The following is a 90,712-nucleotide window of genomic DNA, read 5'->3' as shown; positions in this document are numbered from 1 at the left end:
TACAAGGGAGTGCCACGCGAAAAAGGAGTGCCACACGAAGAGAAAGTGACGCGGGCCGCGGCAGCGGCTCGGAAGCCCGCCGCCCCACGGGGACTCCCTGCGGTCGCAGGCGAGCCAGGTCGCGGAAGACAGCAACTAAGACATCACGAACTACATGCCTGAAGAACGAGTGCTGCAGACCGGCGCGAAAGGCTGTCGCGCACTGGGTGCGCTCCTACCAAGGTCGAACACCCCGCTGGGCTCCGAACGCCGATGCTATCCTCGGCCACCGACCACAGAAGGACGCATCCATGCGCGCGCCGAGCTATGTCCAAGGCGTCAGCCGGCAACCGCTGCTGGGCGATACCGTGGGCTCCCTGCTCGACCGCATCGCGGCCACCCATCCCGAACGTCCCGCCCTGGTGGTGCGCTCGCAGCAGGTACGCCTGAGTTATCGCCAGTTCCATGCGGAAGTCGAGCGCGTGGCGGCCGGCCTGCTGGCGCTGGGGCTGCGGCGAGGCGATCGCATCGGCATCTGGGCGCCCAATCGGGCCGAGTGGGTGATCCTGCAGTTCGCCGCGCCCAAGGCCGGCCTGATCCTGGTGAACATCAATCCGGCCTATCGCCTGCATGAGCTGGAGTTCGCGCTCAACAAGGTGGACTGCAAGGCGCTGGTGTTGCCGCGCCGGTTCAAGACCTCGCATTACCTCGACATGCTGAACGAGCTGGCGCCGGAGCTTGCCGGGTGCCTGCCGGGGCAGCTGGCGTCGGCGCGGCTGCCCGCATTGCGCGACGTCATTGTGCTCGATGAAGAGGCCGCACCGGGCACTCGCGCATGGCGCGACGTGGCAGCGCGTGGCGATGCGCAAGCCCTCGAGCAGTTGCATCGCGTGGAGCTCGAACTCGGCTTCGACGATCCGGCCAACATCCAGTTCACCTCGGGCACCACCGGTGCACCGAAAGGGGCGACGCTCACGCACCACAACATCGTCAACAACGGCTACTTCATCGGCGAGGCGATGCGCCTCACCGAGCAGGACCGCCTGTGCATTCCCGTGCCGTTCTATCACTGCTTCGGCATGGTGCTGGGCAATCTCGCCTGCGTGACGCACGGCGCCTGCATGGTGATTCCGGGCGAAGGCTTCGACGTGCTCGCCACGCTCGAGGCGGTGCAGGAGGAACGCTGCACCGGGCTGCATGGCGTGCCGACCATGTTCATCGCGGAACTGGAGCATCCGGAATTCCGTCGCTTCGATCTCGGCTCGCTGCGCACCGGCATCATGGCCGGCTCGCCGTGCCCCATCGAAGTGATGCGGCGCGTGGTGAGCGAGATGCACATGAGCGAGGTCACCATCGCCTACGGCATGACCGAGACCAGCCCGGTGAGCTTCCAGACCACGCTGGATGATCCCCTGGAGCGCCGCGTGGACAGCGTGGGCCGCATCCATCCGCATATCGAGGTGAAGCTGGTGGACGAACAGGGGCGCGTGGTGCCGCGCGGCTCGACGGGCGAGCTGTGCACGCGCGGCTACTCCGTGATGCTCGGCTACTGGCAGGACGACGCGCGCACGCGCGAAGTGATCGACGAGGCGCGCTGGATGCATACCGGCGACCTCGCGGTCATCGACGACGACGGCTACTGCACCATCGTCGGGCGGCTCAAGGACATGATCATCCGCGGTGGCGAGAACGTGTATCCGCGCGAGATCGAGGAGTTCCTCTACACGCATCCGAAGGTGCAGGACGTGCAGGTGTTCGGCGTGCCCGACGCAAAGTTCGGCGAGCAGGTATGCGCATGGATCCGCCTGCGCGAAGGCTGCGACTCCAGCGAGGCGGAGATCCAGAGCTACTGCCGCCATCACCTGGCGTACTTCAAGGTGCCGCACTACGTGCGTTTCGTCGACGCGTTTCCGATGACGGTGACCGGCAAGGTGCAGAAATACCTGATGCGCGAGGCGATGGCCGAAGAACTTCTTTCGTAGGAGCGCACCCCGTTCGCGACCGCGGAGAATGGCCTAACCGCTCCGTAGGCTTTTCGCGCACCGGGTGCGCGCCTGCAGAAGACAGCTGACGCCTTAGACCACGCGGCGCGATGGCATGCCTTGGTGCGTGGTCAGCCAGGGCAGCACGTCGGCCGGCGGCAGCGGCCTTGCGATGTGGAAGCCCTGTGCCTCGTCGCAGGCCATCGCCAGCACGCTGTCGTAGAGGTGATCCGTTTCCACGCCTTCCACCACCACGCGAAAGCCCATGCTGCGCGCGAGGTCGGCCACCGAGCGCACGATCGCCTCGTCATGGCGGCTGGTGCCCATGCCGCGCACGAACGACTGGTCGATCTTCAGGCTGGTGGCGGGCATCTGCCGCAAGGCGGAAAGATTGCTGTAGCCCGTGCCGAAGTCGTCGATGGCGATGCCGGCGCCGAGCTGGCGTATCGCGGTGAGATGGCGGCGCGTGGTGGCGCTGTGCTCCATCAGCGTGTTCTCGGTGAACTCCAGCTCCAGCGAGTCCAGCCCCACCTTGTGGCGTTCCGCCACCTGCTGCACGCGATTGACCAGGTCGGCGCCGAGGTCGGTACTCGACACGTTGAAAGAGAGCTTGATGTCGTGGCCCTTCCTGCGCCACGCCGCCAGCTGCGCCACGCCGTGTTCGAGTACCCATTGGGTCAGCGAACGCATCAGGCCGGCACGCTCGGCCAAGGCGATGAAACGGCTGGGTGGTATCAGGCCGAGCGTGGGATGGTGCCACCGCGCCAGTGCTTCCAGCGCCACGCAGCGGCCACTGTCCAGGTCGACGCGCGGCTGGTAGTGCAGGTCCAGTTCCGTGCGATCGGTCAGCGCCGCCGCCAGTTCGGTGACCAGGAAGAATTCCTGGCGCTGGAGCTCGTCCTGCTGGCGGTCGTAGACGGCCCAGCCGCGCACGCTGTGCTGGGCGGCGTAGGACGCATTCATCACCAGCCGCAGGGGATCGCCGCCGCGCAGCTCGTTCTCGCCGATCTTCAGCAGCCCCACGCCGGGCTGGATGGTGAGCGGGATGCCCAGGCAATCGAAGGGCTCGCGAAGACGCGCCACCAGGTCATCCAATCGGGTCGTGTCCGCTTCGACATGCCGATCAGGCAGCACGGCGGCGAAGCGCGACGCACCGACCTGGTACAGGCGGGTATCGGGCGGAAGCCAGGCCAGCGTGCGCTGGGCCACCGCGCGCATCAGTTCATCCGCATAGGCATGGCCCATGGCGCGGATGAAAGCATTGAAGCGTTGCACCGGCGCCACATCGATGGCGATCACCCAGGCCAGTGGCGCGGCATCCTGGAAGTGCCGGCGCAGGTCGTCAAAAAAGGCGTAGCGATGCGGCAGCTGGGTGATCGGGTCGGTGCGCCCGAGATAGCTGCGCAGCACGACGCCGGCCCCGATGAGGGAAGCGGCGTCGCGCAGCGAGGTCAGTTCGTGTTCGCTCAGTTCGACGCGCGGCGCCAGGTCCATCACGCAGAGCGCGCCGATCTGCTGGCCGGTCAGCGAGCACACCGGTTCGCTGGCGAAGAAGCGGACCGGGCCGGAGCTGGCGCCCGGCGCCGGGGTGACGTCCTTGAAGCGGTCATCGGCCTGGGTATCGAGCACGACCAGCGGTTCGAGGCTGCGTGCGGCATCCATGTAGAGCGGGTGCAGGACGCGCGATCCATGCGGGGGCAGCGCGCTGCCGTTGGCAAACCAGTAGGCCGTGCCGCCATGGAGCACCAGCGCCACCAGCGGCACGTTGAGCGAGCGCGACACCAGTCGCACGACGGCATCAAAGCCCGGTACGGCGAAACCCTCGGACGACGCGCCATCGGCGGACGTCTGGACGGCTGATTCCCGCGCGTCCGGTTGCCCGCCGCCGTGCTGCCCCGGGTCGACTCCCGTGGTCGTGCGCATCGCGATCCCACCCCTGTGAGGAACGGCTCAACGTCTCCGTCGCGCGAGGCTACTGCAGCCGCGTAACGGCACGCAATGAGACATATGGAAGGCCGATGCGCCCATCTTGCCCATGCTTCCTACGCACCGGCCATCGGCCGGTTGGTCTAGTTCTTGATGCTGAAATCGATCTCGACCGGGTAGGGCGCCGGCGTCGCCGGCGGTGCCGGCAGCACCCAGTTGGCGAACTGGCCGGCCATGCAGCCGGCGACGGGGGTTGCCGGCTGCACGGCAATGTCGGCCAGATGGCCGTCCGGGCGCACGTTGGCCACGAGCGTGAAAGGCGACTTGTCGGCGGGCGTATTGCTGGCCAGGCAGGCCTTGTAGGCATCGGTGGTGGCGTTGCCGATGCGATCCCACATCTGCTTCTGGTAGTCCGGCCCGGTGGCCGCGCCTTCGGCCAGCTTGGCCTGTCTCACGCGTGCGGGAAAGTCGGCGCCGGCGGCCGGGCTCGACTGCAGGGCGAGGGCGAGCAGGATGGACATGAGGGCTCCAGCAATGCGCATTTACCGCACTGTAGGCGCGCACCCAGTGCGCGACAAGCCAACGGAACGCGGCCGTGATCGCGCCATGGGTGCGCGCCTGCCATGGCGGCGGGCCGATCAGGCCAGATGTTCGCTCGCCAGATACTCTTCGCTCTGCATCTCGATCAATCGCGATTCCGTGCGACCGAACTCCGCGCGCAGGCGTTCACCGTCGTACAGCTCGGTGATCGGCGCGGCGGCCGAAAGGATCAGCTTCACGTGGCGGTCGTAGAACTCGTCCACCAGCAACACGAAGCGCCGCGCCGCGTCATCGGTGTAGACGGTGAACTGCGGCACATTGGAAATGATCACCGCCGGGCCGGCCTTGGCCAGCTCGATGTAGTCGGACACGGCGCGCGGTCCCTCGCACAGCGCGGCGAATTCAAACCAAAGGATATTCGCCGCGCGCTTGCGCACCGGGACCGGGCGGTCGTTGAGGATGATCTCGCCGCCTTCTTCCACCGGGCCCTCGGCCTGGCTGGAGAAGATGCGCGACAGCGCGCGCTCGGCTTCCGCGCCCGGCGGCGTCTGGTACACCGCGGCCTGGGTCAGCGCGCGCAGGCGCCAGTCGTGCGAGGAGATCATCTGCACCACGCGGCAGTGCTTCTCGATCAGCGCGATGGCCGGCAGGAAGCGCGCGCGCTGCAGGCCATCCTTGTAAAGGTTGGCGGGGGCGGTGTTCGAGGTGGTCACCAGTGACACGCCGCGCTCGAACAAGGCCTGCAGCAGCGTGGCCAGGATCATCGCGTCGCCGATGTCGTTGACCAGGAATTCGTCCAGGCACAGCACGCGGCAGCGCGAGGCGATGTTGGCGGCCACGTCGAGCAGCGGGTCCTGGCGCTCGCCGAGCGCGCGCAGCTGGTCGTGCACCTCGCCCATGAAGCGATGGTAATGGCGGCGCAGCGCCATGCCGGACGGCAGGCTGGCGACGAACAGGTCCATCAGGAAAGTCTTGCCCCGGCCCACGCTGCCCCACAGGTACAGGCCCTGCACGCACTCGCGGGTCTCGTTGCCGAGCAGGGCTTTCAGACGTCCGAACAGTCCGCCGCCATTGGTGTTGGCGGTGCCGGCGATGAGCTCGGCGTGCATGCGGTCGAACTCGGGCAGCAGCGCCTGCTGGGCCGGGTCGGCCTCCCAGCGGTGCGCGGCGACGCCTTCGTGGTAACGCGCGCTGGGCGCGAGCAGGGGGGTATCACTCATGGGTACGGCGGATTCGGGGGATGGTGCGCCCGTGGGGAGCGGGCATGCGGAACAGGTGCGGCATCAGTCCTGCCGCGGCGGCGGCAGCCAGGGCTGCACGGCGTGCTTGATCACGCCGCGCAGGTCCATCAGGCGGCGGTGGAAGAAATGGCTGGTCTCGGGCATGCGCACCAGTTCGGGTTTTTTCGTCATGCCGTCGATCCAGTCGAACACGGCCTGCGGGTCGACCACCTCGTCCTCCTCGCCCTGCACCACCAGCCAGGGGCAGCTGGGCAGCTCGAAGCCCTCGAACGGCCAGCGCCCGGCGGGCGGCGCGATGCTGACCAGGGCGTCGGCGTGCAGGCGCACGGCGTTGCGGATGGAGACGTAGCTGCCGAACGAGAAGCCGGCCAGCCACAGGGCATCGTCCGGACGCAGCCGGCGCACCCACGACGCCACCGCCGCGAGGTCGTCGCCTTCGCCGTTGCCGTGATCGTAAATACCTTCGGATTCGCCCGTGCCGCGGAAATTGAACCGCACCGTGTCCAGCCCCGATTCGCGCAGCGCCCGTTCCACCATCGTCACCACCTTGTTGTGCATGGTGCCGCCCTGCAGCGGATGCGGATGGCAGATGATGGCGGTACCGCGGCGTGCCTCTTCGGGCAGGGCCACGTCGCTGATCGTTTCGAGCTTGCCGGCCGGGCCTTCCAGCGCGAAGCTGGCGGCCTGCTCGGGAAAATGGTCGGGCTGCGTGGGGAGCATGACGGGGTTCATGGACAAGATGATAACCGGCACATGTGCCTGTCGCAGGCGCCGAGCGGAGTCCACTGCATGAACCATCTGGCCCATACACTGCTGGCGGGCGATGACGAACTGCTGCAACTGGGCGGTTTGATGGGAGATTTCGTCCATGGCCAGCCCGATCCGGGCCTGCCGCAAGGCTTGATTGCCGGCATCCGCCTGCACCGTGCCATCGACGTCTACACCGACAGCCATCCGGAAGTCGCCGCCGCGCGCAGCCTGCTGCCGGCTCCCTTCCGCCGCTACGGCGGCATCCTGCTCGACATGTGGTTCGACCATCTGCTGGCGCGCGACTTTCCGCGCTGGAGCGAGCAGCGACTGGAAACCTACTCGCTCGGCGTGCGCGACCTGCTCGACCGCCATACCCCACTGCTGCCCGCAGGCCTGCAGCGCTTTCGCCATTACATGGAAGCCCACGCCCTGCCTGGCGGCTACGCCCGCCCCGAAGAGATCGCCGCCGCCCTCGACGGCATCTCCCACCGCCTCCGCCGCGCGAACCCGGTCGGCGAAGCCCTGCCCATCCTCACCGGCCTGGATCGCCCGCTGCAGGCGCATTTCGAAGCGTTTTACCCGCAGTTGCAGGCATTTGCGCGGGAGTGGGTGGAGGGTGAGGTGATGGGATAGGGGCGCCCTGTAGATAGGTGGTGTTACCGCAAGCACCCACCCCTCACCCCAGCCCTCTCCCCGGAGAGGGAGAAAGGGTGCCGCGCCCCATGGGCTTCATCACGGCTTAGCGAAGTGGCTTTAAGTCCTCTTCGCATCGGCGCGTTGCGGTGTGGCGGCTCCGTTCGAGGTAGTAACGAGCGCATCACGGCTGGCCTCGCTCATCCGACGCTTCTATCCCGCATATCGCTAAGAGCCTTGGCTCTGAAGGCCATTTTCTTTGGGTTACTTTTCTTTGGGCCAGCAAAAGAAAGTGACTCGGCGGCCGGCAGGACGTCGAAACGCCCGCTGCGTAGGCGGCACTCTTGCGGTAGCGTAGCTACCAAAGGCAACACCTGCACTCAAACAAAAGCCACAACCATGCAGCCCACCGCGAAAGGCTGTCGCGCACTGGGTGCGCTCCTACAGAGGGGGGAGAGGCCGGATACGAAAACGCCGCCCTATGAGGCGGCGTCTCGGACATCCAATGCGGGCGGGCCTATTACTTGGCCTGATCCACGATCCAATGCACCGCGTTCTTCACCTGCTCGTCGGTGAGCGCCGGATTGCCGCCCTTGGCCGGCATCATGTTGCCATCCGGACCCTTGTAGCCCTCGATCGCATGCTTGACCAGGGTATCGATGCCCTGGGCGATGCGCGGACCCCAGTTGCCCTTGTCGCCCAGCTTCGGCGCGCCGGCCACGCCAGCGGTGTGGCAGCTGTGGCAGAGGTTGTCGTAGATGGTCTTGCCGTCGGTGGTGCCACCGTAGGCGACCTGCGAGGCGGCGGCCTTGGCGGCGGCTTCCTGCGCGGCGGCCATGGCGGCGCGGCCCGTGTCGCCCGCGTAGACGGCACCCGCCGGCGCGATGCGCTCGGCCACCTGCTTGGCGGTCTCGGGATTGGTTTCCTTCGGCTCGTGGTCGTAGATCAACCAGGCGCCACCGATCAGCAGCAGGGTCAGCACGCCCAGGCCAGCGATCAGCAACGAGAAGCTGCGCATGAAGCTCTGGTCGGATTTGGTCATGGAACCGCTCACGCAATCACTCCATCTCTAGGACGGCCTTGCAGCCGGGTTAGGCACAGGTTCAGACAACAAGGACGGGAGTATAGACGAACCCCGAGCCAAGTTTCAGGGCGGCAATCGCCCGGTCAAACGGTTGCATGGCGTGGCCATTTCACGCACTTTTCTTTGTTTTGACGCGATCACGCGGTAAAAACCCTGCCATCGGTCATGGGGCACCCATGTCAACTGGCATTGTCTATTCCCGTTGATCTGACCCTATCCTTTCATCCGACGTACAAGTCAGGCGCACGGAAGATGTTCCTGCGGCGCCGGTGAGGTCGGGTGGGCCTGCCGTCTATTTCTGGGAGTTTTTTTCATGTCGCGTTTTTGGAAGATCGCGCTGGTCGTTGTGGCCGTGATCGTGGTGGGAGCGGTGGGCTTCCGTCTGCTGCACAAGCCGGCCGAGGGTGGCCAGGCGGGCGAGCAGAGCGGTCAACGCAAGGGCCAGGGGCAGGACAAGGACAAGGACACGCCCGTGCCGGTCACGGTCGAGCCTGTCGTCAAGCAGGACGTGCCGGTGTACCTCACCGCGCTCGGCACCGTGCAGGCGCTCAACACCGTCACCATCAACCCGCAGGTCAGCGGGCAGATGCTGAGCATCAACTTCAAGGAAGGCCAGGAAGTGAAGAAGGGCGACCTGCTGGCGCAGATCGACCCGCGCACGTTCCAGGCCGCCTATGACCAGGCCGTGGCCAAGCAGGAGCAGGACGAAGCCCAGCTCGCCACCGCGCAGAGCACGCTCAAGCGCAACGATGCCCTGGTCGCCAAGGGCTACGTGGCCCAGCTGGACATGGACACCTTCCGCAACAACGTGGCCAACCTGACCGCCACCGTGGCCGCCGACCGCGCCGCCGTGCGCTCGGCCAAGGTCAACCTCGACTACACCCGCATCGTCTCGCCGATCGACGGCGTGGCGGGCATCCGCAACGTGGACCCGGGCAATGTGGTGACCACCACCACGGCCGTGGTGACGCTGACCCAGATCCATCCGATCTACGTCACCTTCAACCTGCCCGAGCAGAACCTGGAGATGGTGCGCGGCGCCGCCGGCAAGGGCGATCCGCTGGCCGTGCTGGCGCTGGACCGCGCCGATGCGCACACCATCGCGGACGACGGCGTGCTCAACGTGGTCGACAACCAGATCGACACCACCACCGGCACCTTCAAGCTGCGCTCGATCTTCCAGAACGCCAAGGGCGACCTGTGGCCGGGCCAGTTCGTCAACGTGCGCCTGAAGGTGCGCACGGTGTCCGGCGGCCTGGTGATCCCGTCGCAGGCGGTGCAGCGTGGCCCGGACGGCGACTACGTGTACCTCGTGCAGCAGGACGACACGGTCAAGATGAATCCGGTGAAGGTCGCCGGCGAAGTGGGCGAGAGCCACGTGATGATCGGTTCGGGCCTGGCGCTCAACGACCGGGTGGTCACCGAGGGCCAGTTCCGCCTCAAGCCGGGCAGCAAGGTGAAGGCGCTCAAGCCGGGCGAAGTGCCGGCCGCGCCGACCCCGGCCGAGATGGACAAGGCCAAGAAGAACGCGCAGAAGCAGGGCGGTCGCCGCGGCGGCTGACGACGCGAGGCGCGGGACGAGGGATGGCTGGCGAGGGCGCGATACGCGGGCCGATCGCCATCCATCCCGGTGGCAGGGTGGCGCAAGCGTGCGCCCCCGCCACGCGTCCCTGAGCCCTGCAGCAAAAACACGAGGCGCCGCGGGACTGGCGCTCGCCACACACATCGACGGCTAACCCCATGGGCTTCTCCACACTCTTCATTCGCCGACCGATCGCCACCTCGCTGCTGATGGTGGCGGTGCTGCTGCTCGGCATCCTCGGCTATCGCGAGCTGCCGGTGTCGGCGCTGCCCGAGATCGACGCGCCCAGCCTGGTGGTCACCACGCAGTACCCGGGCGCGAGCGCGTCCACCATGGCGTCGCTGGTCACCACGCCGCTGGAGCGCAACTTCGGCCAGATCTCCGGCCTCACCATGATGACCTCCGACTCGTCGGCGGGCCTGTCCACCATCGTGCTGCAGTTCGCGATGGACCGCGACATCGACATCGCGGCGCAGGACGTGCAGGCGGCCATCAACCAGGCGCGCGGCACGCTGCCGGCCACGCTGCCGTATCCGCCGGTGTACAACCGCGTGAACCCGGCCGACGCGCCGATCATCACGCTCAAGCTCACCTCCGACAGCCTGCCGCTGCGCGACGTGAACAACTACGCCGACTCGATCCTGGCGCAGAAGCTCTCGCAGGTGCAGGGCGTGGGCCTGGTGTCGATCGCCGGCAACGTGCGCCCGGCCGTGCGCGTGCAGGTGAACCCGTCGCAGCTGGCCAACCTCGGCCTCACCATGGAGGACGTGCGCAGCGCGCTCACCGAGGCCAACGTGAACGCGCCCAAGGGCACGCTCAACGGCGCCACGCAGTCCTACAGCATCGGCACCAACGACCAGCTGGTCGATGCGGCCGAGTACAAGAGCACCATCATCGCCTACAAGAACAACGCGCCGGTGCGCCTGTCCGACGTGGCGAGCGTGGTCGATGGCGTGGAGAACGACCAGCTCGCCGCCTGGGCGAATGGCAAGCCCGCCGTGCTGCTCGACATCCGCCGCCAGCCGGGCGCGAACATCGTGCAGACGGTGCAGCAGATCCGCAGCATCCTGCCGCAGCTGCAGGCGGTGCTGCCGGCGGACGTCCATCTGGACGTGTTCGCCGACCGCACCATCACCATCCGCGCCTCGGTCGAGGACGTGCAGTTCACGCTGATCCTCACCATCTGCCTGGTGGTGGCGGTGATCTTCGTGTTCCTGCGCCGCCTGTGGGCCACGGTGATCCCGTCGGTCGCGGTGCCGCTTTCGCTCATGGGCACCTTCGGCGTGATGGCCTTCACCGGCATGTCGTTGGACAACCTCTCGCTGATGGCGCTGACCGTGGCCACCGGCTTCGTGGTGGACGATGCGATCGTGATGATCGAGAACATCGTGCGCTACATCGAGCAGGGCAAGGACGGCAAGGAAGCGGCCGAGATCGGCGCGAAGGAAATCGGCTTCACGGTGCTGTCGCTGACCGTCTCGCTGATCGCCGTGTTCCTGCCGCTGCTGCTGATGCCGGGCGTCACCGGCCGCCTGTTCCACGAGTTCGCCTGGGTGCTGACCATCGCGGTCGCCATCTCGATGCTGGTGTCGTTGACGCTCACGCCGATGATGTGCGCCTACCTGCTTCGTCCCGACGCGCTGCCCGAGGGCGACGATGCGCACGAGCGCCATGCCGCGGCGGGCAAGAAGACCTGGTGGTCGCGCCTGGTCAACGTGTACGAGAGCTCGCTCGATTGGGTGCTCGGCCACCAGCGCTTCACCATGCTGGTCGCCGGCGCCACCGTCGTGGTCACCGTGTTCCTCTACATCATCATCCCGAAGGGCCTGCTGCCCGAGCAGGACACCGGCCTCATCACCGGCGTCGTCGCGGCGGACCAGAACGTGGCGTTTCCGCAGATGGAGCAGCGCACCAAGGCCGTGGCCGAGGCCTTGCAGCGTGACAAGGCGGTGACCGGCGTGGCGGCCTTCATCGGTGCCGGTTCCATCAACCCGACGCTCAACCAGGGCCAGCTCAGCATCGTGCTGAAGGATCGCGGCGATCGCGATGGCCTCGACGAGGTGGTCAAGCGCCTGCAGCAGGAAGCGGCCGATATCCCGGGCGTGGCGCTGTACCTCAAGCCCGTGCAGGACGTGACGCTGGACAGCCGCGTGGCGGCCACCGAGTACCAGTACTCGATGTCCGACGTGAACTCCGAGGAGCTTTCCAAGTACGCCACGCAGATGACCCAGGCGTTGCGCGAGCGTGCGGAACTGGCCGACGTGGACAACAACCTCGCCGACCAGGGCACCTCGCTCAAACTCACCATCGACCGCGAAAAGGCCAGCCGCCTCGGCGTGCCGGTGCAGACCATCGACGACACGCTGTACGACTCGTTCGGCCAGCGCCAGATCTCGACCATCTTCACCCAGCTCAACCAGTACCGCGTGGTGCTGGAAGTGGCGCCGCAGTTCCGTTCCAGCACCGCGCTGCTCAACCAGCTGACGGTGAAGAGCAACGGCAGCGGCGCGCTGACCGGCAGCAATGCCACCAGCTTCGGCCAGGTGGCATCGAGCAACTCCTCGACCTCGACCGGCCTTGGCGTGGCCAACACGGGCGTGGTGATCGGCGCGGGCGGCACCATTCCGCTGGCCTCGCTGGCCACCGCCGAGGTGACCAACGCCCCGCTGGTGGTGAGCCACCAGCAGCAGCTGCCGGCGGTGACGATCTCCTTCAACCTCGCGCCGGGCTATTCGCTGTCCGAAGCGGTGAAGGCGATCCACGAGGTGGAGCAGCAGCTGAATTTCCCGCCGCAGGTGCGCGGCCAGTTCATCGGCAAGGCGGCGGAGTTCTCCACCTCGCTGACCAACGAAGTGCTGCTGCTGATCGCCTCGATCGTGGTGATCTACATCGTGCTGGGCGTGCTGTACGAGAGCTACATCCACCCGTTGACCATCATCTCCACGCTGCCGCCCGCCGGCGTCGGCGCGCTGCTCGCGCTCATCCTCTGCGGCATGAGCCTGTCGGTGGATGGCATCGTGGGCATCGTGCTCCTGATCGGTATCGTGAAGAAGAACGCGATCATGATGATCGACTTCGCGATCGAGGCGCAGCGTGAAGGCATGAAGCCGCATGAAGCGATCCGCCGCGCGTGCCTGCTGCGTTTCCGCCCGATCATGATGACGACGGCAGCGGCCATGCTCGGCGCACTGCCGCTGGCATTGGGCAATGGCATCGGCGCGGAATTGCGCCGCCCGCTGGGCGTGTCCATCGTGGGCGGCCTGTTGCTCTCGCAGCTGGTCACGCTTTACACCACGCCGGTGATCTACCTCTACATGGAACGTTTCTCCGACTGGCTGCGCGAGCGCCGCGAACAGCGCGCCCTCGCCAAGGCCCAGACGCGGGGAGCGATGTGAGACGAACGGCCGGGCCCGGGGCAACCCGGGCCCCCATGCATGTCCCCGAAGGGGCGCGGCCGGAACGGCGCGCCCCTTTCGGCGTTTGCGGCTTCCGCCATTTTCCCCTGTGGGAGCGCACCCTGTGCGCGACCGCGGAGCCATGGGATTACCTCGCTCACCGGCTTTCGCGCGTATTTGTCCTGCGGCATCTCCGCTTCATCGGCTTGTCGCGCACAGGGTGCGCTCCCACAAGGTGCGGCGCGCCTTCGCATTCAACCAATCCGCCCGTCATGCGTTGTGTAGACGTTGTGCGGTATATACGTCCATCCCGCGCGCCCTCGCGGCGCTATTCGAACAGCTCCCTGACCGGAGCGACTTCCCTGGCTTGTTGATGGCATGAACATTTCCGGTCCCTTCATCCGCCGCCCCATCGGCACGTCACTGCTGGCGATGGGTGTGTTCGCGGTTGGCTTGATCTGCTACGTGCTGCTGGGCGTGGCGGCGCTGCCGAACATGACCTTCCCGGTGATCTTCGTGCAGGCCAGCCAGGCGGGCGCCAGCGCGGGCACCATGGCCTCCACCGTGGCCGCGCCACTGGAACGCCACCTGGGCCAGGTGGCGGGCATCGACACCATGCGCTCGTCCAGCTCGCTGGGCAGCACCTTCGTGTTCCTGATGTTCAATGCGGGCCGCGACCTCGACGCCGCCGCGCGCGACGTGCAGGCCGCCATCAACGCGGCACAGTCCGACCTGCCCACCGGCCTCAACGCGCCGCCCAGCTACCAGAAGGCCAACCCCAACGACGACCCGATCATCGCGTTCGCGCTGACCTCGGACACGCAGTCCGCGCGCGACCTCTACGACGTCGCCGACTCGCTGCTCGCGCAGCGCCTGCGCCAGATCGAAGGCGTGTCCGAAGTGGACATCCTCGGCGCGGCCACGCCCGCCATCCGCGTCGACGTGAACCTGCGCCAGCTCAACGCGCTGGGCCTCTCGCCCGACCAGCTGCGCAACGCGCTCACCGCCGCCAACGTCACCTCGCCGCAGGGTTTCCTGTCGGACGGCAAGACCGTGATGTCGGTGACGGCCAACGATTCGCTGCACACGGCGGATGATTTCGCCAGCCTGGTGATCGCCTCGAACAGCGGCGTGCCGGTCCGCCTTTCCGACGTGGCCAAGGTGTACGACGGCACGCAGGACGCCTACCAGGCCGCCTGGTTCCAGGGCAAGCCCGCCGTGCTGATGTATGTGTACCGGCAGTCGAACGCCAACATCATCGGCACCGTGGATCGCGTGAAGGCCGCCGTGCCGCTGTTGCGCGATTACCTGCAGCCGGGCACCACCCTCACGCCGTACTTCGACGGCACGCCGACCATCCGCGCCTCGCTGCACGAGGTGCAGGCGACGCTGCTGATCAGCCTGGCGATGGTGATGCTGACGATGGCGCTGTTCCTGCGCCGCCTCGCGCCCACCTTGATCGCCACCGCCGCGGTACCGCTGTCGCTCGCTGGCGCCGCGATCGTGATGTACATCCTCGGTTTCACCCTCAACAACCTCACCCTGCTCGCGCTGGTGATCGCGATCGGCTTCGTGGTGGACGACGCCATCGTGGTGATCGAGAACATCGTGCGCCATATCGACCAGGGCATGACGCGCATGGATGCGGCGCTCGCCGGCGCGAAGGAAATCGGCTTCACCATCGTGTCGATCACCGCCTCGCTGGTGGCCGTGTTCATCCCGCTGTTGTTCATGGGCGGTATCACGGGCCTGTTCTTCAAGGAGTTCACCATCACGCTGGTGGCGGCCATCATCGTGTCGGCGCTGGTCTCGCTGACGCTCACCACCTCGCTGTGCGGCCAGTTCCTGCTCGGCCACGATTCCGAGAAGCCGACCACGCGCATCGGCGTGGCGCTGGACAAGTTCCAGTCCGGCCTGATCGGTCTCTACTCGGGCGCGCTGAAGTTCTCGTTGAAGCATGCGCTGGCGTTCTCGTTGACGCCGCTGGCGCTGATCGTGGCGACGGTGTTCCTGTTCGGCATGGTGAAGACCGGCCTGTTCCCGGCGCAGGACACGGGCTTGATCCGCGGCCGCGCCACCTCCGGCGCCACGGTGTCGTTCCAGGATGCGCGCGAACGCCAGCAGCGGCTGATCGACATGCTGCTGAAGGATCACGACGTCGCCCGCGTGGGCGCCCGCCTGGGCAGCAGCCGCCAGGGTGCGGCCGGCACCTTCGACATCGAGTTGAAGACGCATGCGCAGGGCCGCAAGGACGATACCTTCACCGTGCTCGGCCGTCTCAGCGCGAAGGCGGCGCGCTACCCCGACCTCAACGTGCGACTGCGTCCGATCCAGGACCTGCCCAGTTTCGGCGGGGGCGGTTCCAGCCAGGGCGCGCAGTACCAGGTGTCGCTGCAGGGCGACAATTCCGACGAACTGCAGGCGTGGCTGCCGAAGCTGGTGGCCGAGCTGAAGAAGAATCCCAAGCTCAAGGACGTCGGCAGCGACATCGACGACGCCGGCCTGCAGCAGAACATCGTGATCGACCGCGACAAGGCCGCGCGCCTGGGCGTGGGCATCGGCACCATCGACGGCGCGCTGTACAACGCGTTCGGCCAGCGCCAGATCAGCACCATCTATTCGGACCTCAACCAGTACAAGGTGGTGGTCAACGCCTTGCCGAACCAGACGGCCACGCCCGCCGCGATCAACGCGGTCTACGTGAAGAGCAACAGCGGCGCGATGGTGCCGCTCACCGCGTTCGCCCGCCAGGAAGCGGGACTCGCGCCCACGCAGATCACGCACGAAAACCAGTACACGGTGATGAGCATGAGCTTCAACCTCGCACCGGGCGTGAGCATGGGCGAGGCGCTGGAGATCATCCAGGCCACCGGCAAGCAGATGCGCTTGCCGGGCGACATCCGCATCAACATCGGCGGCGACTTCCGCCGCTTCCAGCAGTCGCAGAGCGGCATGCTGTGGTTGCTGCTCGGTGCCGTCGTGGTGGTCTACATCGTGCTCGGCATGCTGTACGAAAGCCTGATCCATCCGGTGACGATCCTCTCCACGCTGCCCGCCGCCGGCGTGGGCGCGTTGCTCGCGCTGTGGATCACCGACACCGAGCTCTCGGTGATCGCGCAGATCGCCCTGGTGCTGCTGATCGGCATCGTGAAGAAGAACGCGATCATGATGATCGACTTCGCGCTGGTTGCCCGGCGCGAGCGCGGCCTCAACGCGTTCGATGCGGCCTACGAGGCATGCATGGTGCGTTTCCGCCCGATCATGATGACCACCATGGTGGCCATCCTCGCCGCGGTGCCGATCGCGGTGGGCCTGGGCGAAGGCTCCGACCTGCGCCGCCCGCTGGGTATCGCGCTGATCGGCGGCCTGATCATCTCGCAGAGCCTGACCTTGCTCAGCACGCCGGCGCTGTACGTGATCTTCTCGTGCCTGGCCGACCGCTTCAGCGCCTGGCGCGCGCGCCGCCGCCAGCCCAAGCGGTTGCCGGCAGGCGAGGCGGTTTAGGGATCATGTAGGAGCGCACCCCGTGCGCGAAAAGCCGACGGAGCGGTGATGCCGCCACGCTGCGATCGCGCACTGGGTGCGCTCCTACGGAAAAGCGTAAGGCCCTGAATATCCATACGTTCGCGCATCGTTGTCCGGTGCGCTTTCCCCGTTTGGCCGAAATCGTGACAATGAGGGGCTTTCGTCCGCGGGTTCCGACCCCATGTCGACCGGTCAGGACGAACTTAGCGTCCGCGCGGGGCGCTCCGGCGCCCGCCATCCAGGTCATGCCAGCGAGGTCATTGCAACAATGTCGAACACGCCGAAGATCATCTACACGCTCACGGACGAAGCGCCGTACCTCGCCACGCAGTCGCTGCTGCCGATCGTCAAGGCCTTCACCGCCACGGCTGGCGTCGCCGTCGAAACGCGCGACATCTCGCTGTCCGGCCGCATCATCGCCCAGTTCCCGGACATCCTCCCCGACGACAGGAAGATCGCCGACGACCTCGCCGAGCTGGGCCAGCTGGCCACCACGCCGGACGCCAACATCATCAAGCTGCCCAACATCAGCGCCTCGATGCCGCAGCTGAAGGCCGCGATCAAGGAGCTGCAGGGCCAGGGCTATCCGTTGCCGGATTACCCGGAAGATCCGAAGGACGTCAGCGAGTGGAACGTCAAGGCGCGCTACGACAAGGTGAAGGGCAGCGCGGTGAACCCGGTGCTGCGCGAAGGCAATTCCGATCGCCGCGCGCCGCTTTCGGTGAAGAACTACGCGCGCAAGCATCCGCACAAGATGGGCGCGTGGAGCCGCGACTCGAAGTCGCACGTCGCGCACATGGACGGCGGTGACTTCTACGGCAGCGAAAAGTCCACCGTCGTCGCCAAGGCCACCAACGTGAAGATCGAGTGGTTCGGCAAGGACGGCAGCAGCAAGGTGCTCAAGGAAAAGACGGCGCTGAAGGATGGCGAGATCATCGACGCCGCCGTGATGAGCCGCAAGGCGCTGGCCGCCTTCATCGATGCGCAGATCGCGGACGCCAAGAACCAGGGCGTGCTGTTCTCGCTGCACCTGAAGGCCACCATGATGAAGGTCTCCGACCCCATCATGTTCGGCGTGGTGGTGAACGAGTTCTACAAGGACGTGCTGGCCAAGCACGCCGACGCGCTGAAGGGCGTGGGCTTCGAGCCGAACAACGGCATCGGTGACCTGTACGCGCGCCTCGGCTCGCTGCCGCAGGCCAAGCAGGATGAGATCCTCGCCGACATCAAGGCCGAATACGCCGAGCGCCCGGCCGTGGCGATGGTGAATTCGGACAAGGGCATCACCAACCTGCACGTGCCCAGCGACGTGATCGTCGACGCGTCGATGCCGGCGATGATCCGCGACTCCGGCAAGATGTGGAACGCCGAAGGCAAGCTGCAGGACACCAAGGCGGTGATCCCCGACCGCAGCTACGCCGGCGTCTACCAGGTGGTGATCGAAGACTGCAAGGCGAACGGCGCGTTCGATCCGTCCACCATGGGCAGCGTGCCGAACGTGGGCCTGATGGCGCAGGCCGCCGAGGAATACGGCTCGCACGACAAGACCTTCCAGATCGCCGCCGACGGCGTGGTGAAGGTGATCGACGAGGCCGGCAACGTGCTGCTGGAGCAGCCGGTGGAGGCGGGCGACATCTGGCGCATGTGCCAGGCCAAGGACGCACCGATCCAGGACTGGGTGAAGCTCGCCGTGACGCGCGCGCGCCTCAGCAATACGCCCGCGGTGTTCTGGCTGGACAGCAACCGTGCGCATGACAAGCAGGTGATCGCCAAGGTCGAGCGCTACCTCAAGGATCACGACCTCACCGGCCTGGACATCCGCATCCTGTCGCCGGTGGAGGCCACGCGCCATTCGCTGGAGCGCATCCGCAAGGGCCAGGACACCATCTCGGTGACCGGCAACGTGCTGCGCGACTACCTCACCGACCTGTTCCCGATCATGGAGCTGGGCACCAGCGCCAAGATGCTCTCCATCGTGCCGCTGATGGCCGGTGGCGGCCTGTTCGAGACCGGTGCCGGTGGTTCGGCACCCAAGCACGTGCAGCAGTTCCTGGAAGAGGACTACCTGCGCTGGGATTCGCTGGGCGAGTTCCTTGCCATCGCCGCCTCGCTGGAGCACCTGGCCAACCGCTACGACAACGCCGATGCGCGCGTGCTGGCCAAGACGCTGGACCAGGCCAACGGCAAGATCCTCGACAACAACAAGTCGCCGGCGCGCAAGGTCGGCGAGCTGGACAACCGCGGCAGCCACTTCTACCTCGCCATGTACTGGGCGCAGGCGCTGGCCGAGCAGAACGACGATGCCAAGCTCAAGGCGAAGTTCGCGCCGCTGGCCAAGGCGCTGACCGAGAACGAGGAGAAGATCGTCGCCGAGTTGAACGGCGCGCAGGGCAAGGCCGTGGAGATCCAGGGCTACTACCGCCCGAACCTCGACCTCATCGGCAAGGCGATGCGCCCGAGCAAGACGTTCAACGACGCGCTGGCTTCGCTGGGCTGATGGCCTGAGGCAGCTGCGTGACGGAGAAGGCCGCGAAAGCGGCCTTCTTTCTTTGCGGCGGGTCGTTGTGGGAGCGCACCTTGTGCGCGACCGCAGCGTATTGGGAGTGCCGCTCCGTTGGCTTGTCGCGCACAGGGTGCGCTCCCACAGGAAAGGCGCGGCCATCCATCCGCCTGTCGCATCACTGCGCTAGGCTGCGCCCCATGAGTGCCTCGTCGAACGACATCGAAAGACCGCCGCATCGCGCCGGCGAGGTCTTCCTCGCCTTCCTCGCGCTAGGCCTGCGTTCGTTCGGCGGCCCCATCGCGCACCTGGGCTATTTCCGTCGCGCCTTCGTCGAGCAGCGACGCTGGCTCGATGACGCGCATTTCTCGCAGCTGCTCGCGCTCTGCCAGTTTCTGCCGGGGCCGGCGAGCAGCCAGCTGGGTTTTGCCATTGGCATGCAGCGGGCGGGTTGGCGCGGTGCGCTGGCGGCGTTCGCGGGCTTCACCTTGCCCTCGGCCTTGCTGATGTTCGCCTTCGCGTGGTGGGCGCCCTACCTCAGCGGTCCATGGGGACAGTCGCTGCTGCACGGCCTGAAACTGGTGGCCGTGGTGGTGGTGGCGCAGGGCGTGCTCGGCATGTGGCGATCGCTGGCGCCCGACATGCCGCGACGCTTGCTGGCGCTTGGTGCGGCCGTGGTGTTGCTGTGGCAACCGTCGGCCTGGCTGCAGTTGCTGGTGATCGTCCTCGCCGCGCTGTTGTCGCCATGGGTATGCCGCGGGGTATTGCCCCGTCACGACACGGCGCCTTCGACCGGCTACGGGCGTCGCACGGCGTCTGTCCTGCTCGCCTGCTATGGCGCGCTGCTGGTGCTTGCCTTCGCCGCGACGGGCGGCCATCCGCTGGTACAGATAGCCACCGCGTTCTACCGGGCCGGCGCGCTGGTGTTCGGCGGTGGGCACGTGGTGTTGCCGTGGCTGCGGCAGGCCCTGGTCACGCCCGGCTGGATCGATGAAAACAGCTTCCTGGCGGGGTACGGCGCGGCACAGGCCATGCCCGGCCCGATGTTTTCGTTGGCGGCCTATCTGGGCAGCCGCATGTTTCACGGGCAGGGCGGCGCGGCGGGTGCGGCGGTCGCGCTGCTGGCGATCTTCCTGCCGGGCTTCCTGTTGTTGAGCGGCGTGCTGCCGTTCTGGCAGCGGCTTTCCGCGCGGCCGGATGCGGTGCGCGTGGTCGCAGCGATCAATGCCGCGGTGGTCGGCCTGCTGGCGTCGGCGTTCTACAATCCGGTCTGGATCGGCACCGTGCGTGGATGGGCGGACGTGATCATCGCCGCATGTGGCTTCCTGATGCTCGTGGTGGCGCGGCAGCCGGCCTGGATGGCGGTGCTGTGGTGCGTGGCAGCCGCCATGGCGAGTCACGCGTGGGTTCACTGAACATGGCGGCGGGCGCGCGGAACCGCGCCTGATCCGAGGCGGTCACAAGGCGGCCCCAAGCAAGGAATTCATCCGATGAACCCGTTCGTTCCTGGTCCGTTGCGTTGCCGCCCGTTGCCCATGGCCACCATGGTGCTGGCCTTCGCGCTGCCGGCATACGCGCAGAACGTGCCGGCGCCGGCGACTGCATCCACCTCGCAGGTGACCAATCTCGAAGCGGTGACGGTCAGCGGCGAACAGCCGGGGCCGGGGCTGTGGCGCGTGAGCAAGGGCGATCACGTGATGTGGGTGCTCGGCACGCTGTCGCCGCTGCCCGACCGCATGCAGTGGAAAACCGACGATGTGGAACAGACCATCGCCGGCTCGCAGGAGGTGCTGGGGCCGCCGTCCATCGCGCTCAAGCCCAAGACCAATTTCTTCGGCAAGCTGTTCCTGTTGCCCTCGCTGATCGGCGCACGCAAGAACCCCGACGGGCAGAAGCTCCAGCAGGTGGTGCCGGCCCCCGATTACGCGCGCTGGCTGACGCTCAAGCAGCAGTACCTGGGCAACGACCGCGGCATCGAGGACTGGCGGCCGATCTTCGCCGCGGTGGAGTTGTACGACAAGGCGATCAAGCGCCACGGCATGACCGCCTCCGGCGGCGTGAAGGACACCGTGCGCGATCTGGCCAAGAAGCACAACGTGAAGTTCGTGACCGCGCGTTACACCATGCTGGTGGAACAGCCGCGCGACGCGGTGAAGACCTTCAAGTCATCGCCCATGGATGACCGCGAATGCTTCGGCCGCACGCTGGACACGGTGGAGCGCGACCTCGGCCGCATCACCGAACGCGCCAATGCCTGGGCCACCGGCGACATCGACCTGCTGCGCAGCCTGCCGATGAACGACCAGCGTGAAGCCTGCATCGCTGCCGTGACGGAGGCGGGTTTCGCCAGGCAGCTGGGCTTCAGCGATGTAAAGCAGAAGGCCGAAGGCATCTGGATGGAAGCCGCCGAACAGGCATTGAATGCCAATGCGCAGACCTTCGCGATGCTGCCGATGGAGGAGCTGCTGTCGCCACGCGGACTGGTCGCGCGGCTGAAGGCGAAGGGTTACCAGGTGGAGGCGCCGGACGGCAGCGATGCGGAAGGTGTGGCGCCGGCGCAGCCTTGAGGGAGCGGGCATCGCGCACTGGGTGCGCTCCTTCAGGGAAGCGCTTTTGCAGGAGCGCACCCAGTGCGCGATCCAACCGGCCTCAGTACATCAATCAGCCACTCGCCTTATCCAGTAGCGCGATCTCTTCCTTGCCAAGCTGCAGATCCACCGCGCCGAACAACTCCTTGAGCTGCGGGATGCTCGTCGCGCTCGCGATCGGCGCCGTCACGCTCGGGCGCGCGATCAGCCACGCCAGCGCCACCTGTGCGGGCGTTGCGCCGTGCGCCTGGGCTACCGTGTCGAGCGCGGCCAGCACGCCGAGGCCCTGCGCGTTGAGGTACTTGCGCACCGACCCGCCGCGGGCCGCGCTCTTGGCCAGATCGTCCTCGCTGCGGTACTTGCCGCTGAGGAAGCCGCTGGCCAGCGCGTAATAGTTGATGACGCCGATGTTCTCCGCGATGACCAGCGGCTCCAGGTCCTTCTCGTAGCCCTTGCGGCTCACCAGGTTGTATTCGGGCTGCAGCGTTTCGTAGCGGGGCAGGCCCTGTTCCGCGGACACTTTCAAGGCCTCGCCGAAGCGGTCGGCGCCGTAGTTGGATGCGCCGATCACGCGAACCTTGCCTTGCTCGATCAGCTTGCCGAACGCGCCCAGCGTTTCGTGCAGCGGCACCGTGGCGTCATCCTCGTGCGCCTGGTACAGGTCGATGTGGTCGGTCTGCAGGCGCTTGAGCGAGCCCTCCACCGCCTGGTTGATGTTGAGCGGCGACAGGCCGGGATGCTCACCCCATTTGGCCACCTTGGTCGCGATCACCACCTTGTCGCGCTTGCCGCTGCGCTTGAGCCACTTGCCGATGATGGTTTCCGATTCGCCGCCGCGATTGCCCGGCACCCACGCGGAATAGACGTCCGCGGTATCGATGAGGTTGAAGCCGGCATCGACGAAGGCATCGAGCAGCTCGAACGAGCGCTGTTCATCGACACTCCAGCCGAACACGTTGCCGCCGAAGGCAAGCGGTGCGACCGAAAGCGATGAGCGGCCAAGGGGGCGAAGATTCATGAATGTGCTCCGTACGCGGTGATTGGGCTGCTGGCTTCGTGCATACTCGATGGATCGAGAGGCCGAAGTATACGCGCCACCTCCGTGATGCCGAGGCGAGCGCGTAGCCATGCCAACAGCGGAGGAACGCGAATGAAGGTCAAGGCGACGGGTGCATTGCGGTGCGCGATCGTGATGGGTTTGTGCATGTGGATGGGCGTGGCGGCGGCCCAGCAGGGCCATGCGCGGCCATGGAGCGACGCAACGCTGTCGCCTGATGCCCGCGCCAGGCTGCTCGTCGCGCAGATGACGCAGGACGAGAAGTTCCAGCTTATCCGCAGCTACTACGCCGGCCCGGATCGTCCTTCCGACAAGCCGTTCCCCAAGGGCGCCATCGCGTCGGCAGGTTATGTCCCGCCCATCGAGCGCCTGGGCATTCCCGCGCTGGAGGAAAGCGACGCGGGCCTCGGCGTGGCCAGTTCCGACCGCATGCGCCCCGGCGACAGCGCGACGCCACTGCCCGCCGGTCCCGTCACGGCAGCGAGCTGGGATCCGAAGGTCGCCTATCGCGGTGGCGCGATGATCGGCGGCGAAGCACACAGCAAGGGCTTCAACGTGCTGCTGGCCGGCGGCATCAACCTGATGCGCGATCCGCGCAACGGCCGCAATTTCGAGTATGCGGGCGAGGATCCGCTGCTGGCCGGCACCATCGTGGCCGAGGCGATCCGTGGCATCGAAAGCCAGCACGTGATCTCCACCATCAAGCACTTCGCCTTGAACGACCAGGAAACCGCCCGCAACACCATCAACGTGCAGATCGGCGAGAAGGCCATGCGCGAATCGGACCTGCTCGCGTTCGAGATCGCCATCGAGCGCGGCAAGCCCGGTTCGGTGATGTGCTCGTACAACAAGGTCAACGGCGACTGGGCCTGCGAGAACGACTACCTGATGAACCAGTTGCTCAAGCGCGACTGGAAGTATCCGGGCTTCGTGATGTCCGATTGGGGCGGCGCGCACAGCGCGGCCAAGGCGGTGAACGCCGGCCTCGACCAGGAATCGGCCGGTGAGGTGTTCGACAAGGAAGTGTATTTCGACGCACCGTTGCGACAGGCGCTCGCCAAGGGCGAAGTGAAGCAGGCGCGCGTCGACGACATGGCCCAGCGCATCCTGCGCAGCATGTTCGCCGCGGGCGTGTTCGAGCATCCGGCGAAGAAGGCGCCGATCGACAGCAAGGCCAACCTCGCCGTCGCGCGCGAAACGCTGGAGGCGGGCGCGGTGCTGTTGCGCAACGAGAACAACCTGCTGCCGCTCGATCTCGCCAGGCTGGAATCGGTGGCGGTGATCGGCGCGCACGCGGACAAGGGCGTGCTGGCCGGTGGCGGTTCCTCGCTGGTGACGGCCATGGGCGGCAACGCCGTGCCGGGCCTGGCGCCGACCACGTGGCCGGGCCCGGTGATGTATCACCCGTATCCGCCGCTCAAGGCGATCCGCACCGTAGCGCCGAAGGCGAACGTGCAGTATGCGGACGGCAACGATGTCGCCGCCGCCGCCGCGCTCGCGGCAAAGTCGCAGGTAGCCGTGGTGCTGGTGCAGAAGTGGGCGGCCGAATCGTTCGATGCGACCGACCTCGCGCTGCCCGATGGCCAGGATGCACTGGTCGATGCGGTCGCCAAGGCCAACCCGCGCACCATCGTGGTGCTGGAGAACAACGCGCCGGTGCAGTTGCCCTGGCTCGACAAGGTGGGTGCGGTACTGGAGGTCTGGTACCCCGGTGGCGATGCGGGCAATGGCATCGCGAACCTGCTGTCGGGCAAGGTGAATCCGTCCGGGCGCCTGCCGATGAGCTGGGTGCGTGATGCCTCGCAGTTGCCGCGCGCGGAGATTCCCGGTGCCGCGGGCGGCACGCCGCCGGAGTCGGTCGACTACAACATCGAAGGCGCGGACGTTGGCTATCGCTGGCTGCAGTCGCGTGGCCTCAAGCCGTTGTTCCCGTTCGGCTACGGCCTGTCCTACACGACGTTCGAGCATGGGGCGCTCAAGGTCGCCCCACGCGATGGACAGCTGCACGCGACGGTGACGGTGCGCAATACCGGTTCGCGCGCCGGTGCCGACGTCGCGCAGGTGTATGTGCAGGTGCCCGGCGCCAGGGCGAAGCGTCTGGCCGGCTATGCCAAGGTGTCGCTCAAGCCGGGGGAGCAGCGCGAACTCGATATTCCGTTGGAGAAGCGCCTGTTTGCCGATTTTGATCCGGCCAGGCACGCCTGGATGATCCGCGGCGGCGACTACAGCGTCGTCGAGGGGCGCTCTTCCGAAGACCTCGGCGCACCGGTGAGCGTGCAGCTTCCGGCCGGGAGCCCCTGACCGTTACCGGCGCCGCCGCGATGCGGTCGGCGCCGGTCGGTACCGCGGGGACATTCGTCAGGCGCAACCGCCCTGCGCCAGGGCGGCGGGCGAAGCGGCCTTGGACGGAGCACGATTTACCGTCGCCTGGCTTCGTTGGCGCTTGCCGGAAGGGCGCGTGGGCGACTTGGGCGTCTCGGCCAGGCGGCGTGCCAGCGCCGGGTCGGTGATATGGCCGTGCATGAACAGCAGATTGGTCCACAACGAGCTCATGACATCCTCCCTCGCATCGTGAGGCGTTCAAGATAGGCGCCTCCCGGTGGGCGAAAAAGCGATATATTCGCAAGCCAGACTTGAGGAAAATTCAAATGGGCCGCGTCTCGCTGGATCTCCTCCAACAGTTCGTGCAGGTGGCCCGTCTGGGCAACCTTTCGCGCGCCGCCGAGCAGGCCAACCTCACGGTGAGCGCGCTCAGCCATCAGGTGCGTCAGCTCGAGCAGCGGCTGGAGCGCCGCCTGTTCGAGCGCGGCCCGCGCGGCGTACAGCTCACCGCCGAAGGACGCCGCCTGTTGGAGGCGGTGGGGCATCACTTCGAAGGCATCGACCGCGCCATGGCCGGTTTCCGCTGCCGGCGCGAGAACGCGCTGACGCTGAGCGCGATACCCGGCGTGATGTCGAGCTGGCTGGTGCCGCGCCTTGCGCGGCTGGTCGCCGCGCATCCCGAGCTGGAGCTCAACCTGCAGTCCAGCGTGGAGCTGGTGAACTTCGAGCGCGAACCGGTGGATGCGGCCATGCGCTACGGACGCGGCCCCTGGCCGGGCCTGGTCACCGAGAGGCTGTTCGGCGAATGGATCGCGCCGGTGGCTTCGCCGGCCCTGCTGGCGCGCATGGGCGATGCCGATCCCAACGACCTGGGGCAATGGCCGTTGCTGGGCGATCCGGGCGATCGCTGGCCCGACTGGTTCGCCGCCACCGGCGGGCAACCGCCGGGCCGCTACGTCGCGCATTTCGACAACACCGACGCCTTGCAGCGCGGTGCCCTCGAAGGCATGGGCGTGGCGTTGGGGCGCATGGTGATGGCCCGCCCGCTGGTCGAGGCCGGTCTGCTCAAGGTGCTGGGCGATCGCTATCAGCAGATCCCGGAGGCCTACTTCCTGGTGTACCCCGAGCATGCGAAGGATCACGCGGGCCTGCGTATCTTCCGCGAGTGGCTGCTGTGCGAGGCGGGCAAGTATTCGGAGGCGATGTCGCAGGCGGCCCGCGCCACGGCCTAGGGCGTTGGCCCCAGACCGCCGCTTTTGCAGGAGCGCACCCCGTGCGCGATAAGGCTGCGAAAAGCTGACGCCACGTGCCGGAACAGGGGAGCAACGCCGCTACGCCGCGGTCGCGCACAGGGTGCGCTCCTACATGCAAGAGGGCGCCGTGCGAGAAAGCCCGCCTCCAGCTTCCCGTGGTTTGCTCGCGCTGATGGACGCGCGCGGTTGTCCATCCACCATTTGTATACGTAGTGGCCGGCAAGCTGGAGCCACTATGCTCTACACGCCGTTTTGACGTTTCTTCTAGGGGTAATCGATGAAAAGCCGTGTGATCCTGGGGCTGGCAGCGGTGCTGCTGGCGTCGTGCAGTGGCAGTTCCGCGCCGGCCAACGCGCAGGTGCAGGACCAGCCGGCCGGTGGACTGGTGCCGCCGACCACGGCGAGCGACTTCACCGCCACGCGGCTCGACCAGGTGCTGGCGGGCGACTGGCGTTCGCCGGAGCACAAGGCGCGCGACGTCTATCGCCATCCCAAGGCGACGCTGCAGTTCTTCGGCGTGCGCCCCGACCAGACGGTCATCGAGATCACGCCGGGCGGCGGCTGGTATTCCGAGGTGCTCGCGCCGCTGCTGCATGACAACGGCCACTACATCGCCGCCATCGCCAAGCCTTCCGGCGAAGGCGAGGCCAGCCGCGACCGGTCGGGCCTGCAGGCCAAGTTCGCCGCCGACGCCGCGCACTACGGCAAGGCGCAGATCCTGGAGTTCGACCCCAAGGCGCCGGTGTTCGGCGCACCGGGTTCGGCTGACGTGGTGCTGACCTTCCGCAACGTGCACAACTGGGTGGAGGCCGATACGGCGCCGCTGATGTTCAAGGCGTTCTTCGCCGCCCTGCGTCCCGGCGGCGTGCTCGGCGTGGTCGACCATCGCGCGGCGGACAACGCCAGCATGGAGTCGGTCAAGGAAAGCGGCTACCTGCCCACCAGCTACGTGGTGAAGCTGGCGACCGATGCGGGCTTCACGCTCGAGGAAAAGAGCGAGATCAACGCCAACCCGAAGGACACCAAGGACTATCCCAAGGGCGTGTGGACGCTGCCGCCGACCTTGACGCTGGGCGACCAGGATCGCGCGAAGTACCTCGCCATCGGTGAATCGGACCGCATGACGCTGCGCTTCGTGAAGCCCGCCGCCGCGGCTTCGCCGTAACGTCCACGCAAGACCGCGCGCCGCGAGGCGCGCGGGTCGTTTCCGCATGCTCATCGCCCTCAACAAACCCTATGGCGTGCTCTGCCAGTTCCGCGATCCGGACGGGCGACCCACGCTGGCCGAGTACGTCCACCAGAAGGACGTGTACGCCGCCGGACGCCTTGACCACGACAGCGAAGGCCTGCTGCTGCTCACCGACGACGGCGTGCTGGCCCACAAGCTCACCGATCCACGGCACAAGCAGCCCAAGACCTACCTGGTGCAGGTCGACGGGCAGGTCACCGACGAAGCCATCGCCGCCCTGCGTCGCGGCGTGACGCTCAACGACGGGCCGACCCTGCCCGCCGGCGCCGAGCACGCCATCGAACCGGAGTGGCTGTGGCCACGCGATCCGCCGGTGCGCTTCCGCAAGCTGATTCCGACCAGTTGGCTGCGCATCACCCTCCGTGAAGGGCGGAACCGCCAGGTACGCCGCATGACGGCAGCGGCGGGATTTCCCACGCTGCGGCTGATCCGCGAGCGCATCGGGCCGTATGCGCTGGATGGGCTGGCGCCGGGCGAGACGCGCGTGGTCGGGTGAGGTTCCCTGTAGGAGCGCACCCAGTGCGCGAAAAGCCTGCGAAGCGAGGCGGGCGCGATAGCCTCGAACAGAGGAACATCACGGCGCCGCGGTCGCGCACTGGGTGCGCTCCTACAAAGGGCTGGGGGTCAACCGAGGCGGAAGAACGCCGCGTGGCCTCCGTGAAGGGCGAAACCGCCAGGTACGCCGCATGACGGCGGCGGCAGGATTTCCCACGCTGCGGCTGATCCGCGAGCGCATCGGGCCGTATGCGCTGGATGGGCTGGCGCCCGGCGAGACGCGCGTGGTCGGCTGAAACTCCTGTGGGAGCACACCCTGTGCGCGACCGCCTTTCGCCTCGGTCCTTCCTATTCGTCACTCCTGCAAAGGCAGGAGTCCAGTGACGTTCGCTTCTGACCGGGCGTTCCCGCCAGGTTGCCGCTTACGCAGCGGGCGTTTCGACGTCCTGCCGGCGACGCGAAGCTAGTCCCGTGGGACCGCCGAGTCACTTTTCTTTTGCTGGCCCAAAAGAAAAGTAACCCAAAGAAAATGGCCTTGAGAGCCAAGGCTCATGGCGGTACGGGGGATAGAAGCGCCGGTCTACTGAGGCCAGCCGGATAGGCTCGTTGTTACCTCGAACGAAGCGGCTACACCGCCACGCGCCGTAGCGGAGAGGACTCAAGGCAACGTCGTTGAGCCGCGAAGGGATCTATTCATACCGCACCGCCGTCTTTTCTCCTCTCCCCTCCGGGGCGCGCGGGGAGCGGCCATGGATACCCGCGGCTTTGAGGAGCGAGGGGAGGGCTGGGGTGAGGGATGGGTGCTCGCGAGAGCCTCGCGTACCTCTGTAGGAGCGCACCCTGTGCGCGAAAAGCCTACGGAGCACCGAAGCCGACCGCACCATTCTTCAACAGAGGAGCACCATACGCGCCGCAGTCGCGCATAGGGGGCGCTCCTACAGAAGGGCGGGGGCTTGGGCGAGGTTGAAGAACGCCGCGGCGGTCGCCGTGCTGTTGGCCGCCGTCACCTCTACCGGCTCGCCGCGGTCGCGCGCGATCTCTTCGCAGATGTGCTTGAGGTACATCGGCTCGTTGCGCCGGTGCGAAGGCTGCGGGCGCACCGTGCGTGGCAGCAGGTAGGGGGCATCCGTTTCGATCATCAGGCGATTGGCCGGGATGTCCTTCACCAGCTCGCGCAGGTGGGTGCCGCGCCGCTCGTCGCAGATCCAGCCGGTGATGCCGATGTGGCAGTCCAGCGCGAGGTAGTCGCGCATGGCCTCGCCGGTGTCGGTGAAGCAATGCACTACCGCGCCGGGAATCCTGTCGCGATAGCGGCGCAGCAGCGCGACGAAGTCGTGGTGCGCGTCGCGCTGGTGCAGGAACACCGGCTTCTGCACGTCCACCGCGATCTGCAGCTGCCGCTCGAACACCGCCAGCTGCACGTCGCGTGGCGAATAGTTGCGGTTGTAGTCCAGGCCCGTCTCGCCCACGGCGCGCACTTCCCCGTGCGTGGCCAATCCGCGCAGCAGCGCATCGGTGGCCTCGTCGTAGTCGATCGCGTGGTGCGGGTGCACGCCGGCGGTGGCATAGAGCACGCCGGGGTGCTTCTGCGCGAGTGCCAGCGCATGCGTGCTGCCGTCGCGCGAGGCGCCGGTGACCATCAGGCGCGCTACGCCATGGGCGTGTGCCCGCGCCAGCACGTCGTCGAAGTCGTGGTGGAACGACTCATGGGTAAGGTTGGCGCCGATGTCGATCAGTTGCATGGGGGCGGAAAGGGGCAGGGCAAAGCATGCATTGTCCCAGCCGGCGGCCTGGCGGCAAACCCCGTGGCCGGCCGTTCCGCAAGATATCGCGGGCCGGCGCCGGCCCGAGCCGCCGCTGAATGGCCGGCCCGTCCGCAAGGCTACCGTCATGCGGCTTGTCTAGCCTCCGGCGGATTGAACGTGACGCCCTGCACGCGGTCGAAATCCAGGGTGTTCGGTGAGAAACCGTGCTCGCGCGGCAGACAACGGGTGTGCTACCAATGGTGTTCTCATGGGTGGCGTTCGGCGGCGACACCTGTGCCGGTGCACTGGATTGAAGCGGGGTGACGCATGTCGGCAGTCGCAAAGCCGGCGGCCAACGAGGAGGCGGCAATGGACGGCCGCGAAGCAGCGGTCTGTGCGCTGCTGGTCTCCCGTGGGCGGCTGAAGGAGTCGGATCTCGCGCGTGCGCGCCGGCTCCACGAGGAGTCGCCCGACGGCACGCTCACCGCGCTGATGGCCCGGCTGGGCCTGGTGTCCGAGCGCGACCTGGCCGAGGCCTGGTCCGAGCTGCTGCAGACGCCGCTGCTGGTCGCCCGCGAGGCGCCGGAACTGCCACCCACCGAGCTCGACATCTCCGTGCGCTTCCTCAAGCAGCAGCACGTGGTGCCGGTGCGCGTGGGCGAGGACGACCTGGCGCTGGCGGTTTCCGATCCCGCCGACCCCTATCCCTTGCAGGCCATCCAGCTGGCGGCCGGGCGGCCGGTGTCGCTGCGCATCGGCCTGCGCTCGGAAATCGACGACCTGATCGAGCGCTATTACGGCTCCGGGCGCTCGGCCATGGGCACCATCGTGGAAAACCTCGACGGCAGTGCCGCCGTGGAAGACGACGTGGAGCACCTGCGTGACCTCGCGTCCGAGGCGCCGGTGATCCGCCTGGTGAACCTGATCCTGCAGCGCGCGGTGGAGCAGCGCGCCTCCGACGTGCATATCGAGCCGTTCGAGAACCGCCTGAAGGTGCGCTACCGCGTCGACGGCGTGCTGCACGAAGTGGAGGCGCCGCCGGCCAGTTCCACCGCCGCGGTGATCTCGCGCGTCAAGATCATGGCCAAGCTCAACATCGCCGAGCGCCGCCTGCCGCAGGACGGTCGCATCCAGCTGCGCGTGCAGGGCAAGGAGCTGGATCTTCGCGTGTCCACCGTGCCCACCAGCTTCGGCGAGTCGGTGGTGATGCGTATCCTCGATCGCGAATCGGTGGTGTTCGACTTCGCTTCGCTGGGCTTCACCGGCAGCTTCCAGCAACGCTTCGTCGACGTGCTGGAACGCCCGAACGGCATCCTGTTGGTCACCGGCCCGACCGGCTCGGGCAAGACCACCACGCTGTATACCGCGCTGTCGAAGATCAACACGCCGGACGTGAAGATCATCACCGTCGAGGATCCGGTCGAATACCAGATCGAGGGCATCAACCAGATCCAGGTGAAGCCGCAGATCGGGCTGGATTTCACCGGCGCGCTGCGTTCCATCGTGCGCCAGGATCCGGACGTGATCATGATCGGCGAAATGCGCGACCTGGAAACCTGCCGCATCGCCATCCAGTCCGCGCTCACCGGCCACCTGGTGTTGTCCACCCTGCACACCAACAGCGCCGCCGGCGGCATCACGCGCCTGCTCGACATGGGCGTGGAGGATTACCTGCTGGGTTCCACCGTCAACGGCATCCTGGCGCAGCGCCTGGTGCGTCGCCTCGACCCGGAAACGGCGATTCCGTATGAGGCGCTGCCCGAGGTGATCGAGGAGTTCGAGCTGCACAAGTACACCGACGAGCGCCCGATCCGCTTGTGGAAGCCGGGCAGCAGCGCCGCCAACCCCAGCGGCTACCGCGGGCGCCAGGCGATCATGGAATTCCTGGTGATGAGCGACCCGCTGCGCCGCATGGTGATGCAGCGCGCCGATGCCGGCGAGATCGAGCGCCTCGCGCGCGCCGAAGGCATGCGCACGATGTACGAGGATGGCATTGCCAAGGCCGTGGCCGGCATCACCACCATCGAGGAGGTGCTGCGTGTCACGCAGGAAAGCTGAGAATAGGGAATGGGGAATAGGGAGTAGGAAGAGCGGGTTCCCGCAAGTTTGCGGGGCGTGCCTTGCCTATTCCCCATTCCCTATTTCCGATTCCCTGGCGGCAGCGGAGCCGCCGCCATGACCCAGTTCCGCTATCGCGCCGTCACCGCGTCGGGCGAAGTGCTGCAGGGCCAGATGGAAGCCGCCAGCCTCGACGAAGTGGTCAGCCGCCTGCAGGACCAGGGCCATACGCCGCTCGATGCACGCGCTGCCGATGCGGAAGCCGGCGGCAGCGGTCTTGCGGCGCTGTTCCGCCGTGGCCCGTTCACCGGCGACCAGCTCGCGCAGTTCACCCACCAGCTGGCCACGCTGCTGGGCGCCGGGCAGCCGCTCGATCGCGCGCTCGGCATCCTCATGGACCTGCCCGAAGGCGAGCGCGCGAAGCAACTGATCGAACGCGTGCGCGACCGCGTGCGCGGCGGCACGCCACTGTCGCAGGCCATGGACGACGAGCACGGCGTATTCCCCAAGCTCTACATCAGCCTCGTGCGTGCGGGCGAAGCGGGCGGCTCGCTGGAAGACACGCTGCGCCGCCTGGCCGATTACCTGGAACGCTCGCAGCAGCTGCGCGGCAGCATCATCAACGCGCTGATCTATCCGGCCTTCCTGATGGTCGGCGTGCTCGGCTCGCTGCTGTTGCTGCTGGCGTATGTGGTGCCGCAGTTCGTGCCGATCTTCGAGGACATGCAGGTGCCGATCCCGTGGATCACGCAGGCCGTGCTCGCCATCGGCAGCGTGCTGCAGCACTGGTGGTGGGCATTGCTGATCCTGCTGGTGCTCGGCGTGCTGATCGTGCGCGCCCGCCTGCGCGATCCGGCGATGCTGCTGGCCTGGCATGCCCGCCTGCTCACCATGCGCGTGGTCGGCCCACTGCTGTTGAAGATCCAGACGGCGCGCATCGCACGCACGCTGGGTACCCTGCTCAAGAACGGCGTGCCCTTGCTCTCCGCGCTGGGCATCGCTCGCCAGGTCACCGCCAACCGCGCGCTCGACGAGGCATTGGAACAGGCGGCCGAGCAGGTGAAGGGCGGCACCGGCCTCAGCCTGGCGTTGGCGCAGTCGCAGCGCTTCCCGCGCCTCGCCTTGCAGATGGTGCAGGTGGGCGAGGAAGCCGGCCAGCTCGACACCATGCTGCTCAAGGTCGCCGATACCTTCGAACTGGAGAGCCGGCGCGCGATCGATCGCCTGCTCGCCGCGCTGGTGCCTGCGCTGACCATCGTGATGACCGTGCTGGTGGCGATCATCATGGCCGCGATCCTGCTGCCGCTGCTCAGCCTCACCAGCAACATCCAATGACTCTTTTCCATCGAACGACCACGAGGTACGCCATGCGACAACGGACACTCCGCCCTCACCACGCCAACCGCGGCTTCACCCTGCTGGAAATGCTGGCGGTGATCGTGTTGATCGGCATCATCGGCGCGGTGGTGGTGACCCAGGTCGGCAAGAACGTGGACAAGGGCAAGTACGGCGCCGGCAAGGCCCAGCTCACCACGCTGAGCCAGAAGATCGAGAACTACGCGCTGGACAACGGCTCGCCGCCGCAGCAATTGCAGGACCTGATGACCAAGCCGGCCAACGCGCGCAACTGGCAGGGCCCGTACGCGAAGGAATCGGAGCTGCACGATCCGTGGGGCCATGAGTTCGGCTACAAGTACCCGGGCGACCACGGCAACTTCGACCTGATCTTCTACGGCCAGGACGGCAAGCCCGGCGGCGACGGCTACAGCGCCGACGTGGGCAACTGGCAATGAAAGGCAGGGAATCGGGAACAGGGGGTGGGGAATCGGCGGAGCGTAGAGGCTCCGGCTTTTCCTATTCACCATTCCCTATTCACCATTCCCGTAAAACCGCAGGTTTTACACTGCTGGAAATGCTGGCCGTGATCCTCTTGATCGGCATCGCCGCGGCGGCCGTCGCGGTGTCGGTCACGCAGGGCCTGGCCAGTGCGCGCGTGGCCGCGGCCAGCGGCGAGCTCGCCGCCGCGCTGCGCGCCACCCGTACGCAGGCCATCGTGCACGGCAACGAACACACCTTCGATGTCGACACGCGCGCCAACACGTATCGCGCCGACGACGGCAAGACGGTGCGGTTGCCTTCGGGCATGCGCATCGGCATCACCAGCGCGAAGGAAGACCAGGCCGGCGCCACCACCGGGCGCATCCGCTTCTTTCCCGACGGCAGTTCCACCGGCGGGCACATCACGTTGCAGCGCAACCAGCGCCAGTGGCGGGTGAACGTGTCGTGGCTCACCGGCGCGGTGAGCGTGGCCGACGTGAGCAGTCGTCGATGACGCAACGCGTGCGGGGCTTCAGCCTGCTGGAGGTGATCGCGGCCACGCTGCTGCTGGCGATCGCGTTCAGTGCGTTGCTCAAGGTGGCCGGCGGATCGATCGCGCTGACCCGCAACGCGGACGATCACAGCCAGGCGGCGCTATGGGCGCGCAGCCTGCTCGACACCGTGGATATCACCACGCCGCTGCGCGCGGGCGCCAGCGAAGGCCGTTTCGACGACCACTACCGCTGGCGCCTGGTGGTGACGCCGTGGACGGCGCCGCGGGCGCAGGCCGCCGCCCCGATGGCAACGCCGGAGCTGGCTGGCAACCCGATGCGGATGGTGAAGCTCGATCTCGATGTCTACTGGGGTGCACGCTCGCGGGAACGCTCCGCGCACTTCAGCACGCTACGGCTGCTTGGCCCCCCCGCCACGGGAACGCCATGACGAGCCCTCGCGCAGCTTCCATGCATGCAGGCACCGCGCCGGCGCAGCGGGGCTTTACCCTGCTCGAAGTGCTGGGCGCGCTGGCCTTGTTCACCCTGCTGCTGCTGGGCATCTATTCGGGCGTGCGCACGGCGACGCATGCCGTGCGTTCGGGCGAGACGTCGATCCAGCGGCTCGACGAGGTGCGATCGGCGCAGCAGTTCCTGCGGCGCGAACTGGCGCAGGCGCGGGCCGTGGCGATCGCGCACACCGATAAGGGCGACCCGTTGTTCTTCACCGGCGATGCGCACGAGCTGCGCTTCGTGGCGCCCTTGCCGGGCTACCTGGGCCGGCTCGGCCCGCAGTTGCAGCAGTTGAAGCTGGTGCCCAACGGCAAGGGCGGCTCGCGGCTGGAGGCGAGCTTCGCCTTGATGCCGCCCGACGGCAGCGCGGCGCGTCCGCTGGGCGAGCCCGAAGTACTGGTGGACAACATCCGCAGCGGCAGCTTCAGCTACCGCGCCCCGGACACGCAGCAGGCGCCGGGCGACTGGCACGATCGCTGGGACGGCAGCCGCAGCATGCCGCGCGTCGTGCGCATCGCGCTGGAGCTCGACGGGACGACGGCCTGGCCGCGGCTCGATGCGCCGCTGCGCGTGGATGCGTCGGCGCTGCAGGGCCAGACCGATTTGCTGCAGGGCCTGCAGCGCAGGACCGTCCAATGAGCCGCCCCTCGCACCGTGCGCAACATGGCGTGGCCCTGCTGGTGGTGCTCTGGGCCTGCACGCTGCTGGCGATCCTGGTGGGCGGCTACGCCATGCTGGCGCGCACCGAGGGGTTGCAGGCCCGCTACCAGTTCGCCCAGACCCAGGCCCACTACGCGGCCGAGGCCGGCCTGATGCGCGCCATCTACGCCTTGCAGGATCCGCAGCTGCAGCAACGCTGGATGCCGGACGGGCGCAGCTATCCGTTCGATTTCGACGGCGCCAAGGTCAAGGTGAGCATCGTCAGCGAAAACGGCAAGGTGGACCTCAACGCGGCCTCGCCGGACGTGCTGCAGAACCTGTTCAAGGCGGCTGGCCTGGCGGACAACGACGCCCAGTCGCTGGCCCGCAACGTGGTCGACTGGCGCACCTTCAGCGCCGCGCCGCCAAGCAATGTGCCCAATGCGGCGTACGCGCAGGCCGGGCGCGACTACGGCCCGCGGCACGGCCCCTTCGCCACCGTGGAGGAGCTGCAGATGGTGGTGGGCATGCAGCCGGCGCTGTATCGCACGCTGGCGCCCCAGGTCACGCTGTGGTCGGGTCGGCAGAGCCCCGACCCCACCACGGCGCAGGCGCTCGCGCTGGCCGCGGTACCCGGCATGACGCCGCAGCAGGCGCAGGCGGTGGTGGCGGCCCGTTCCGCGGGCGAGCCGCAACCCGCGCTGGCTGCCTTGCAGGGAGTGACGCATAGTATTCGCTCAGAGGCCACGCTAAACGACGGCACGCGCGCGATACTGCGGGCGACGGTGCGATTGCAGGGCGCACGCCCGGGCGCATTGCCTTACGCGGTGCTGCGTTGGCAGGAGGGAGACGGGGAATGAACTCGGCTACGCAGCCGTTGCAATTGCAGCTGGACCGGGTGCGCCGCGCATGGCAGGCCTCGCCGTTGCCGCGGTTTCTTTCGTGGTGGCGCGGCGAGCTGTTCGCCTTGCTGCCGGCGCGCTGGCGCGCGCGCTTCGGCGGCGGCCTCGCCTGGCATCTGCTCCAGAGCGATGGCGATGAGTGGACGCTGCGGCGCATAGGCGACATCTATCCGCTGGCCCGATGGAGCAGCCAGCTCGATGCAGGCAGCCAGCAAGTGGCGTTCGGCGATGCCCTGCGGGGCGTCGATCGCGAAGACCTGCGCATCGCGCTGTGCCTGGATGCCGCCCATGCGTTGCGGCCGCGCCTGAACCTGCCGCTCGCGGCGCGCGACAACCTGCAGCAGATCGGCGCCTTCGAGATGGATCGCCAGACGCCGTTCCGCGTCGACCAGGTGCGCTACGGCGTGCGCGAGCTGCGTGCGAATGCGCCGGCCGGCCGCTTCGCGGCGGAACTGGTGGTGGTGCCGCGCACCACGCTCGACCCCCTGCTGGCGCGGCTGGCATCGTCAGGCCTGCAGGTCGACGCGGTGGACGTGGCCAACGGCAACGATCGCCTGGGCGTCAACCTGCTGCCCGCCGACCAGGTGCCGCGCCGCCAGCATCCGCGGCAGCGGCTCAACATGGCACTGGGCGTCGCGGCGATCGTGCTGCTGGTGCTGTCGCTGCTGCAGTTCCTGCACAACCGCGAAGCCGCGCTGGAGCAGATGCGCAGCGAGGTGGAGGGCATGCGCACCGACGCGCAGCAAGTCGCCTCGTTGCGGCAGCAGCTGCAGGACAATGCGGGTGCGGCCGGCTTCCTGGCCCAGCGCAAGGCGCGCACGGTCTCCGCCCTGGCCGTCCTGCAGGACATCAGCCAGCGCCTGCCCGCCACGGCGTGGCTCGAGCGCCTGAGCATCGACAACAGCGGGCAGGTGGGTTTCCAGGGCCAGAGCCCGCAGGCGGCGCGCCTGGTGGATGCGCTGAAGGGCTCGCCTGTCATCACCGACGCGAATTTCCAGGGCACCATCCAGGTGGATCCTTCGACCGGCAAGGAACGCTTCTACATGGTGGCGCAACTGCGCAAGCCCGCTGACGCCAAGCCCAAGGCGGCACCGGCGGGAGGCATGCCATGAAGATGACGGCGCTCAAGCCGCGCGAAAGCCGCATCGCCGCCGTGCTGCTCCTGCTGGCCGTGCTGGTGGTCGCGTACTTCGCCCTGCTGCATTGGTGGTTCGTGGCGCCGCTGCGCACCATCCACGCGGAGATGGACGACCTGCGCGACACGCATTCGCGCTACGCCGCCGCCATCGCCGAGAAGCCGCAACTGCAGCAGCGCCTTGCCGCGATGGGCGCAGGGCAGGCGGCGAGCCATGCCTTCCTTCCCGAAGACGATCCGAACGCCGCCGCCGCCGGGCTGATGCAGCGCGTGGTCGATGCGGTGGCTGCGCATCCGGGCGGTGCCTGTGACGTGACGCAGAAGATGCCGGTGCCCAATCCGCCGGCCGCCGCCGACGAGCCGTACCGCAAGGTGGCCGTGAGCATCAGCCTGCGCTGCGACGTGCAGCCGCTGGCCGAGACGCTGCACGACCTGGAGCAGGGCACGCCCTACCTGTTCGTCGACGACCTCAGCATCTACCGCAATCCGGTGGCGGCCATGCAGCAGAACAGCGCGCCGCTGGAGGTGCAGTTCACCTTGTCGGGCTACGTGCGCCAGCCGCGCGCGGCCGGTGGCGAAGCGTCGCAGGAGGCGCCATGAACGCCGCCGCGCAACGCCGACTGACCCCCATCCTCGGCGTCTTCGCCGCCGTGTTCGGCGTCGTGCTGCTGTTATTCCTGGTGGGCGTGGGCCGGGGCGTGAACTGGGGCGCGCCGCGCCCGGCGACGCCGCTGCCCGAAACCCATGACCAGGGTTTGCCGCCGCCCATACCGCTCGCGCAGTTTTCCGCGGTGTGGCAGCAGCCGTTGTTCAGTCCCGACCGCAAGCCTAGCCTGCGTACCGCCAGCGGCGGCGCCAGCCTGGGCGACATGCAGCTGACCGGCATCATCGTCACGCCGGCCCTGCACATGGCCTTGCTGCACGACAAGGGGGGCGATCGGGAAGTGCGCGTGCGCGAAGGCGACACGCTTCCCGATGGCAGCTGGCGCCTGGTCGAGCTCAAGCCGCGCGCCGCGGTGTTCGAATCGGCCAGTGGACGCACCGAGCTGGAACTGCCGGCCGGCGCACCGATCGACATGCCCAAGAACACGCCGGCGCCGCCCGCACCCGCGCAGGCAGCCACCAATACGCCGCCCGCGCCTGCACCCGCCGGCGGCATGCAGATGATGATCGGGCCGGTCAAGCCGCAAGGCCCACCCGCGCCCGGCGCCAACATGGCGCCCGACCAACCCAACAGCACGCAGGCCGATCGCCTTCGCGCGCTGCGAGAAGCCATCCAAAAGCGTCGCGCCCAACAGCAGGCAGCGAACCCCGAGGGAGCACACTGAGCCATGACCACCCACCGCACACGGCGGTTTCACCGCATCGGCACGCTTGCCATGGCGATGTGGCTTGCCGGCTGCCAGACCTTGCCGCCCCAGCCCGATGACGGGGCGCTGCAGCGCGAGGCGATGGCCGGAACGGAAAAACCGGTGCCGCAGCCCTTGCCACTCAATGCCGGCAACAGTGCGGAAACCGCCGTGGTCCCACGTCCCGACGTGAACAGCGGCAGCGGCCAGTTCATTCGCGCGACCGGGCTGGCACAGCCACGCAAGGCGGCCAGCGGCGACGGCGCGGTCACCTTCAATTTCGAAAACCAGCCCGTGCAGGCGGTGGTCAAGGCGATCCTGGGCGACCTGCTCAAGCAGAACTACACCATCGTGCCGGGCGTGCAGGGCAACATCTCCTTCTCCACCGCCGAACCGGTGGACAGCAGCCAGGCCATTCCCATCCTGGAGACGCTGCTGTCCTGGACCAACAACGCGCTGGTCATGCAGAACGGCCATTACGTGGTGATGCCCGCCAAGGACGCGGTCGCCGGCAACCTCGTGCCCAGCCTCAACGCGGTGGCGCCGCAGGGCGGGCTGCAGGCGCGCCTGTTCTCGCTGCGTTACATCTCGGCCAACGAGATGCAGAAGCTGATCAAGCCGTTCGCGCGCGCCGATTCCATCCTGCTGGTGGATCCGTCGCGCAACCTGATCGTGCTTTCCGGCACGCCCTCGGAGCTGGACAACTACCAGCGCACCGTCCACACCTTCGACGTGGACTGGCTGCGCGGCATGTCGGTGGGCGTGTTCAGCCTGCAGCACGCCAATGTCGCCGAGCTGATGCCGCAGCTCGACCAGATCTTCGGGCCGAAGGGCGACACGCCGCTGGCCGGCATGCTGCGCTTCATCCCGATCGAACGCACCAATGCGCTGGTGGTGATCAGCACGCAGCCCAACTACCTGCAGGAAGTCGGCGACTGGGTCGCCAAGATCGATCGCGGCGGCGGCAACGAGCCCAACCTGTTCGTGTACGACGTGCGCAACATCAAGGCGTCGGACCTCGCGCAGTACCTGGCGCAGATCTACACCAACGGCGCCGGCGCGGGCGGCGCCAACAACGGCAAGGTCGCTTCCGGCCTTACCAGCAATACGCTGGGCACCAGCGAAAACGCCAACGGCTCGGCCAGCGGCATGGGCAGCACCGCCGGCAGCTTCGGCAGCAGCACCGGCGTCAACGGCGTGGGCGGCGGCTTCGGCAGCGCCGGTGGACTGGGAACCACCAGTGGTACCGGCACCAGCACCGGCAATGCGTTCGGCAACACCGGCAGCGGTTTCGGCAACAGCGGTGGCGCCGCCGGCACCTTCGGCAATGCCAGCAACGCCAACGGCAGCGGCGGCAACGGCGCGGGCGCGCAGTACACCTCCGAAGACGGCAGCATCCGCATCAGCTCGGTGGATTCCAACAACCAGCTGCTGGTGCGCGCGCGTCCCTCGCAGTGGGCAGAGATCGAACAGGCCATCAAGCGCCTGGACAACGTGCCGCTGCAGGTGCAGATCGAGATGCGCATCCTCGAAGTGGATCTCACCGGCCAGCTGGAATTTGGCGTGCAGTGGTACCTGCAAGGCCTGGCCAACAGTACGCCGACCTACGACAGCAGCGGCAACATCAATGGCGCCACCTCGGCGTATCCGGGCATGCTCCATCAGGGCGCGCTGGGTGGTGGCGGTAACAAGTATGGCGGCGAGCCGTTCTTCTATTCGTTCCTGAGCGGCAACAGCAAGCTGCAGGTCGCGGTGCGCGCGCTGGAAACCAATGGCACCACCAAGACACTGTCGGCGCCGTCGCTGGTGGTGTTGAACAATCAAGTCGCGCACATCCAGGTCGGTGACCAGGTGCCGATCAACCAGACCTCCATCGTGACCGGCCTGGGCGCCACCACGGCCGGTTCCACGGCGAGCAGCGTGAGCTATGTGCCCACCGGCGTGATCCTCGACGTGCAGCCGCGCGTGAATCCGGGCGGGCTGGTATATCTCAACGTGCAGCAGCAGGTGAGCAACACGACCGGCGCCGCCAACTCGCAGGGCAACTTCACCATCCAGCAGCGCGCGGTGGGCACGCAGATCGCCGTGCAGAGCGGACAGACCGTGCTGCTGGGCGGCCTGATCCAGCAGAACGAGGGCAACACCGATACCGGCGTTCCCGGCCTCAACCGCGTGCCGGTCATCGGCCGCCTGTTCGGCACCACCAACCACAACCGCAACCGCACCGAGCTCATCGTGCTGATCACGCCGCGTGTCATCACCAGCAGCGAGGAAGCCAAGCAGGTGACGGACGAGTACCAACGGAAGTTCGAATCGCTGGCTCCGTTGCGCGCGGCGAGCGAGACGCCATCCACCCACTGAACTTGTCGTTCCGACGGGCAGGGCATGACGCCCTTCCCACCGGCATTTCGGCGACTGCCGGAATGCCGGCAGCCTTCGTCATCGCCGGCGCGCCGTTATCATGTGCGCGATGAGTGCATCGCCTTCCTTCCCCATCACTCCGCTGCTGCCGGAGATCCGCGCTTCGCTCGCCGCGCATCCGCGCCTGGTGCTGGAGGCGCCGCCCGGCGCAGGCAAGACCACGCAGGTGCCGATCGCCTTGCTCGGCCAGCCGTGGCTGGGCGAGGGCAAGATCCTCATGCTCGAGCCCCGGCGTATCGCGGCGCGGGCGGCGGCGCAGTTCATGGCGCAGCAGCTGGGTGAAGAAGTCGGCCACACGGTCGGTTACCGCATCCGCTTCGAGGCGAAGGTGGGCAAGGCGACACGCGTCGAAGTGGTGACCGAAGGCATCCTCACGCGACTGATACAGGACGATCCCGAACTCACCGGCATCGGCGCGATCCTGTTCGACGAATTCCATGAGCGGCACCTCGCCGGTGATCTCGGCGCCGCGCTGGCGCTCGACGTGCAAGGCACGCTGCGGCCCGACCTGCGCATCCTGGTGATGTCCGCCACGCTGGACGGCGAGCGCATCGCGCAGTGGCTGGATGCGCCGCGCATCAGCAGTCCCGGCCGAAGCTTCCCGGTCGCCGTGGCGTATCCGCCTGCGCGCGTGCAGGAAAGCACCGAGCATCATCTGGCGCGCGTCGTGCGCCAGGCGTTGCAGGAAAATCCAGGCGACGTGCTCGCCTTCCTGCCGGGGCGACGCGAGATCTCACGCACGCAATCCGTGCTGGAATCCGCGCTCGACGAGAACGTTGACGTCGTCCCTTTGCATGGCGAGCTTTCGCTGGCCGAGCAGCAGACGGCGTTGAGTCCAGCCGAGCCGGGCACGCGGCGCGTGGTGCTCGCCACCAACGTCGCCGAGTCCAGCGTGACCTTGCCGGGCATCCGCGCCGTGGTGGACAGCGGGCTCGCGCGCGAGCCGCGCTTCGATCCCAACTCGGGTTTCACGCGGCTGGAAACCGTGAACATCTCGCAGGCCTCCGCCGACCAGCGCGCCGGCCGCGCCGGCCGCGTGGCCGAAGGCACGGCGTATCGCCTGTGGCCGCAGAGCAAGCGGCTCGATCCATCGCGCACCGCGGAAATCGTGCAGGCCGAGCTTTCCGGTCTTGCCCTCGAGCTTGCGGCCTGGGGCATCACGGCGGGCAGCGGCGTCGAGCTTCCCTGGCTGGAGTCGCCGCCAGCCGGCGCGCTGGCGCAGGGGCGGGATCTGCTCACGCAGCTCGGTGCGCTCGCGGCCGATGGGCGCATCACGGCACTCGGCCGCGAGATGCTGGAACTGGGCGCCACGCCACGTCTTGGCGCAGCGGCGCTGCGTGCGGCGCCGGAGTTGCGCGCGCTGGTCGCCGACCTGCTTGCCTTGATGGAGGCGCGTTCGCCGCTGCGCGGCGAGCAGGCGCGCACCGACGACTTCCGCGCGCGCGTCAGCGCGCTGCATGCCTGGCGCGACCGTCACACGGCCGGCGCGCGTACCGGCGCCGATGCGGGTGCGCTGGCAGCGATCGAGCAGGCCAGCAAGGGTTGGCGTCGCCGGCTCGACGTGCGTAGCGCGGCCAGCGGCGTGCCCGACAGCCACGCGGTGGGCGATCTGTTGCTGCATGCTTTTCCCGATCGCGTTGCGCGTCGCGACGACGCCAACCCGCTGCGCTACACCCTCGCCAATGGCCGCGGTGCGCGCCTGCATGAGGGCACCGCGCTGCACGGCGAGCCCTGGCTGGTGGCGCTGGACCTGCGCTTCGAGGCGCGTGACAGCTTGATCCTCGCCGCCGCGCCCATCGATGCGCGCGTGCTGGAACGCGAGTATCCCGCGCAGTTCAAGCGCGAGCGTGTGCTGCGTTGGAACGATGAGCGCCAGGCCGTCGAAGCCTTCGAGGAGCAACGCTACGCCGCCATCGTGCTCGATCGCCGCAGCGTCCCGGTGAAACCCGAGGATGCCTTGCCGGCGCTGCTTGCCGCGGTTCGCGCCAAGGGCATCGGCGTCCTGCCGTGGAGCGAGCACGCCCATCGCCTGCGCGCTCGCATGCAGGCCCTGCGCGCCTGGATACCGGAGCTCGGCTTGCCCGATGTCTCCGACGCCGCGCTGCTGGAGTCGCTCGACGACTGGCTCGCGCCTTATCTCAACGGCAAGCGCAGCCTTGGTGCGCTGGGCGCCGACGAACTCTCGCAGGCACTGGGCAGCCTGTTCGACTACGAGCAACGCCGCCAGCTCGACGCGCAGGTGCCCGAAAGCCTCACGGTGCCCAGCGGCATGAGCCGCCGGCTGGAATACGCCGAAGGCGAACCGCCGGTGCTGGCGGTGAAGCTGCAGGAGCTGTTCGGCCTCGCCGACACGCCCCGCGTTGCCAACGGCCGCATTCCGGTGACGCTGCACCTGTTGTCGCCGGCCGGCCGCCCCATCCAGGTCACGCAGGACCTCAAGGGCTTCTGGGAGCGCACCTATCCCGAAGTGAAGAAGGAACTGAAAGGCCGCTACCCGCGTCACCCGTGGCCGGACGATCCATGGACGGCGGCACCGACGCATCGGGCCAAGCCGCGCGGCACCTGAGCATCGCCTCGTGGCGTCAGCCCGCTGCCGGAATCAGAAAAGCCCGGCGGGTGCCGGGCTTCTCCTGAGTCTTCCCTTGCGCGGCACGAGGCGGGATCAATTGCCGTCGTCGTCACCATAGGGCGAGCCATAGACGACCGTGCCGGGTTGCACCGGCGCGTCTTCATAGACCACGGTCCTGGGCTGCTCATACACCACGGTGCGAGGCTGGCGATAGACCACCGGCGGATCCTGGTAGACCACCGTCGGCTGCTGCGCGTAGTAGGTCGGCGCCGGCGCCATCGCGCTTTGCACGAGCCCGATCACCGCGCCAGCCACCACCGCGCCGGCAATCCACCTGCCGCCGCTCCAGTGACCGTCGTGATGGCCGTAGTCGCGGCGCCAGCCGTCACGGTCGTGGTAGCCGCCGCGGTCCCAGCCGCGGTGGTAACCGTTGTCGCGCCCCCAGCCATCATGGGCCGACGCGACCATGGGCGCGGCTGCCATGGCGGCGACGGCAAGACCCATCAGTACCCGACTACCCATCACGCGCTTGCTCATGACACTTACCTCCGTTGGTTCGGCGCTGATGCTCGGCTTGCCGCGCTTAATGCGTACTGAAAAAAATTTCGATCGCCATGGCTCCAGTTACCCGGCAGCAAGCTGCGTCGCCGGGGGCTAAGGCAATGCTAAGGCAGCGCCGTTGCCGAGGCGGTTACAAGCCACGCCAGGGGGCGGGAGGCATGTCGGAGCGTGGAGTCGCCCGGTATTCCACTGTCCGCTCAACGCAGCGTGCGCGTGTTCGATCCTTCGGGTGCAGGCGACTGGGGATGGATCAACGACCTGCTGCGCCTCGCTTGCGCCATCGCCGCCGTGATCGTGGTTTGGCGCATCAGGGAGAGACGCGGCAAGGCGCTCGATGTGAAGCAAGTCGCGCCTGCCTGGGCGAGTTACGGCGAGGACATTGCAACGCTGCTGTCATCCGGCGCACCACGGCAGGCGCACTGGCAACGTGTTCCAACATGTGTAGACTCCGTTGATCACCAGCGTCACCGGCTTCGCCGCGAGCGTTTCTGGTTCGTGCGCGCAGTCGACAGTCGAGCGTTTCCTCTATCCGCGAGGTGCTCCATGTTGCCGCGATGTTTCCTGTTCCTTGGCCTGATCGCCTGGGCCATGCCGACGGCGGCAGCCACGCCTGCCCCCGGTGCCGCGGGCACCACGGTCAAGGCGGACACACCGAAGACCACCTCGGCCGGTACGCAATTCGTCGTGCCCTCCGACTGGGCGATGCATGCCGGCGGCAACAAGGTCACCCTCGATCCACCGGAGTCGGGCTCGCAGGTGGTGTTGGTGGATGTGCAGGCGGCCGATGCGGATGCCGCCGTCGCACAGGCCTGGAAGGCGTATGCGCCCGCAAGGACATGGCCGCTGCAAGTGGCCACCGACAGTGCGCCCCGCGACAACTGGGATCAGGTGCGCGTGTACAACTACGAGACATCGGCCAACGACAAGCGCTCGGTCTTTGCCATCGTCTACCGGCGCGCCAACCAGTTCACGGTGCTGATCTACGACGTGGCCATCGCCGTGGGCGAGAAACGAAGCTCGCAGTTGCGCGCCATTTCGGACCGGCTGTTGCCCAAGGGCTACAAGCGCGAGAGTTTCGCGGGGAAGAAGGCGCATCCGCTGGATGCCCGGCGCGTCGAAACGCTGAAGAACTTCGTGGACAGCGCGCGCAAGGCCTATGACGTGCCCGGCGTCGCGCTGGGGCTGATCGATCACGGCAAGGTGGTGTACGTCGGTGGATTGGGCGTGCGCGAGATCGGCAAGCCCGAGCCGATCGATGGCGACACGCTGTTCATGATCGCCTCCAACACCAAGGCGCTGACCACGCTGATGCTCGCGAGGCTGGTGGACCAGAAGCGGTTCGACTGGAACACGCCGGTGGTGGAGGTGATGCCCTCGTTCAAGCTGGGCGACGCGGACACCACGAAACAGGTGCTGGTACGCCACCTGATCTGCGCCTGCACCGGCATGCCGCGGCAGGACATGGAGTGGGTGCTCAACAGCCGCAACGCCACGCCGGAAACGGTGATGAAGTCGCTGGCCGGCATGCAGCCCACCAGCAGGTTCGGCCAGCTGTTCCAATACTCCAACCTGATGGCCGCGGCCGCCGGTTACATGGGCGGGCACGTGCTCTATCCCGACTTGGAGCTGGGCGCGGCCTATGACCTGGCCATGCAGAAGCAGGTGTTCGATCCACTTGGCATGCGGCAGACGACGTTCGACTACGACCGCGCACTGCTCGGCAACCACGCCACGCCACACGGTCTGGACGTGGACGGCCATACGGCGGTGGCGGGCATGGGCATCAATGATTCCATCCGCCCCGCCCGTCCCGCGGGTGCGGCGTGGAGCGCGGTCACGGACATGTTGCGCTACGTGCAGATGGAGCTGGCCGACGGACTGCTGCCGGATGGCTCGCGCTACGTATCGAAGGAGGCACTGCTCGAGCGCCGCAAGCCCAACGTGGCGCTGGGTACCACCGCGACCTACGGCATGGGCCTGATCGTCGACAACACCTGGGGCGTGCCGGTGGTGCACCACGGCGGCGACCTCACCGGCTTCCATTCCGACATGTACTGGCTGCCGCAACAGGGCGTGGGCGCGGTGATCCTCACCAACGCGGACGCGGGCGTGTTCATCCGGGGTCCGTTCCAGCGGCGCCTGCTCGAAGTGCTGTTCGACGGCAGGCCATTGGCGCAGGGCGACATCGATGCCGGCGTAAAGCGCCTGAAGGCGCAGGTGGCGGCGGAGCGCAAGCGCCTGACGGTGCCCGCTGATGCCGAAGCGTCGTCCAGGCTCGCCACCAACTATCGCAATCCGGCGGTGGGCAGCATCCAGGTCACCCGCAACGGCAAGTCCACCGTGTTCGATTTCGGCGCCTGGCATAGCGAGATGGCCTCGCGGAAGAACGACGATGGATCGCTGTCCTTCGTGACCATTTCGCCGGGCGCGGACGGCTTCGAGTTCGTGGTGTCGGGCTCGCCGGACAGCCGCAAGCTCACCCTGCGCGATGGCCAGCACGAATACGTCTACGACGAGGTGAGGTAACCATGCCCTTATCGACAGGCATCGGTCGTCACGTGGCTGCAGGCCTCATGGGGTCGTGCCTGCTGTGCGGATGCACCACGGCGGATACATTCCACGTGCCGGGCATCGAGGTCGCTTCCACCTCGACCCATGCCTACCAGTGCGAAGGCGGCAAGGCGCTCACCGTCACCTACTGGAACAGCCAGTCCGGGCAGGGCTTCGCGCTGCTCGCCGTGGACGGAAAGCCGATGCTGTTCGTCGATACGATCGCGGCCTCGGGCGTGAAATACATGGCCGGCCGTTACACGTGGTGGACCAAGGGCGAGCGTGGCGACCTTTACGATGCCCTGGCGGGTCCGAATGCCGCGCCTGTCATGTCGGCATGCATGGCGCGCACGGCGAAGTAGGGCGTCGCGAGGCTTTCAATACGTGACGCAGTTTGTCGACGCCTCTTCATCATCGTGAATGGCGTCCGCGAAAGATGCTGCGTCGCATGATGACGCAACAATTTCTCTCGATCATCCTCCGCCTGCACTCAGGAACCGACGACCTTGAGCTGGCCGTCCATCGGTCGGCGCAAATTCTTGCGTTTCGTGCCCAGCTGCGCGGGGGGCGCAGCTTCCAATACCAACAATACGGGGAAGGGAATGAGCTACCGTTGCTTACCGCCGATGCGGATCGTGCGTTCCGATCTTGGCCGCCGTCGTCCGCTGTCCGTTGCTTGCGCCGCGCTGTTCGCATTCACCACGATGGGCATCGCCCACGCGCAGGACGCACAGAACCCGGCCGCCAATAGCCAGCAGCAAGCCGCGCCGCCCGCCAACAACAAGCAGGCCACCAAGGACCAGCAGGCGACACCGGCATCCAGGCGCTCGGAAGACACCGCGAAGAACCTCGACGCCGTCGTGGTCACCGGCATCGCGGCGAGCATCCAGAATGCGCTCAAGACCAAGGAGAACGCGGACGACATCGTCGAAGCGATCTCTGCCGAAGACATCGGCAAGCTGCCGGACGCGAGCATTGCCGAAAGCCTCTCCCGCCTGCCGGGCCTGGCCACGCAGCGTGCCGACGGCAAGGCGAACCTCATCTCCATTCGCGGCCTCTCGCCCGATTTCGCCGGCACCACGCTCAACGGCCGCGAGCAGGCCACCGTCGGCGAGAACCGCGGCGTGGAATACGACCAGTATCCTGCCGAGCTGATGACCGGCGCGGTGGTCTACAAGACGCCCGACGCCAGCCTGATCGGCCAGGGTCTTTCCGGCACGGTCGACCTGCATACGATCAAGCCGCTGGACCTGCCCAACCGGGCGATCGCCGCGAACATCCGTGGCGAGTACAACACCAACGGCAAGCTCAACCCGGGCAGCGGCGTGGGCGATACCGGCCATCGCGTCAGCTTCTCGTACATCGATCAGTTCTTCGACCACACGCTGGGCCTGGCGGTGGGCTTTGCCCAGCTCGACTCGCCCATCCAGGAGAAGCAGTACCAGGCGTGGTGGTGGAGCATCGACAACGGCCCGGGCAGCATCGAGGACGCGTGGGGCGGCCCCCACACGCCGGGCATGCCCGATGGCGTGATCTCGCAGCAGGGCATGCAGCTTCGCGCGCAATCGCAGAGCCAGCTGCGCAACGGCTTGATGGCCGTGCTCGAGTGGGCGCCGAATGACGCCTACCACTCCACGCTGGACATGTACTACTCCACGTTCAACGAGAAGAAGTACACCAACGGTGCGCAGTGGGCGAGCGGTCCGTATGACAACGCGGGCCCCGCCGTCTACAGCAATGTCGGCGCCGTACCCTCGCAGCCCTATCCCATCGTCACGACCGGCACGATGGGCAACATCGCGCCGATCCTGCAGAACGACTACAACAAGGAACACGACAAGCTGTTCTCGGTGGGCTGGAACAACCAGTACGACTTCGGCAGCGGCTGGCAGGGCATGGCCGATCTCTCGTACTCCACCGCCAAGGTGAACCTGCGCGACGCGTACCTGTTCACCGGCCTCGCCAATGGCGCCACCACCAGCGTGAACTTCGCCACGCCGGTCAACTTCGGTTTTCCCAACTTCCGGACCGACGCGAGCCTGTCCGACCCGGCCTCGGTGGTGTTCACCGATCCGGACAACTACGGCTACAACGGCCGCGAGGAGTTCGACAAGCAGAAGGACACCATCAAGGCCATCCGCCTGCAGATCTCGCATCCGCTCGGCTGGATCTTCAGCACGTTCGACCTGGGCATGGATTACTCCGACCGCAAGAAGACCAAGTCCGCGGACGTCTATTTCGCGTGGCTCAACGGCAACGGCTCGGATTCGGGCTCGTACGACCACACGCTGGGCGTGCCGGTGAACCCGGCATACCTGCACGGCCCGACCGACCTGGGCTATGGCGGCCTCGGCGGCATCCTCAACTACAACGTGCTCGCCGCGTTGTCGAACCAGTTCTACCTCACCCAGCGCAACGGCCAGTCGGACTGGAGCCGCAACTACTCGATCGAGGAGAAGGTGCCGGTCGGCTACGTGAAGTTCAACATCGACACGGCGCTGGGCGATGTGCCGCTGCGCGGCAACGTCGGCGTGCAGTTCGTGCACACCGACCAGTCGTCCGACGCGTACCAGACCAATGGCGACGCGCTGGTGGGAACGCTCACGGGCGGCACCACGTACAACAACGTGCTGCCCAGCCTCAACCTGATCGCCGACCTGGGCAATCGCCAGTACCTGCGTTTTGGTTTCGCCAAGACCATGGCGCGCGGCCGCATCGACGACGAGAAGGTGGCCAGCTCCGCGGGTGTCTCGGAAGTGACCTCCGGTCCTGCGGCCGGGCAGGTACTGTGGTCCGGCAGCGGCGGCAACCCGCAGTTGAAGCCTTACGTCGCCGTCGGCGTGGACCTGTCGTGGGAAAAATATTTCGGCCAGTCCAGCTACGTGGCGGCCGCGGTGTTCGGCAAGAACCTGCTCAACTACATCTACAACAAGACCGTGCTCGACTTCAATTTCGAGCAGGCTGGTTATGTCAACGACAATCCGACGCTCACGCCCACCAGCCCCATCGGCGCGTTCACGCGTCCGGAGAACGGTACCGGCGGCAAGATGCAGGGCCTGGAATTGTCCGGCGCCATCGAAGGCGGCTTGATCAACCCCGCGTTGGACGGCTTTGGCGCGCAGGCCAATTTCTCGCTGACCAACAGCAGCATCCCGGTGAGCTCCATCTCCTCGGTGCCCGGCGGCCCGGCCACGCTGCCGGGTCTCTCGCGCAAGGTGGCGAACCTCGCGCTGTACTACGAGAAGTATGGCTGGTCGGTGCGCATCGCCGAACGTTATCGTTCCTCGTACACCGGCGAGGCGATCGCGCTGTTCGACCAGCTGGGCTACATCCAGGTCCTCCCGGAACTGGTCACCGACTTCCAGGCCGGCTATGCCTTTCCCGACGAGGGCAAGTGGAAGGGCCTGTCGGTGCTGTTCCAGGTCAGCAACCTCAACAACGAAGCTGCCAAGACGCGGCAGATCTCCGCGCTGCCCAACAACGTGGAAGTCGGACGTCCGCTCGACTACAACACCTGGGGTCGCACGGTGCTGCTTGGCCTGAACTACAAGCTCTGAATTCGGCACGGGCGGATGCCGCGGCGCATCCGCCCGTGCCGTCTTCCGGGAGCTTCGTTCGCGGGGTTATGCTCGCGGGACACGACGGAGCCTTCCCATGCGCGAGCTGTATCCCGAGATCGAGCCCTACGCCCAGCATCGACTGAAGGTCGATGATCTCCACGAGTTGCATATCGAGGAGTGCGGCAACCCCAACGGGTTGCCCGTCGTCTTTCTGCATGGCGGGCCGGGCGCGGGCGTGTCGCCGTACCATCGCCGCTTCTTCGATCCCGCGCGTTATCGCATCGTGCTGTTCGACCAGCGTGGCGCCGGGCGTTCCACGCCGCATGCGGAATTGCGCGACAACACCACCTGGCACCTGGTGTCCGACATCGAGGCCGTCCGCGAGCATTTCGGCATCGAGCGCTGGGTGGTGTTCGGTGGATCGTGGGGCTCGACGCTGGGGCTGGCCTACGCGCAGAAGCATCCGGAGCGCGTGCTCGGGCTCGTGCTGCGCGGCATCTTCCTTGGCCGCGATTACGAGTTGCGCTGGTTCAACGAACGCGATGGCGGGGCGCAATGGATCTTCCCGGAGCGGTGGGAGCGATATCTCGCCCATATCCCCGAGAACGAACGCGACGACATGGTCGAGGCGTACTGGCGCCGTCTCGACAGCGAGGATGAAGCCGTGCGCTTCGCCGCGGCGATGGCCTGGGGCAACTGGGAGGGCGGCAGCACGACGCTGGTGCACGACCCTGATGAACCGGGCAATTTCGAGGACCCGCAGGCCGCGATCAGCGTGGCGCGCGCCGAGGCGCACTATTTCCGCCATGGCATCTTCCTGGAGCCAGGCCAGCTGCTGCGCGATGTGGAGCGCATCCGCCATATCCCGGCTGCGATCGTGCATGGCCGCTATGACATCATCTGCCCGGTGAAATCGGCCTGCGATCTCGCCAAGGCCTGGCCGGAAGCGCATTTCGACATCGTGCTGGCCGGCCACAGCGCCGCCGATCCGGCGATCGTCGACAAGCTGGTGAGCGCGACCGACAGCCTGGCGGACCGTTACTGTTGAGCCCCACGCGCGCGCGTCTTCACGATGCGCGCGCAACCGATCCGCTAAGACAGGCAGGCGCCGTGCCCCAGCCGCACGGCGTTCATTGCGCGAGGAGACAGGCATGAGCAGTCAGGACGGAGAGATCGACGTTGACGCCGCGCCCAGCGGCACGGGCTGCGTCGAATGCATGCAGGCCGGCGGATGGTGGTTACATCTGCGGCGGTGTGCCCAGTGCGGCCACATCGGGTGTTGCGACAACTCTCCGCATCAACACGCCACCAAGCATTTCCACGCCACCGGGCATGCCGTGATCCGCAGCTTCGAGCCCGGCGAAACGTGGTTCTACGACTTCCGCTCGCAGCAGTTCTTCGACGGCCCCGCGTTGCATCCCCCGATGTCCCATCCGCTCGACCAGCCGGTGCCCGGTCCCAAGGGCAAGGTGCCCGAGGATTGGCAGGACCTGCTGATGTAGCAGGCGGCGCAGCCGGCTTTCCATCGGCGTAAGCTGTCAGGCATTGCCATATTCGTGGGATGCATCCCCACGGCCCGCGGGGACCGCATCTCCAGGTGAGGTCGAGCCATGCGTTCCGGTGGCATGTTCAGCCTGCTCTTGTGCCTCGCAACGCCGGTGTTCGGCGCGGGGCCTGTCCCGGGCCCGGCGGATCATCCGTCGATCAAGCTGGTGCTCGACGGCAAACCTTCCGATACGTTCGATCGCGAGGCGCTGGCGCTGATGCCGCGAACCAGCGTGCAGGCTGCGACGAACGGCGGGCCACCCAGCACCTGGCAGGGCGTGGCGCTGGAAGATATCGTTCGCCGCACCTGCGTCGCATCGGGAGATGCGCTAAGCGGCCGCGCCATCGCGAGGCTGGTGCGCGTCACCGCGGCGAACGGCTACCAGGTCGTCTTCAGTGCGACCGAGCTCGATCCCGATTTCGGCAACGTCGAAGTGCTGCTGGCCGATACCAGGGACGGCAAGCCGCTCGCGCAGGACGGGCCCTTCCGACTGATCGTGCCCAGGGACAAACGCACCGATCGCTGGGTCGACCACGTTACGACGATCGAAGTCGTGGACGCCTCGACGCCCTGAAGTCCGAAACGTTGCCGTCCCTGGATGCGGTGCCCGCTGGGCTGTTGCGCCTCGCGTGAAAACCTGCGACTAGCCGTCGTTGCCGGCCCTGTGCGCAGCCTCCTGCACGCCTCTTACCGCCGCGGCGATGACCAGCCCGGTCATCAAGAGGCCTACCAGGCCAAGCAGCAGCGCATCCAGGCGGCCGAAGGGCGTGGTGGGCACCACGTCGCCATAGCCGATGGTGAGCGCGGTGATGGCGCAGTAGTAAAACGTCTCGCCCGGCGGCGACGCGGATCGATCCGAGGTTTCGACCGGCCCGCCGAAGTAGTACATGGCGATGGTGAGCAGGATGAACAACAGGAGCTGGCCGAGCATGATCGCGCGCAGGTACCACAGGGTTTCCAGGAACTCGGCGAGCACGTCTTTCGCCTTCAGATGAGTTCGTGCATCTCTCACGTTGATTCCCATGATGGAAGCCTCCGGATGATGGGTGTCCTGCGAGGTCGGGGTGACTATCGCGACGGTGGCGGTGCGTGCCCCGCCTGCTCCAGCGGCGCGCCGCGTCGCAGGCGGGGGCGCGCATCGAGCAGTTGAAGCATCAGGCAGGCATAGAGGGTGACCGCGATGAAAAGGCCCATGCGCACGATGAAGGCGGTATAGACGTCCTTGCCCGCCACGCTGTCCTGCACCGACTGGCCGAGCAGGATGATCAGCGTAACCAGGCTGTTGAGCCAGAAGCCGGGCGTGTAGCGGGTCGGCTTGAGCCGGTACAGCCTGCGCGCGACGAACAGCCCGAACAGCAGCATCCACAGGAAGAACATCCACAGGTGCACGAACCACTTGAGCGCGAACCAGAACACGATCGCCATGGCGCCGCCAAGCAGGGTGGAGCCGAGCAGCTCGCGCGCGGCGCTTCGTGCGGTCGTCGTGCAGCTCTGCCTGCCGAGGCTCACTGACTTCATGATGATCGGCATGTAGCTGGCCGGATCGGCCAGCGCCAGCAGGAAGGCCGGCAACACCACCAGCGCCGCGCGCAAGGCGAGGCGCGTCGCTTCGGCGCGTGAAGGAGGAGGTCGGGCGGGCGGCCTCGGAGCGCTGGCCGGCTCCGGAAGCATCGCGTGTCCCATGCCCAGGACCAGCACGGCGAGCAACAGCCCCTTCACCAGCGCCCCGACCACGGTGAGAGCGAGCTGGAGATCGGCGGTGCCGGCGGCGGAGATCATGGTGAGGCCGGCGGCGAGAAACGTCGAGACGAGGTGGTTGCCTCCGCCCAGGCCATGGCGAAACGCCAGGAACAGGCACAAGCCGACCAGCAGCACGCCACTCATGACGTAATAGCGCAATACCGGTGCGAGCAGCAGCCCGCTGCCCGTGGTGAGAGCGACAACCAGCACCAGTCCGATACCTGCCTTGGGCGAAAGCGGTCGTGGCATCGAGGCGAACAGGAACACCGACAGCACGGGCGCGATGAAAGGAATGGGCAAGTCCATGCCGAAGCTGATGGCGAGGCAAAGCGCCGTGCCAAAGGCCAGGCGCAGTGCGCGACGGCCGAGCAGTTCGCGTTGGCTCATGGCGCCGGTCATCAGTAGAGATAGGAAAGCCAGCTCATCACGCGCAGGAAGACCCTTCCCAGCGGGTTGAGCGGATTGCCCCGGGTGGGAAACGCCATCACCTCCGCCTGCCCGCCGACGCGGATGTCGCGAACCGGCACGGTCTCGCCGGCGGCGAATTCGACGACCACCGGGAATCGCTGCGCGGGTCGCAGCCAGTCGCGGCTGTTCTGTATGGTGGGAAGCGTGCCGGGCGGCGAACTCTGGCCGGCGCTGACGCCGTAGCCGATGCTGCGGATGCGCCCGTGGAACAGTTCGCCCGGACGCGAATCCAATGCGATGACCACCGGCATGCCCGGCTCCAGGTGACCGAGATTGTTCTCGGTCATGTCGGCGCTCACCCATACGTCATGGTTGGCGATCAGCGTCATGACCGGATGGCCTACGGCGGCGAACTGGCCCACGTCCGTGCGCAGGTCGGTGATCAACCCCGCGGAGCGCGCATGCACCTTGGTGTTGGCCAGATCCAGTTCGGCCTTCTCCACGGCTGCTGCGGCGCTGCGCAACTGCGCGTTCTCGGCTTCACTGCCTCCTTGCTGCTCCTTGGCGCGTTCGACTTCCGCGCGCGCGGCGCTGACCTGGCTGATCGCCTGCTCATGCGTGGCGCGCGCCACTTCCAGGCGACGCAGCGATACGGTGCCCTGGTCTTCGCGATACAGGCGTTCCAGGCGGTCGCTGTCCTGTCGCGCCTTCACTTCGTTGGCGATGGCCGCACGCAACGATGCGGTCGCCGAATCGATGCCGGCGGTGCTGGCGCCGATCTGCCGACGCGTCGACTCCAGGTCGGCGCGCGCGCGAATCAGTGCGATGCGGTACGGCTCCGCATCGATCTCGAACAGCACCTGTCCCGCGGCGACCTGCTGGTTGTCGTGCACGAACACGCGCGTCACGCGACCGGCCGCTTCCGCGGCGACAGGAATAACGAAGGCCTGCACGCGTGCCTGCTGCGTATAGGGCGTGTAGCGATCGGCCAGCAGGTACCAAAGCAGGCTGGCGCCGATCAGCACGAGCACCCATTTGACGCCCTTGCCGGAAGGCTCGGCGGCTGCCGGCGTGGATGGGGCGGGCGCAGCCGTCTCGCTCATCGTGCGGGGCTCGCTGGTGCGCGGGCGGAGGCCGATGGCGACTCCACCTCGTCGAACAGGTCGCCCCAGTCGGTGCGTTGCTTCATCTGGTCGCGCGTGGCCGGATCGATCATGGGCTGGTCCGTATGCCAGCCACCGCCCACTGCCTTGTAGAGCGCGATCAGGCTGCCCACCGCGTTGCTGCGGTTGACGACGTACGCATCCTGCTCGGAAGACAGCGCCCGCTGGGCATCGAGCACGCGCTGGAAGTCGGAATAGCCTTCACGATAAACGGTGTTGGCCAGCGTGAGCGAGCGCCGCGCCGAGGTCTCTGCATCGCGCAGGATGCTGTCCCGCTGCAGCGCGGAGATCAGCGCGGTAGCCGCATCGTCGGCCTCGCGCGCCGCTTCGCGCACCGTGCCCTGGTAGGTGACGACCAGTTGCTGCAGCCGGGCGTCCTGGACGCGCACGTTGTTGATGATCCTGCCGTGGTCGAATACGTTCCAGGTGACGCTCGGGCCGACGGCGAGGGCCAGCGTGCTGGGTGATCCGGAAAGCGAACTCGCACTCCACGCCAGCGTGCCGAGCAAGCTCACCGAGGGATAGAGATCCGCCTTGGCCACGCCGATGAGCGCGGACTGCGCGGCCATCTGCCATTCGGCGGCGCGCACGTCGGGGCGACGAAGCAACAGGTTCGCCGGCACGTCCTGCAGCACGGCGCGATCGACCAGGGGGATGAAGCCCTGCTTGCCGGATGATTCGTCCAGTTCGGGCATGGGGCCGGGTGGCCGGCCGACCAGTACCGCCAATGCGTGGCGCGCGAGCGCGATCTGGCTCTCGAAGTCCGGGATGCTGCTGGCCGTGCTCAGGTACTGCGTCTTGGCCTGCTGGAAATCGAGCTCGTCGCTTTCGCCGCTCTTGAACAGCCGCTCGGTGATCTCGAAGCTGCGCTTCTGCAGGTCGGCATTCTCCCGCGCGATGCGCAGGCGCGCCTCGGCCGTGCGCATCGTGTAATAGGTGTCGGCCACCTGGGCGTGCATGAGCACCAGGATCGCCTCGCGATTGGCCTGCGAGGCGAAATAGGCCGCGTCGGCCGATTCGATCGCCCGCTTGAAGCGCCCCCAGAAATCCAGCTCCCAGCCGAGGTTGAAGCCTGCGCCGTACTGCCAGGAGCCCGGGATGTCCGGCGTGGGCTCGTGGTGGTTGCTGGTTTTCGTGTATGCCGCATCGGCGCCGATCTGCTGCACCTGCGGATAGCGGCCGCTCAGCGCGATGCCCAGTTGCGCGCGCGCTTCCAGCACGTGCAGGCCGGCGACCTTGATGTCGGTGTTGTGCGCATCGGCTTCGGCGATCAACCGTTGCAGGTTCGGATCGTCGAATACCTGCCACCACTGGCTCGCATCGGCCTGCGTCTGCGGCGTGGTGGCTTGTTCGATCGCGGCACTGGTCCAGCGGGCGGGCCAGTCCTCATGTCGCGGCTGGAAATCCGGCCCCACCGTCGCGCAGCCGCCGAGGCACGCCACGCTCGCCAGCAGCAGTCGGCGGGAACCGGTAAGGCACGACACGTTCGACCTCCGCCCGGGTCAAGGTTGTTTGGGCTCGATGGGCACCTCGACGGTGTGCGGCTGGTCTTCCACCCAGCGCCAGAACAGTTGATAGCCGACGGCAAGCACCACCGGGCCGATGAAAAGCCCGATCACGCCACCGGTCACCATGCCGCCGAGTGCGCCGATCAGCACCACCGGCATCGGCACGTCCACGCCGCGGCCCAGCAACAGTGGCTTGAGCACGTTGTCCGCGAGGCCGGCGACGAACACGTAGACCGCAAACACGATGGCGCCGACGGTGAAGCCCTCTTTGGCGAACACGAAGATGATCACGGGGATGGTGATCAGCGTGGCCGGCAATTGCATGATGCCCAACAGCAGCACCGCAAGCGCAAGCAGGCCTGCGCCCGGGACGCCCTTGACCACGAAGGCGATGCCCACCAGCAACATCTGGATGAACGCGATGCCGACCACGCCCTGGGCCACCGCGCGAATGGTGGCGGCGCAAAGTTCGGTGATCTTGGGGCCGGTCTCCTGCCCGAACAGGCGCGAGGCGATCTTCATCGCACTGGCCCGAGCTTCCTCGCCGTAGGCCATGAAGATGCCCGAGATGATCAGCGCGAAGATGAAGATCAGCAGCCCCGAGCCAACGCTGGTGGCGACGCCGAGCAGTGCCGAGCCAACGCCCTTGAGCTGCGGCGTGAACTTCTGGATCAAGCCGGTGAGGTCGGTGGAGGCCTGCGACCAGAACGCATAGATCTTGCCGCCCACGAGCGGCCAGCTCGCCACGGATTCCGAAGGCGGAGGAATGCGGATGCTGCCTTCCTTGGCCACTTCCATCGCATGCTCCACTGAATCGACCAAGGCGACACCCAGCAGATAGGCGGGCACCATGATGACGATGAGGGAGAGCACGACGATGAGTGTCGCCGTCAGGCCATTCTTGTTCGAAAGGCGTTTGCGTAGTCGAAGGTGCAGCGGATAGAGCGTGATCGCGAGAATCAGCGACCACACCAGCAGGCTTCCGAAGGGATAGAAGATGCGGAAGCAGAACACGGCAAGTACCGTGATCAGGCCGGCTCGAATGAGGACGTCGAGCATGCCGCGGGACAGGGTCTTTTCGGAAATGAGCGTGGACAGCATCGACGATCTCCTTGCGTGTTGCCGTAGAGATGCCCGAGCGGCGAACCAGGCTGTTCTGGCCGTACCACGTCGAACGCGGCGACGTGGCGGCGCGATGTTCCGTCAGTCGACGTATGCGTCGCGAGAAAGCCGGGCTGCCAGGCATGGTGCCATGCGCGATATGCCGGTGGAGGCACGCGGTCGAGCGAGAGGGGATGCCGGGGTTGGCCACCGCAACGGCGATCGTCTCGATGAAGGTGTGCTTCCGCCTTGGCCAATGATCGTCTTCTGGTCGCCCGCCGTCTTCCCTCTGTGAGTCGTAAGTAGATTTACCTAGGTTGCGTGAGCGGCCACGTGGCGGTGCCGCGCATGACATGCGCGTTCGATCGCGCGAAGGGTCGTGCGATCCGGACGGGCGCTGCTTTTCTCATCCTCCTGCCGTTGGCGCGTCGGCGTGGTCCGCGCGCCAGCGGCTTCGTCGATATGCCTGGCGGTTCCAGGTAGAACTACGTGCGGCACGCATCGTTTCCCACGCATGCGGATGATGGTGCGCGTCCACGCGGCTTCCCGCGAAGTCCGCCGACCTCGTGGTGAGGCTGTTTCGCCTGCATGCCGTCGTGGGATGTGCGTCGCCAGGGAGGGCTTGCGCCACCGTGGCCGACTGCGCGTCACGGGCTTGCCTCGCTGTCCGACGGGATGGTCCCTGCCACGCAGGGCGCAGGCCGGGTGCTTAGACCCTTGCGTCAACCTTGCGCATCCACTCGAGTCCACGCAGGACGGAGCGGGTGACGTCGTTCCTGGCGCAGGCGGTTTGCAGCGCAGTGGCGCCGTCGATGCTACGCGCACGGCCATTCAGCACGACGTTGGCGATCCAGATCGCCTCTTCGTCACCGCTGTGTTCGTACCTGACGCGCACCTGCGCACCAAGGAAATCGCAGCTGAAGGTCTTCACCATGAACGCCCCCTCCGACGCGGACCTCATGCTGTGCCCGCTCGCGGACCGGTGCAATCGTCCTTTTGGCAGAGCTTGCGCGATCACCGCGTCCCTTCGGTCGTCCTTGCGAGTGGGGCGCCGATGGATGAGGAATCCGCGTGGAGGAAGCGGATGCCCCTGGCGTCGCGATGCTTCAGTCGTCTGCCGTCACGCCATGCACGACGCCAGGCGCCTTGCCGATCTGCGACGCCAGCCCGAAGGCGATCGCGCCGTAGATGGTGATGCAGAGCAGCGACAGCAGGGTCAGCACGAGTGCCATGCCGGACGGCTTCTTGAGCTTGAACTTGTTCATAGGCGTGTTGCCCGGGCGCAGCCCGTGCGAAGACTGAAGTGGTGGGAGCTCAAAGTCTGACAGCTGTCTGGATCAGTGCTGCGCGGCAAGAAAGCACATGCGGCAAAACGTCCGGGTATCTCAGCCCAAGAGGAAACGGCAGCTCTGCGGCGCCTGGAGCACCGTCCTGATGACCACGGCCGGGATGCGCGACGTCCCATGCGCCACTGCGTTGTCGCCGCCCCAGGATTGACTCCATCGTGGCGTCAAAAGGGCCGATGTGGCCCGCATGCTCCGGTTCGTGTGGCGGCACCTGGTGCCGCTGCGGTCCCGCAGGGTTTCCAGGCATCAACCAGGAGGATGCGCCATGAAGTCATGGGCGATTGCGCTTTGCCTGCTCGCCGCGTGCGCCAACGCGCCGGCGGAAACGATGGTCTGGCAGCCCGCCGCCGGCCATGCGCAGATACCGCTGTGGCCCGGCACGCCACCGCATGCTCAGCCCATGCCCGGGCCCGAGACGGTTGAAACCAACCCCGAGGCGCTGATTGGCGGCAAGTCGGTGACTGCGGTGCGGAACGTGTCGCTGCCCACGATGACTGTTTACGCCCCGCAGGGGAAAAACACCGGCGCGGCGGTCGTGGTCTTTCCTGGCGGCGGCTTCGAGATGCTCGCCATCGATCTGGAAGGTACGGACGTGTGTGATTGGCTGACCGCCAAAGGCGTCACCTGCATCCTGCTGAAGTACCGCGTTCCGAGTGCGCCTTACGACTGGAAATGTGACTGCCGGCCGCACAATCTGGATCTGTCGATGCCGTCGTTGCAGGATGCGCAGCGTGCCCTGCGCCTGGTGCGTTCGCGCGCCGCCGAGTGGCAGATCGATCCGCACAAGGTCGGCGTGCTCGGCTTCTCCGCGGGCGGCTTTCTGGTGGCCGAGGTCAGCACGCAGTTCAAGCGCCGCACGTATGAGCCGATCGACGCGGCCGACAAGGAAAGCAGCCGCCCGGATTTCGCCCTGGCCATCTATCCGGGCCACCTGGCCACCGACAGCATCAAGTTCAACCCCCATATTCCGGTATCGCGCGAGACCCCGCCGACCTTCGTGCTGCAGGCCGAGGACGACCACGTGGATGGCGTGGAGCAGGCGCTGGCCTACTACAACGCGCTCAAGAACGCCGACGTGCCGGCCGAACTGCACATCTACCCCCACGGAGGGCACGCCTTCGGCCTGCGGCCCACGTCGCTGCCAATCACGCACTGGCCGGCGCTGGCCGAGACATGGATGCGCAGCCTCGGGATGATTCCCGCCAAGTGAGGCGGATGGGGAGGCCCGGGACGATTCCCGGGCGGCCATCGGCCATGGCGGTTTGCCTGCATCGCCGCGCGGGTGCCTACAATGCGCCATGCGCATACTTGTCGTCGAAGATGACGCCATGATCGCCAAGGCGGTCATCCAGGCCCTGCGTGATGCGGCCTACGCGGTCGATTGGGTATCCGACGGACAAACCGCCCAGCTCGCGTTGACGAAGGTCGAGCATGACGCCGTGCTGCTCGACCTGGGCTTGCCGCGTCGAAGTGGCGACGATGTACTGCGTTGGATCCGCCGGGAAGGCAAGACCGTGCCGGTGCTCGTGATGACGGCGAGGGACGCGATCGAGGACAGGATCGCCATGCTCGACCTCGGTGCGGATGACTACCTCGTCAAGCCCTTCGATCTGAGCGAGCTGTTGGCGCGCCTGCGCGCGATAGCGCGCCGACTTGCCGGGCAATCGTCCGGACGGCTGAACCACGGGGCGTTGTCCATCGACCCGGTGCGCCACGTGGCCTGGTTCGCCGGCGCGGAGCATGAATTGTCACCCCGCGAGTACGCCTTGCTCGAAGCCCTGGTGCTGCGCCGCCACGCGGTCGTCTCGCGCGCTACGCTGGAAACGGCGCTGTACGGATGGAATGAGGAGGTGGAAAGCAATGCGATCGAATTTCTCATCCATCGCGTGCGCAAGAAGCTGGGTGCATCCGTCATCCGGAATGTCAGGGGCATCGGATGGACGCTAGGCAGCGCGGGACGCCACGATCCCTGAGCCTGCGATTGTCGTTGTGGATCATCGTGGCCATCGCGGGCGTGGGCAGCATCGCGACGGTGGCTTCGTTCCGGTTCGCCGAAGGCGAGGCACATGCCCTGCAGGATGAAACCCTCAAGCAGGTAGGCGCCTTGATCCGCCGCATTCCGCCCGCGGTGATCGACCAGGCCGGCATCTTCCGGCCGTCGCCGCCCTCCTCGGAAGCCGTCGCGGTCGTTCGGTTGCGTGACGATGCAGGTGGCCTCTGCGGGGCAACGCAGGGCATCGCCTTGCCATGTGGGTTGGGTGATGGCCTGCACACCGTCATGTACGGTGGCGAGCGTTGGCGGGTCTGGGTCGTTTCCGGTGATGCGGGCCTGCGTTTTGCGGTGGCGCAACCTACAGCGCTGCGCGATGAGATCGCACGCGACGGCTCCCTGCGCACCCTGGTACCGCTGCTGTGCCTGATGGTGGCGCTGATGATGGTGGTGGCGTGGGTGGTGCGACGCTCGTTCAAGCCCATCACGCAATTGGCCGAAGCACTCGATCGGGCCGGGCGCAAGGAGATCGGTACGTTGCCCACCGCGGGCATGCCTTCGGAAATCGAGCCTTTCATCGTATCGATCAACCGCCTGCTTCATCGGTTGGGCGAGGCGCTGGAACAACAGCGTCGCTTCGTGGCCGACGCCGCCCACGAGCTGCGCTCGCCGCTTACCGCGCTTACCCTGCAGGCGCAGAACCTGGACACGGTGGCCATGGCGCCGGCGGCGCGCGAGCGCGTCGATGAGTTGCGCGTCGGCCTCAAGCGCAGTTCCCGCCTGGTGTCGCAGCTGCTTTCGCTGGCACGCCTGCAGCAGGGCGCGGCGGATAACCACGGCGTCCTGTGGCTTGCGGATATCGTGCGGCAGGTGGTCGGGGAGGCGCTGGACTTTGCCGAAAGCAAGCGCATCGATCTCGGTGCGGATCGCCTGGAGCGCCTGGGTTTGCCAGGCGATCGTCTGGCCGTCCAGACCGCGCTGCGCAATCTGGTCGACAACGCCATTCGCTATACCCCGGCGCAAGGACGCGTGGATATTCGTGTCTATGCGGATGGCACGTGGGCATGCATCGAGGTCGAGGACAATGGCCCGGGCATGACCCCGGATGATCTCGGCCAGGCTTGCCGGCCGTTCTTCCGCGCGACGCAGACGGCAGAGACCGGCAGCGGCCTGGGCCTGGCCATAGCCAATGATCTGGCGCGAAGCATGGGCGGCGAACTGCAGCTGCACGCGCCGGGCACGGGGTTGCTGGTGCGGTTACGATTGCCTGGTGTGCGCGCGGGGTGAAGCGGGGGCCGGCATGCACCGATGAGGCCGGTAAAGCGCGCGGCACGCGCCGAATGCCTGTCGAAGGCTTTCCGAATCGATCGGCTTTCTTCTTTGCCCGTTGAGCGCGACCGGAGGACGACCCATGAGCGACATCGAAGATCGGCTGGCCACGATGGGGCTGGTGCTGCCGCCGCCGTTTCCGGTGCCGGCCCATCTGTCGCTGCCCTTCGATGTCGTCCAGGTCGACGGCCTGCGGGTATGGGCCTCGGGCCATGGGCCGCAGGCCGCCGACGGTTCATTGGCGGGGCCGTTCGGCAAGGTGGGCGCCGATCTCACGGTGGAAGAGGGCTATCGCGCCGCGCGGCTGGTCGCGCTGTCGATGCTGGCGAGCATCAAGCGGAGCATCGGCGACCTGGACAGGGTGCGCCGCTGGCATCGCGTGTTCGGCATGGTCAACTCCGCGCCGGGCTTCGCGCAGCAGCCGAGCGTGATCAACGGTTTCTCCGACCTCATCCTCGAGTTGTACGGTCCCGGGCGCGGCGCGCACACGCGCAGCGCCGTGGGCATGGCGGAGCTGCCGTTCCATATGCCGGTGGAGATCGAAGCCGAGCTTTCGCTCGTTCCGTGACGTGCATGGCTGACCGCAGCCGCAGGGACGGCGCGGAGGGCATGGCGATGTCCGCCGCGGCGTGGTTTGGTATGGTCGGATGATCCAGCGCATCAAAGTCCCCCTGTTCCGCCTCCGGAGGAGACCCCCATGCATCGCCCGCTGTCACGTTTTGCCCTGTGGATGTCGTGCTTCTTCTGCTTCGCATCGGCCTGCGCGGCAACCGGCGGCGAAGCGCACTGGATAGGCGCATGGTCCGCGTCGCCGGATGCGGCGGGTCCGGCCGTGTCCGACCAGACGATCCGACAGGTGGTGCGCATCAGCGCGGGTGGCACCGCCGTGCGCGTGCGCTTGTCCAACCTCGATGGCGCTGCACCGCTGATGCTCGGCCCCGTGCGGGTGGCGTCCCATACGGAAGGAGGCGCCATCGCGCCGGGCACGGATCACGCGGTGTCGTTCAACGGCAAACCAACCATCACGCTCGCCAAGGGCGAAGCGGCATGGAGCGATGCGGTCGAGATGACGGTGAGGCCGTTGCAGGAGCTGGCCGTCAGCCTCTACGTGCCGGCCAACGCGGGCGTGGCATCCACCCTCCACAGCGCGGCCATGGCGACGGCTTATCTTACGGAGCAGGGCGACGCCACCACCTCGGTGCGGTTTCCCGGAACGGAGACGAACGGCAGCCGCTTCTTCCTCACCGATGTCGACGTGGCGTCGGTACCGGAAGGCGCCACGATCGTCGCGTTTGGCGACTCCATCACCGATGGCGTCGGGTCCAACGCCGACGCCCAACAGCGCTGGCCGGATGACCTCGCCACGCGCCTGCAGGGCGATGCGCGATTCCAGGCCGTCGGCGTGGCCAATGCGGGCATCGGCGGCAATCGCATCCTGCATGACGATTACGGCCCGAGCGCCCTGTCGCGCTTCGATCGCGATGCGCTGGACAAGGCGAACGTACGCTGGATCGTGCTGCTGGAAGGCATCAACGACATCGGCAACTCCGGCCCCCAGGCCAAGGCGGAAGACCGCGTCACGGCGGAACAGGTCACCGGCGGCATGAAGACGCTGATCCAGCGCGCGCATGCACGTGGCATCCGCATCGTCGGCGCCACGTTGACGCCGTTTGGCGGCGCCTCGTGGCCTTATCACTCCGCCGCCAATGAAGCGAAGCGCAAGGCGGTCAACGACTGGATCCGCCACGGCGGCGCCTTCGATGCGGTGGTCGACTTCGACAAGGCCATCCGCGATCCGGCACACCCCGACCGGATGCTTCCCGCGTACGACAGCGGCGACCACCTGCACCCCAACGGGGCGGGTTACAAGGCGATGGCCGCGAGCATCGACCTCGGGCTTTTCCAGGCGAAACACTGAGCCGCGAGCGCGGCTCAATCCTCCCGGACGACATACGTGTAGAACCGTACCTTGTCGCCCTCGGGCACCTGGTAGACGCCCTGCACTTCATAGGAAAAACCGGGGAAACGGTTGCAGCTTTCCTCGAATGCAAGGAAGTAATCGATCATCGGCTTGGCACGATCGTCGTAGCGCTCGCCCGGCACCACGATGCCGATGCCGGGCGGATAGATCAGCGCGAGGGTCGCTGCGACGCGGCCCTTTACCTGGTCCATGGGCACGAAGTCGACGCGGCCGCTGACCAGGGCTTCGTTGGCTTCGCGCGCCGACATGGCCTGCTCGGGGAACGATTCGTAGCGGAAGCTCAGGCGCTGCAGTTCCTTGACGTCCCTCGACGCGTAGAAGTCGTGCATTTCCTGCGCGATCTGGCGCACGGTGTATCCCCGGTACCGGGCTTCGTATTTGCGGGCGACGCCAGGCAAGACCTGATCGAGCGGGCTGTCCTCGTCGTAGTGGTCCCGAAAGCGTTCCAGCGCTGCCAGCAACATCGCCATCTTCCCTTCGCCCACGGCGGGAGTCATGAGGAAGAGGATGCTGTTGAGGTCATTCTTCTCCGGAATGACGTGGTTTTCCCGCAGGTAGTTGGCGATGATGGTGGCGGGTATGCCACTGCTGGCGTATGCGCCTGTTCTTGCGTCGATGCCTGGCGTGGTGAGCATCAGCTTGGTCGGATCGACCATCGCCGCGTCGGCACCGAGATGCCGATAGCCGTGCCACGTTTCATGCGGGTCGAGTTGCCAGTACTCCTGTTCGGTGGCGAGGGCATCGGTCGGCACGTCCTCCCATTTGATGCGCTCGCCCTGGTATTTCACGGTGTCAGGCACGAACGGGTTGAGGAAGCCGGCGAATCGCTTGCGGATCGCCTTGCGCGCCTCGATACCCAGCCGCACCATGTCGTCCCACAGCACGCGGCCGGCCTTGTCGGCGTGCATTTGCGCGTTGACGTCAAGGCTGGAGAACAACGGATAGAACGGCGACGTCGACGCCTGCAGCATGAACATCTCGTTGAACCGCTTGTGGTTCAGGCGAAACGGCTGCTCGCGGATGTGCGCATCACGTACGTGGATCTGCGACGCCTGTGAAAAGCCGGCCAGTTGCTTGTGCGTGGACTGGGTGGCGATGATGCCGGGGTCCTTGCCGGTCAGGGACAGGCTCATGCCGAAGTGATCCTTCATCAACGGATGGAACGCGCCGAAGCCGGCCCAGGCCTCGTCGAAGTGGATGTACTCGCACAGGTGGCCGATCTTCTCCAACACCTTCCTGGCGTTGTATACGGTGCCGTCATAGGTGCATTGCTCGATGATGGCCACCCGGATCGGGCGTTCGCGTTGCCATGCGTTGGTGCCCTTGAGGCGCGGGTGGTGCTTGATCTTGTCGCGGATCGACGCCTCGTCGAAGGCCGTCCAGTCGATCGGCCCCACCATGCCGAAGCCGTTGCGGTCGGCTTCCAGATAGATCGGTATCGCGCCGGCAAAGACCAGCGAGCCGTGGTGGTTGGACTTGTGGTTGTTGCGGTCGAACAGCACGATGTCGCGACTGGTGAGCAGCGCCGTGTTGACCACCTTGTTGGAGGCCGACGTGCCGTTGAGCACGAAGTAGGTGCGATCGGCCTGGAACACGCGCGCGGCGGCCTGTTGCGCGGCGAGCGCGGGGCCTTCGTGGATCAGCAGGTCACCCAGCGACACCATGGCGTTGCAGATGTCGTCGCGGAAAACGTTCTCGCCCATGTGCTCGTAGAACAGGCGGCCCGCCGGGTGGCGCATGAACATCTGGCCGCCCTGGTGGCCGGGGCATGCCCAGGTGCGGTTGGCGTCGAAGTCGTATTGCATGAGGGTGCCGAAGAACGGCGTGAGCAGGCTCGACACGTACTGTTCCACCGAGGCGACCAGGCGTTTCTCGTAGAAGTCGCGGCTTTCCAGATCGGCGATGACGATGCCGTCCAGCGATTTCAGGAAGGGATCGTGGAACGTCTCCTCATGACGGTCGGTCATCATGAAGATGGGCATGCGCAGGCCACGGTCGTCGCGCGCCGCAATCGCCGTCGGCGCCAGCGCGCGGGACACCACGATGGCGCCCAGGTCCGCACCCGAGCGGATGGCTTCTTCGACGCCCGATGGGGGCGCGACGTGGACCCTGAAATGCAGGTCCTGCTCGATGATGCTGGCGACCTCCTCGGCCCGGTCGCCGGCGACGAGGATGCGGAAATAATGGATGAAGGGGATGCTCATCGTTACCACTCCCGAGAGAGGGCGGCATGCGCCGATGCGGGCCGGTGTGTAGGATCCCCTGGTGATTCGAAGGGGCGTCCTACCCCGGGCGGTGCCGGCGATTGTGGGCGCGATGGCGTGAATCGGCTGCGAAAGTCGGCATGTCAATCGGGTGACATGCATGGTTGTCATTCGTCGATGGGCAAGGCGTCGTGTGGCGAGGCGAACTGGTGAAGGATACCGCCCAGGCTGCGCAGGTCCTGGCTGTTGTGGTGCGCGACGCGATGCAAGGGCGCGGCGTCACCACCGCGCAGGAAGCCGAGCCATGCGGCGGGCGCTTCGGCGCCGGGCAGGTCGTCTTCGCGCACCACCTGCAACAACTGGCGCTCCGCGGTGGCGAGGCGGCAGTTCTCCCACGCGCCGCGCCAACGGCGGCGCACGGGATGCAGCAGGTCGATGTGCATCAGGCCGTCGAGCGGGCTGGCGCGCCGCTGCAGACGAAAGCGTGTCTTGAGCAGCGGCGCGTCGTAGGACTTGCCGTTGTAGCTGACAAGCACGCTGTCGGGCTTCAGCCAGGAGGCGAAGCAGTCGAGCATCGCCGCTTCGCCGGCAAGCGTGGTGATCAGCAACTGGCGTTCGCGGAAGTGGCCCTCGTGCCAGTGGCCCACGCCGATCATGAAGGCGCGCGTGCCGGTGCCACCCGCGAGCCCGGTGGTTTCGGTGTCGAACAGCACGAGCCGTTCGGGCTCGATCCACGCCTCCAGCCTGGCGAACTGGGCATGGAACAGCGGCGGTGCGGGCGGCCACGCCACGTTCGCCTCGCACAGCTGCAGGCCTGGCGCGAGGGTGCGCCCGGGCAAGCTCGCTGGCGCTGCGGCCACCTTGCGTGGCGCCGTGCCCTTGTGCCGCCGCACGCCGAGCAGCGCGCGCAGGTTGTCGGGCAGGGGTTCGGGACGCCGCACCGGCGCAGGCCCGGGCGCGGCGGGCACCGGCACGCCGGCTTGTCGGCGCAGGCCGCGCAGCTTGTCGGCGAGTGCGCTCACAGGGCGACGATCAGGTCGAGCACGCGCGTGGCGAGCGACTTGAGCGAACGCTCCTGCTGCTCGTCCGTGGCAAGCACGGGGCCGACGCAGGCCGGGCAGCCCGCGTGGCAGTCGCAGCGATGCACGAGGTCGCACGCCAGGCGCACGAGGTCCTCGCGCCGCTCGTACAACGGCGCACTCAGGCCCACGCCGCCGGGAAACGCGTCATAGAGATACAGCGTGGGGACGAACGGGCCGTGCAGTACCGCTTCGTCCTCGCCGAAACCCGCGCGAATCTGCGCGCGGCCATTCGCGTCGGGCGTGGCGAACCACGCGCCGTCGCCGCTGCCCACGGCTTTCTGCAGGTCGCGCGCCTCGGCCATCACCGCGACGGTGGCGACGATGTGCAGCGCGTGCGCGGCGGCAAGGAAACCGTCCAGCGCCTCCTGTCGATGATCGAAGGCCTGTTCCAGCGCGCGCTGCGGCAGCTGCCACCACACGGCGGTGGTGTGCAGTTCCAGGTCGGGCAGGTTCACCGGGCCGTAGCCGATGTTCTCGTGCGTGTAGTAGCGGATCTTCTTGTAGCCGGCCACGCGCCGCGCCACGTGCACTTCGCCGTGGTGCGCGCTGCCGCGTCCGGCGGACGAGCCATCGAAGGCCTCGAGCACCTTGAGCTTGGTGTAATCGATGGCGTCGGTGTAGTAATCCACCTGCGTGCGCGTGACGTAGGCCTTGCGGCCGGTCCAGTCCAGCTTTTCCACCTGGTAGGGCACGGACTGGATCATGTGGATGGCGCCTTCGTACAGCGTGAGCGAGGCCGCGCTGAAATCCACCTCGGCCACGATGGTCTGCCGGCCTTCGGTGCGATCGACCACCACGAAGTTGCCGTCGGCCACCGAGCGCAGCGACACCGCATTGGCCGGATAGCTGTCGGCGATCCATTCGAAGCGTTCGCCCTCCTGGTGCAGCACGCCTTCCTCGCCCAGCACCTGCAGCCACGGCGTGGCGTCCTGCGGGCCGTACAGCTCGCCTTCGCGGAACGGCAGTTCGAAGGCCGCGCAACGGATGTGGTCGAGCAGGATCAGCGGCTGGTCGGGCGCGATGCGCGCATGCTCCGGCGGCGCGCCCTGGAAGAATTCGGGATGGCGCACGAGGTACTGGTCCAGCGGATCGCTGCTGGCCACCAGCACGCCGAGCGAGGCCTGCTGGCGGCGACCGGCGCGGCCAAAGCGCTGCCACGTCGCCGCGACACTGCCGGGATAGCCGTTGAGCACCACCACGTCCAGTGCGCCGATGTCCACGCCCAGTTCCAGCGCCGAGGTGCTGACGATGCCGTCCACCTGCCCCGCGCGCATCTCGCGTTCGGCGGCGCGGCGTTCGGTCGGCAGGTAGCCGCCGCGATAGGCGCGGATGCGCGGTGGCTTGCGCGGATCGCTGTCGAACACGTCCTTGAGGTACTTGGTGAGCACTTCCACCATCAGCCGCGATTGCGCGAACACCAGTGTCTTCAATCCCGCGCGGATCGCCGTGCGCGCGATGCGGTTGGACTGCGAGCGCGCCGAAGCACGCAGGCCGAGGTCGGGATTCACCACCGGCGGGTTCCACAGCAGCACGTGTTTTTCGCCCACCGGCGCGCCGCTCTCGCTGATGGCGGTGACCGGTTGCTCGATCAGCGCACTGGCATGTTCGGCCGGGTTGCCGATGGTGGCCGAGCACAGGATGAACTGCGGCGACACGCCGTAGAACGCGCACACGCGCTGCAGCCGGCGCAGCACGTTGGCCACGTGCGAGCCGAACACGCCGCGATAGGTGTGCACCTCGTCGATCACCACATAGCGCAGGTTCTCGAAGAACTGCGCCCACTTGGTGTGATGCGGCAGGATCGCCTGGTGCAGCATGTCCGGGTTGCTCACCACGATGTCGCCGTGCAGGCGGATCGCCTGGCGCGCATCGCCCGGCGTGTCGCCGTCGAAGGTGAAGGCTTTCACGCCCAGCCCGCCGGCCTGGTTGAGCTCCAGCAGCTCGGCCACCTGGTCCTGCGCGAGCGCCTTGGTGGGAAACAGGAACAACGCCTTGGCGCGTTGGCGGATCGCGGCGCTGATCACCGGCAGCGTGTAGCACAGCGACTTGCCCGAGGCGGTGGGGGTGGCGATCACCACGTGCTTGCCGGCCGCCGCGGCGCTCCAGGCCTGTGCCTGGTGGTCGTAGAGCTGCTCGATGCCGCGCGAGCGCAGCGCCTGCGCGAGGGCGGGCGGCATGTCGCCGGGCAGCGGTGCGAAACGCCCTTCGCGCGCCGGCTGCACGAACGAGCCGGTGATGCGGTCGCCATAGCGCTTGGCCAGCCGGCTCGCCAGCTCATCGCCCCCGGGCACCGGGGCCGCCAGCGCGCCGTCCTGGCGCACCGCGCGCCGGGCGAGGGGATTGGGCAAGGCATTCATGGCGCGCTCCGTCCGGCAGGGAGCGGCATTGCAGCCGGTGACCGTCTCATCGGATGAGACGCGAGGCGTGCGCTAGTCGTCCGCCGCGCGCATGCGTTCGGCCAGGAAGTCGATCAGCGTCCGCACCGCCGGCAGCATGCCGCGGCGCGAGGGGTACACCGCATGCACGATGCCGAGCTTCGGCGACCAGCCCGGCAGCAGTTCCTCCAGCTCCCCGTTCTTGAGCTGGTCGGTGACCACCATGCTGGGCAGCTGGGCGATCGCGACGCCATGGATGGCCGCCGCGCGCAGCGCGATCAGGTCGTCGGTGACCATGCGCGGCGTGTGGTGCAGCGTGGCGCGCGCGCCGTTGGGGCCGTCCAGCTCACAGGTGTGATGCCCGGCGGGCGGCACGGTGTCCACGGTGGGAAAGCGGTTGAGGTCCGCCGGCACGCTTGGCCGGCCCAGCTCGGCGATCAGCGCCGGACTCGCCACCAGCCGCCAGCTTCGTTCGGCAAAGACGCGCATCACCAGGTCGCTGTCTTCCAGCGGCGGCGGACGGGCGCGGATGGCGACATCGAAACCTTCGGCGATCACGTCCACGCGCCGGTTGGTGCTTTCCAGCAGCAAGGTCACCTTGGGATAGCGCCGCATGAACTCCGCCAGCATGTCGCCGACGCGGGCATGCAGCAGCGCGATGGGGCAGCTCAGCCGCACCACGCCCTGCGGTTCGGCGCTGCGCAGGGCGATCACTTCGTCCGCCGCATGGGCCTCCACCAGCATGGCGCGACAGTGGCTGTAGAACTCCTGGCCGATCTCGGTCACCGAGAAGCGGCGTGAGGAGCGCTGGATCAGCCGTACGCCCAGCTCCTCTTCCAGCAGCGCCACGCGCCGGCTGAGCTTGGACTTGGGGATGCGCAAGGCGCGGCCGGCCGGCGCGAAGCCCTGGTGCTCGACCACCTGGGCGAAGTAGTACAGGTCGTTGAGGTCGCGCATGCGGTCTCGTCTATCGTTCCAGATATGGAACGCAGGAGGCGAAAATTGCTGTCTACTGGGCTCATCGTTCCAAGCGTATCGTCCCCTGTCAATGGAGCAGCCCAACTGGCGCTGCCCGAACCGGAGACTTCCATGAAGAAGGTGCTTGGCCTTTACAGTGCGCCCCACGGCCATTGGGTGGGCGACGGTTTCCCCGTGCGCTCGTTGTTTTCGTATGACAGCCACGGCGAGCACCTGAGCCCGTTCCTGCTGCTGGACTACGCCGGGCCGCTGAACTTCAAGCCCGGCGAGCGCCCGCGTGGCGTGGGCGAGCATCCGCATCGCGGCTTCGAGACGGTCACCATCGTCTACGAGGGCGAGGTGGAACACCGCGACTCCACCGGTGCCGGCGGCCGCATCGGCCCGGGCGACGTGCAATGGATGACGGCGGCTTCGGGCATCCTGCACGAGGAATTCCACTCGGCCGAATTCACCCGCACCGGCGGCGTGCTGGAGATGGTGCAGCTGTGGGTGAACCTGCCCGCGAAGCACAAGATGGATGCGCCGCGTTACCAGACCCTGCTCGATGGCGAGATCCCCTCGGTGGACCTGCCGCAGGGCGTGGGCCGGGTGCGCGTGATCGCCGGTGATTACGACGGCCGTCGCGGCCCGGCGCAGACCTTCAGCCCGATCAACGTATGGGACGTGCGCCTCAATGCGGGTCGCCAGGCACGCTTGTCGTTGCCGGCCGGCCACACGGCGGCGCTGGTGGTGCTGCGCGGCACCGTGCAGGTGAACGGCAGCCAGGTGGCGCGTGATGCGCAGATGGTGATGCTCGATCGCGAAGGCACCGACGTGGTGATCGAGGCCGACACCGACGCCACCTTGTTGCTGCTGGGCGGCGAACCGCTGAACGAGCCGATCGTCGGACGCGGCCCGTTCGTGATGAACACCATGCAGGAAATCCACCAGGCCATCGCCGATTTCAGCAACGGCCGCTTCGGGCGCATCCCGCCGCAGGGCGCGTCCTAAGGTTGCATGCCGTCGCGCCGCAGGGCGGCGCGACGGCGCCTTCCACTGCTTGCCTTGCTGGCGATGTCGTCGCCGGGCACGGCCGGTCTTTGTCCTTCACTCCACGCCAGGAGGTGCAGCATGAGCGTTCCCGCGGACCTCACGGCAAGGTCCCCACCCTCGACCGCCATGTTGCTGATCAACCACCCGAGCGGCTTGTTCCAGGCCGTGGCCGGCATGCCGGTGATCCGCACGGCATCGGTGCCGCAACCGCCCGGCGGCCCGCTGGTTCCCGAGACCCTCGATTCCGACCGCCCCCTTATCCGGGCGCTCACCCATCCGGCGCCGCGCGCGCTCTTTCACCCCAGGAGACATGACCATGGCCAGTGAACCCATCCGCGATCCCGTCAACGACGAATTGCTCACGCCGCAGAACGCGGCCTTCGTGATCATCGACTACCAGCCCGTGCAGGTGAACTCCATCGCATCGATGGACCGCCAACTGCTGGTGAACAACATCGTGGGCACCGCGAAGGCCGCGGTGACGTACGGACTGCCGATCGTGCATTCCACCGTCAACGTGAAAACGGGCCTCAACAAGCCGCCGATCCCGCAGCTGCGCAAGGTGCTGGACACGTTTCCCACCTATGACCGAACCAGCATCAACTCGTGGGAAGACGTGGAGTTCCGCAAGGCCGTGGAAGCCACGGGGCGCAAGAAGCTGATCATGACCGCGTTGTGGACGGAGGCGTGCCTGACCTTTCCCGCCATCGATGCGCTGCGCGAAGGCTACGAGGTCTACGTGGTGGCCGATGCGGTGGGCGGCACTTCGGCCACGGCGCACGAGATGGCGCTGCGCCGCATCGAGCAGGCTGGCGGCAAGATGATCAGCGTGGCCCAGCTGTTCTGCGAGCTGCAGCGTGACTGGCAGCGCAAGGACACGGTGCCGGCCTTCATCAACCTGTTCATCGAGACCGGCGGCACGGCGGGTATCCAGTTCGCCTACGACAAGGATTGAGGCCACGGTGCCGTCGCTTCCCGTCCATTGCCTCCGGCGCGGGCGGGAGGCGGTGTTTTGGTCATTCATGAGTCGCCTCCCGCATAATGGGCGCTGTCCGCGCTGCCAACGGGAGCCAACGGCTCGTGCACATTCTCCTGGTCGAAGACGACGCGCAGCTTGGCGCCGCCATCCAGCGGACGCTGGAGCGCCTGAGTTACACGGTGTCGTGGCTGCGCGACGGCCGTTCGGCGATGAACGCGATACGCGATCGCTCGGCGGACCTGATCCTGCTGGACCTCGGCCTGCCGGGCCGCGACGGCATCGACGTGCTGGTGGAGGCGCGCCGCGCGCATGTCGACACGCCGGTGCTGGTGATGACGGCGCGTGACGGCGTGTCCGCCCGCGTGGATGGATTGGACGCGGGCGCCGACGACTACCTCACCAAGCCCTTCCATGTGGACGAACTGGCCGCGCGCATCCGTTCGCTCAGCCGGCGCATGCGCGGGATGGCGGTGAACCGCATCGACGCCGGTGCGCTGAGCCTGGACGTCGGCACGTCCGAGGTGGTGTTCCGCGGCAAGCCGGTGGACCTCACGCGCCGCGAGTTCGCGCTGCTGCAGGCGCTGATGGAAAACGCCGGCAAGCTCGTGCGCCGCGAGAGCCTGGAAAACTCCTTGTACGGGCTGGACCACGTGGTCGGCAACAATGCGCTGGAGGTGCTGGTGCACTCGCTGCGCCGCAAGCTCAGCTTCGAAGCCATCCGCAACGTGCGCGGCTTCGGCTACATGGTTCCGCGGGATCCGAAGTGAAGCCCGGCAGCCTGCGTTCCCGCCTGCGCTGGTTGATCCTGGGTGTGATCGCCCTGGTGTTGCTTCCCCTGGGTGTCTTCAGCATCAAGCGCACCACGCAGGAGGTGGGCGAACTGTCGGATGGACGACTCGCGCAATCGGCGCGCACGCTGCAGACGATGATCGGCAACGTCGGCCTCGAGACCATCCGGCGCAAGGCGGGCGAGGGCGGCGTGGTGGTGCCGATCGAAGCCAAGTCCACGCAGGAACGGGCGCTGCACGAACAGACCTACGAATCCGAAGTGGGCTTCCAGGTGTTCGACATGCAGGGCCGCCTGTTGATGGTCACGGGCAATATCGCGGACCTGCCGCCGCCCACCTTGAGCGATGTCGGCTATGAGGACGTGGAGCTGGGTCGCTACCGCTGGCGCCTGTTCACCCTGCCGGCGACACCCGAAGGCGTGACCATTCGCGCCGCCGAACGTTATGACAGCCGTCGCGACATCGCCAATGCGCTATGGATGGAATACGTGCTGCCGCCCATGATCGGCCTGCCCGTGCTCGCCTTGCTGGTGGGCTGGGCAGTACGGCGCGGCCTGCGGCCGCTGGATGCGCTGGCCTCGCTGCTGGCTACGCGCAAGCCCGGCAGCCACGAGACGCTGGCGCTGGCCGATGCGCCGCGCGAGCTCGAGCCGGTACTGGCGGCGCTCAACGCCCAGCTGGGCCTGCTCGAGGAGGCCCTCGAGCGCGAGCGCCGTTTCAGCGCGGATGTGGCGCATGAGCTGCGCACGCCGCTCGCCTCCACCATGATCAACCTGGAAAACGCCGAGGCCACGCGTGACACGCACGAGGCGGACGTGGCGCTCGCGAGCGCGCGTGAAAGCCTTGCGGCGCTGGCCCGGCGCGTGGAGCAACTGTTGTCGCTGGCCCGCCTGGAGGCCAGCTTCCGCGATGGCGAGCGCAGCGTCGTCGACCTTTCCGCGGTGGCGAGAATGGTGATCGAGGAACTGTCGCCCTTGATCGCCGACAGCGACGTGGAACTCGACGTGGAACTTCCGGACCGGCCGGTGCCCGTGCATGGCCACGAGGTCGCGCTCGCGGCGCTCATGCGCAACCTGCTGGAAAACGCCTTGCGTCACGTGCCGGGCGGCGGCCGCGTGCAGTTTGCGGTGGGCAGCGAGCGGGACAAGGCGGTGATCGACGTGATCGACAACGGCGAAGGCATTCCGCCGGAACGACGCGCCGCGGTGTTCGCGCGCTTTCATCGCGAGGCTGGCAGTCGCGGCGATGGCTACGGCCTGGGCCTTTCCATCGTGCAGCGTGCGGCGCAGTTGCATGACGCTTCCATCGAACTGCTCGATTCGCCGTTCGGTCGCGGCTTGCGGGTGAGCGTGCGGATGCCCCTGGCGGCCTGAAGGTTGCCAGGGGCTTCGTGCGCGAGGCGGTACCCCATCGCAGGTATTTGCCGCTCGCCGGGCCTGTCACGCGAGGCTGGCAGGCGATGGCGGGCGTTGGGCCGCCTATGTCTTGCGGCACACAGCAAAGAGAAAGCTAAGGCAATAACGTTAGGGTGTGTACTCCCCAACGGTGTACGGACACTCGGTGCGATTGCCTTTCCCCCCAGCGCTACTGAAGGTTCATGGCCGCGCCATGGCCCTGATGGCCGGTGCCTGCCTAGCCGGCTGCGCCACCTACCAGGCCAGGCCGCTGCCGGAACAGGCGACCTCGGCTTCATCCCTGGCGCAACTGCACGGCTATGACGCCGCGGCACAGCCTTTCAGCGCGGATGCGATCGAGCGCCTGGCGCTGCTCAACAATCCGGATCTCAGGAGCGCGCGTGCACGTCACCAGGCGGCACAGGCACAGCGGCAGCAGGACAGCGTGCTGCCCAATCCGGTGGTGGGCGGCAGCATCGGCTACCTGCTCTCGGGCCCCGGCGACGCCACGGCGTGGACGGCCTCGATCACCCAGGACATCACCTCGCTGATCACGCTCAAGCCGCGACGCGAGGCCGCCAAGGCGACCGCCGACGAAGTGGACGCAAGCCTGTTGTGGGAAGCATGGCAGACGATCGGCAAGGCGCGCCTGCTGGTGATCGATCTCGTCGAAGGGCAGCGCCAGCTCGAGCTGCAGCAACAGGCGCTGGACCTGCTGACGCAACGCGAGGCGCGCATCACGCATGCGATCGGCGCAGGCAACGTCGATCGGGTGACGGTGGCCTCGGATCTTTCCGCCGCCGCCGATGCGCGCACGGCCTTGCATGACCAGCAGCGCCGGCAGCTCGACCGGCAACAACAACTCGCCGCCCTGCTGGGACTGAAACCCGGGGTGGCCGTGCCTCTCGCCACGCCGCTGGCGCCGGCCGATCTCGATGCCGCGTCGATTCGCCAGGACGCCGACAGCATCAGTCGTCGCCGGCCCGACCTGGTTGCCCTGCAGTTGGGTTACCGGGCGCAGGAGGCCACGCTGCGCGCGGCGGTGCTCGCGCAATTCCCGCCGCTGTCCATCGGTTACGACGCCTCGCAGGACAACAGCCGCGTGCGCAATGGCGGACCGGCGGTGTCGTTCGCGCTGCCGATCTTCGACCGCAACCAGGGCAACGTGGCCATCGCCAAGGCCACGCGCGAACAGCTTCATCAGGAATACACGGTGCGCATGGCGACCTCGCGCGACGAGGTGGATGCGCTGCTCGACCAATACGCGCAGCTGCAACGGCAACGCCGGGCGCTGGTGCCCGCGCAGGACGATGCCGTGCGCGCCGCGGCCCAGGCCAGGCGGGCCTGGCAGGACGGGCTGGTGGATATGCGCAACTACGTGGACCTCGAAGTTGCCGCGCTCAATCGCCAGGCCGCGCTGGTAGCCACCGAGCAGACGATGCTCGAACAGCAGGCGGCGGTGGAACTGCTCGTCGGCCGCGGCATGCCCACTTCACTCGAACAGGATGTGATCGCTCCATGATGTTTCGTCAGCCATGGTTGATGCCCGCGCTTGCCGCACTGATGCTGGCGGCCTGTTCGCGTGGCGAGGCACCGGATGAAGCCGCGGTCAGCGCCGCCGTGACAACCGTGCCGGTGCGTCAGGGCAGCCTGCCGGAGCTGGTGGTGGCCTACGGCACGGCCGGGCCCTCGTCCGATGCCACGCATGTCATGAACGTGCAGGCCGCCGGCCATGTGGCGCAATGGAACGTGACGGCCGGCCTGCCGGTGAAGCGTGGGCAGCGGCTGCTTACCTTCGCCCTCTCGCCATCGTCCATCGCCGCCTATCAACAGGCGCTTTCGGCGCAGAAGGTCGCCGCCGCGGCACGTGCGCATACGGACGAACTGTTCGCGCAGCAACTCGCGACGCGCGACCAGAAGGAGCAGGCCGACAAGGCCTTGCAGGACGCGCAGGCCAATCTCGACGCCCTCGTGCAGCAGCAGGGGCGCCAGCCCACCGTGGAGGTCACCGCGCCCTTTGACGGCACCGTGGTGAGCGTGGATGCGTCGCAGGGCGATCAGTTGCAGCCCGGTGCGCCGCTGCTCACGCTGCAGCGCGGCGATGGTCTGGTGGTGACGGCAGGCATGGAGCGCTCCGCGATGGGGCGCGTGCAGTCGGGCGCCAGTGCCACGCTGACGCCGCTGGATGCCGCCGGGCCGATGCACGGCACCGTGCGCCGCGTGGCGCGCGCATTGAACCCGCACACGCACCAGCTGGACGTGGAGGTGGTGCCGGATGGCGCCCTGGTGAGCGGCGAGAGCTTTCGTGCGGACATCACGGTGGGCCAGTGGCAGGGCTGGCTGGTGCCGCGCGATGCCTTGCAGGGCGACGAAGCGGACCGTTACGTCTTCCAGGTGGCCGACGGCAAGGCCGTGCGCGTGCCGGTGAAAGTGCTGGGTGAATCCGACAGTGCCAGCGTCGTCAGTGGTGCCCTGGACGCCCATCGGCCGCTGGTGACCGTGGGCGCCACCCAGCTCGATGACGGCATGGCGGTGCGTGCGCCCGGGGCGGACGCCAAGCCATGAGCATGCCGTCGTTTCTCGCCAGGCACGCGCGTGCCATCGTCATCGTGGCTTTTGCGTTGGCGCTGGCCGGCCTGGCGAGTTCGTTCACCCTGCCGGTGGGCTTGTTCCCGCAGGTATCGTTTCCCCGCGTGGTGGTCGACCTCGATGCGGGCGATCGTCCCGCCGACCAGACGGCGCTGTTGCTGACGCGTCCCGTCGAAGAAGCCATCCGCACCGTGCCCGGCGTGGCGAACGTGCGCTCGGATACCACGCGCGGATCGGCGCAGATTTCGGTCGACTTCGGCTGGGGGCGCGACATGATCGCGTCCACCCTGCAGGTGGACGCGGCGATCGCGCGCGTGCTGCCGAGCTTGCCGGCCGGCGCCACCTACAACGTGCGGCGCATGGACCCCACGGTGTTCCCGATCATCTCCTATGCGCTGCAATCGGACACGCTGTCGCCGGTTGCGCTGCGCGACCTCGCGCAGTACCAGATCGTACCGCTGCTGGCCTCGGTGGAAGGTCTTTCGCGCGTGGACGTGCAGGGCGGCGAGACCGCCGAGCTGCAGGTGGATGCCGATGCCCGCAAGCTCGCCCAGTACGGCCTGGGGCTGGACGATCTGGTATCGGCACTGTCCGCCGCCAACCAGCTGGAAGCCGTGGGGCGCCTGCAGGATCGCAACCAGCTGTATCTGGTGGTGGCCGATCACTCGCTGCAGCACATCGAGGCCTTGCGCAAGGTGGTGCTGAAGAGCGACCCGCACGGCTGGGTGCACCTGGGCGACGTCGCCGACATCCATGCCGGCTACGTGCCGCAGTGGGTCAAGGTGAGCGAGGACGGCAAGCCCGCCGTGCTGCTCAACGTCTACGAGCAGCCCGATGGCAACGCCGTGCAGATCGCCCGCGCCGTGCGCCAGAAACTGGCGGCGTTTCGCCTGCCTGCCGGCGTCAAGCTGAAGAACTGGTACGACCAGAGCAACCTGGTGGTGGATTCCGCGCACAGCGTGCGCGATGCGGTGCTGATCGGGCTGCTGCTTGCAGCCGCGGTGCTGCTGCTGTTCCTGCGCAACCTGCGCGTGACGCTGATCGCCATGGTGGTGGTGCCGTTGACGCTGGCCGTCACGGTGCTGCTGCTGCAGGTGTTCGGCATGAGCTTCAACATCATGACGCTCGGCGGCATCGCGGCCGCCGTGGGCCTGGTGATCGACGACGTGATCGTGATGGTGGAGCACGTGGCGCGTCGTGCCGGCACGCAGGAGGGCGGCGGCAGGGAGGCCGTCTTGCCGGCCGCGCGGGAATTTCTCGCGCCGCTCACCGGCTCGAGCCTGGCCACGCTGATCGTGTTCATTCCGCTGGGCCTGCTGGGCGGCGTGACGGGTTCGTTCTCGAAGGCGTTGTCACTCACCATGGCCGCGGCGCTCACCGTGTCCTGGCTGGTCAGCGCATGGGTGGTGCCGCCCCTGCTGCGCTGGCTGGTGGATTTCAGGCGCTGGCACGATCCCGGCTTCACGCATGACCAGTGGCTGTCGCGCTGGCATGGGCGGCTTTATGACGGACTCGCGCGACGGCCTGCCTGGCTGTTGGCGATCGTCGTGCCGCTGCTGCTGGTCGGCGGCATCGCCTACACGCACGTGGCCACCGGCTTCATGCCCGACGCGGACGAGGGCGGCTTCGTGATGGACTACTACGCGAAGCCTGGCCGATCGCTGCCCGAAACCGAGCGGCAGATCGGCCAGATCGATGCCATCCTGCGCAAGACCCCGGAAGTGGCCACGTTCTCGCGCCGGCTCGGCACCGGCCTGGGCGGTGAACTGGGGCAGTCCTACCACGGTGACTACTTCGTGCGCCTCAAGCCCGATCACGCGCGCTCGACCGAAGACGTGATGAGCGATGTGCGCCAGCAGGTCGAGAGCGGCATACCGGGCGTGCAGGTGGAACTGGCGCAGCTGATGGAAGACCTCATCGGCGATCTCACCGCGGTGCCGCAGCCCATCGAGATCAAGCTGTACGCCGTCGACCCTGCGCAGCTGGTGCCGCAGGCGCAGAAGATCGCCAAGGCCCTGGCCGATATCCCGGGCGTGGTGGAGATCAAGGATGGCGTGCAACTTGCCGGCGACGCACTGAAGGTGCAGGTCGATGGCGACAAGGCGATGGTCGAGGGCATGACGGTGGGCGCCGTCACGCAGGCCGTGGACAGCGCACTCACCGGCGTCATCGCCACGCAGATTCCGCAGGCGACCAAGAGCGTGGGGGTGCGCGTGCGCATGCCCGATGCCATGCAATGGCGGGAGCCGCAGTTGCTCGCGCTGCCCATCCGCGCGCCGGACGGCCATGTGTTTCCGCTCAGCCGGGTGGCGACGATCGCGACGGAAAATGGCCAGCCGCAGATCTCGCGCGAGAACCTGCAGCAGATGGTTGCCGTCACCGCGCGCATCGAGGGGCGGGGCATGGGCGCCGCCGTGGCGGACGTGAAGCAGCTGCTGGCGAAGCCCGGCATGCTCGATGCCGACATGCGCTATGAACTCGGCGGCCTGTACCAGCAACAGCAGATCGCGTTCGTCGGGCTCACCAAGGTTTTCCTGATGGCGCTGGTGGCGGAGTTCGTGCTGCTGCTGTTCCTTTACGGCAGGCCCGGGCTCGCGGTCATCGTGATGGCGTGTTCGCTGTTCTCGGCCACGGCGGTGTTCATCGCGCTGTGGCTGTGCGGGGTCGACCTCAACATCACCGCGATGATGGGCATGACCATGATCATCGGCATGGGCACGGAAATGGCCATCTTCTATGTGTCCGAGTACGTGACGCTTGCGCGTACCCTGCCGCCGCACGAAGCCTTGCGCACGGCGAGCCGCGATCGCCTGCGCCCGATCACCATGACCACGCTGGCGGCCATCCTCACCCTGTTGCCGTTGGCGCTCGCGCTGGGCGCGGGGGCGGGCATCCAGCAGCCGCTGGCCATCGCCATCATCGCGGGCCTCACGTTGCAGTACCCGTTGGTGCTGCTGGTGCTGCCTACCTTGATCGGCCTTGCCGCGCGCCGTTCACATCGACCTGATGAGGGCCGTGTGACAAAGGCGCTTCCGTAAAGGGGCGAGGACATGACCGCCATCGCCTTGCCGCCCCGGGCCACGCCCGAGGCGGCAAGGAATGACACATGCCCCTAAGAATCCCGTAAGCGACGCTACGCAAGATTGATGGCATGGATTTCAATGTCAGTCGTGACGGTCAGTTGAAGATTCCACCGGCGCTGTGGCTGCTCGTGTTGTTGCCACTGCTGGTGGTGTTGCCGCCCGTGCCCATCGATGAAACGCGCTACCTGAGCATCGCCTGGGAGATGCGCCAGACCGGCAGCTGGGTCACCCTGCATCTCAATGGCGCCCCCTACTTCGACAAGCCGCCGTTGCTGTTCTGGTTGTTGAACCTCGGCTGGAGCGTGCTCGGCGTTTCCCTGTGGTCGTCGCGCGTGCTCGTGGCGCTTTGTGGGGTTGGCTGCATCGCCTTGTGCCAGCGGCTGGAAAAACGGCTGTCTCCCGACGCATCGGGGCAGGCGCCGTGGCTGTTGCTCGGCTTGATCTTCCTGGCGCTGTTTGCCGGCGTGGTGATGTTCGACGTGCTGCTGTGCCTGTGCGTGCTGCTGGGCTTCGTCGCCATCGTGGATTACGTGGGAGAAGGGCGCCCCGCGGCGTTGTGGCTGCTGTTCGCGGCCAGCGCACTGGGCATGCTCGCGAAAGGTCCGGTGATGCTGCTGCATCTGGCCGGCCCGATCATCCTGGCGCCATGGTGGTCCGCTGAAGGACCGCGTGCCTCGTGGCGCCGTTTGCTGGCGATGTTGCTCGTGGCCGTGTTGGGCGGCCTGCCGGTATTGGGTTGGGCATGGGCCGCGGTCCATCACCTCAGTGCCGCGGATGCCGACAACCTGCTGCTGCGCCAGACGGCGGGTCGGGTGGTGCAGAGCTTTGCGCACAACCGCCCGCTCTGGTGGTACCTGCCATGGGTCCCCGTGCTGTTGTTGCCCTGGCCGCTGCTGCTGCGCTGGCGCCGCGTGGCGAGCGCGATGCGCGGCTCACGTGGCTCGCGCGCCGCCCGCTTCGGCCTGTGCGCGTGCGTGCCGGCCTTGATCGCGTTTTGCGTGGTGAGCGGCAAGCAGCTGCATTACCTGCTGCCGCTGATGCCCGGCGCGGCGGTCCTGATGGGCGCCTGGCTGAGAAGCGAGCCCGCCCTGCTCGATATTCGGCGGATGTGGATACTGGTTGCGCTGGTCGCCGGGGTGCTGGCCTGGGCCATGCTTGGACCCGAGCCCATCGGTCGAGGCATCCAGCAGCGACACACCGTGGTGTGGCTCTACCTGCTGGCCGCGGCACTGTTGCTGGCGGCCGTCGTCTTTTTTCTCGCAAGCCGCGGCCTGCGCGTGGAGCAGCGTGCGTCGGTGGTCGCCCTGGCGTTGGCGATGGCCCTGCTGCCGCTGATCAGGCTGCAGGTGCTGGGCGCGCTGGATGCGCGCGAGGTCGCCCGTCGCGTGACCGAGCTGCAGGCGCAGGGCGTGCCGGTGGCGCGCATCCCCAACGACCCGGGTGTCATCACCTTCCTCGCGCAGTTGCCATCGCCCTTGCCCGAAGCAACCCGACCCTCCACCTGGGCGAAAGCGCATCCCGACGGCATGCTGCTGGCCTATGCGGGACGCGGTACGGCGCCGGAGGGCACCCAGAACGCCGTCAGGCTCGCCAATGGCTGGGTAGGCCTGATGCCATCGCCGACCGTCGAAGCCAATGCGGCCTTGCTCGACCGACTGGCGCCGCCGCCGGGCGATTGATGCCCTGATCCGTTGACGGGCGCCGCGAGCAGGCGCGGCAAGGCCGATCGATCAATGCGGCAGGTCGGCGAGCCGTTCGTCGTGGACGGCGCCATGGATCGAAGCCACCCCGGCCTCGGACACCGCGTCCATCTCATCGCCGTAGATCACCCGGTTGCGGCCATCGCGCTTGGCGCGATAGAGCGCGTTGTCGGCATCGATCATCAGCTGGCGCAGTTCATACCCGCTGCGGTCGGTGCACGCCACGCCGAAGCTGGCCGAGATCACCACATGCCGCGTCTCGCCCCACAACGGCGTCGCGGCTATCGCCTGGCGGATGCGCTCGGAACGTTCCTGCGCCTGCGCGGCCGTGCACTCGGGGAACAGTATTGCGAATTCCTCGCCGCCCAGCCGCCCGAACAACTCGTTGCGCCGCAGGTGCTGCTGGCAGGCAGCCACAGCGCGCTTCAGCACCAGGTCGCCAATGACATGCCCATGCGTGTCGTTGACCAGCTTGAAGTGATCCAGGTCCATCAGCACCAGGCACACGCTGCGCGTGGTGCGGGCCGCCTGGCGCAGCACCTGTTCCGCCTCGTCGACGAAATGCTGGCGGCTGCAGATGTGCGTGAGGCTGTCCTGCGTCGCCAGCCGCTTGAACCGCAATTGCGATCGCTTGGTGCGCAACAGCCAGAAACCGGCCGAAGCGAGCACGGTGAGCAGCAGGGCGATGTACAGCCGGCTGGTTTCCATGGCCTTGTGATCGAGCTCGCGCTGGAGCTGGAGTATCTGGTTCTGGCGGTTGAGGGTGTCGACTTCGTTCTTCTTGGTCTGTACCTGCTGTTTGACGGCCTGATAGGCCAACGCTCCCGCACTGACGTCCGTCAAATAGCCTTTGTCCGCCGCCATGAATTTTTCGTGGTAGGCGAGTGCTTCCGTCGCGTGGCCCTGCTGATTCTCGATGCGGTAGAGCAAATCGTAGGCCTGGCCCAGCGGCTCGCTGATCTCGTTTTCAACCGCGCTTGCGATCGTGGCGAGCGCATAGCGACGGGCCTTCACCAGATCGCCCAGGCGGTAATAGCCTTTCGCGAGCAACACATTGAAGTACTGCATGAGGGCCGGATATTCGTATCCCTGCACCTCGGCATAGTGTCCTTCGAGCAGGTGCACGGCTTCGACAGGGTGCCCTTGCTCGATGTCGAGTGTCGCCATGTCGGTGCGGACGGCATTGGCCAGCAGCGACTCGTTGGCGCCCATGCATAGATCCACTCCTTCCTGGAGCTGGTTTTGCGCGAGCCTGACCGTCTTGCCATGAAAGAGCGCATGGAGCTTGAAATAGAGGGCCCGGCATCCATTCATGCCGTCCGGCACGCTCTTCATCATCTGGTCGGCGTACTCCACCGCCTGGTCGTACTGGCGGGCGATGATGAGGAATTGCGCCGCATCCGCCATGGCCGCGTAGCGCGCTTCCTTGTCGGTGATCTGCGGCAATAGCTCGGCGAGCTGGTTCAGTTGGATGAAGGCTTCTTCATAGCGGTGACCGAAGCCAAGGATATTGATCAGCGTACCTATGGCGCGCAGCCGAAGCGCCTTGTCGGGCGCCTGCTCGATGATCGTACGGAGCGAGGTGGTGGCGCGTGGATAATTGCCGTCGAAGGCCCACTGCCACGCATTGAGATAACGCAACTTCCACTGCTCGTCGACGGGCAGGTCGGCAGCGTTCTGGTCGAGCTGCTGGAGGACTTTAAGGAACTCGACGTGATCGGCGGTCTTGATCGCGTCGGCGCGCTTGAGCAGTTGTTCGGGGACTTCCGTCGTGGGCGCGGCGTTCGCCACGCCCACGACCATGCCAAGCAGCAGCATTGCCGCGGCTGTCCAACGGCAGGTTTTGCCTTGCCGAGGCACGGAAGGGCTTATCCCAGCGCGACGGTGGTGCGTCGTGCGGAAGGCAGCTCCGCGAGCTTGCGCTGCGACGGTGCTTCCTCGTCGTCTTCGCCTTCCTCTTCTTCCTCTTCCTCTTCCCGGCCAGGATTGTTCTGCACGTGGAACATGGGCTGCTGTTGATCCAGCAGCGCATAAAGATCGGACGTGCTGCGGGCGATGATCGCCGCCCCGACTTCGGCATCGACCTGCGACGCTTCCACTGCTACGGCGATCTCTTCCTGCGATGCATGGCGCAGGAGTGCGTCCGCACCCATGCGCTCCAAGAACTCGATGACGCTCGACATGGCTTTGATTTCCCCTGATGGTCGTTTGATGCGACGCACCCCCCTCCGACTTGCCGTTCCCCTCTCCCCGGGGAGTACTGGGAGAAAGCGATCATAGCTCTGTTTTAAGGCAAAAATGTCTAGATGACACCTGGCTTGGCGGGCGGCCAAATCAGTTGGCTGCAAAAGCCGCATCCAGCGCCGTCAGTCGGTCGCGTATCGCGTGATCGACCTCCATCTCTCGACAGGGCGGCACTGCAAGGGTATCGGACATGGTGAGATCGATATCAGTCAACCCCGAAATTGGCAGGCGCTCCATACGCGGAGCTTGCAACGGTAATGTGGCGGCCCGGTAGACGGTCACTTCGTGGTCGGCCGGGTAGTCACGCAACAGGACGTCCACCAGCACCCGGCGGTAGGCCGGGCCCGTGGCAAACCGGCGGCCGGTCTGTTCGCCCGCCAGGCCGACCTGCCACAGGATCAGCCACGCGCTCGGGTCGACGTTGCGGCGGAAGAGCATGAACTGGGTGGTATCGAAATGCTGGCAGCCCACCCTGCCGGGGTCGATGCCCAGGTCGGCATACAGGCAGTCCTCCGAGGAAATGCCGGGCTCCATATGCGCGCGATAGCCTTCCTCGCGAGCCACCTTGATCGCCCGGTGCGGCGCCCACGCGAAGACGCCCGGATGACCGTAGAACACGCCGCAGACGCGCTTGCCGGCGCGCACCTCGGTCATCATGGCTTCCACCATCTCGCGATAGGTCTGCGGGCGTGGCTTGCCCTCGGCGTAGAGGGGCTGGAGGCTGCGCACGTCCGGGTTCATTTCCTTGAGCCAGAGCTCGACGATGCCATCGGACACGGCCGTGAACACCACGTTGGACGTCTCGATATGGCTGCGGGCCAGCGGGCTGATGTGCGATCCCAGGGTGATGCCGATGCCCACGCAGGCCAGGCTGCCGGTCGAGGTGGTGGTCACTACCTTGTGCTCCGTGATCGCGAAGGGCTGGGATGCCGGCGGCGTACGCCAGTGCCCGCAGCATAAGTGCAGCGCTTTGCGGCCCGCCAGCCGGATGAACGAATCGCCAGGGAGTGGCGCATCGCCGCTGGAGCGTCCTCCGCCCGGCCGGGTACAGTCTCGGCAACGATCGGTGGCCTGTCATGGATGAAGCGGAGGCGCGGCAGATGAAATGCACGATGTTTTGCCTGGCAATGGCGGTTGCCTGTGTGGCGCCGTCGCCCACGTTCGCGCAACAGGGGAGTACGACGCCGATGCTTTCGCCGCCGCCGCCGAAGCCCGATGCAGCGGCCGAGGCCGGCTATCGCGAACCGCTTGCCGGAAACGTGGCCGGTGCGGTCGAGCGGCCGCGGTCCGCGCCTCGCAGCCCGGTGCCGGTATTTCCCAGCGGACCCACGCAGGGCGAGCGTGTTTCGGCGGCGGCGTTCGGTTTCGCCGCCACATCCGCGTTCTCCCTGGCCGCGAGTCGTACCGGCACCGTCCGGCCCGTGCCGGCTCCCTCCTATGCACCCTACCGGCCGGGCATGCCCATGCCGGAGCCGGGTGCCGAAGCCATCCAATGCGAGCCCAACGGCGCGGTGACGACGCCTGCGGCTTGCGCGGGTCGCTGAAGACCGTCGTGGCGGCGTAGTAAGCTCCCGCAACATCCCAATCATCGCGGGCGCTTCATCAGCCCGGATGCCATGAAGGGCGACATGCGATTCTTGCGCTTCCAGCAGGGTGGCCGCGTGGGTCTGGCCGTGGATGCCGGCGAGGGTTTCCGCGCGCGTTTCGACGGCGAGCCGCATTATCCCGGTGATGTCTCGGCGCTGATGCGCATGGACGAGGCGCAACGTGCGCGCGCCATCGATGCCTTGCGCGAAGGCCTGCCGATCGATGCCGATGCCGTCGCCTGCCTGCCGCCGTGCGCGCAGCCGGGCAAGATCGTCTGCCTTGGCCTCAATTATCACGACCATGCGCGCGAGTTCGACTCGGAGGCGCCGAGCTATCCGGCCGTGTTCGCCCGCTTCGCTTCCAGCCTGGTCGGTCATGGCCAGCCATTGGTGCGGCCGCGTGTATCGGCCACGTTCGATTACGAGGGCGAGATGGCGGTGGTCCTTGGCAGTGGGGGGCGCCATATCGCCGAACGCGAGGCGCTGGACCACGTTTTCGGCTACGCCGTGTTCAACGACGGCTCGATTCGCGAGTACCAGATGCGCACGACGCAGTGGACCGTCGGCAAGAATTTCGATGGTACCGGCGCCTTCGGCCCATGGGTGGTCACCGCGGACGAACTGCCGCCGGGTGGCGTAGGCCTCACGCTGGAGACGACGCTCAACGGCACGGTGATGCAGCACGCGTCCACCGACGACATGGTCTTCGGCGTGGCGCGCACCATCGCTCTGCTCAGCGAAGCGATGACGCTGGAAGCCGGCGACGTGCTGGTGATGGGTACGCCATCGGGCGTCGGCTACGGACGCAAGCCGCCGGTCTACATGAAGGCCGGTGACGTGTGCGAGGTGTCCATCGAGCGCATCGGGACCTTGCGCAATAGGGTGGTCGACGAGCCGTAATGCCTTCGCCGCCGACGGCAGGAGCGCACCCGGTACGCAACCACAGCGCGGCATGAAGCCAGCTCGCCGGAGTCATCGCGCACCGGGTGCGCTCCTGCAGAAAGGCGTTATCCACTCACGGCGCCACTGCCTTTCAACGACGCCAGCGACGTCAGCAGCGTCTGGCCTTTGGGGCTGCCCCAGCCGGTACACGCATCCCAGCCGCTCGCCGCCTTGAAGGCGCCGTTGTTGCCCCGGGTGATGTCGTGGAACGCCTTCTTGCCGATACCGTAGAGCGCCTCGTGCACATCGCCCACGTTCTGCCCCAGTTGCTGGTTGAAACGCGCGATCAGCGCGGCCCATAGCGGCGCCACGGCACTGGTGCCGCCGATGACCTGGCTCTGCCCGTCGACCAGCACCTGGTAGCCGGTCTCCGGATCGGCGTTGCCGGCCACGTCAGGCACGCCGCGGCCGCTGAAGCCGTTGGCGCCTGCGGGCACCTTCGCGGACGCCTGCCATGTGGGCTGGCCGAAGCTGGCGCTGACGCCGCCGCCGGTCGCGCCTTCGTTCTTCGAGAGCTCGTTCCACACGGTTTCGCTGGAGATCTTGGTGCCGCTGCCGCTGAGCTTGGTGCCGCCGCAGGCGAGCACGTACGCGCTGGAGGAGGGATAGTCCACGTGCTGCTGGCCGTCGGTTTCGCCGTCGGTGGACCCGCTGTCGCCGCTGGCGGCGGTAACGGTGACGCCAAGCGTGGTGGCATCCTGCAGCGCGCTCTCCATGGCTTGGAGCGTGGTCGAGGCCCAGCTGTCTTCCGGGCCGCCCCAGCTGATCGAGATGACGGACGGATTGCGCGTGCTGTCGTGCGCAGCCTGCGAAATGGCCTCGTAGAAACCCTGGTCGGTATTGGGCGCGAAGTACACGGCGATGGACGCGCCCTGCGCGAGTGCGCCGATCACTTCCACGTCCAGCATCACTTCGCCGTCCGCGTCGCCACCGGGCTGGCTGGTGCCGCCAGCCACCGAAACCACGTCGACCTTGGGCACCTTGGTGATGCCCAGCGATTGCATGTACCGGCTGAAATCACTGGCGGTATAGCCGCCACCCAACTCGATGATGGCCACGGTCTGGCCGCTGCCGTCGGTGTTTGCCGGAAAACCATAAAGTTCACCGACCTGCAGCGGCGTATGGGACTTGGCGGCGGCCGCAGCGGCCAGGCGACGGAAATGCGGACGCGCGACCGGTCGCTGGTCCAGGCCAAGCACGGCGAGCACGGCGGGTGAAACGTCGCTGGGCAGCGTGGGCTTGCCGTGGCATCCGCGCTTGATCGGCCCGCCATCGGGCATCTGGTAGCTGCCCAGTTGGATGCCGAAGGCCTGCTGCAGTTGTTGCGGCGTGCCGCGCAGATGCATGACGCGGCGATGCAGATCGCATCCGGTCTCGGCCAGGCCGTGCTGCTGCGCGAAAGCGCGCAGCTTCTGCGCATCAGCGGGATCGGCGCCCCATTGCGTGTCGAAATCCTCACGCTTGCATGGCGGCCGGTGCGGCCACGCGGCGGGCGCGGGGTGGCCGCCACGTCGTCGCATCACGAGCGTGACATCGATCGGTTCCGTGCCCTGGTGCGGGCCGAGGTATTTTGCGTCTTTGCCAAGAGGCCATTGGCTGTGCCGGGCGGTGGACATGCTCATGGGCTGGGCTCCTTCGAGGGTCGATGGGGAGACTGCACCGGCGAACGTGTCAGCAGGGTGTTCGCAAAATGGTGCGTTCACGCATCGTGCGGGTCCCTCGTCTCAACCGCCGCGTCAATGCGGCCCGCGGGCAAACCGGCGGCGAGGCGTTAAAATGGGGGGGATGTCTTGCCTGAGAGCCCGTCGATGAGCTTCCCCGCCGTCCGTATGCGCCGTATGCGCCGCGATGCCTTCTCCCGTGCACTGATGCGCGAGCACACGCTGCTGCCGACCGACCTGATCATGGTCGCCTTCGTGATCGAGGGCGAGGGCCAGCGCGAGCCGGTGCCGTCCATGCCGGGCGTGGCGCGCCTTTCCATCGACGAGCTGCTGAAACTCGCCGGCGAGTGCGTGCGGCTCGGCATTCCCGCGCTGGCGTTGTTTCCCTCGCCGGGCGCGTCGGTGAAGACCGAGGACGCGCGCGAAGCGTGGAATCCCGATGGCCTCATGCAGCGCGCCACCCGCGCGCTCAAGGCGAAGTATCCGGAACTCGGCCTGATCGGCGACGTGGCGCTGGACCCTTACACCACGCATGGCCAGGACGGCCTGATCGACGAACACGGCTACGTGATGAACGAGCCGACCATCGAGGCGCTGATCAAGATGTCGCTGGCGCAAGCCGAGGCCGGCATGGATTTCGTGGCGCCGTCGGACATGATGGACGGTCGCATCGGCGCCATCCGCGAAGCGCTGGAAGACGCCGGCCACATCCACACGCGCATCCTCGCCTATTCCGCCAAATACGCCTCGGCGTTCTATGGCCCGTTCCGCGACGCGGTGGGCTCGTCGGCGAACCTCGGCAAGGGCAACAAGCACACCTACCAGATGGATGTCGGCAACAGCGATGAGGCGTTGCGCGAGATCGAGCTGGACATCCACGAGGGTGCCGATGCGGTGATGGTGAAGCCCGGCATGCCGTACCTCGACGTGCTGCGCCGCGTGAAGGATGCCTTCGGCATGCCCACGTTCGTCTATCAGGTGAGTGGCGAGTACGCGATGCTGAAGGCCGCCGCGCAGAACGGTTGGCTCGATGAGAAGGCGGTGGTGCTGGAGTCGCTCACTGCGTTCAAGCGGGCGGGGGCGGATGCGATCCTTACGTATTTTGCGGTGGATGCGGCGAGGTGGTTGCGAGGGGAGTAATGGCGCGGTTGCGTCCCGCACTCTCCTTGTAGGAGCGCACCCTGTGCGCGACAGCCTTTTGCGCCTGTTCGCATGTTTTCGTTCTTGTAAGAGCGGGGTATGCCTTCGGTAGCTCCGCTACCGCGAGAGTGCCGCTTACGCAGCGGGCGTTTCGACGTCCTGCCGGCCGCCGAGTCACTTTCTTTTGCTGGCCCAAAAGAAAAGTAACCCAAAGAAAATGGCCTTCAGAGCCAAGGCTCATAGCAGTACGAGAGATAGAGGCGTCAGCCGACCGAGGCCGGCCGGGATGGGCTCGTTACTACCTCGAACGGCGCCGCTACACCGCCACGCGCCGTAGCGGAGAGGACTCAAGGCAACTTTGTTGAGCCGTGAGGGGATCTATTCGCGCCGCACCGCCGTTTTTCCCCCTCT

The 90,712-nt window shown here is 67.1% G+C and carries 71 protein-coding genes and 1 pseudogene; 48 read left to right on the top strand and 24 right to left on the bottom strand.

The annotated features are described in order from the left end of the window. The first annotated feature begins 290 nt into the window (after window positions 1-290). Complete coding sequence (locus tag JMF82_RS05550; protein ID WP_201313536.1) at window positions 291-1,961, top strand: AMP-binding protein; 1,671 nt, start codon at window positions 291-293, stop codon at window positions 1,959-1,961. Between the two features lie 93 nt (window positions 1,962-2,054). Here JMF82_RS05550 and JMF82_RS05545 read toward each other — a convergent pair whose 3' ends face one another. The 4 genes from JMF82_RS05545 to JMF82_RS05530 all read right to left on the bottom strand — a co-directional run bounded on the left by JMF82_RS05545 (window position 2,055) and on the right by JMF82_RS05530 (window position 6,388). Beyond that, on the bottom strand, window positions 2,055-3,884 hold the full coding sequence (locus JMF82_RS05545) for a GGDEF and EAL domain-containing protein (RefSeq protein ID WP_201313535.1): 1,830 nt from the start codon (window positions 3,882-3,884) through the stop codon (window positions 2,055-2,057). A gap of 146 nt (window positions 3,885-4,030) precedes the next feature. Continuing rightward, window positions 4,031-4,408: a peptidase C13 gene (locus JMF82_RS05540; protein WP_201313534.1), complete on the bottom strand. Its 378-nt coding sequence runs from the start codon at window positions 4,406-4,408 to the stop codon at window positions 4,031-4,033. Between the two features lie 117 nt (window positions 4,409-4,525). Beyond that, window positions 4,526-5,647: a cell division protein ZapE gene (gene zapE, locus JMF82_RS05535; protein ID WP_201313533.1), complete on the bottom strand. Its 1,122-nt coding sequence runs from the start codon at window positions 5,645-5,647 to the stop codon at window positions 4,526-4,528. Between the two features lie 63 nt (window positions 5,648-5,710). Continuing rightward, window positions 5,711-6,388: an alpha/beta family hydrolase gene (locus tag JMF82_RS05530; RefSeq protein ID WP_236585309.1), complete on the bottom strand. Its 678-nt coding sequence runs from the start codon at window positions 6,386-6,388 to the stop codon at window positions 5,711-5,713. A gap of 69 nt (window positions 6,389-6,457) precedes the next feature. On the opposite strand from JMF82_RS05530, the gene JMF82_RS05525 reads away from it, so the two are divergent. Beyond that, window positions 6,458-7,051, top strand: coding sequence for an ACP phosphodiesterase (locus JMF82_RS05525; protein ID WP_201313531.1), 594 nt, complete (start codon window positions 6,458-6,460; stop codon window positions 7,049-7,051). A 520-nt stretch (window positions 7,052-7,571) separates the two neighbouring features. Here the strand turns inward: JMF82_RS05525 and JMF82_RS05520 are convergent. Continuing rightward, on the bottom strand, window positions 7,572-8,093 hold the full coding sequence (locus JMF82_RS05520) for a c-type cytochrome (RefSeq protein WP_201313530.1): 522 nt from the start codon (window positions 8,091-8,093) through the stop codon (window positions 7,572-7,574). 355 nt (window positions 8,094-8,448) lie between these two features. On the opposite strand from JMF82_RS05520, the gene JMF82_RS05515 reads away from it, so the two are divergent. The 6 genes from JMF82_RS05515 (at window position 8,449) to JMF82_RS05490 (ending at window position 21,704) form a co-directional block, all read left to right on the top strand. Further along, on the top strand, window positions 8,449-9,696 hold the full coding sequence (locus tag JMF82_RS05515; RefSeq protein ID WP_201313529.1) for an efflux RND transporter periplasmic adaptor subunit: 1,248 nt from the start codon (window positions 8,449-8,451) through the stop codon (window positions 9,694-9,696). Between the two features lie 179 nt (window positions 9,697-9,875). Beyond that, a complete protein-coding gene (locus JMF82_RS05510; protein WP_201313528.1) occupies window positions 9,876-13,112 on the top strand; it encodes an efflux RND transporter permease subunit in 3,237 nt (1,078 codons plus the stop codon). A 378-nt stretch (window positions 13,113-13,490) separates the two neighbouring features. Further along, window positions 13,491-16,616: an efflux RND transporter permease subunit gene (locus JMF82_RS05505; RefSeq protein ID WP_201313527.1), complete on the top strand. Its 3,126-nt coding sequence runs from the start codon at window positions 13,491-13,493 to the stop codon at window positions 16,614-16,616. Window positions 16,617-16,905: 289 nt separating this feature from the next. Continuing rightward, a complete protein-coding gene (locus JMF82_RS05500; RefSeq protein ID WP_201313543.1) occupies window positions 16,906-19,134 on the top strand; it encodes an NADP-dependent isocitrate dehydrogenase in 2,229 nt (742 codons plus the stop codon). A 203-nt stretch (window positions 19,135-19,337) separates the two neighbouring features. After that, complete coding sequence (gene chrA / locus JMF82_RS05495) at window positions 19,338-20,552, top strand: chromate efflux transporter (RefSeq protein ID WP_201313526.1); 1,215 nt, start codon at window positions 19,338-19,340, stop codon at window positions 20,550-20,552. Window positions 20,553-20,627: 75 nt separating this feature from the next. Continuing rightward, entirely contained in the window at window positions 20,628-21,704 is a 1,077-nt protein-coding gene (locus JMF82_RS05490) for a TraB/GumN family protein (RefSeq protein WP_236585308.1), read from the top strand. Between the two features lie 94 nt (window positions 21,705-21,798). Here JMF82_RS05490 and JMF82_RS05485 read toward each other — a convergent pair whose 3' ends face one another. Continuing rightward, complete coding sequence (locus tag JMF82_RS05485) at window positions 21,799-22,743, bottom strand: aldo/keto reductase (protein WP_201313525.1); 945 nt, start codon at window positions 22,741-22,743, stop codon at window positions 21,799-21,801. 132 nt (window positions 22,744-22,875) lie between these two features. Here JMF82_RS05485 and JMF82_RS05480 point away from each other — a divergent pair, with 132 nt between their 5' ends. Next, window positions 22,876-25,083, top strand: a complete 2,208-nt coding sequence (locus tag JMF82_RS05480; protein WP_201313524.1) for a glycoside hydrolase family 3 C-terminal domain-containing protein — start codon at window positions 22,876-22,878, stop codon at window positions 25,081-25,083. 57 nt (window positions 25,084-25,140) lie between these two features. On the opposite strand, the gene JMF82_RS05475 is transcribed toward JMF82_RS05480, so the two are convergent. Next, complete coding sequence (locus tag JMF82_RS05475) at window positions 25,141-25,335, bottom strand: hypothetical protein (protein ID WP_201313523.1); 195 nt, start codon at window positions 25,333-25,335, stop codon at window positions 25,141-25,143. A gap of 95 nt (window positions 25,336-25,430) precedes the next feature. Here JMF82_RS05475 and JMF82_RS05470 point away from each other — a divergent pair, with 95 nt between their 5' ends. From JMF82_RS05470 to JMF82_RS05455, 4 genes and pseudogenes are all read left to right on the top strand, one after another. Beyond that, window positions 25,431-26,336, top strand: a complete 906-nt coding sequence (locus JMF82_RS05470; protein WP_201313522.1) for a LysR substrate-binding domain-containing protein — start codon at window positions 25,431-25,433, stop codon at window positions 26,334-26,336. 298 nt (window positions 26,337-26,634) lie between these two features. After that, entirely contained in the window at window positions 26,635-27,522 is an 888-nt protein-coding gene (locus JMF82_RS05465; RefSeq protein WP_201313521.1) for a class I SAM-dependent methyltransferase, read from the top strand. 46 nt (window positions 27,523-27,568) lie between these two features. Continuing rightward, window positions 27,569-28,102, top strand: a complete 534-nt coding sequence (locus JMF82_RS05460) for a pseudouridine synthase (protein WP_201313520.1) — start codon at window positions 27,569-27,571, stop codon at window positions 28,100-28,102. Window positions 28,103-28,259: 157 nt separating this feature from the next. Then, a pseudogene (locus JMF82_RS05455) lies at window positions 28,260-28,397 on the top strand (23S rRNA pseudouridylate synthase); the annotation flags it as partial. 639 nt (window positions 28,398-29,036) lie between these two features. Here JMF82_RS05455 and JMF82_RS05450 read toward each other — a convergent pair. Next, window positions 29,037-29,843, bottom strand: coding sequence for a TatD family hydrolase (locus JMF82_RS05450; RefSeq protein WP_201313519.1), 807 nt, complete (start codon window positions 29,841-29,843; stop codon window positions 29,037-29,039). Window positions 29,844-30,215: 372 nt separating this feature from the next. On the opposite strand from JMF82_RS05450, the gene gspE reads away from it, so the two are divergent. The 12 genes from gspE to hrpB all read left to right on the top strand — a co-directional run bounded on the left by gspE (window position 30,216) and on the right by hrpB (window position 43,738). Beyond that, complete coding sequence (gspE, locus tag JMF82_RS05445) at window positions 30,216-31,904, top strand: type II secretion system ATPase GspE (protein ID WP_201313541.1); 1,689 nt, start codon at window positions 30,216-30,218, stop codon at window positions 31,902-31,904. Between the two features lie 117 nt (window positions 31,905-32,021). Next, entirely contained in the window at window positions 32,022-33,239 is a 1,218-nt protein-coding gene (gene gspF / locus JMF82_RS05440; RefSeq protein WP_201313518.1) for a type II secretion system inner membrane protein GspF, read from the top strand. A 32-nt stretch (window positions 33,240-33,271) separates the two neighbouring features. Further along, window positions 33,272-33,697 carry a type II secretion system major pseudopilin GspG gene (gspG, locus tag JMF82_RS05435; protein WP_201313517.1) on the top strand — a complete coding sequence of 142 codons (426 nt, stop codon included), beginning with the start codon at window positions 33,272-33,274 and terminating at the stop codon, window positions 33,695-33,697. Between the two features lie 119 nt (window positions 33,698-33,816). Then, window positions 33,817-34,236 carry a GspH/FimT family pseudopilin gene (locus JMF82_RS05430; protein WP_236585307.1) on the top strand — a complete coding sequence of 140 codons (420 nt, stop codon included), beginning with the start codon at window positions 33,817-33,819 and terminating at the stop codon, window positions 34,234-34,236. Next, a complete protein-coding gene (locus JMF82_RS05425; RefSeq protein WP_201313515.1) occupies window positions 34,233-34,664 on the top strand; it encodes a prepilin-type N-terminal cleavage/methylation domain-containing protein in 432 nt (143 codons plus the stop codon). Before JMF82_RS05430 ends, JMF82_RS05425 begins: the two co-directional genes overlap by 4 nt. A 20-nt stretch (window positions 34,665-34,684) precedes the next feature. Next, entirely contained in the window at window positions 34,685-35,365 is a 681-nt protein-coding gene (locus tag JMF82_RS05420) for a prepilin-type N-terminal cleavage/methylation domain-containing protein (protein ID WP_201313514.1), read from the top strand. Further along, a complete protein-coding gene (locus JMF82_RS05415) occupies window positions 35,362-36,225 on the top strand; it encodes a type II secretion system protein GspK (protein WP_201313513.1) in 864 nt (287 codons plus the stop codon). The genes JMF82_RS05420 and JMF82_RS05415 overlap by 4 nt, the downstream gene beginning before the upstream one ends. After that, the gene (locus JMF82_RS05410; protein ID WP_201313512.1) at window positions 36,222-37,379 is read left to right on the top strand and encodes a PilN domain-containing protein; all 1,158 of its coding nucleotides are present in this window, start codon (window positions 36,222-36,224) and stop codon (window positions 37,377-37,379) included. Before JMF82_RS05415 ends, JMF82_RS05410 begins: the two co-directional genes overlap by 4 nt. Further along, window positions 37,376-38,002 (top strand): type II secretion system protein GspM, encoded by a 627-nt coding sequence (gene gspM / locus JMF82_RS05405; protein WP_201313511.1) that lies wholly within the window; start codon window positions 37,376-37,378, stop codon window positions 38,000-38,002. Before JMF82_RS05410 ends, gspM begins: the two co-directional genes overlap by 4 nt. Continuing rightward, complete coding sequence (locus tag JMF82_RS05400; RefSeq protein ID WP_201313510.1) at window positions 37,999-38,730, top strand: general secretion pathway protein GspN; 732 nt, start codon at window positions 37,999-38,001, stop codon at window positions 38,728-38,730. The genes gspM and JMF82_RS05400 overlap by 4 nt, the downstream gene beginning before the upstream one ends. Window positions 38,731-38,733: 3 nt before the next feature. After that, window positions 38,734-41,112, top strand: a complete 2,379-nt coding sequence (gspD, locus tag JMF82_RS05395; RefSeq protein ID WP_201313509.1) for a type II secretion system secretin GspD — start codon at window positions 38,734-38,736, stop codon at window positions 41,110-41,112. Between the two features lie 109 nt (window positions 41,113-41,221). After that, a complete protein-coding gene (hrpB, locus tag JMF82_RS05390; protein WP_201313508.1) occupies window positions 41,222-43,738 on the top strand; it encodes an ATP-dependent helicase HrpB in 2,517 nt (838 codons plus the stop codon). A gap of 96 nt (window positions 43,739-43,834) precedes the next feature. On the opposite strand, the gene JMF82_RS22190 is transcribed toward hrpB, so the two are convergent. Beyond that, window positions 43,835-44,278 (bottom strand): hypothetical protein, encoded by a 444-nt coding sequence (locus JMF82_RS22190; RefSeq protein WP_201313544.1) that lies wholly within the window; start codon window positions 44,276-44,278, stop codon window positions 43,835-43,837. Window positions 44,279-44,845: 567 nt separating this feature from the next. On the opposite strand from JMF82_RS22190, the gene JMF82_RS05380 reads away from it, so the two are divergent. From JMF82_RS05380 to JMF82_RS05355, 6 genes are all read left to right on the top strand, one after another. After that, window positions 44,846-46,828: a serine hydrolase domain-containing protein gene (locus JMF82_RS05380; protein WP_236585306.1), complete on the top strand. Its 1,983-nt coding sequence runs from the start codon at window positions 44,846-44,848 to the stop codon at window positions 46,826-46,828. A 2-nt stretch (window positions 46,829-46,830) separates the two neighbouring features. Next, window positions 46,831-47,214, top strand: a complete 384-nt coding sequence (locus tag JMF82_RS05375; RefSeq protein ID WP_201313507.1) for an MliC family protein — start codon at window positions 46,831-46,833, stop codon at window positions 47,212-47,214. Between the two features lie 273 nt (window positions 47,215-47,487). After that, complete coding sequence (locus tag JMF82_RS05370; protein ID WP_236585305.1) at window positions 47,488-50,409, top strand: TonB-dependent receptor; 2,922 nt, start codon at window positions 47,488-47,490, stop codon at window positions 50,407-50,409. A 97-nt stretch (window positions 50,410-50,506) separates the two neighbouring features. Then, the gene (pip, locus tag JMF82_RS05365) at window positions 50,507-51,460 is read left to right on the top strand and encodes a prolyl aminopeptidase (protein ID WP_201313506.1); all 954 of its coding nucleotides are present in this window, start codon (window positions 50,507-50,509) and stop codon (window positions 51,458-51,460) included. A 169-nt stretch (window positions 51,461-51,629) separates the two neighbouring features. Beyond that, window positions 51,630-51,914 (top strand): UBP-type zinc finger domain-containing protein, encoded by a 285-nt coding sequence (locus JMF82_RS22165; RefSeq protein WP_255559926.1) that lies wholly within the window; start codon window positions 51,630-51,632, stop codon window positions 51,912-51,914. Window positions 51,915-52,022: 108 nt separating this feature from the next. After that, window positions 52,023-52,532 carry a molybdopterin-dependent oxidoreductase gene (locus tag JMF82_RS05355; protein ID WP_201313504.1) on the top strand — a complete coding sequence of 170 codons (510 nt, stop codon included), beginning with the start codon at window positions 52,023-52,025 and terminating at the stop codon, window positions 52,530-52,532. Window positions 52,533-52,601: 69 nt separating this feature from the next. Here the strand turns inward: JMF82_RS05355 and JMF82_RS05350 are convergent, their stop codons facing one another. The 7 genes from JMF82_RS05350 to JMF82_RS05320 form a co-directional block, all read right to left on the bottom strand. Beyond that, window positions 52,602-52,982 (bottom strand): potassium channel family protein, encoded by a 381-nt coding sequence (locus JMF82_RS05350; RefSeq protein ID WP_201313503.1) that lies wholly within the window; start codon window positions 52,980-52,982, stop codon window positions 52,602-52,604. Window positions 52,983-53,026: 44 nt separating this feature from the next. Beyond that, entirely contained in the window at window positions 53,027-54,085 is a 1,059-nt protein-coding gene (locus JMF82_RS05345; RefSeq protein ID WP_201313502.1) for a DUF2955 domain-containing protein, read from the bottom strand. Window positions 54,086-54,096: 11 nt separating this feature from the next. Next, window positions 54,097-55,209: an HlyD family secretion protein gene (locus JMF82_RS05340; RefSeq protein WP_201313501.1), complete on the bottom strand. Its 1,113-nt coding sequence runs from the start codon at window positions 55,207-55,209 to the stop codon at window positions 54,097-54,099. Further along, entirely contained in the window at window positions 55,206-56,753 is a 1,548-nt protein-coding gene (locus tag JMF82_RS05335; RefSeq protein WP_201313500.1) for a TolC family protein, read from the bottom strand. Before JMF82_RS05335 ends, JMF82_RS05340 begins: the two co-directional genes overlap by 4 nt. A gap of 18 nt (window positions 56,754-56,771) precedes the next feature. Then, window positions 56,772-57,878 (bottom strand): AI-2E family transporter, encoded by a 1,107-nt coding sequence (locus tag JMF82_RS05330; RefSeq protein ID WP_201313499.1) that lies wholly within the window; start codon window positions 57,876-57,878, stop codon window positions 56,772-56,774. Window positions 57,879-58,587: 709 nt separating this feature from the next. After that, window positions 58,588-58,812 (bottom strand): hypothetical protein, encoded by a 225-nt coding sequence (locus JMF82_RS05325; protein WP_201313498.1) that lies wholly within the window; start codon window positions 58,810-58,812, stop codon window positions 58,588-58,590. A 172-nt stretch (window positions 58,813-58,984) separates the two neighbouring features. Continuing rightward, window positions 58,985-59,143 (bottom strand): hypothetical protein, encoded by a 159-nt coding sequence (locus JMF82_RS05320; protein WP_201313497.1) that lies wholly within the window; start codon window positions 59,141-59,143, stop codon window positions 58,985-58,987. Between the two features lie 346 nt (window positions 59,144-59,489). Between JMF82_RS05320 and JMF82_RS05315 the strand changes: the two genes are divergently transcribed. From JMF82_RS05315 to JMF82_RS05295, 5 genes are all read left to right on the top strand, one after another. Beyond that, window positions 59,490-60,434 carry an alpha/beta hydrolase gene (locus tag JMF82_RS05315; RefSeq protein ID WP_201313538.1) on the top strand — a complete coding sequence of 315 codons (945 nt, stop codon included), beginning with the start codon at window positions 59,490-59,492 and terminating at the stop codon, window positions 60,432-60,434. 88 nt (window positions 60,435-60,522) lie between these two features. Further along, complete coding sequence (locus JMF82_RS05310) at window positions 60,523-61,197, top strand: response regulator (RefSeq protein WP_201313496.1); 675 nt, start codon at window positions 60,523-60,525, stop codon at window positions 61,195-61,197. 8 nt (window positions 61,198-61,205) lie between these two features. Then, window positions 61,206-62,501 (top strand): ATP-binding protein, encoded by a 1,296-nt coding sequence (locus JMF82_RS05305; RefSeq protein ID WP_201313495.1) that lies wholly within the window; start codon window positions 61,206-61,208, stop codon window positions 62,499-62,501. A 124-nt stretch (window positions 62,502-62,625) separates the two neighbouring features. Beyond that, complete coding sequence (locus JMF82_RS05300) at window positions 62,626-63,111, top strand: RidA family protein (protein ID WP_201313494.1); 486 nt, start codon at window positions 62,626-62,628, stop codon at window positions 63,109-63,111. Window positions 63,112-63,240: 129 nt separating this feature from the next. After that, window positions 63,241-64,461, top strand: a complete 1,221-nt coding sequence (locus JMF82_RS05295; protein ID WP_201313493.1) for an SGNH/GDSL hydrolase family protein — start codon at window positions 63,241-63,243, stop codon at window positions 64,459-64,461. Window positions 64,462-64,475: 14 nt separating this feature from the next. On the opposite strand, the gene speC is transcribed toward JMF82_RS05295, so the two are convergent. The 4 genes from speC to JMF82_RS05275 all read right to left on the bottom strand — a co-directional run bounded on the left by speC (window position 64,476) and on the right by JMF82_RS05275 (window position 71,142). After that, window positions 64,476-66,728: an ornithine decarboxylase gene (gene speC, locus JMF82_RS05290; protein WP_201313492.1), complete on the bottom strand. Its 2,253-nt coding sequence runs from the start codon at window positions 66,726-66,728 to the stop codon at window positions 64,476-64,478. A gap of 167 nt (window positions 66,729-66,895) precedes the next feature. Continuing rightward, a complete protein-coding gene (locus tag JMF82_RS05285; RefSeq protein ID WP_201313491.1) occupies window positions 66,896-67,750 on the bottom strand; it encodes a ribonuclease H-like domain-containing protein in 855 nt (284 codons plus the stop codon). Next, window positions 67,747-70,167 carry a DEAD/DEAH box helicase gene (locus JMF82_RS05280; RefSeq protein WP_201313490.1) on the bottom strand — a complete coding sequence of 807 codons (2,421 nt, stop codon included), beginning with the start codon at window positions 70,165-70,167 and terminating at the stop codon, window positions 67,747-67,749. The genes JMF82_RS05285 and JMF82_RS05280 overlap by 4 nt, the downstream gene beginning before the upstream one ends. Window positions 70,168-70,239: 72 nt before the next feature. Beyond that, entirely contained in the window at window positions 70,240-71,142 is a 903-nt protein-coding gene (locus JMF82_RS05275) for a LysR family transcriptional regulator (RefSeq protein WP_201313489.1), read from the bottom strand. A gap of 132 nt (window positions 71,143-71,274) precedes the next feature. Between JMF82_RS05275 and JMF82_RS05270 the strand changes: the two genes are divergently transcribed. The 9 genes from JMF82_RS05270 to JMF82_RS05230 all read left to right on the top strand — a co-directional run bounded on the left by JMF82_RS05270 (window position 71,275) and on the right by JMF82_RS05230 (window position 82,707). After that, entirely contained in the window at window positions 71,275-72,153 is an 879-nt protein-coding gene (locus tag JMF82_RS05270; RefSeq protein ID WP_201313488.1) for a pirin family protein, read from the top strand. A 120-nt stretch (window positions 72,154-72,273) separates the two neighbouring features. Beyond that, window positions 72,274-72,522, top strand: coding sequence for a hypothetical protein (locus JMF82_RS05265; protein ID WP_201313487.1), 249 nt, complete (start codon window positions 72,274-72,276; stop codon window positions 72,520-72,522). Then, window positions 72,512-73,150, top strand: a complete 639-nt coding sequence (locus JMF82_RS05260; protein ID WP_201313486.1) for a hydrolase — start codon at window positions 72,512-72,514, stop codon at window positions 73,148-73,150. The genes JMF82_RS05265 and JMF82_RS05260 overlap by 11 nt, the downstream gene beginning before the upstream one ends. Window positions 73,151-73,275: 125 nt before the next feature. Continuing rightward, window positions 73,276-73,941 (top strand): response regulator, encoded by a 666-nt coding sequence (locus JMF82_RS05255; protein ID WP_201313485.1) that lies wholly within the window; start codon window positions 73,276-73,278, stop codon window positions 73,939-73,941. Further along, window positions 73,938-75,335, top strand: coding sequence for an ATP-binding protein (locus JMF82_RS05250; protein ID WP_201313484.1), 1,398 nt, complete (start codon window positions 73,938-73,940; stop codon window positions 75,333-75,335). Before JMF82_RS05255 ends, JMF82_RS05250 begins: the two co-directional genes overlap by 4 nt. A 235-nt stretch (window positions 75,336-75,570) precedes the next feature. Then, the gene (locus JMF82_RS05245; RefSeq protein ID WP_201313483.1) at window positions 75,571-76,878 is read left to right on the top strand and encodes a TolC family protein; all 1,308 of its coding nucleotides are present in this window, start codon (window positions 75,571-75,573) and stop codon (window positions 76,876-76,878) included. Continuing rightward, the gene (locus JMF82_RS05240; RefSeq protein WP_201313482.1) at window positions 76,875-77,921 is read left to right on the top strand and encodes an efflux RND transporter periplasmic adaptor subunit; all 1,047 of its coding nucleotides are present in this window, start codon (window positions 76,875-76,877) and stop codon (window positions 77,919-77,921) included. Before JMF82_RS05245 ends, JMF82_RS05240 begins: the two co-directional genes overlap by 4 nt. Further along, window positions 77,918-80,983, top strand: a complete 3,066-nt coding sequence (locus JMF82_RS05235; protein WP_201313481.1) for an efflux RND transporter permease subunit — start codon at window positions 77,918-77,920, stop codon at window positions 80,981-80,983. The genes JMF82_RS05240 and JMF82_RS05235 overlap by 4 nt, the downstream gene beginning before the upstream one ends. A gap of 113 nt (window positions 80,984-81,096) precedes the next feature. After that, window positions 81,097-82,707: a glycosyltransferase family 39 protein gene (locus JMF82_RS05230; protein WP_201313480.1), complete on the top strand. Its 1,611-nt coding sequence runs from the start codon at window positions 81,097-81,099 to the stop codon at window positions 82,705-82,707. A 51-nt stretch (window positions 82,708-82,758) separates the two neighbouring features. Here the strand turns inward: JMF82_RS05230 and JMF82_RS05225 are convergent, their stop codons facing one another. The 3 genes from JMF82_RS05225 to JMF82_RS05215 all read right to left on the bottom strand — a co-directional run bounded on the left by JMF82_RS05225 (window position 82,759) and on the right by JMF82_RS05215 (window position 85,866). After that, on the bottom strand, window positions 82,759-84,546 hold the full coding sequence (locus tag JMF82_RS05225; protein WP_201313479.1) for a GGDEF domain-containing protein: 1,788 nt from the start codon (window positions 84,544-84,546) through the stop codon (window positions 82,759-82,761). A 50-nt stretch (window positions 84,547-84,596) separates the two neighbouring features. After that, complete coding sequence (locus tag JMF82_RS05220; protein ID WP_201313478.1) at window positions 84,597-84,950, bottom strand: hypothetical protein; 354 nt, start codon at window positions 84,948-84,950, stop codon at window positions 84,597-84,599. Between the two features lie 112 nt (window positions 84,951-85,062). Beyond that, complete coding sequence (locus JMF82_RS05215; protein ID WP_236585304.1) at window positions 85,063-85,866, bottom strand: SAM-dependent methyltransferase; 804 nt, start codon at window positions 85,864-85,866, stop codon at window positions 85,063-85,065. A gap of 293 nt (window positions 85,867-86,159) precedes the next feature. Between JMF82_RS05215 and JMF82_RS05210 the strand changes: the two genes are divergently transcribed. Further along, entirely contained in the window at window positions 86,160-86,516 is a 357-nt protein-coding gene (locus tag JMF82_RS05210) for a hypothetical protein (RefSeq protein WP_201313477.1), read from the top strand. An 84-nt stretch (window positions 86,517-86,600) separates the two neighbouring features. Further along, window positions 86,601-87,458, top strand: coding sequence for a fumarylacetoacetate hydrolase family protein (locus JMF82_RS05205; protein ID WP_201313476.1), 858 nt, complete (start codon window positions 86,601-86,603; stop codon window positions 87,456-87,458). 107 nt (window positions 87,459-87,565) lie between these two features. Here the strand turns inward: JMF82_RS05205 and JMF82_RS05200 are convergent, their stop codons facing one another. After that, window positions 87,566-89,122: a S53 family peptidase gene (locus tag JMF82_RS05200; protein WP_201313475.1), complete on the bottom strand. Its 1,557-nt coding sequence runs from the start codon at window positions 89,120-89,122 to the stop codon at window positions 87,566-87,568. A 186-nt stretch (window positions 89,123-89,308) separates the two neighbouring features. Between JMF82_RS05200 and hemB the strand changes: the two genes are divergently transcribed. Beyond that, window positions 89,309-90,301 carry a porphobilinogen synthase gene (hemB, locus tag JMF82_RS05195; protein ID WP_201313474.1) on the top strand — a complete coding sequence of 331 codons (993 nt, stop codon included), beginning with the start codon at window positions 89,309-89,311 and terminating at the stop codon, window positions 90,299-90,301. Window positions 90,302-90,712: the final 411 nt, after the last annotated feature.

Source organism: Dyella sp. EPa41 (assembly GCF_016586165.1).
In the GTDB taxonomy this organism is placed as follows: Bacteria; Pseudomonadota; Gammaproteobacteria; order Xanthomonadales; family Rhodanobacteraceae; genus Dyella.
The sequence above is the reverse complement of the archived record's forward strand: the minus strand, read 5'-3'. Positions and strand labels throughout refer to the sequence as shown.

Bases quoted from the DNA above. Each gene is read 5' to 3' on its own strand.
- JMF82_RS05485 (WP_201313525.1), bottom strand. From the start codon at position 22,743: ATGAATCTTCGCCCCCTTGGCCGCTCATCGCTTTCGGTCGCACCGCTT.
- pip (WP_201313506.1), top strand. From the start codon at position 50,507: ATGCGCGAGCTGTATCCCGAGATCGAGCCCTACGCCCAGCATCGACTG.
- JMF82_RS05460 (WP_201313520.1), top strand. From the start codon at position 27,569: ATGCTCATCGCCCTCAACAAACCCTATGGCGTGCTCTGCCAGTTCCGC.
- JMF82_RS05480 (WP_201313524.1), top strand. From the start codon at position 22,876: ATGAAGGTCAAGGCGACGGGTGCATTGCGGTGCGCGATCGTGATGGGT.
- JMF82_RS22165 (WP_255559926.1), top strand. From the start codon at position 51,630: ATGCAGGCCGGCGGATGGTGGTTACATCTGCGGCGGTGTGCCCAGTGC.
- JMF82_RS05200 (WP_201313475.1), bottom strand. From the start codon at position 89,122: ATGAGCATGTCCACCGCCCGGCACAGCCAATGGCCTCTTGGCAAAGAC.
- JMF82_RS05260 (WP_201313486.1), top strand. From the start codon at position 72,512: ATGGCCAGTGAACCCATCCGCGATCCCGTCAACGACGAATTGCTCACG.
- JMF82_RS05350 (WP_201313503.1), bottom strand. From the start codon at position 52,982: ATGGGAATCAACGTGAGAGATGCACGAACTCATCTGAAGGCGAAAGAC.
- JMF82_RS05225 (WP_201313479.1), bottom strand. From the start codon at position 84,546: ATGCTGCTGCTTGGCATGGTCGTGGGCGTGGCGAACGCCGCGCCCACG.
- JMF82_RS05355 (WP_201313504.1), top strand. From the start codon at position 52,023: ATGCGTTCCGGTGGCATGTTCAGCCTGCTCTTGTGCCTCGCAACGCCG.
- JMF82_RS05375 (WP_201313507.1), top strand. From the start codon at position 46,831: ATGCCCTTATCGACAGGCATCGGTCGTCACGTGGCTGCAGGCCTCATG.
- JMF82_RS05205 (WP_201313476.1), top strand. From the start codon at position 86,601: ATGCGATTCTTGCGCTTCCAGCAGGGTGGCCGCGTGGGTCTGGCCGTG.
- JMF82_RS05510 (WP_201313528.1), top strand. From the start codon at position 9,876: ATGGGCTTCTCCACACTCTTCATTCGCCGACCGATCGCCACCTCGCTG.
- JMF82_RS05550 (WP_201313536.1), top strand. From the start codon at position 291: ATGCGCGCGCCGAGCTATGTCCAAGGCGTCAGCCGGCAACCGCTGCTG.
- JMF82_RS05515 (WP_201313529.1), top strand. From the start codon at position 8,449: ATGTCGCGTTTTTGGAAGATCGCGCTGGTCGTTGTGGCCGTGATCGTG.
- JMF82_RS05295 (WP_201313493.1), top strand. From the start codon at position 63,241: ATGCATCGCCCGCTGTCACGTTTTGCCCTGTGGATGTCGTGCTTCTTC.
- JMF82_RS05400 (WP_201313510.1), top strand. From the start codon at position 37,999: ATGAACGCCGCCGCGCAACGCCGACTGACCCCCATCCTCGGCGTCTTC.
- JMF82_RS05545 (WP_201313535.1), bottom strand. From the start codon at position 3,884: ATGCGCACGACCACGGGAGTCGACCCGGGGCAGCACGGCGGCGGGCAA.
- zapE (WP_201313533.1), bottom strand. From the start codon at position 5,647: ATGAGTGATACCCCCCTGCTCGCGCCCAGCGCGCGTTACCACGAAGGC.
- gspG (WP_201313517.1), top strand. From the start codon at position 33,272: ATGCGACAACGGACACTCCGCCCTCACCACGCCAACCGCGGCTTCACC.
- JMF82_RS05310 (WP_201313496.1), top strand. From the start codon at position 60,523: ATGCGCATACTTGTCGTCGAAGATGACGCCATGATCGCCAAGGCGGTC.
- JMF82_RS05415 (WP_201313513.1), top strand. From the start codon at position 35,362: ATGAGCCGCCCCTCGCACCGTGCGCAACATGGCGTGGCCCTGCTGGTG.
- JMF82_RS05500 (WP_201313543.1), top strand. From the start codon at position 16,906: ATGTCGAACACGCCGAAGATCATCTACACGCTCACGGACGAAGCGCCG.
- gspF (WP_201313518.1), top strand. From the start codon at position 32,022: ATGACCCAGTTCCGCTATCGCGCCGTCACCGCGTCGGGCGAAGTGCTG.
- JMF82_RS05470 (WP_201313522.1), top strand. From the start codon at position 25,431: ATGGGCCGCGTCTCGCTGGATCTCCTCCAACAGTTCGTGCAGGTGGCC.
- JMF82_RS05475 (WP_201313523.1), bottom strand. From the start codon at position 25,335: ATGAGCTCGTTGTGGACCAATCTGCTGTTCATGCACGGCCATATCACC.
- JMF82_RS05490 (WP_236585308.1), top strand. From the start codon at position 20,628: ATGAACCCGTTCGTTCCTGGTCCGTTGCGTTGCCGCCCGTTGCCCATG.
- JMF82_RS05410 (WP_201313512.1), top strand. From the start codon at position 36,222: ATGAACTCGGCTACGCAGCCGTTGCAATTGCAGCTGGACCGGGTGCGC.
- JMF82_RS05505 (WP_201313527.1), top strand. From the start codon at position 13,491: ATGAACATTTCCGGTCCCTTCATCCGCCGCCCCATCGGCACGTCACTG.
- JMF82_RS05430 (WP_236585307.1), top strand. From the start codon at position 33,817: ATGCTGGCCGTGATCCTCTTGATCGGCATCGCCGCGGCGGCCGTCGCG.
- JMF82_RS05380 (WP_236585306.1), top strand. From the start codon at position 44,846: ATGTTGCCGCGATGTTTCCTGTTCCTTGGCCTGATCGCCTGGGCCATG.
- gspM (WP_201313511.1), top strand. From the start codon at position 37,376: ATGAAGATGACGGCGCTCAAGCCGCGCGAAAGCCGCATCGCCGCCGTG.
- gspD (WP_201313509.1), top strand. From the start codon at position 38,734: ATGACCACCCACCGCACACGGCGGTTTCACCGCATCGGCACGCTTGCC.
- JMF82_RS05210 (WP_201313477.1), top strand. From the start codon at position 86,160: ATGCTTTCGCCGCCGCCGCCGAAGCCCGATGCAGCGGCCGAGGCCGGC.
- JMF82_RS22190 (WP_201313544.1), bottom strand. From the start codon at position 44,278: ATGAGCAAGCGCGTGATGGGTAGTCGGGTACTGATGGGTCTTGCCGTC.
- JMF82_RS05320 (WP_201313497.1), bottom strand. From the start codon at position 59,143: ATGAACAAGTTCAAGCTCAAGAAGCCGTCCGGCATGGCACTCGTGCTG.
- JMF82_RS05245 (WP_201313483.1), top strand. From the start codon at position 75,571: ATGGCCCTGATGGCCGGTGCCTGCCTAGCCGGCTGCGCCACCTACCAG.
- JMF82_RS05270 (WP_201313488.1), top strand. From the start codon at position 71,275: ATGAAGAAGGTGCTTGGCCTTTACAGTGCGCCCCACGGCCATTGGGTG.
- speC (WP_201313492.1), bottom strand. From the start codon at position 66,728: ATGAGCATCCCCTTCATCCATTATTTCCGCATCCTCGTCGCCGGCGAC.
- JMF82_RS05330 (WP_201313499.1), bottom strand. From the start codon at position 57,878: ATGCTGTCCACGCTCATTTCCGAAAAGACCCTGTCCCGCGGCATGCTC.
- JMF82_RS05280 (WP_201313490.1), bottom strand. From the start codon at position 70,167: ATGAATGCCTTGCCCAATCCCCTCGCCCGGCGCGCGGTGCGCCAGGAC.
- hrpB (WP_201313508.1), top strand. From the start codon at position 41,222: ATGAGTGCATCGCCTTCCTTCCCCATCACTCCGCTGCTGCCGGAGATC.
- JMF82_RS05540 (WP_201313534.1), bottom strand. From the start codon at position 4,408: ATGTCCATCCTGCTCGCCCTCGCCCTGCAGTCGAGCCCGGCCGCCGGC.
- chrA (WP_201313526.1), top strand. From the start codon at position 19,338: ATGAGTGCCTCGTCGAACGACATCGAAAGACCGCCGCATCGCGCCGGC.
- JMF82_RS05235 (WP_201313481.1), top strand. From the start codon at position 77,918: ATGAGCATGCCGTCGTTTCTCGCCAGGCACGCGCGTGCCATCGTCATC.
- gspE (WP_201313541.1), top strand. From the start codon at position 30,216: ATGGACGGCCGCGAAGCAGCGGTCTGTGCGCTGCTGGTCTCCCGTGGG.
- JMF82_RS05465 (WP_201313521.1), top strand. From the start codon at position 26,635: ATGAAAAGCCGTGTGATCCTGGGGCTGGCAGCGGTGCTGCTGGCGTCG.
- JMF82_RS05340 (WP_201313501.1), bottom strand. From the start codon at position 55,209: ATGAGCGAGACGGCTGCGCCCGCCCCATCCACGCCGGCAGCCGCCGAG.
- JMF82_RS05240 (WP_201313482.1), top strand. From the start codon at position 76,875: ATGATGTTTCGTCAGCCATGGTTGATGCCCGCGCTTGCCGCACTGATG.
- JMF82_RS05425 (WP_201313515.1), top strand. From the start codon at position 34,233: ATGACGCAACGCGTGCGGGGCTTCAGCCTGCTGGAGGTGATCGCGGCC.
- hemB (WP_201313474.1), top strand. From the start codon at position 89,309: ATGAGCTTCCCCGCCGTCCGTATGCGCCGTATGCGCCGCGATGCCTTC.
- JMF82_RS05520 (WP_201313530.1), bottom strand. From the start codon at position 8,093: ATGACCAAATCCGACCAGAGCTTCATGCGCAGCTTCTCGTTGCTGATC.
- JMF82_RS05325 (WP_201313498.1), bottom strand. From the start codon at position 58,812: ATGGTGAAGACCTTCAGCTGCGATTTCCTTGGTGCGCAGGTGCGCGTC.
- JMF82_RS05345 (WP_201313502.1), bottom strand. From the start codon at position 54,085: ATGAGCCAACGCGAACTGCTCGGCCGTCGCGCACTGCGCCTGGCCTTT.
- JMF82_RS05530 (WP_236585309.1), bottom strand. From the start codon at position 6,388: ATGCTCCCCACGCAGCCCGACCATTTTCCCGAGCAGGCCGCCAGCTTC.
- JMF82_RS05525 (WP_201313531.1), top strand. From the start codon at position 6,458: ATGAACCATCTGGCCCATACACTGCTGGCGGGCGATGACGAACTGCTG.
- JMF82_RS05315 (WP_201313538.1), top strand. From the start codon at position 59,490: ATGAAGTCATGGGCGATTGCGCTTTGCCTGCTCGCCGCGTGCGCCAAC.
- JMF82_RS05275 (WP_201313489.1), bottom strand. From the start codon at position 71,142: ATGCGCGACCTCAACGACCTGTACTACTTCGCCCAGGTGGTCGAGCAC.
- JMF82_RS05420 (WP_201313514.1), top strand. From the start codon at position 34,685: ATGCATGCAGGCACCGCGCCGGCGCAGCGGGGCTTTACCCTGCTCGAA.
- JMF82_RS05300 (WP_201313494.1), top strand. From the start codon at position 62,626: ATGAGCGACATCGAAGATCGGCTGGCCACGATGGGGCTGGTGCTGCCG.
- JMF82_RS05265 (WP_201313487.1), top strand. From the start codon at position 72,274: ATGAGCGTTCCCGCGGACCTCACGGCAAGGTCCCCACCCTCGACCGCC.
- JMF82_RS05230 (WP_201313480.1), top strand. From the start codon at position 81,097: ATGGATTTCAATGTCAGTCGTGACGGTCAGTTGAAGATTCCACCGGCG.
- JMF82_RS05450 (WP_201313519.1), bottom strand. From the start codon at position 29,843: ATGCAACTGATCGACATCGGCGCCAACCTTACCCATGAGTCGTTCCAC.